The sequence below is a fragment of the Psychrosphaera aquimarina genome (assembly GCF_032461525.1).
Classification (GTDB): Bacteria; Pseudomonadota; Gammaproteobacteria; order Enterobacterales; family Alteromonadaceae; genus Psychrosphaera; species Psychrosphaera aquimarina.
On record NZ_JAWCUA010000001.1, the window covers coordinates 115,344 to 230,686 of the forward strand.

103 protein-coding genes, 11 tRNA genes and 2 pseudogenes (2 of these 116 cut by a window edge) are annotated in these 115,343 nt (G+C 37.3%); 65 read left to right on the top strand and 51 right to left on the bottom strand.

Translation table 11 applies throughout. The features are described 5' to 3' along the window. The 7 genes and pseudogenes from RT723_RS00560 to miaB form a co-directional block, all read right to left on the bottom strand. Positions 1–505: the 5' portion of an aldo/keto reductase gene (locus tag RT723_RS00560; protein ID WP_315945483.1), read on the bottom strand. The gene continues 548 nt to the left of window position 1, outside the view; only the first 505 of its 1,053 coding nucleotides appear in the window; its start codon is at positions 503–505; its stop codon lies off the left edge, out of view. A gap of 291 nt (positions 506–796) precedes the next feature. Continuing rightward, positions 797–1,282 (bottom strand): annotated as a pseudogene (locus RT723_RS00565) (nitrilase-related carbon-nitrogen hydrolase); the annotation flags it as partial. Further along, positions 1,261–2,244: an apolipoprotein N-acyltransferase gene (gene lnt / locus RT723_RS00570; RefSeq protein ID WP_315945484.1), complete on the bottom strand. Its 984-nt coding sequence runs from the start codon at positions 2,242–2,244 to the stop codon at positions 1,261–1,263. The gene lnt and the pseudogene RT723_RS00565, both read right to left, overlap by 22 nt. 167 nt (positions 2,245–2,411) lie before the next feature. After that, entirely contained in the window at positions 2,412–3,287 is an 876-nt protein-coding gene (locus RT723_RS00575; protein ID WP_216055565.1) for a CorC family transporter, read from the bottom strand. A gap of 70 nt (positions 3,288–3,357) precedes the next feature. Then, positions 3,358–3,822, bottom strand: a complete 465-nt coding sequence (ybeY, locus tag RT723_RS00580) for an rRNA maturation RNase YbeY (RefSeq protein WP_428983566.1) — start codon at positions 3,820–3,822, stop codon at positions 3,358–3,360. After that, positions 3,815–4,909, bottom strand: coding sequence for a PhoH family protein (locus RT723_RS00585; protein ID WP_315945486.1), 1,095 nt, complete (start codon positions 4,907–4,909; stop codon positions 3,815–3,817). The genes ybeY and RT723_RS00585 overlap by 8 nt, the downstream gene beginning before the upstream one ends. Before the next feature lie 33 nt (positions 4,910–4,942). Further along, a complete protein-coding gene (miaB, locus tag RT723_RS00590; protein ID WP_216055568.1) occupies positions 4,943–6,373 on the bottom strand; it encodes a tRNA (N6-isopentenyl adenosine(37)-C2)-methylthiotransferase MiaB in 1,431 nt (476 codons plus the stop codon). Positions 6,374–6,624: 251 nt separating this feature from the next. Here miaB and RT723_RS00595 point away from each other — a divergent pair, with 251 nt between their 5' ends. Next, complete coding sequence (locus tag RT723_RS00595) at positions 6,625–7,833, top strand: FAD-dependent monooxygenase (protein ID WP_315945487.1); 1,209 nt, start codon at positions 6,625–6,627, stop codon at positions 7,831–7,833. A 100-nt stretch (positions 7,834–7,933) separates the two neighbouring features. Here RT723_RS00595 and RT723_RS00600 read toward each other — a convergent pair. The 11 genes from RT723_RS00600 to pspF form a co-directional block, all read right to left on the bottom strand. Then, positions 7,934–8,008: transfer RNA gene (locus tag RT723_RS00600), tRNA-Gln, on the bottom strand. Between the two features lie 12 nt (positions 8,009–8,020). Continuing rightward, positions 8,021–8,095, bottom strand: a tRNA-Gln gene (locus tag RT723_RS00605). Between the two features lie 39 nt (positions 8,096–8,134). Beyond that, positions 8,135–8,219, bottom strand: a tRNA-Leu gene (locus RT723_RS00610). A 39-nt stretch (positions 8,220–8,258) separates the two neighbouring features. Continuing rightward, a tRNA-Met gene (locus tag RT723_RS00615) sits at positions 8,259–8,335 on the bottom strand. Between the two features lie 181 nt (positions 8,336–8,516). After that, the gene (locus tag RT723_RS00620) at positions 8,517–9,740 is read right to left on the bottom strand and encodes an EAL and HDOD domain-containing protein (RefSeq protein ID WP_315945488.1); all 1,224 of its coding nucleotides are present in this window, start codon (positions 9,738–9,740) and stop codon (positions 8,517–8,519) included. A gap of 164 nt (positions 9,741–9,904) precedes the next feature. After that, the gene (locus tag RT723_RS00625) at positions 9,905–10,675 is read right to left on the bottom strand and encodes an ATP-binding cassette domain-containing protein (RefSeq protein ID WP_315945489.1); all 771 of its coding nucleotides are present in this window, start codon (positions 10,673–10,675) and stop codon (positions 9,905–9,907) included. Beyond that, entirely contained in the window at positions 10,672–11,673 is a 1,002-nt protein-coding gene (locus tag RT723_RS00630) for an oligopeptide/dipeptide ABC transporter ATP-binding protein (protein ID WP_216055572.1), read from the bottom strand. The genes RT723_RS00625 and RT723_RS00630 overlap by 4 nt, the downstream gene beginning before the upstream one ends. Before the next feature lie 7 nt (positions 11,674–11,680). Continuing rightward, positions 11,681–12,574, bottom strand: coding sequence for an ABC transporter permease subunit (locus RT723_RS00635; RefSeq protein WP_216055573.1), 894 nt, complete (start codon positions 12,572–12,574; stop codon positions 11,681–11,683). Then, positions 12,561–13,592 (bottom strand): ABC transporter permease, encoded by a 1,032-nt coding sequence (locus RT723_RS00640; RefSeq protein WP_216055574.1) that lies wholly within the window; start codon positions 13,590–13,592, stop codon positions 12,561–12,563. The genes RT723_RS00635 and RT723_RS00640 overlap by 14 nt, the downstream gene beginning before the upstream one ends. Further along, positions 13,592–15,235, bottom strand: a complete 1,644-nt coding sequence (locus RT723_RS00645; RefSeq protein ID WP_252731775.1) for an ABC transporter substrate-binding protein — start codon at positions 15,233–15,235, stop codon at positions 13,592–13,594. The genes RT723_RS00640 and RT723_RS00645 overlap by 1 nt, the downstream gene beginning before the upstream one ends. Then, the gene (pspF, locus tag RT723_RS00650; protein WP_216055575.1) at positions 15,225–16,319 is read right to left on the bottom strand and encodes a phage shock protein operon transcriptional activator; all 1,095 of its coding nucleotides are present in this window, start codon (positions 16,317–16,319) and stop codon (positions 15,225–15,227) included. Before pspF ends, RT723_RS00645 begins: the two co-directional genes overlap by 11 nt. Before the next feature lie 189 nt (positions 16,320–16,508). On the opposite strand from pspF, the gene pspA reads away from it, so the two are divergent. The 19 genes and pseudogenes from pspA (at position 16,509) to RT723_RS00745 (ending at position 28,023) form a co-directional block, all read left to right on the top strand. Then, complete coding sequence (pspA, locus tag RT723_RS00655) at positions 16,509–17,192, top strand: phage shock protein PspA (RefSeq protein ID WP_216055576.1); 684 nt, start codon at positions 16,509–16,511, stop codon at positions 17,190–17,192. A 27-nt stretch (positions 17,193–17,219) separates the two neighbouring features. Continuing rightward, positions 17,220–17,456, top strand: coding sequence for an envelope stress response membrane protein PspB (gene pspB / locus RT723_RS00660; RefSeq protein WP_216055577.1), 237 nt, complete (start codon positions 17,220–17,222; stop codon positions 17,454–17,456). Between the two features lie 123 nt (positions 17,457–17,579). Further along, a complete protein-coding gene (locus tag RT723_RS00665) occupies positions 17,580–17,906 on the top strand; it encodes an envelope stress response membrane protein PspC (RefSeq protein ID WP_428983585.1) in 327 nt (108 codons plus the stop codon). Between the two features lie 282 nt (positions 17,907–18,188). Continuing rightward, positions 18,189–19,412, top strand: a complete 1,224-nt coding sequence (megL, locus tag RT723_RS00670) for a methionine gamma-lyase (RefSeq protein ID WP_315945490.1) — start codon at positions 18,189–18,191, stop codon at positions 19,410–19,412. A 29-nt stretch (positions 19,413–19,441) separates the two neighbouring features. Then, the gene (phhA, locus tag RT723_RS00675; protein WP_216055580.1) at positions 19,442–20,236 is read left to right on the top strand and encodes a phenylalanine 4-monooxygenase; all 795 of its coding nucleotides are present in this window, start codon (positions 19,442–19,444) and stop codon (positions 20,234–20,236) included. A 158-nt stretch (positions 20,237–20,394) separates the two neighbouring features. Beyond that, positions 20,395–21,960: a transcriptional regulator TyrR gene (gene tyrR, locus RT723_RS00680; RefSeq protein ID WP_216055581.1), complete on the top strand. Its 1,566-nt coding sequence runs from the start codon at positions 20,395–20,397 to the stop codon at positions 21,958–21,960. Positions 21,961–21,963: 3 nt separating this feature from the next. Next, a complete protein-coding gene (gene maiA, locus RT723_RS00685; RefSeq protein ID WP_315945491.1) occupies positions 21,964–22,605 on the top strand; it encodes a maleylacetoacetate isomerase in 642 nt (213 codons plus the stop codon). Between the two features lie 86 nt (positions 22,606–22,691). Then, positions 22,692–23,339 carry a UvrY/SirA/GacA family response regulator transcription factor gene (gene uvrY, locus RT723_RS00690; RefSeq protein WP_315945492.1) on the top strand — a complete coding sequence of 216 codons (648 nt, stop codon included), beginning with the start codon at positions 22,692–22,694 and terminating at the stop codon, positions 23,337–23,339. Positions 23,340–23,358: 19 nt separating this feature from the next. After that, positions 23,359–25,192, top strand: a pseudogene (uvrC, locus tag RT723_RS00695) (excinuclease ABC subunit UvrC). 47 nt (positions 25,193–25,239) lie between these two features. After that, positions 25,240–25,833, top strand: coding sequence for a CDP-diacylglycerol--glycerol-3-phosphate 3-phosphatidyltransferase (gene pgsA, locus RT723_RS00700; protein ID WP_315945493.1), 594 nt, complete (start codon positions 25,240–25,242; stop codon positions 25,831–25,833). 135 nt (positions 25,834–25,968) lie between these two features. Next, positions 25,969–26,044 (top strand) — tRNA-Gly (locus RT723_RS00705). A 57-nt stretch (positions 26,045–26,101) separates the two neighbouring features. Then, a tRNA-Cys gene (locus RT723_RS00710) sits at positions 26,102–26,175 on the top strand. A gap of 29 nt (positions 26,176–26,204) precedes the next feature. Further along, a tRNA-Leu gene (locus RT723_RS00715) sits at positions 26,205–26,290 on the top strand. 4 nt (positions 26,291–26,294) lie between these two features. Then, a tRNA-Gly gene (locus RT723_RS00720) sits at positions 26,295–26,370 on the top strand. Positions 26,371–26,416: 46 nt separating this feature from the next. Next, positions 26,417–26,492, top strand: a tRNA-Gly gene (locus tag RT723_RS00725). Between the two features lie 56 nt (positions 26,493–26,548). Next, positions 26,549–26,634 (top strand) — tRNA-Leu (locus tag RT723_RS00730). Between the two features lie 57 nt (positions 26,635–26,691). Next, positions 26,692–26,767 (top strand) — tRNA-Gly (locus RT723_RS00735). A 140-nt stretch (positions 26,768–26,907) separates the two neighbouring features. Continuing rightward, complete coding sequence (locus tag RT723_RS00740) at positions 26,908–27,135, top strand: RNA-binding S4 domain-containing protein (RefSeq protein WP_216055586.1); 228 nt, start codon at positions 26,908–26,910, stop codon at positions 27,133–27,135. A gap of 165 nt (positions 27,136–27,300) precedes the next feature. After that, complete coding sequence (locus RT723_RS00745) at positions 27,301–28,023, top strand: YebC/PmpR family DNA-binding transcriptional regulator (RefSeq protein ID WP_216055587.1); 723 nt, start codon at positions 27,301–27,303, stop codon at positions 28,021–28,023. A 75-nt stretch (positions 28,024–28,098) separates the two neighbouring features. Here RT723_RS00745 and pyk read toward each other — a convergent pair whose 3' ends face one another. Continuing rightward, positions 28,099–29,526 carry a pyruvate kinase gene (gene pyk / locus RT723_RS00750; RefSeq protein ID WP_315945829.1) on the bottom strand — a complete coding sequence of 476 codons (1,428 nt, stop codon included), beginning with the start codon at positions 29,524–29,526 and terminating at the stop codon, positions 28,099–28,101. Between the two features lie 217 nt (positions 29,527–29,743). After that, positions 29,744–30,601 (bottom strand): MurR/RpiR family transcriptional regulator, encoded by an 858-nt coding sequence (locus RT723_RS00755; protein WP_315945494.1) that lies wholly within the window; start codon positions 30,599–30,601, stop codon positions 29,744–29,746. Positions 30,602–30,931: 330 nt separating this feature from the next. On the opposite strand from RT723_RS00755, the gene zwf reads away from it, so the two are divergent. The 7 genes from zwf to RT723_RS00790 all read left to right on the top strand — a co-directional run bounded on the left by zwf (position 30,932) and on the right by RT723_RS00790 (position 38,383). Next, the gene (zwf, locus tag RT723_RS00760) at positions 30,932–32,401 is read left to right on the top strand and encodes a glucose-6-phosphate dehydrogenase (RefSeq protein WP_315945495.1); all 1,470 of its coding nucleotides are present in this window, start codon (positions 30,932–30,934) and stop codon (positions 32,399–32,401) included. 66 nt (positions 32,402–32,467) lie between these two features. Continuing rightward, positions 32,468–33,166, top strand: coding sequence for a 6-phosphogluconolactonase (gene pgl / locus RT723_RS00765; protein ID WP_216055590.1), 699 nt, complete (start codon positions 32,468–32,470; stop codon positions 33,164–33,166). A 23-nt stretch (positions 33,167–33,189) separates the two neighbouring features. Further along, entirely contained in the window at positions 33,190–35,007 is a 1,818-nt protein-coding gene (gene edd / locus RT723_RS00770) for a phosphogluconate dehydratase (protein WP_315945496.1), read from the top strand. A 26-nt stretch (positions 35,008–35,033) separates the two neighbouring features. Further along, positions 35,034–35,987, top strand: a complete 954-nt coding sequence (locus tag RT723_RS00775) for a glucokinase (RefSeq protein ID WP_216055592.1) — start codon at positions 35,034–35,036, stop codon at positions 35,985–35,987. 55 nt (positions 35,988–36,042) lie between these two features. After that, the gene (locus RT723_RS00780; RefSeq protein ID WP_216055593.1) at positions 36,043–36,684 is read left to right on the top strand and encodes a bifunctional 4-hydroxy-2-oxoglutarate aldolase/2-dehydro-3-deoxy-phosphogluconate aldolase; all 642 of its coding nucleotides are present in this window, start codon (positions 36,043–36,045) and stop codon (positions 36,682–36,684) included. Between the two features lie 185 nt (positions 36,685–36,869). Next, positions 36,870–37,070 carry a DUF4177 domain-containing protein gene (locus RT723_RS00785; RefSeq protein ID WP_315945497.1) on the top strand — a complete coding sequence of 67 codons (201 nt, stop codon included), beginning with the start codon at positions 36,870–36,872 and terminating at the stop codon, positions 37,068–37,070. 230 nt (positions 37,071–37,300) lie between these two features. Continuing rightward, positions 37,301–38,383 carry a hypothetical protein gene (locus RT723_RS00790; RefSeq protein ID WP_315945498.1) on the top strand — a complete coding sequence of 361 codons (1,083 nt, stop codon included), beginning with the start codon at positions 37,301–37,303 and terminating at the stop codon, positions 38,381–38,383. A 197-nt stretch (positions 38,384–38,580) separates the two neighbouring features. Here RT723_RS00790 and RT723_RS00795 read toward each other — a convergent pair whose 3' ends face one another. Then, positions 38,581–39,435 (bottom strand): D-hexose-6-phosphate mutarotase, encoded by an 855-nt coding sequence (locus tag RT723_RS00795; RefSeq protein ID WP_315945499.1) that lies wholly within the window; start codon positions 39,433–39,435, stop codon positions 38,581–38,583. A 127-nt stretch (positions 39,436–39,562) separates the two neighbouring features. Continuing rightward, a complete protein-coding gene (gene gap, locus RT723_RS00800; protein WP_216055597.1) occupies positions 39,563–40,570 on the bottom strand; it encodes a type I glyceraldehyde-3-phosphate dehydrogenase in 1,008 nt (335 codons plus the stop codon). A gap of 252 nt (positions 40,571–40,822) precedes the next feature. On the opposite strand from gap, the gene malQ reads away from it, so the two are divergent. The 15 genes from malQ to RT723_RS00875 all read left to right on the top strand — a co-directional run bounded on the left by malQ (position 40,823) and on the right by RT723_RS00875 (position 60,498). Next, complete coding sequence (gene malQ / locus RT723_RS00805; RefSeq protein WP_315945500.1) at positions 40,823–43,036, top strand: 4-alpha-glucanotransferase; 2,214 nt, start codon at positions 40,823–40,825, stop codon at positions 43,034–43,036. 111 nt (positions 43,037–43,147) lie between these two features. Beyond that, the gene (gene glgB, locus RT723_RS00810; RefSeq protein WP_315945501.1) at positions 43,148–45,340 is read left to right on the top strand and encodes a 1,4-alpha-glucan branching protein GlgB; all 2,193 of its coding nucleotides are present in this window, start codon (positions 43,148–43,150) and stop codon (positions 45,338–45,340) included. 21 nt (positions 45,341–45,361) lie between these two features. Next, complete coding sequence (locus RT723_RS00815) at positions 45,362–45,604, top strand: early set domain-containing protein (RefSeq protein WP_315945502.1); 243 nt, start codon at positions 45,362–45,364, stop codon at positions 45,602–45,604. Further along, on the top strand, positions 45,520–47,394 hold the full coding sequence (gene glgX / locus RT723_RS00820) for a glycogen debranching protein GlgX (protein WP_315945830.1): 1,875 nt from the start codon (positions 45,520–45,522) through the stop codon (positions 47,392–47,394). Before RT723_RS00815 ends, glgX begins: the two co-directional genes overlap by 85 nt. 150 nt (positions 47,395–47,544) lie before the next feature. Then, positions 47,545–49,068, top strand: coding sequence for an NADP-dependent phosphogluconate dehydrogenase (gene gndA, locus RT723_RS00825; RefSeq protein WP_315945503.1), 1,524 nt, complete (start codon positions 47,545–47,547; stop codon positions 49,066–49,068). A 118-nt stretch (positions 49,069–49,186) separates the two neighbouring features. Next, positions 49,187–49,582, top strand: a complete 396-nt coding sequence (msrB, locus tag RT723_RS00830) for a peptide-methionine (R)-S-oxide reductase MsrB (protein ID WP_216055602.1) — start codon at positions 49,187–49,189, stop codon at positions 49,580–49,582. A gap of 227 nt (positions 49,583–49,809) precedes the next feature. Continuing rightward, positions 49,810–51,258, top strand: a complete 1,449-nt coding sequence (locus tag RT723_RS00835; protein WP_315945504.1) for a glyceraldehyde-3-phosphate dehydrogenase — start codon at positions 49,810–49,812, stop codon at positions 51,256–51,258. A 162-nt stretch (positions 51,259–51,420) separates the two neighbouring features. Continuing rightward, positions 51,421–53,382: a TonB-dependent receptor gene (locus tag RT723_RS00840; protein ID WP_315945505.1), complete on the top strand. Its 1,962-nt coding sequence runs from the start codon at positions 51,421–51,423 to the stop codon at positions 53,380–53,382. A 99-nt stretch (positions 53,383–53,481) separates the two neighbouring features. Continuing rightward, positions 53,482–53,700 carry a hypothetical protein gene (locus RT723_RS00845; RefSeq protein WP_315945506.1) on the top strand — a complete coding sequence of 73 codons (219 nt, stop codon included), beginning with the start codon at positions 53,482–53,484 and terminating at the stop codon, positions 53,698–53,700. Positions 53,701–53,702: 2 nt separating this feature from the next. Beyond that, positions 53,703–53,978 (top strand): redoxin domain-containing protein, encoded by a 276-nt coding sequence (locus RT723_RS00850; RefSeq protein ID WP_315945507.1) that lies wholly within the window; start codon positions 53,703–53,705, stop codon positions 53,976–53,978. A 90-nt stretch (positions 53,979–54,068) separates the two neighbouring features. After that, the gene (locus RT723_RS00855; protein ID WP_315945508.1) at positions 54,069–55,196 is read left to right on the top strand and encodes a M14 family metallopeptidase; all 1,128 of its coding nucleotides are present in this window, start codon (positions 54,069–54,071) and stop codon (positions 55,194–55,196) included. A gap of 76 nt (positions 55,197–55,272) precedes the next feature. Next, on the top strand, positions 55,273–56,952 hold the full coding sequence (locus RT723_RS00860; RefSeq protein WP_216055607.1) for an alanine/glycine:cation symporter family protein: 1,680 nt from the start codon (positions 55,273–55,275) through the stop codon (positions 56,950–56,952). A 156-nt stretch (positions 56,953–57,108) separates the two neighbouring features. Further along, a complete protein-coding gene (locus RT723_RS00865; RefSeq protein ID WP_216055608.1) occupies positions 57,109–57,435 on the top strand; it encodes a zinc ribbon domain-containing protein in 327 nt (108 codons plus the stop codon). A gap of 11 nt (positions 57,436–57,446) precedes the next feature. Further along, positions 57,447–57,728, top strand: coding sequence for a YeaC family protein (locus RT723_RS00870; RefSeq protein WP_216055609.1), 282 nt, complete (start codon positions 57,447–57,449; stop codon positions 57,726–57,728). Continuing rightward, positions 57,718–60,498 carry a DUF349 domain-containing protein gene (locus RT723_RS00875; protein ID WP_315945509.1) on the top strand — a complete coding sequence of 927 codons (2,781 nt, stop codon included), beginning with the start codon at positions 57,718–57,720 and terminating at the stop codon, positions 60,496–60,498. Before RT723_RS00870 ends, RT723_RS00875 begins: the two co-directional genes overlap by 11 nt. Positions 60,499–60,559: 61 nt before the next feature. Here RT723_RS00875 and RT723_RS00880 read toward each other — a convergent pair whose 3' ends face one another. The 5 genes from RT723_RS00880 to RT723_RS00900 all read right to left on the bottom strand — a co-directional run bounded on the left by RT723_RS00880 (position 60,560) and on the right by RT723_RS00900 (position 67,193). Next, a complete protein-coding gene (locus RT723_RS00880; protein WP_315945510.1) occupies positions 60,560–60,748 on the bottom strand; it encodes a hypothetical protein in 189 nt (62 codons plus the stop codon). Between the two features lie 242 nt (positions 60,749–60,990). Next, a complete protein-coding gene (hflX, locus tag RT723_RS00885; RefSeq protein ID WP_315945511.1) occupies positions 60,991–62,331 on the bottom strand; it encodes a GTPase HflX in 1,341 nt (446 codons plus the stop codon). 453 nt (positions 62,332–62,784) lie between these two features. Beyond that, positions 62,785–63,993, bottom strand: coding sequence for a hypothetical protein (locus RT723_RS00890; protein WP_315945512.1), 1,209 nt, complete (start codon positions 63,991–63,993; stop codon positions 62,785–62,787). A gap of 162 nt (positions 63,994–64,155) precedes the next feature. Continuing rightward, complete coding sequence (locus RT723_RS00895; RefSeq protein ID WP_216055612.1) at positions 64,156–65,532, bottom strand: sigma-54-dependent transcriptional regulator; 1,377 nt, start codon at positions 65,530–65,532, stop codon at positions 64,156–64,158. Beyond that, complete coding sequence (locus RT723_RS00900) at positions 65,532–67,193, bottom strand: HAMP domain-containing sensor histidine kinase (protein WP_315945513.1); 1,662 nt, start codon at positions 67,191–67,193, stop codon at positions 65,532–65,534. The genes RT723_RS00895 and RT723_RS00900 overlap by 1 nt, the downstream gene beginning before the upstream one ends. 301 nt (positions 67,194–67,494) lie before the next feature. On the opposite strand from RT723_RS00900, the gene RT723_RS00905 reads away from it, so the two are divergent. Beyond that, complete coding sequence (locus RT723_RS00905; protein WP_315945514.1) at positions 67,495–68,136, top strand: hypothetical protein; 642 nt, start codon at positions 67,495–67,497, stop codon at positions 68,134–68,136. 47 nt (positions 68,137–68,183) lie between these two features. On the opposite strand, the gene RT723_RS00910 is transcribed toward RT723_RS00905, so the two are convergent. Both RT723_RS00910 and queC read right to left on the bottom strand, forming a co-directional pair. Next, a complete protein-coding gene (locus RT723_RS00910; RefSeq protein WP_315945515.1) occupies positions 68,184–68,816 on the bottom strand; it encodes a DNA-J related domain-containing protein in 633 nt (210 codons plus the stop codon). Between the two features lie 9 nt (positions 68,817–68,825). Next, positions 68,826–69,485, bottom strand: coding sequence for a 7-cyano-7-deazaguanine synthase QueC (gene queC / locus RT723_RS00915; RefSeq protein ID WP_315945516.1), 660 nt, complete (start codon positions 69,483–69,485; stop codon positions 68,826–68,828). Between the two features lie 173 nt (positions 69,486–69,658). On the opposite strand from queC, the gene queE reads away from it, so the two are divergent. Both queE and RT723_RS00925 read left to right on the top strand, forming a co-directional pair. After that, positions 69,659–70,333 (top strand): 7-carboxy-7-deazaguanine synthase QueE, encoded by a 675-nt coding sequence (gene queE, locus RT723_RS00920; protein ID WP_315945517.1) that lies wholly within the window; start codon positions 69,659–69,661, stop codon positions 70,331–70,333. Positions 70,334–70,341: 8 nt separating this feature from the next. Then, positions 70,342–70,746 carry a DUF6841 family protein gene (locus tag RT723_RS00925; RefSeq protein WP_315945518.1) on the top strand — a complete coding sequence of 135 codons (405 nt, stop codon included), beginning with the start codon at positions 70,342–70,344 and terminating at the stop codon, positions 70,744–70,746. Positions 70,747–70,842: 96 nt separating this feature from the next. On the opposite strand, the gene trpA is transcribed toward RT723_RS00925, so the two are convergent. The 6 genes from trpA to RT723_RS00955 all read right to left on the bottom strand — a co-directional run bounded on the left by trpA (position 70,843) and on the right by RT723_RS00955 (position 77,803). Further along, a complete protein-coding gene (gene trpA, locus RT723_RS00930) occupies positions 70,843–71,652 on the bottom strand; it encodes a tryptophan synthase subunit alpha (protein ID WP_216055619.1) in 810 nt (269 codons plus the stop codon). Next, positions 71,652–72,908 (bottom strand): tryptophan synthase subunit beta, encoded by a 1,257-nt coding sequence (trpB, locus tag RT723_RS00935; RefSeq protein ID WP_315945519.1) that lies wholly within the window; start codon positions 72,906–72,908, stop codon positions 71,652–71,654. The genes trpA and trpB overlap by 1 nt, the downstream gene beginning before the upstream one ends. Before the next feature lie 29 nt (positions 72,909–72,937). Further along, the gene (gene trpCF, locus RT723_RS00940) at positions 72,938–74,404 is read right to left on the bottom strand and encodes a bifunctional indole-3-glycerol-phosphate synthase TrpC/phosphoribosylanthranilate isomerase TrpF (protein ID WP_315945520.1); all 1,467 of its coding nucleotides are present in this window, start codon (positions 74,402–74,404) and stop codon (positions 72,938–72,940) included. 80 nt (positions 74,405–74,484) lie between these two features. Further along, positions 74,485–75,507: an anthranilate phosphoribosyltransferase gene (gene trpD / locus RT723_RS00945; protein WP_315945521.1), complete on the bottom strand. Its 1,023-nt coding sequence runs from the start codon at positions 75,505–75,507 to the stop codon at positions 74,485–74,487. A gap of 39 nt (positions 75,508–75,546) precedes the next feature. Continuing rightward, a complete protein-coding gene (locus tag RT723_RS00950) occupies positions 75,547–76,137 on the bottom strand; it encodes a glutamine amidotransferase-related protein (RefSeq protein WP_315945522.1) in 591 nt (196 codons plus the stop codon). 1 nt (position 76,138) lies between these two features. Next, the gene (locus tag RT723_RS00955; protein ID WP_315945523.1) at positions 76,139–77,803 is read right to left on the bottom strand and encodes an anthranilate synthase component 1; all 1,665 of its coding nucleotides are present in this window, start codon (positions 77,801–77,803) and stop codon (positions 76,139–76,141) included. A gap of 309 nt (positions 77,804–78,112) precedes the next feature. Between RT723_RS00955 and RT723_RS00960 the strand changes: the two genes are divergently transcribed. The 7 genes from RT723_RS00960 (at position 78,113) to RT723_RS00990 (ending at position 85,865) form a co-directional block, all read left to right on the top strand. Continuing rightward, on the top strand, positions 78,113–78,955 hold the full coding sequence (locus RT723_RS00960; protein ID WP_315945524.1) for a PHP domain-containing protein: 843 nt from the start codon (positions 78,113–78,115) through the stop codon (positions 78,953–78,955). 49 nt (positions 78,956–79,004) lie between these two features. Then, a complete protein-coding gene (locus tag RT723_RS00965) occupies positions 79,005–79,625 on the top strand; it encodes an L-threonylcarbamoyladenylate synthase (RefSeq protein WP_315945525.1) in 621 nt (206 codons plus the stop codon). Between the two features lie 4 nt (positions 79,626–79,629). Next, positions 79,630–80,487: a segregation and condensation protein A gene (locus RT723_RS00970; protein ID WP_315945526.1), complete on the top strand. Its 858-nt coding sequence runs from the start codon at positions 79,630–79,632 to the stop codon at positions 80,485–80,487. Between the two features lie 9 nt (positions 80,488–80,496). Beyond that, positions 80,497–81,168 (top strand): SMC-Scp complex subunit ScpB, encoded by a 672-nt coding sequence (gene scpB / locus RT723_RS00975; protein ID WP_216055628.1) that lies wholly within the window; start codon positions 80,497–80,499, stop codon positions 81,166–81,168. A 7-nt stretch (positions 81,169–81,175) separates the two neighbouring features. Further along, entirely contained in the window at positions 81,176–82,042 is an 867-nt protein-coding gene (gene rluB / locus RT723_RS00980) for a 23S rRNA pseudouridine(2605) synthase RluB (protein ID WP_216055629.1), read from the top strand. 347 nt (positions 82,043–82,389) lie between these two features. Next, on the top strand, positions 82,390–84,195 hold the full coding sequence (locus RT723_RS00985) for a parallel beta-helix domain-containing protein (protein WP_315945527.1): 1,806 nt from the start codon (positions 82,390–82,392) through the stop codon (positions 84,193–84,195). 62 nt (positions 84,196–84,257) lie between these two features. Then, complete coding sequence (locus RT723_RS00990; RefSeq protein WP_315945528.1) at positions 84,258–85,865, top strand: SO2930 family diheme c-type cytochrome; 1,608 nt, start codon at positions 84,258–84,260, stop codon at positions 85,863–85,865. A 54-nt stretch (positions 85,866–85,919) separates the two neighbouring features. Here RT723_RS00990 and RT723_RS00995 read toward each other — a convergent pair whose 3' ends face one another. Continuing rightward, positions 85,920–86,669, bottom strand: a complete 750-nt coding sequence (locus tag RT723_RS00995; protein ID WP_315945529.1) for a YciK family oxidoreductase — start codon at positions 86,667–86,669, stop codon at positions 85,920–85,922. Positions 86,670–86,893: 224 nt separating this feature from the next. Here RT723_RS00995 and RT723_RS01000 point away from each other — a divergent pair, with 224 nt between their 5' ends. The 3 genes from RT723_RS01000 to RT723_RS01010 all read left to right on the top strand — a co-directional run bounded on the left by RT723_RS01000 (position 86,894) and on the right by RT723_RS01010 (position 91,455). Then, positions 86,894–89,629: a VolA/Pla-1 family phospholipase gene (locus RT723_RS01000; RefSeq protein WP_315945530.1), complete on the top strand. Its 2,736-nt coding sequence runs from the start codon at positions 86,894–86,896 to the stop codon at positions 89,627–89,629. A gap of 135 nt (positions 89,630–89,764) precedes the next feature. Next, complete coding sequence (gene sohB, locus RT723_RS01005; RefSeq protein WP_315945531.1) at positions 89,765–90,790, top strand: protease SohB; 1,026 nt, start codon at positions 89,765–89,767, stop codon at positions 90,788–90,790. Positions 90,791–90,819: 29 nt separating this feature from the next. Then, complete coding sequence (locus RT723_RS01010; protein WP_315945532.1) at positions 90,820–91,455, top strand: riboflavin synthase subunit alpha; 636 nt, start codon at positions 90,820–90,822, stop codon at positions 91,453–91,455. Positions 91,456–91,484: 29 nt separating this feature from the next. On the opposite strand, the gene RT723_RS01015 is transcribed toward RT723_RS01010, so the two are convergent. Then, positions 91,485–91,685: a CPXCG motif-containing cysteine-rich protein gene (locus RT723_RS01015; protein ID WP_216055636.1), complete on the bottom strand. Its 201-nt coding sequence runs from the start codon at positions 91,683–91,685 to the stop codon at positions 91,485–91,487. An 11-nt stretch (positions 91,686–91,696) separates the two neighbouring features. Then, positions 91,697–92,446: a pteridine reductase gene (locus RT723_RS01020; protein ID WP_315945533.1), complete on the bottom strand. Its 750-nt coding sequence runs from the start codon at positions 92,444–92,446 to the stop codon at positions 91,697–91,699. Positions 92,447–92,708: 262 nt separating this feature from the next. On the opposite strand from RT723_RS01020, the gene thrS reads away from it, so the two are divergent. From thrS to rplT, 4 genes are all read left to right on the top strand, one after another. Next, positions 92,709–94,619, top strand: coding sequence for a threonine--tRNA ligase (gene thrS, locus RT723_RS01025; RefSeq protein ID WP_315945534.1), 1,911 nt, complete (start codon positions 92,709–92,711; stop codon positions 94,617–94,619). Positions 94,620–94,724: 105 nt separating this feature from the next. Further along, positions 94,725–95,285, top strand: coding sequence for a translation initiation factor IF-3 (infC, locus tag RT723_RS01030; protein WP_216055639.1), 561 nt, complete (start codon positions 94,725–94,727; stop codon positions 95,283–95,285). 113 nt (positions 95,286–95,398) lie between these two features. Beyond that, positions 95,399–95,593: a 50S ribosomal protein L35 gene (gene rpmI, locus RT723_RS01035; RefSeq protein ID WP_216055640.1), complete on the top strand. Its 195-nt coding sequence runs from the start codon at positions 95,399–95,401 to the stop codon at positions 95,591–95,593. A 17-nt stretch (positions 95,594–95,610) separates the two neighbouring features. Next, the gene (gene rplT / locus RT723_RS01040) at positions 95,611–95,970 is read left to right on the top strand and encodes a 50S ribosomal protein L20 (RefSeq protein ID WP_215962909.1); all 360 of its coding nucleotides are present in this window, start codon (positions 95,611–95,613) and stop codon (positions 95,968–95,970) included. A gap of 35 nt (positions 95,971–96,005) precedes the next feature. Here rplT and RT723_RS01045 read toward each other — a convergent pair whose 3' ends face one another. Beyond that, positions 96,006–96,845, bottom strand: coding sequence for a MaoC/PaaZ C-terminal domain-containing protein (locus tag RT723_RS01045; protein ID WP_315945535.1), 840 nt, complete (start codon positions 96,843–96,845; stop codon positions 96,006–96,008). A gap of 304 nt (positions 96,846–97,149) precedes the next feature. Here RT723_RS01045 and RT723_RS01050 point away from each other — a divergent pair, with 304 nt between their 5' ends. After that, positions 97,150–97,779, top strand: a complete 630-nt coding sequence (locus tag RT723_RS01050) for an MBL fold metallo-hydrolase (RefSeq protein WP_315945536.1) — start codon at positions 97,150–97,152, stop codon at positions 97,777–97,779. A gap of 80 nt (positions 97,780–97,859) precedes the next feature. Here RT723_RS01050 and fur read toward each other — a convergent pair whose 3' ends face one another. The 8 genes from fur to RT723_RS01090 form a co-directional block, all read right to left on the bottom strand. Further along, on the bottom strand, positions 97,860–98,297 hold the full coding sequence (gene fur, locus RT723_RS01055; RefSeq protein WP_216055643.1) for a ferric iron uptake transcriptional regulator: 438 nt from the start codon (positions 98,295–98,297) through the stop codon (positions 97,860–97,862). 114 nt (positions 98,298–98,411) lie between these two features. Next, positions 98,412–99,839, bottom strand: coding sequence for a 30S ribosomal protein S12 methylthiotransferase RimO (gene rimO, locus RT723_RS01060; protein WP_216055644.1), 1,428 nt, complete (start codon positions 99,837–99,839; stop codon positions 98,412–98,414). A 154-nt stretch (positions 99,840–99,993) separates the two neighbouring features. Then, positions 99,994–101,499 (bottom strand): FtsX-like permease family protein, encoded by a 1,506-nt coding sequence (locus RT723_RS01065; RefSeq protein ID WP_315945537.1) that lies wholly within the window; start codon positions 101,497–101,499, stop codon positions 99,994–99,996. Next, entirely contained in the window at positions 101,481–102,476 is a 996-nt protein-coding gene (locus RT723_RS01070) for an ABC transporter permease (RefSeq protein WP_315945538.1), read from the bottom strand. The genes RT723_RS01065 and RT723_RS01070 overlap by 19 nt, the downstream gene beginning before the upstream one ends. An 11-nt stretch (positions 102,477–102,487) precedes the next feature. Next, positions 102,488–103,171: an ABC transporter ATP-binding protein gene (locus tag RT723_RS01075; RefSeq protein WP_315945539.1), complete on the bottom strand. Its 684-nt coding sequence runs from the start codon at positions 103,169–103,171 to the stop codon at positions 102,488–102,490. A 15-nt stretch (positions 103,172–103,186) separates the two neighbouring features. Next, positions 103,187–103,783 carry an efflux RND transporter periplasmic adaptor subunit gene (locus RT723_RS01080; RefSeq protein ID WP_315945540.1) on the bottom strand — a complete coding sequence of 199 codons (597 nt, stop codon included), beginning with the start codon at positions 103,781–103,783 and terminating at the stop codon, positions 103,187–103,189. An 8-nt stretch (positions 103,784–103,791) separates the two neighbouring features. Then, entirely contained in the window at positions 103,792–104,181 is a 390-nt protein-coding gene (locus RT723_RS01085; protein ID WP_315945541.1) for an HlyD family secretion protein, read from the bottom strand. After that, positions 104,181–104,492 (bottom strand): hypothetical protein, encoded by a 312-nt coding sequence (locus RT723_RS01090; protein WP_315945542.1) that lies wholly within the window; start codon positions 104,490–104,492, stop codon positions 104,181–104,183. The genes RT723_RS01085 and RT723_RS01090 overlap by 1 nt, the downstream gene beginning before the upstream one ends. A 283-nt stretch (positions 104,493–104,775) precedes the next feature. Between RT723_RS01090 and RT723_RS01095 the strand changes: the two genes are divergently transcribed. Continuing rightward, positions 104,776–107,226 carry a S9 family peptidase gene (locus RT723_RS01095; RefSeq protein WP_315945543.1) on the top strand — a complete coding sequence of 817 codons (2,451 nt, stop codon included), beginning with the start codon at positions 104,776–104,778 and terminating at the stop codon, positions 107,224–107,226. A gap of 49 nt (positions 107,227–107,275) precedes the next feature. On the opposite strand, the gene rrtA is transcribed toward RT723_RS01095, so the two are convergent. Continuing rightward, positions 107,276–107,863: a rhombosortase gene (rrtA, locus tag RT723_RS01100; RefSeq protein ID WP_315945544.1), complete on the bottom strand. Its 588-nt coding sequence runs from the start codon at positions 107,861–107,863 to the stop codon at positions 107,276–107,278. Between the two features lie 95 nt (positions 107,864–107,958). On the opposite strand from rrtA, the gene ggt reads away from it, so the two are divergent. Then, positions 107,959–109,695 carry a gamma-glutamyltransferase gene (gene ggt, locus RT723_RS01105; RefSeq protein WP_315945545.1) on the top strand — a complete coding sequence of 579 codons (1,737 nt, stop codon included), beginning with the start codon at positions 107,959–107,961 and terminating at the stop codon, positions 109,693–109,695. A gap of 67 nt (positions 109,696–109,762) precedes the next feature. Here the strand turns inward: ggt and RT723_RS01110 are convergent, their stop codons facing one another. Together RT723_RS01110 and cysK are read right to left on the bottom strand one after the other, a co-directional pair. After that, positions 109,763–110,218, bottom strand: a complete 456-nt coding sequence (locus tag RT723_RS01110) for a hypothetical protein (protein ID WP_315945546.1) — start codon at positions 110,216–110,218, stop codon at positions 109,763–109,765. A 179-nt stretch (positions 110,219–110,397) separates the two neighbouring features. After that, positions 110,398–111,366, bottom strand: a complete 969-nt coding sequence (cysK, locus tag RT723_RS01115; RefSeq protein WP_315945547.1) for a cysteine synthase A — start codon at positions 111,364–111,366, stop codon at positions 110,398–110,400. 229 nt (positions 111,367–111,595) lie between these two features. Between cysK and RT723_RS01120 the strand changes: the two genes are divergently transcribed. Genes RT723_RS01120 through RT723_RS01130 form a run of 3 tightly spaced genes read left to right on the top strand, consistent with a single transcriptional unit; the run spans position 111,596 to position 113,555 of the window. Then, complete coding sequence (locus RT723_RS01120; protein ID WP_216055653.1) at positions 111,596–112,495, top strand: transcriptional regulator GcvA; 900 nt, start codon at positions 111,596–111,598, stop codon at positions 112,493–112,495. Beyond that, complete coding sequence (locus RT723_RS01125) at positions 112,488–113,177, top strand: alpha/beta family hydrolase (RefSeq protein ID WP_315945548.1); 690 nt, start codon at positions 112,488–112,490, stop codon at positions 113,175–113,177. The genes RT723_RS01120 and RT723_RS01125 overlap by 8 nt, the downstream gene beginning before the upstream one ends. Before the next feature lie 3 nt (positions 113,178–113,180). After that, a complete protein-coding gene (locus tag RT723_RS01130) occupies positions 113,181–113,555 on the top strand; it encodes a DUF423 domain-containing protein (RefSeq protein ID WP_315945549.1) in 375 nt (124 codons plus the stop codon). A 65-nt stretch (positions 113,556–113,620) separates the two neighbouring features. Here RT723_RS01130 and RT723_RS01135 read toward each other — a convergent pair whose 3' ends face one another. Then, positions 113,621–115,343: the 3' portion of a hypothetical protein gene (locus RT723_RS01135; protein ID WP_315945550.1), read on the bottom strand. 47 nt of this gene lie beyond the right edge of the window; the window shows 1,723 of its 1,770 coding nt (coding positions 48–1,770); the start codon falls outside the window, past its right edge — the gene reads right to left on this strand; it ends in the stop codon at positions 113,621–113,623.

A 115,343-nucleotide genomic window follows, 5' to 3' on the forward strand; every position in this document is an offset into this window, starting at 1 on the left:
TAAGGGCTTGTAAAATTTCCAACATTTGAGCTGATTCTTGTTGACGGTCAACGTTAGTGAAGTTGATTTTATTGGGCCTATGTTTAGAAAAGTGCGGTGATGTTCGATTTGGCCAATGTAATTGGTATAAGTCAATATAATCAGTTTGTAGGCGTTTAAGGGAGGCGTCTACCGATTGAATTACCGCTTCGCCAGTAATGATGCCACCGTTGCGGATATAAGGTAGGCCAGCGCCTGCGATTTTAGACGCAAGAATAATATCTTTACGTTTTGTTTGATTAGCGTTAATCCAGTTGCCGATATAGGTTTCTGTCAAACCGTATTTTTCACCTGAGGGCGGGACGGGGTATAACTCCGCAGTATCGATAAAATTAATGCCTTTTGATAGGGCAAAATCAATTTGTTGATTGGCTTCCTGTTGGCTGTTTTGTAGGCCCCATGTCATTGAACCTAAACAAACACGAGAAACATCAATATTACTGCTACCTAGTTTCGAAAACTTCATTGGTGATATCCATCTATTTAACTCAGTATTAATATACGTTAACTATCATAAACATACATGTCTATTACCAATTAAAAATAGAAGTAATAAAAATAAATAGTTAAACATGCAATATGTAAACTAATATTAATAATATAGGGGAGAGCCTTATCGATTTAATCTTCGAATAAGGGATAATAACCACAGTATGAGCAGGACGCTCACTGTTGTTGTTTTTTATTGTTATTCCCTTATTTGTGCCCAACCTATTGTGTTGGGCTTTTTTTTGCCTGATATATTAGACAATAAAGGTTATTTTTTTCGGCGCCAAAAAAGAATGACAGTTAATAAGAGCATCAACAGCCAAGTGGTTAAATTACCGAATCGTTTATAAAAGGCATGTGAGGCAGATAAATTTAATGGGTAGGTTAACACCTTCGCAATATTTTGATTAATCGAGGCGCTAATTTGTCCTGTTTGATCAATTACCGCTGTCACACCATTATTAGTTACTCTGACCACTGGCATTGCGAATTCAAGTGCACGCATTTGCGCCAATTGTAAATGCTGCCAAGGACCATGTGAATCACCAAACCATGCATCATTACTCAGGGTTAAGATGAAGTCGCTATTGTCGGTTAAATTAGCACTGATCTGTTGTGGAAACGCAATTTCAAAACAAATGGCTGGGGCGATATGGTAGCCATTAGCGATTAAATTATCTTGTTGATATTCCCCTCTATTAAATGAAGAAAATGGCAGATCAAAAATAGGCGCTAATTTCCTAAGGATACTTTCAAAAGGAACAAATTCGCCAAAAGGTAGAAGGTGATGTTTACTGTAACGATTGTTGTGTAAATATTGATAATGGCCAGAGGTGTCGGTTGTATTTTTTTACCTAAAGTAACAATGTTATTGAAGGCGTATGTGGTGTTAGGTTGATAATCAACAATGCCTGTAATAAGTGCTGTATTTGACTCGCTCGCGTCTTTATCCATGTCACTCAGGAAATCATTGGATGATATCTCTAATCTAGGTATTGCTGCTTCAGGCCAAATTACAATATCGGCTGATTGCCAATGTGGAGAAGTGAGTTCGTAATATTTCACCATAGTCGGCACTTCATTTTCAGGTTGCCATTTAATACTTTGAGCAATGTTTCCTTGTACCAGAGCAAGGTTTATCTGTTTTTTGTTATCTTCACTCCATTGATAATAAGTAAGCGATTGTCCGGCTAGTGGGATCAAAAATAGGGCAACAATGGACACCGTTTTATATTTATAATTGTCCTTGGTTTTTGTTGTATGCATGTTAAACGCAATGACGATAAGACAACTTAATAAGATGACAATCGCTTGTAATCCTAACTCACCAACTATAGGGGCATAACCAGATAAACTACTGGTTAATTGACTGTATCCAATAGATAACCAAGGAAAGCCAGTTAATAAGACGGACCGCAAATATTCGACACTTAACCAAAGTGGAATAACCACAAAAAGGCTGTATTTATCTTTGGTTTTAAACGTTAGCCAACTGAATAGCGCTGGGAAGAGTGCAAGGTAAGCCACTAGCAGCAACATTAATAACAATGAGAAGAATAATGGCAAACCGCCAAAGTCAGCTATCGCGTTATGTACCCAACTAAGACCAAAACTGAACCAACCTAAGCCAAATATGAAACCATAACGAGTTGCCTGTGTGACATTAGGGGAGTGGACAATGGCAATGAGTAATATTGGGAAAGAAATAAACGGCAATAGCCATATATTAAATGGACTATAACTGAGCGTTAATAATCCACCTAAAATAAAAATGGTTAGGTTTGGTAGGTTGACACTTAATAGTTTATTGGAGGTATTAAAAAAGGATTGGATTCTTAATTTCCAATCCTTTATTAAATTTCCTAGGTGTTGATTAGTGTGATCTATGACTCAGACCCTTCTTCTTCAAACTTTGGAACCGTAACTGTAATTTGCTGTATTCTACGTGTATCAGCGGTATGCACTTTGAAAACTAAGCCATCGATATCGACTTCTTCACCTTTCTCAGGCATGTGACCAAATTGATGTAAAACAATACCACCTATGGTATCTGCGTCTTCTTTATTGTAATCGGTATTAAAGAAGGCGTTAAAATCGTCCAATTCAGTTAAGGCTTGCACCATAAATACATGTTTGGATATCTTACGAATATCGTCAGTTTGATTTTCTTCTAAATCAAATTCATCTTCTATTTCACCAACGATAAGCTCAAGAATATCTTCAATTGTAACCAATCCAGATACACCACCGTATTCATCAACCACTACGGCCATATGATAACGGTTTTGACGAAACTCTTTTAACAAACTGTCAACCCGTTTGCTTTCTGGAACGACGACGATAGGGCGTATTAAATCTTTGATTACGATTTCTTTGTCACGGTCAATCAGTAATTTAAGCAAGTCTTTTGCTAATAATATACCTTCTACGTGATCTTTATCTTCGGCGACAACCGGAAATCGAGAATGGCCAGACTCAATCATTGCAGGAATAAATTGCTCTGGACTATCAGACAGATCTAACGTGATCATCTGAGAACGAGGGATCATGATGTCACGGATGCGAAGATCTGCAATCTCCAAAACACCATCAATCATATTCTTTGTATTCTGATCAATTAAATCATTTTGTGCAGCGAGAGCTAAAACATCGACTACATCTTCTTTACTCTGTGGTTCATCACTAAATATTTGGCTGATTTTATCTAACCAACCTTTGCTGGACGAACCGTTACTACTATGGGGGCTATCTTCGCTCATTCTTTTTAGAATGCTCCTGTGTTACTAAAATTTAATAGTGATTGAATTTTGTTCAAACCACTCACTTTGATTATTGATCGTTATACGGATTAGGGAAACCCATTTTTTGTAATATTTCTATTTCAAGGGATTCCATCTCTTGTGCTTCTTCATCTTCAACATGGTCATACCCTAATAAATGCAAGCTGCCATGTAGCAACATGTGTGCCCAATGAGCGTCAAACGACTTGTTCTGCTCTTGTGCTTCTTGGTTAACTACTTGAGAACAAATGATTAAGTCGCCTAATAAAGGAAACTCCATCTCTTCGGTAATAAATGGCGGCACTTCTGCTGGAAAAGACAATACATTGGTCGGTTTAGCTTTATCGCGATATTGGTGGTTAAGCATTTGGCTTTCATCTTCATCGACGATACGTACGGTAAGTTCAGATAACGATTGAAACTCTGGCAAAAACTGATTTAACCAATCTAAACATTGCTGCTCAGAAGGGATTTGTTTGTTTGTGCTGGCATTTTGATAATCAAGTTCAACCATTTTGGTTACTCTCACTTGCCGCATTAGAAGGGTTGTTTTTTAGATCTTCAGCTTGTTGTTTTTTTTCAGCTTCGTAAATGGCTTTGTCTCGTCTTATTTGTTCATCATGACGTTCATAGGCCATAACAACTTTAGCAACCACAGGGTGACGCACGACATCGTTCGCTTGGAAGAAATTAAAACTTATATCGTCAATGTCTGCTAATACTTCGATGCTGTGGCGTAAACCCGAACGAGCACCTCGTGGTAAATCGACTTGGGTAATATCGCCCGTGATCACCGCTTTAGAATTAAAGCCAATACGTGTTAAGAACATTTTCATTTGCTCAACTGTCGTATTTTGGCTTTCGTCCAAAATTATAAAGGCATCGTTTAATGTTCTACCACGCATATAAGCTAATGGCGCTACTTCAATAACGTTACGTTCAATTAAACGTTCTACTTTTTCAAAACCTAACATTTCGAATAAAGCATCATATAAAGGGCGTAAATAAGGGTCTATTTTTTGACTTAAATCACCCGGTAAGAAGCCAAGTTTTTCACCAGCTTCTACCGCAGGGCGGGTTAACATAATACGTTTAACTTCTTGACGCTCTAGGGCATCAACGGCACAAGCTACCGCTAAATACGTTTTACCGGTTCCGGCAGGACCAATACCAAACGCAATGTCATTGTTAAGTATATTTGCAACATAATCTTGCTGATTTGGGTTACGAGGTTTGATATTGCCTTTACGTGTACGAACAACAATATCATTACTAAAGTCTGCATCACTTTGATCTAGTAACTTAGAACCTTGAATTGCAAGATGTACATTGTCTGGCGTCAGTTCATTCGCTTTAACTTTATTCTGAACTTTTGGATCAGCTTGAGTCTCAACGTATAAGGATCTGATAACGTCGGCAGCGGCAAGGGAATTCACGGTCTTGCCAACAATTTTAAATTGATTACCTTGATACGTTACTTCAACGCCCATACGACGTTCAATATGTTTTAAATTGTCGTCGTACGGACCTATTAACGAGGCTAATCTGTCCTTGTTAGCCGGTTCTAAAAATATTTCAGTGGTCGTTAATTTGTTAGACAAGAGTGATCCTCAAAGTAATGTTATTAATAACGATTAAGGTGTAAATGTCGCTACACCTAACTCATCAAGATTGGTTGCACGTTTAGCTAAAATAGCAGACGGCGCAGTATCTTGACGTAATCCCATTTCATCTTCGCCGCGTATAAATTCAGCACGTAAGGAATTGGTATATACATCCACTACTTTAACATCGGCAAAACCACCAATTAAAGTATGCGGCCCTTCGAAGTTAACAACACGGTTGTTTTCAGTACGGCCGCGTAATTCTAATGGGTTTTTAATTGATGGACCTTCCACCAAAATACGTTGTTCAGTGTTTAACATTGAACGTGAAATCTGCAGAGCTTGATGCGTAATTAAGTTCTGTAGTTCATGTAAACGGTCTTTCTTTTCTTGTTCACTGACGTCATCAGGTAAATCGGCAGCTGGTGTACCAGGACGCGCGCTATAGATGAAACTAAAGCTATGATCAAAACCAACATCAGCAATTAACTTCATTGTTTTAGCGTGATCTTCAGCTGTTTCACCAGGAAAACCGATAATAAAGTCACTCGACATACTAATGTTTGGACGAACTTTACGAAGTTTACGAATCTGAGACTTGTATTCAATGGCAGTATGGCCACGTTTCATTTGGGTCAGTATACGGTCAGAGCCCGATTGCACTGGTAAATGTAAATGGTCAACTAATTCAGGAACGTCAGCATAAGCTTCAATGATGTCGTCACTAAACTCAACAGGGTGCGATGTGGTGTAACGTATACGATCAATCCCATCAATGCTTGCAACTAAACGTAATAACTCACTAAAGTGGCATACGTCACCGTCATGGGTCGCACCACGGAATGCATTTACGTTTTGGCCTAATAAGTTAACTTCACGTACGCCTTGTTCTGCAAGTTGTGCAATTTCATACAGTACATCATCTACAGGACGAGAGACTTCTTCACCACGGGTATAAGGTACTACACAGAATGTACAATATTTACTGCAGCCTTCCATGATAGAAACAAAAGAACTCGGGCCATCCGAAGTAGGCTGAGGTAAACGGTCAAACTTTTCAATTTCAGGGAATGAAATATCAATAACCGAACCGCCTTCGCCACTTTGAATTTGGTCAATCATTTCTGGTAAGCGATGTAATGTTTGTGGACCAAATACCATATCAACATAAGGGGCTCGTTCACGAATGTGTTGGCCTTCTTGTGAAGCAACACAACCACCAACACCAATAACTAAATTAGGGTTTTTCTTTTTTAAATTTTTCCAACGACCCAATTGGTGAAATACTTTTTCTTGTGCTTTTTCACGAATCGAACAGGTGTTCAATAAGATCACGTCAGCATTTTCAGCTTCGTCGGTAAACTCATAACCATGACTGTCATCCAAAAGATCGGCCATCTTTTGCGAGTCATACTCGTTCATTTGGCAGCCCCAGGTTTTAATATGTAATTTTTTAGTCATGGTACTCTCTATTACTTCTGTTTGTTCAAACGCAAACGCGCAACACGGCGTTGGCTAGTGTTGGGGAAACCCCAAAATGGCGCGTATTTTACAAGTAAATGGACTGAACTGGAAGAGGTGAATTCTAAACTTGTTGGATCTTATGCAGTCTTGATATTTAAATTGGTTTAATTCGCCTTGTTTCTGGCATAATAATGCCAATTCTCTTGTTAAGTTTTACTTAATTAACACAACAATTTAGGTAGTTTACATTGACCAAAGGCTCTGATTTAAAAGAACAATTTTATGATGTGGTGATTGTAGGTGGTGGCATGGTTGGTGCTGCTCAAGCGGCGGCGTTAGTAAAACAACAAAAGCGTGTATTGGTGATTGAAAAATATATTCCAAATTCAGATGTTTTAGCGCAAATACCACTAAGAGTCTCCGCGATTAACCTAGCTAGTGAGCAATATCTAACAGAATTAGGTGTTTGGTCGCATATTGGCGAAACATCTAAATGCATGTTTAACCAATTGGCTACGTGGGAACAAAGACATAAACCTGTCATTTTTTCAGCCACTGATATTCAAAAATCGCATTTAGGTTATTTGATCAGAAATGAGGCGCTGCAATTAGCAGCATATGATGAGCTTAATAATACGGCAGATCATGCTGTTGATATCATCACGGATTGTAAATTAACGAGTATTGATCAAACTAATGAACAGGTTAGCGTCCAGTTAACAAATCATGTTTCCAATGAAACCATTATCTTTCATTGTTCGTTATTAATCGGGGCAGATGGTGCCTTCAGTCAAGTTCGAAGTTTAACTGACATAGGAACAACAGGGTGGGATTATCAACAACATTGTTTAAGCCTCACCATTAAAACCGACTTTCCTACTCAACATATTACTTGGCAAGAATTTCAACCTTCGGGGCCTAAAGCGTTTTTACCTTTGGAAGACGGTTATTCAGTGTTGATTTGGTATGACAATGCCGAGGAGCTTCAACAACTTGTTCAGTTATCGAATGAACAACTAAAAAATCAAGTGCTAACTCGTTTCCCTGATTTGGCCGGAGAGTTTGATGTTGTTGCTAAAGCATCGTTTCCTTTAACTCGACGACAAGCCAACCAATATATAAAAGGGCGAGTAGTATTGGTTGGCGACTCCGCACACACCATTAATCCGTTAGCAGGACAAGGTGTTAATATTGGTTATAAAGATGTTGAAGTTTTATCGCAGTTATTGGAGGAAATCGATATTAAACAGAGTGAGACTTTGTCGGCGGTTCTCAAGCAGTACGAAAACATCAGAAAACGTGAATCACAACTAATGTCTTTAGCCATGGATAGTTTTTATAATTTGTTTTCTAATGATAAAGCGGCAGTTAAATTATTAAGAGGCGGATTATTAACCTTAGCGAATAAATTTGAGTGGGCAAAAAAACAAGTGCTTAAAAAAGCGGTGGGATATTAAGTTATCTTGCTGCAGTCTCTAACCTGAAGGTTTATAAGTTAGCTTCGTCATTTAATTTTTTACAACAAAAAAAGCCTCGCAAATGCGAGGCTTTGAATGTTGGCTGGGATACCAGGATTTGAACCTGGGAATGGCGAGATCAAAACCCGCTGCCTTACCGCTTGGCGATATCCCAACAAAAGAGAAGTGGCTGGGATACCAGGATTTGAACCTGGGAATGGCGAGATCAAAACCCGCTGCCTTACCGCTTGGCGATATCCCAACTGAAACTTTTTGAATATGTGTTTCACATATTAATACATGGTGCGGAAGGAGAGACTTGAACTCTCACATCCTAAGATACTGGAACCTAAATCCAGCGCGTCTACCAATTCCGCCACTCCCGCAAATTCTGTTCACTAAAGGTTGGTAAGGTAATCAAGAATTGGTGGCTACGCCCTGATTTGAACAGGGGACCCCATCATTATGAGTGATGTGCTCTAACCAGCTGAGCTACGTAGCCACTCTTGAATACCGCCTCAAGCGATGGCGCGTATTATGCTGATGACGACTGGTATCGTCAACTGCTTTTTTAAAGAAATTTGCAAAAAACAGAGCGTTTGGTCTTATTTTGCACAGTGCGGTTAAAAAGTGAGACTATATTAGGTAAAAAATGACCTATAAGTCTCATTTAAGTTTATTTATTATTTTGCGGTATTTGATTCTTCGTAAAAATTGGCCCACTCAACCGCATTTACATAAAAGTCGGGCAATACATCTTGTTCCATTCTAAAGCGAGCACATGCTTTACGCATCGCACTCCAACTTGCTGATTCATATGCCTTAGTGATCCTCAATATATTACCTAACGTATTCTCGTGACCGATTAAAGCAGCAGAGACTTCTTCCGTAATAGGTAATTGTTTCACTAGGTCTTCCATCGGTTGTTCTAATATGACATCTAATAAAGAGAATAAACCGAGTATGAAAGCGTCGTCTACTAAAGAGGGCGCCACTTTAGAAGCGATATTCTCACAAAAGCGCGCTCGGATAATGGACATCTCTGTTAACTCTTCACGACAGTGTTCCGCTATATGAGCCGTTAATATTAATGTGACGAACTTTTTAACCTGAGCAGCGCCCAAATAAACTAACGCTTGTTTTAATGACGATATCGGATCTCGGACAGGAAATAGACCAGAGTTTATAAATTTTAATAATTTAAAGGCTAATGCTGTGTCACGTTCAAAAAATGACGATAATTTAGTGTAATCAACATCAAGTTTTAACGTTTCTTGGTACATAGCTAAAATAACAGTTTGATTTGCGTGTACGTCTTTTTGTTCAATGATTTGAGGCGTACAAAAGTAATAACCTTGGAAAAAATCAAAACCCATTTCTTTAGCTTTGTCGTATTGTTCTTGTGTTTCAATACGCTCGGCTAAAATTTTCAAATTTTTATATTTTCTTAATTTAGGCAATATAACTTCAATTTCAGCAAATGAAGTTTGGTGTAAGTCAAATTTGATCAGTTTAATTAATTTTAAAAATGGTTCCCAAGCCGGATTATAAACAAAGTCATCCAATACCAATTTATAACCTTTACGGTATAGTTGGCGGCATGCTTCATAAACTTCAGGGGTGGGTCTCACACTTTCCAAAATTTCCACCATGGCTTTATTAGGTGGTAATAAACTAGGTACTTGATCTATTAATGCTTGTTCAGGGTAATTGATTAAGGCTGGTTTTCCAGACGTGATTTTATCTAAACCCTGATTGAAGTGGCTATCCAATAACAATTTGGATGTAGCTGAATTGGATTCAACGCCAGGGAATACATTTTTTAAGCTATCGCGAAATAAGAGTTCATAAGCAACAACATTGTCTTTTCGATTGTATATTGCTTGACGTGCGGTATAGACGTTCAATGTTAATCAATCCTTGAATGTTAAATTGAATTGAAGTAGATGTAAGGTTATCAAAATTAGTAAGTTGAACAAACCTTTTATATCGTTTTAGATATAAGACCAGTTGCATCCGGACCTAATATTCAATACATATGGCGAAAATATAACCATATTATTGTCCGTTTTTACATATCTAATGAACTGAGCAGTTTTTTGGTTTTATCATGACTTGGATTAGCGAATATTTCAGCGATATTGCCTTGTTCAATTATTTGTCCGTTATCCATTATTAAGATTCGGTCACTGAGGTATTTAATTAATGAAATCTGATGTGAAATTAATATATAGGTTAACTGATGTTGCTGTTGTAACTCAATCAATAAGTTGATGACTTGTGCCCGTAATGACGGATCAAGAGGGGCTAGGGCTTCATCAATAATAACCACTTCTGGATCTAATATTAATGCTCGGGCAATACTAATTCTTTGTGCTTGGCCACCAGAAAACATATGTGGGTAATATTCGGCATGTTCAGGCAACAAACCAACCATACGTAATGCCGAATAGATTTTAAGTTGGCGTTCATCTGCATTTAGATTGGTATTAAATATTAAAGGTTGCTCTAGTTGCTGGCCAATTTTTATGGTTGGGTTAAGTGATTTTTGTGCGTCTTGGAATATCAGTCGAATGTTTTTACAAAAAAATGATGTGTTGTTCCAATCTATTTCAATCCCGTTATGAGTTAAATATCCTGAGTCGGGTGTTTCTGCTGCGGCTAATAATCGAGCTATGGTACTTTTCCCTGAACCGGCTTCTCCAACGATGGCAATCGTTTCGCCTTTTTTAAGGCCAAAAGTGACAGGGCCGATGACTACATCTTTGCCTTTTTTTAGCCAATGTGCTTTGTCTTTATAACATTTAGTTACTTCATTAATCCTTATAAATTCAACACTCATGCTTTTTTCCAATTATCTGTTAGCGGGTAATGACAACGAAAATATTGGCCTTTTACCTTTTGTTGCTCAGGAATTTTTACACAGGCTCTTTGTGCATTTGGGCAACGAGGCCCTAAACGACAGCCTATCGGTAAATGTTGTAAGGTCGGAATTGTGCCTTTAAGAGCATACAATTTTTGTTTGTTATTAATATCACGAGCATTGAAGTCGGGTTCACTGTCAAATAATGCTTTGGTGTAAGGGTGTTTCGGGGCGTTAATAATGTTTTTGGTTAATCCACTTTCGATTAACTGACCGCAGTACATAACGTTAATTGAATCGGCCCAACTGGTGATAGACACCAAATTATGAGTAATAAAAATAACCCCCATTTCTTTAAGCTGATTCAAGCTTTTTAGTAACTTGATCACTTGTAATGAGGTTGTGCTTTCTAATGCCGTGGTAGGTTCGTCGGCGATTAATAATTTAGGCTCTTTGGCAATCGCCATGGCGATCATTATTTTTTGGCAAATACCTTCAGACAACATATGGGGATAACTGTTAAATACTTTTTCGTGATCTTTAATACCAACTTTATGTAACAGTCGAATGCATTTTTTTATTCTTAACTCTTTTTTAGCACCAAACCAGCCCGAAAATTCATAGTCGGGTAATGACTCTTCTAATTGAGAGAAAATATTGGAGGTAGGATCTAAACAACGGCGGGGTTCTTGATAAATCATAGAGATGTTATCGCTGATAACTTTTCTACGCTTAGTTTCCGACATTCTATTTAAATCTTGTCCCATAAAATGTAAACGGTCAGCTGTCACGTGCCAGCGATTATTTAACATGCCAACCAGGGCTTTAGCGATTAAGCTTTTACCAGAACCTGACTCGCCAATTAAGCCACTGACTTCAGCCATTCTCATAGAGAAGTTTGCCGACTCAACCGCTTTAATTCTGGAGTCATTAGTGATCAACTCAATATTTAAATTTCTTATGTCTAGTAATCGCACATTTAACCTACTGAAGTCGTCTTTCTTTTAAAGCGTGTCGTAGCCCATCACCAACAATATTTGTTGATAGAATACATAAAAACAAAGTAATACCCGGTAACATGACAGTCCAAGGGCTTAGATAAAACACACCTAAACTATCTGCGATCATGGTGCCTAATTCTGGTTCAGGTGATTGTGCACCAATTCCAATAAAACCTAATACCACAATATCTAAAACAGACGATGAAATGGCCATAGTAGAAAATATAATGATGTTTTCTATCATGTTTGGTAACAAGGCAAAGCGAAATACTTGCATATTATTGGCACCATCTAAGCGATACGCAATAACAAAGTCTTTATCAAGCATATCCGTCACTTCAGTTCTAATATGATGAATAAATTGAGGTAACATTGCCAAAACAACCGCCCAAAATGAGTTGGCGATACCTGGGCCTAATATTGCCACGATAACGATAGCGATAAGCAATGATGGCATTGTTAACGCTATATCTAACACATGGTTTAGAAAACTTGCTTTCACACCTTTACTGAAACCAGCTAACGTACCAATTAATAAACCAAGAGAAAGAGCCAAAATAACGGCCAAAATACCAAGGCCAAATGAATAACTAATCCCAACTAAAATACGGGATAAGATATCGCGCCCTAACGCATCAGTACCAAATGGGGATTGGATAAAGCCATTGACATCCCATGAAGGTGGCACTAACAACATATCGGATTGTTGCATATAAGGTGAATAAGGCGCTAACAAAGGCCCTAAAATTGCCATTAAGAGCATAAAAGCAAATACCCAACTGGCTACCAATGCAAAGTGATTACGTTGAAATAGTCGCCAAAGTTGTCTAAATGGACTGGAATTGTTTGGCGAAGAAAAGAACCTAAATTTTACCATGACCACGTATCCTCGCAATTGGGTCAAAGATCATATAAAGCAGATCAAATAATATAGTGGCAATAAATACCATGCCGGAAATAACCAATAGCCCACCTTGAATTGCAGGGTAATCTCGTTGATGAATAGCATCAACTAACCAAGAACCCACACCAGGCCAAGCAAAAATAACTTCCGTTACCATCGCCAGTGTAATTACAGTACCAAAGTGCATGCCTAACATTTGGATAACAGGTAACAAACCATTACGTAAACCGTGGCGACGCAATAATTGACCAGACGTGAGTCCTTTTGCTTTGGCCGCTTTAACATAACTGGTATTCATTACGTCTTTCATTGATTGACGAGTTGTTCTGATCAATACGGTTGTCGGGTAGGCCGCTAAAACAAAAGTGGGTAAGGCTAAATGGCGTAAGGCGTCAAAAAAGGCTTCTACTTTATAGTCCACATTAGAACGAATGATGTCGAATAACAAAAAGCCGCTGGAGCTAGGGATGTTATATATTAAACTTAATCGGCCAGATGTTGGGAACCAACCTAATCCAATAGAAAATACCAAAATTAATAAAAGCGCTAGCCAAAATATCGGCATAGAAAACCCAATAATTGATAAGGCTAAGATACTTTTATCTAACCAAGGGTAGGTTTCTGATGAGGCTAATATGCCTAACGGAATAGCCACGATAAAGCTATATAACAAGGCATAGATGGCAAGTTCTATTGTTGCGGGTAATACTCTAAATACTTGGCTGTAAATACTGGTGCCAGTGATAAAGGAAACGCCCCAATCTCCTTGCCAAATACGTCCTATAAAAGCAAAGTATTGAATGATGACTGAATTATTTAAATAGTATTGCTCCGCTAGTGCAGCGTAGTCTTCTTCACCAATATTGGGAATGCCACTCATATTTGATAATACGTCCGTAGGGAACAAAAAGTTGAGTGAAAATACAAAAACGGTGACACCAAAGGTAATAAAAAATAACAGTGATAATTTACGGTAAAAGTAATTTAACATTAGTTTTGTCCTTTATAGGCTTGGAAAAAACCAATGCCACCATAAGGGTTAAATTCTACATCTTCGACATAATTGCGGTGAACTTGATATCTAAGTGCGTGGGCAATTGGCACTAATGGTGAATATTCATAAATGAGTTTTTCAGCTTGTTTGTAATATTCTTTTCGTATCTCAGGATCGGGGGTAGTTAATGCATTTAAAATACTCTTGTCGTAATCATCATTACACCAAGCACTTCGATTAGAGCCTGAAAACGCGGCAGCACAACTTAATAACGGACGATAAAAGTTATCTGGGTCAGAATTATCGGCTAACCAGCCAATAAGCACTGAATCATGCTCACCTTTTGCTAGTTTTTTTCTAAATGTGCCCCAGTCATAACTCACTATGTTGGCTTTAACACCAACCTGAGCTAAGTTCTGCTGTAGTATTTCAGCCATTTTAGTGGCATTTGGGTTATATACACGTTGAACCGGCATTGCCCAAATATCCATTTCAAAGCCTTCAGCGAAACCTTCTTGGATTAATAATGCTCTGGCTTTTTCTAAAGACATTTCTACATCGGTGTTTTCTTCTGAATAAGCCCAACTAGAAGGGGGAACTAATGTCGAAGCTGGTTCTGCATGATTAAAATAAACTGCGTCGATAATTGCTTGTCGGTCAACCACATAAGACAATGCTTTTCTTACATTGGCGTTATCAAAAGGTGGGACATTAGTATTAAACGCCCAATAACTGACATTCATCGAAACACTTTCGACAATGTCGATATCTTTTTTCTGTTTTAAGAACTCAACATCTGCCGAACTTGGGTAACCAAGTACATCACATTCTTTGGTTAATAATTTTGCAACACGATTTGAGTTATTAGGCGTAATGTCATAGATAACTTGTTCAAGTTTAGGTTGACCATCCCAATAATTTTTATGGGCGTTGTATCTAATGTAATGATCTCGTTTATATTCATTAAACTTAAATGGCCCTGTGCCAATTGGAAGTTGATCTATTAATTCTTTTTGGTCTGTTGTAATTAACTGTTCAGCATATTCTGCTGACAATATTACAGCAAAATCTGTCGCCATATTGGCAAGGAAAGACGCTTGCGGTTCAGATAGTCTAAATTCAATGGTTAAATCATCAACCACAATTATTTGTTCAATTAAGGTATCGAAACCCATTCCATTAAAAAATGGGTAAAGGCCGCCTCCCACCATATTATATTCATGATCCAAGTGAAGAATACGAGAAAAGGTAAATAATATGTCTTCGCTGGTTAACGGTCGGGTAGGTGTAAAATATTTAGTTGAATGGAATTCGACGTCTTTACGTAAGTAAAAACGATATCGCATGGCATCTTTTGACACGATTACTTTTCTGGCTAAGTCAGAGACCACTAAACCGGTTTCTGGGTTTATCTTTACCAAGCGATTATAAAGTTGCTGAGATACCGCATCTATTGTTGTTCCGGAGGTAACCAATTGAGGGTTAAATGTCTCAGGTGAACCTTCACTGCAATATAATAACGTTTTATGCGCTAATACAGCTTGATTGTTTTTACCACAAGCCACCACAGATAAACACAATAGTGCCGTAATTCCTAAACGGAAAATCAAGGTCACCTTTATTAATGGATTATTCTTCAACACTTTTATCCAACAAATTGTATTTTTTCAAATATCCTCGTAATTGATGGTAGGTTACACCAAGCTGATCTGCCGTTTTTTTCTGATTAAATTGGCTATTTGCTAATGCACTTTGTATCAGATCTATTTCAAATTCTTGAGTGGTTTGTTTAAAGTCTAATGGGAAACTAAACTGGTTAGCTTCTGGCTTAGCACTGATAATTGGACTGTCGGAAGAAGTCGGCTCTCTAGATTCATAATTAACAGGGGCCTGACTTGGGGCAACTTGCCTATCTTGAGTTTTTATACGACCTTTCGGACGGTAAGGACTCGTAAATGGGTCTAATACGATTTCATGAACTGGTACATGTGGATTGGCAGAGCGATATACACTTCGTTCAACAACATTTTTGAGCTCGCGGACATTGCCTGGCCAATCATAATTAAATAGAAGTTCTTTAGCCTTTCTAGAGAAACCACTAAATAACTCCCACTCCAATTCTTTTGCCATAGAAACAGCAAAATGCTCGGCAAGTATAAGGATGTCGTCTTGTCTTTCTCTTAATGGAGGTAAAGTTATTACGTCAAATGCTAAACGGTCTAACAAGTCCGATCTAAACTCGCCCGATTCGGCTAACGCCGGTAAATCTTCATTTGTTGCACAGACAAGGCGGGTATTAATTTTAACGGTTTTAGTACCACCAACTCGTTCAAACTCACCATATTCGATGACTCGTAATAGCTTCTCTTGAACCAGTCCGGATGTATTGGCTAATTCATCTAAAAATAAAGTGCCGCCATTGGCTCGCTCAAAACGACCTTCATGTCGTTTACCCGCACCGGTAAAGGAACCGGACTCGTGACCAAATAATTCACTTTCTAATAAATTCTCGTTTAGCGCCGCACAGTTTAAGGTAACGTAATTTTGTTCCCAACGTTGCGATAGGTAATGTAATCGAGCTGCAATAAGCTCTTTACCTGTTCCACGTTCACCAATGATAAGAACTGGTTTATTTAGTGGTGCTAAAAGTGATACTTTCTCCAAAACTTCCAAGAAAGAGTTGGCTTGACCTATTAGGTTATCTTTATTTCCGAATTGTCTCATAGTGCAACTGTTGGTTAAATTGACTAATTAGTAGTGTATTTTAAATGGCGAGCAAAGCAAAGGAATCATTTTATTAATTTATTATTTAATTAAAACAATAGGTTACGACTAAGTTAATTTGTGGCAAGATAACTGAATAAGGTTACCACAACTTGATAACAAGTGAATTCAAACTAAGAGGTAATAATTATGGGTATATTTTCACGTTTTGCAGACATCGTTAATGCGAATATCAATTCTTTATTAGATAAAGCAGAAGATCCTGAAAAAATGGTTCGCCTGATTATTCAGGAGATGGAAGATACGTTAGTAGAAGTTCGTTCTTCTTCAGCTAGAACGCTTGCAGATAAAAAAGATATCGTTAGACGAATCGAACGTTTACAAGCAGAAGCTGCTGATTGGCAAAGTAAAGCTGAGTTAGCTTTATCTAAAGACCGAGAGGACTTAGCCCGTCAAGCACTATCAGAAAAGCAGAAGAGCGAAGAGAATGTTGAACAGCTAGTTAAAGACTTAACCTTATTAGAAGAGCAAGTAGCTAGATTGCAAGATGAGATTGGACAGCTTCAAACCAAACTTGAAGATGCTAAAACACGTCAAAAAACAATCTTGATGCGTGGTAAAACAGCGAGCTCTCGTATAAATGTAAAATCAAAATTAGCCAGTGGCAAAATTAACGACGCACTTAGCCGTTTTGAACAATACGAACGTAAAATTGATAATTTAGAAGCGGAAGTTGAGTCATACGACTTAGGAAATAAGTCACTTTCTGATGAGTTTGCTGAATTAGAAACGTCGGAAAAGGTTGATTCTGAACTTGAAGCGTTAAAAGCTAAGCTAAACGCGAATAAAGCGAAAGCAACTAAAAAGAAGTAATTCAATAAATTTTAGAGGGGATATGTAATGGAAGGCATTGCAGGTATTTTGATTGTACCAATGATAATATTTCTAATATTTGTTGCTCCAGTCTGGTTAATTATGCATTACAGAAGTAAAAGGCAGGTTAGCCAGGGATTATCAGAATCAGAAATTGCAGACCTAAACAGTTTAGCCCATAAAGCTGAACTGTTAGGAGAGAGAGTAAAAACTCTTGAATCTATTTTGGACGCTGAGGCGCCAGAATGGCGCACTAAAGCGTAAGGTGGATATCATGACAAAACCAGAAAAAAAGCAGTTAAATCGGATACCTGAACAAGGAAAAATAGCGGGGTATGTGCCGGTGTTGCTGAATACACAGGCACTGAACCATGGTTAGTTCGAATTATTTGGTTTAGTGGTTTGGTTTTATCTGGCGGCTTTTTCTTAGTGGCTTACATTGCTGGTTGGTTTATCTTAGATAAAAAGCCAAGTAGCACTTTTGAAAAAGTGAAAGGCGGATTAAAAGAACATTGGAATCGTTTTAACGCAGAGCAAGATATCGATAGAACGGTAGAAGTTAAAACAAAAGTTTGGCAAGCCGGTGAGCCGCCTCGTCAAGCATATAGAGATATTGCTCGTCAATTTGACACGATTGAAAAAAGAGTAAGAAATATGGAAGGTTACGTTACGTCAAATGAATATACGTTAACTCGAGAAATCAATAAGCTATAACTTAACCAAACTATAAAAAAAATGACCTTTAGGGTCATTTTTTTTATGCCTGAAATTCCCCATTCAATATGCCGCTTAAATTATAAACAACTTTGTTAATGAATAAGCGTTTGCCAGTTCCTTTGTATAGAAAAATTGACAGCTCTAATAAACTTATTAGCGGTTTTAGATTATTAACTCTAGAGAAAATTATGCAAAGTGCGCTCTAATTGAGATATAGCAAAAAGTTAACGGTCTGAAATTTAATATCTGTCCATTAACTTTGTAAATATTGAGTGTTAAATGAGCATTATAAAAAATAATAATAAATCGCTAAACCAAGAGACCTTATGTATTCACGCTGGTAAAACCAAAGGTGACCATAAAGGGGCATTAACGACTCCTTTATATCAAACATCCACTTTTGTATTTGATAGTGCAGAACAAGGAGCCGCAAGATTTGCAGGTGAAGAAGAAGGGTATATCTATACCCGCTTAGGCAATCCAACCACTCGTGAACTTGAGTTAAAAATGGCCGCTTTGGAAAAAATGGAAGATGCTGCGGCGACAGCGACTGGAATGGCTGCTGTTTCTGGTGCCGTGTTAAGTTTTGTAGAAGCGGGTGATCATGTCATAGTTTCTAAGGCCATATATGGCTGTTCATTTGCATTGTTTAATCATCAATTTAAAAAGTTTGGTATTGACGTCACGTTTGTTGATATGACGGATGAAAGTCAATTATCAGCGGCATTAAAACCTAATACAAAACTGCTGTTCGCAGAAACGCCAATCAATCCAAACCTAGTGGTATTAGACCTACAAATGATAGGTGATTTTTGTCAAAAACACGGTGTGTTATCTGTTGTAGATAATACGTTCATGTCTCCAATTTTGCAGACCCCTGTGGATTTTGGCATCGATATCATTATTCATAGTGCGACTAAGTACCTCAATGGTCATGGCGATGTGGTTGCGGGCATTATAGTGTCGTCTAAAGAAAATATTGGCATCATTAAATCAACTATTCTTAAAGACATTGGCGGCACCATAAGCCCGCATGATGCTTGGTTAATTTTAAGAGGCCTAAAAACTTTATCGGTCAGAATGGAGCGTCACTGTAAAAGCGCTCAAACCGTCGCTGAATACTTAAATCGACACCCTATGGTGAAAGACGTTTTTTATCCTGGCCTACAAGAACATCAAGGGCATAAATACTTATCCTCGCAAATGCGTGGTGCTGGCGGCGTAATCGGTTTTGAAATAAATGGAGATCTTGATGCAGGAAGAAAGTTTATTAATTCAACCAACTTATTTTCTTTAGCCGTAAGCCTTGGTGATGCAGAGTCATTAATACAACATCCTGCTTCGATGACTCACTCACCTTATACGCAAGAAGAGCGGTTAGCCGCAGGTATCGGTGATGGATTAATTAGAGTCTCTATTGGTCTAGAACATACAGACGACATTATTGCAGATTTAGAACACGCTTTTGCAACAATAGAAAACTTGAACACTAAAAATAACTAAATAACTGTTAATACAGCTTAGGCATTAAAATGAGCAAAACATCTACTTATATATCAAAACAATCCGATGAACATGGCAACATCCATTGGAGTGATGACGAAAATAAAATTTGGCATGAGCTAATAACACGTCAATTGGAATGTATTAAAGGTAAAGCCTGTGATGAGTTTTTTGACGGTTTAGATAAACTAAATTTGCCTCTAGATCGCATTCCTCAATTGCATGAAGTAAGCAAAGTATTATTAGAGACAACCGGTTGGCAGTGTGCTGAAGTACCGGCGTTAATCAATTTTGAATCCTTCTTCAAATTGTTATCGGAGAAAAAATTTCCGGTAGCAACGTTTATAAGAACAAGAGAACATTTTGATTATTTACAAGAACCAGACATTTTTCATGAAATATTTGGGCATTGTGCTATGTTAACTAATCCCGCGTTCTCTGAATTTACGCATAAGTATGGCCAATTAGGTTTGGCGGCAACAAAAGAAGAACGTGTGTATTTAGCTCGTTTATATTGGTTTACCGTTGAGTTCGGTTTAATTAAAAAAGGTAACCAATTGCGGATCTACGGTGGCGGTATTTTGTCATCACCGGGTGAAACGGAATATGCAATATCTTCTGAAGTTCCAATGAGAAATCGATTAAATTTAATGGATGTGTTTAGAACACCATATCGTATCGATATTATGCAGCCTTTGTATTACACAATTGAAAATGTCCTTGATCTGATTGAGCTGTCAAAGGAAGATTTAATGTCTTACGTTAGAGAAGCCATGGAACTTGGTTTGTTTCCACCTACCTTCCCACCAAAAAGCGCAGCATAAACTCAAATCTAACTTTATTAATGTCAGCAAAGTAATATTAATTATTATGTTGGCATTATTTGTTTACAAATCTTGATTTTAACGCTGCCAATTCCGTTAATTTAGGTTTACAATCCATCGCGTTTAAATTTGAATTTCAATTAAGGCATTGAATATATATGCGTTTACAAATTGCTTGTGAAGACCGTATGGGTCTAGCCAAAGAAGTATTAAATAATTTGGTTGAATACGATATTGATTTAAAAGGAATTGAGTTTGATAAACACTCTCGCTGTTTATATGTTGCCTTTCCTCAAATTGAATTTGAATCCTTTCAACGAGTTATGGCCGCAATCAGACGAATTGATGGCGTTACAGACGTTAAAACTACAAACTTTTTACCTTATGAACGTGAACATAATGAACTCGTTACCTTATTAAGAATATTGCCTGATGGTGTGATCTCAATTGATAATCGAGGCAACATTTTAACCGCTAACCAAGCGTCGTTAGTTGACTTAGGCCGCAGTGAAGAAGAGATCATAGGTCAACCTTTACAAAGTCTTTTAAAAGGTTTTAATTTTGTTAAATGGTTAGAAGGTAAAGAAGTATTAAGTCAAACGTTAAAACTAACCGGTAATAACGAAGAATTTGTAACCGACTTATTACCAATTAACGTAACTGATGAAGAAGGTGTTGTGCAGTTAGTTGGGGCGGTAGTAAATTTAAAATCTCACACTCGTTTAGGTCAGCAGATCAATGCCTTTAGAGATGATAATAACGAATCCTTTGTTAACATTTTAGCCAACAGCACCAGTATGCGCAGAGTCATTCGTGAAGCTAAAAAGATGTCGCAATTGGATGCACCAATACTAATTCAAGGTGAAACGGGCACAGGTAAAGAACTTATCGCCAGAGCTTGTCATGACGCAAGTGATCGTTCAGAACATCCTTTTCTTGCATTAAGTTGTGCTTCATTACCTGATAATGTTGCCGAAAGTGAGTTATTTGGTTACGGACCTAATGCTTATCCAGGCGCGGATGAAGTCGGTAAACGTGGTATTTTTGAACAAGCCGCTGGTGGTACGGTATTTTTAGATGAAGTTGGCGAAATGTCATCTGAATTACAAACTAAACTGATCCGATTTTTACAAAATGGTACCTTCCGCCGTGTTGCAGACGAAAATGAAGTACATGTAAATGTAAGAGTAATTTGCGCTACCCAAAAAGACTTAGCCAATATGGTTCAAGAAGGGTTATTTAGAGAAGACCTATATTATCGTTTAAATGTATTAAGCATTTTAATTCCACCTTTACGTGACCGTAAACAAGATATCTTGCCGTTAGCACAACATTTTGTTCAACGTTTTTCAAATGAGTTAGGTAAAGCTGCGCCAACCATTTCTAAAAGCTGCTGTGACTATTTACAAAACTATCCTTGGCCAGGTAATACACGTCAAATCGAAAATGCGATTTACCGAGCTATTAGTTTATTGGATGCTGATATTGTTGAAAAAGAAACCTTAGAATTGCCAACTTACACTAATGAATTTGGCTATTTAGAAAAAGAATTTGAAGGGACGTTAGATCAAGCCGTTAAACGCTTCGAAGCGGGGCTGTTAAGAAAGTTATATCCTGCTTACCCAAGTTCTAGATTGTTAGCTAAAAAGCTAGGTTTAAGTCACACCGCAATCGCTAATAAACTGCGCGAATATGGCATAAATAAAAAAAGTATTAAGGTATAAATTATGAAGTTGTTTGGTTATTGGCGTTCATCTGCTGCTTATCGTGTAAGAATAGCGCTTAATTTAAAACAATTAAGTTGTGAACATGAATCCGTCCATTTAGTTAAAAATGGCGGAGAGCAACACAGTGCTGAATATCAATCTTTAAACCCAAATGAACTCGTTCCAACCTTAGTAGATGATGACTTTTCATTAAATCAATCCATGGCAATTTTGGAGTATTTGGAACAAAAGTATCCACAATTACCTTTATTGCCTGAGTCATTAGAAGCACAAATGACCTGTCGGGCAATTGCGTTAGATATTGCTTGTGATATTCACCCTTTGAACAACTTGAGGGTATTACAGTATTTAACGTCTGAATTGCAACATAATGATCAGGAAAAAAATGACTGGATCATTCATTGGTTACAAGTTGGCTTTACTAATTTAGAAAAAATATTAAACAAAACGGCTGGTGTATTTTGTTTTGGTGACAAGGTTTCTTGGGCAGATATTTGTTTGGTACCACAAGTCTATAATGCAGAGCGCTTTAAATTAGATATGTCGCCATACCCGAAAATAGCCAACATAGTGAAACACTGTCGTTCATTACCTGAATTCATAAAAGCAGCACCAGAAAATCAACATGATGCCGTTATATAATCAAGATATAACTGTGGCAATAAGCAATTTGTCACGGTACATTATTGTGTTACTTTCTTTTGATAACTAGGTTTGGAGTATCTTAATTGATCAACGTTTTATTAGTAGATGACCATGAATTAGTCAGAACTGGCATTAAACGCATTGTCGATGATGTACGTGGCTTAAAAGTAGTTGGTGAATGTTCCACAGGAGAAAGTGCTTTTCAATTTTGTCGAGCAAATGAGCCAGACGTGGTTTTAATGGATATGAACATGCCTGGGATTGGTGGACTTGAAGCCACTAAAAAGATTCTACGTTATTGTCCTGATATAAAAATTATTATATTAACTGTACATACCGAAGACCCATTCCCATCCAAAGTAATGCAATTAGGTGCTCATGGCTTTTTAACTAAAATGACTGGCCCAGACGAGATGATAACCGCAATTAAAGCCGTTAATGTCGGTCAACGTTATATAGCGCCAGATATCGCACAACAAATAGCTTTGAACCAATTTAATGGTGTAAAAGATGATAAACCTTTTGATTCATTATCAGAACGTGAATTGCAAATCATGTTAATGATCACCAAAGGTGAAAAAGTACAAAATATTGCTGAACAACTTAGTCTAAGCTCTAAAACCATTAATAGTTACCGTTACCGCATGTTTGAAAAATTAAATATATGCAATGATGTTGAACTAACTCACATGGCGATTCGATACGGCATGTTAGATATGGATAAGCTATAAATTATCCAAAACGGTTAAAATGAAAACTACCTCGTTCGACTCCCAATCCTTTTTAAAAACGGTTACCTCTAAACCCGGTGTGTATCGAATGTACGACGACACCAATACGGTTATTTATGTAGGTAAAGCGAAAAATTTAAAAAATAGACTATCAAGTTACTTTAGAAAAAGAAGTGAATAGCGCTAAAACTAAGGCGCTAGTTGCACAAATTGTATCGGTAGAAATTATTGTTACCGGTTCAGAAACTGAAGCACTAATCCTTGAAAATAACTTAATTAAAGAATACCAACCTAAATACAACATACTGTTACGAGACGATAAATCTTACCCGTATATCTTAGTGACGGAGCATAAACATCCCAGAGTAACTATGCACCGTGGGCCTAAGAGGCATAAAGGTGAATACTTTGGTCCATTTCCAAGTGCAGGAGCCGTGTGGGAAAGTTTACGCATTATGCAAAAAGTCTTTCCGGTCCGTCAGTGTGAAGATACATTTTATAAAGCCCGCTCTAGGCCTTGTTTACAGCATCAATTAAAACGATGTTCAGCCCCATGTATCAAAGGGTATGTAACGGATGACAATTACAATGAACAGGTTAACTTAGTAAAACAGTTTTTAACGGGTAAAAGCCAAGACGTTATTGCACAGATTATTACTAAAATGGAAAAAGCCAGCGAACAATTAATGTTTGAAGAAGCCGCTTTTTATCGAGATCAAATCTCAACGTTGCAAAAAGTGACCGAACAACAAAATGTTAGTGGGGCAATTGAAGAGATAGATGTTTTAGCATTCTCTAGTAACAAAGGGTTAGCCTCAGTTCATGTATTGTATATCCGCGATCAAAAAGTATTAGGCAGTAAAAACTATTCACCTAAAGTGCCGACCAATTCTGAACCAAGTGAGATCATAACGTCATTTATTATGCAGTTTTATTTAAATGGTGTTGGTGGGCAGAATATACCTAAAACCATAGTAGTACCGGAATTAACTGAAAATTTACCTGAGTTAGAGCAAGCTATAGAGTTAGAACGAGGCAATAAAGTTAAGTTAATTACCGCTCAACGTGGTGAAAAGTACAAATATTATCAATTAGCACAAAAAAATGCAGATATAGACTTAGCCACTAAATTGGCAGATGGCAGAGCCATGAGTTCAAAATACAAAGAATTGTCGGAGTTTTTAAAACTACCTAAAATCGAACGTATGGAATGTTTTGATATCAGTCATACGTTTGGTGAATACCCAATCGCATCTTGTGTTGTCTTTGGTCCAGAAGGGCCGGTTAAATCAGAGTACAGACGTTATAACGTCAAAGGCGTTAAAGGTGGTGACGATTATGGAGCTATGGCATTTGCATTAGAAAAACGATACTCCAAAGTCACCGACGTAAATAAAGTCCCCGATATTTTATTTATTGATGGTGGTAAAGGGCAATTAAATAAAGCCGAAAGCTTTTTTGCTGATTGGCCGCTAGAAAAAGCACCTGTGATTGTAGGTATTGCCAAAGGGGAGGGCAGAAAACCCGGATTAGAAACTTTATTTATGAATGGTGGCGACGTAGAAGTACATATGCCGAAAGCATCGCCGGCATTACATTTAATTCAGTTTATTCGTGATGAATCACATCGATTTGCCATCACGGGACACAGAGCGAAGCGTGGAAAAGCTAAAACAACATCAATATTGCAAGATGTGCCCGGTATTGGTGCTAAACGACGTCAAATGTTATTAAAAAACTTTGGCGGATTACAAGGTCTAAAATCGGCTACTGCTGAACAAATTTCTAAGGTACCAGGAATTAGTAAACAATTAGCGTTAGAGATACATGCTTTCTTGCATGATAAAGATTAAATAGGCATCATTCATTTGCGTTCATAATTATAAGTAGTTTTTAATTTATGTGGAATATTCCAAACATACTCACCTCTTTTCGTATTTTTTTAATCCCAGTAATGGTTTATTTCTATTATTTACCAGTGGAGATCTATCCATGGAAGTACTTTGTGACTTTTGCTGTTTTTTGGGTGGCTTCGATTACCGATGCACTCGACGGGTATTTAGCACGTAAGTTAGACCAATCTACACCGTTTGGGGCATTCTTTGACCCCGTTGCAGATAAAGTAATGGTTGCTGTGGCCTTTATTGTTGTTGTGGATGATTATTCCAATCCCTGGGTAACTATCCCTGCCATTATCATAGTTGGTCGTGAATTAGCCATTTCTGCACTTAGAGAATGGATGGCTGAAATGGGGAATAGGGCTGACGTGGCCGTTAGTACGGTAGGTAAATATAAAACCGCGGTACAAATGTTAGCCTTGATGGGCTTGTTGTGGCGTCCAAATGAATATTGGGTATTTGAAGGCTGGTTATTAGGTCCATTATTGGATATTGCCACTTATATATTTTTATATTCGGCTACGGCATTAACTATTTGGTCATTATTAATATATTTTAAAGCGGCATGGCCATATATTTCTGGTAAAAAAGATTGATTTTTAACCGTGTGAGCTAAAAAATCATCAAACAGTATGAAAATTTCATTTTTATTTAAATTTGATGTTGACTCCCAAAGGTAGAAAGGTAGAATGCCCCCCGTTGTCACAGAGACAACGACGAAATCAAATTTTGCGAGTATAGCTCAGCTGGTAGAGCGATACCTTGCCAAGGTATAGGTCACGAGTTCGAGCCTCGTTACTCGCTCCAAAATTTTGATTGTTTTATATTAACGTTCTTGGCTGTTTTTATAAGACATCAATATAGGGCGGGTTGGCAGAGTGGCTATGCAGCGGATTGCAAATCCGTGGACCTCGGTTCGACTCCGGGACCCGCCTCCATATGATTTCTGAAGTACAAAAAAGTGTTTGCCCGGGTGGTGGAATCGGTAGACACAAGGGATTTAAAATCCCTCGCTCATAGAGCGTGACGGTTCAAGTCCGTCCCCGGGCACCAATTTGCGAGTATAGCTCAGCTGGTAGAGCGATACCTTGCCAAGGTATAGGTCACGAGTTCGAGCCTCGTTACTCGCTCCAAATTTTATTTGGGTTTTGGTGAACACACTTGATACAACTTGTTATTGCGAGTATAGCTCAGCTGGTAGAGCGATACCTTGCCAAGGTATAGGTCACGAGTTCGAGCCTCGTTACTCGCTCCAAACATTGTTTGGCAAAGTTGGTTTACGATACCAACTATAAAAAAAACTTCCTGTTAGCCCGGGTGGTGGAATCGGTAGACACAAGGGATTTAAAATCCCTCGCTCACAGAGCGTGACGGTTCAAGTCCGTCCCCGGGCACCATCTCTTTTGATGGGACAATTTAATAACAACATACCAGTAGTTATTAATATATGTGATGCGAGTATAGCTCAGCTGGTAGAGCGATACCTTGCCAAGGTATAGGTCACGAGTTCGAGCCTCGTTACTCGCTCCAAACTTCTTCTATTAATAAATACACTCCTCTTATTTCATAATAAATCAAAAACATAAAACGGTTATCTGTATAATCAAACTTTATATTGATTTAAAATAAATCAGCGTTATTCAATAACTTTACTTTTTCATGGAATCCTAATGAGCCAAATAAACTTAGTTGAGATCACAACTGAATACATCGAATTAAATAAATTTCTTAAATTTGAAAATTTAGTTGAAAGTGGTGGTCACGCCAAACTTGTCATCGCTGATGGTCAAGTTCGTGTTAATGGCAAAGTGGCGATGCAAACCCGCAAAAAAGTAAGAGACGGTGATGTAGTTACACTTGCTGGTGAGCAATATAAAATCGTTGTTGTACAAGAATAGAACAATTAGTGATTAAATCAGTTGTGTTTACAAAATAATGACACAATTAGATTTAAATTTTTGTCAAAATAGATTAATTTAACCGCCTATTATTTAAGAGAATGTCAGTAACCATGTGGGTTTTCACTGACGTTTTTAGGTTAGTACATTAAAGAAGAGATTGAGATGGGCAGAGCATATCAAAACCGTAAAGACTCCATGGCTAAAACAGCCAACGCTAAAACTAAAGTGTATTCTAAATACGGTAAAGAAATTTACGTAGTTGCTAAAAACGGTGGAAGTGATCCTGACGGTAACTTAGCATTACGTAGTTTGATGGATCGTGCTAAAAAAGATCAAGTACCTGCTCATGTTATTAAAAACGCTTTAGACAAAGCCGCTGGCGGTGGCGGCGAAGATTATTCTCCGGCTCGTTATGAAGGTTTTGGTCCCGGTAGTTGTATGGTTATTGTTGATTGCCTAACCGACAACAACAACCGTACCATTATGGAAGTGCGTAACTGTTTTACTAAAACCAACTCTAAAATTGGTGCACAAGGTTCAGCGGCACACATGTTTGATCATTTAGCTGTATTTGTTTTTGACGGTGATGATGATGAAGCGGTGTTAGAAGCGTTAATGATGGCTGACGTTGATGTAACGGATGTTGAAGTAGAAGATGGCAAGATTACGGTTTACGCGCCTCATACTGAATTCTACAACGTTAAAACAGCATTGCAGGCTGAATATGAAAATATCGAGTTTGATGTTGAAGATATCTCTTGGGTACCGACCACAATGACAACAATAACGGGCGACGATGTTGCAATGTTTGAGAAGTTTATTGATATGCTAAATGATTGTGAAGACGTACAAGAAGTTTATCATAACGCTGAGTTTGAAGATTAATACTCAGTTAGAAAAAAACATAAAAAAAGCCGATGTTATTCACATCGGCTTTTTTGATGATACTGAGTTAAGTTATTAAACAGTTAGGATCTTAACTGTATTGGTTGCTCCAACAGTTTCCATCGTATCGCCATGTGTAACGATAACTAAATCACCTTTATTCAAACGACCTAATTCAACTAACGTGTTTAAAGCTTCTCTAGAGTCGTCAGTGGTTAATGTGCTGTCAAAAAACACTGGATAAACACCACGATACATAGCACTAACGTTTAGGGTTTTTTCATGGCGTGATAATGCAAATATTGGTAACGAAGAACTGATACGTGATAACAACTTAGCAGTACCACCTGACTCAGTTAACGTCACAATCGCTTTTACCCCTTGCATATGATTAGCTGCGTACATAGCAGACATTGCAATTGCTTCCGATACATTATCAAACACTTTTTCCATTCTGTGTTTTGATACTTGGGCAGTAGGGTGTTTTTCAGCACCACGACATACGTTTGCCATTGCTTGAACCGTTTCGATCGGGAAATCACCTGCGGCTGTTTCAGCCGATAACATTACTGCATCGGTACCATCTAATACGGCATTTGAAACATCCATAACTTCTGCACGAGTTGGCATTGGACTTGTTATCATCGATTCCATCATTTGAGTTGCAGTAATAACGGCTTTATTAAGCTGGCGAGAACGTGCAATCAATTTCTTTTGAACACCGACTAACTCAGCATCACCAATTTCAACCCCTAAGTCACCACGAGCAACCATGATCACATCAGATGCTTGAACAATATCGTCAATAGCTGCATCAGTTGCAACGGTTTCAGCACGTTCAACCTTGGCAACAATAAGAGGCTTAAAACCAGCTTCATGAGCCAAAGAACGAGCGTAATCTAAATCTGCACCTGAACGCGGGAAAGAAACAGCAAGGAATTCAACTCCTATTTCAGCAGCCGTTAATATATCGGCTTTATCTTTATCAGTAAGTGCTGGTGCTGTTAAGCCACCGCCTTTACGATTGATACCTTTGTTGTTTGATAAAGGACCTGCAACTGTTACTTCCGTAAATACCTTTGAACCAGATACAGACAAAACTAATAATTGTACACGACCATCATCTAATAAAAGTACATCGCCTTTGTTAACGTCATTTGGTAATTCTTTATAATCGATTCCAACTTGATGTTGATCACCTTCATCACGACCTAACTCAGCATCTAGAATGAATTTGTCACCAACTGACAAATGGATTTTAGTGTCTTTAAAGCGTGCAACACGAATTTTAGGTCCTTGTAAGTCGCCTAAAATAGCAACATACGTATTTAATTTTTTAGCGGTTTCACGAACTCGAGTCGCGCGGTCTATATGATCTTGAGCAGAACCATGAGAGAAGTTCATGCGAACGACATTAACGCCGCTTTTTATAATTTGCTCTAAAACGTCATCTTTGTCCGTTGCGGGACCTAAGGTGGATACTATTTTTGTTCTTCTCAATATGTTCGACATGACGACTATAAACTCCGTTTGGGTTTTACACTTTGTAATTTAATTACATTTTGAGACAATTTAATAAAATTACAAGGACTAATTTTATTAAATTGGTTAATTCTTAACGTAATAATGCAAAAAAGCAGCTCCCGCTGCTTTTTTTATTACATATGGTTTTGTTTAACTTTCATTTTATCGACCTTGCGATAATCCAAAAAAATAAACCTTAACTTAGGCTTTCTTTCTTTTCGAAACGAGACGGTCTTAATGAATCTTTTACCTTTTTCAAGTTATCTCTAAATTTGGGGCCACGACGTAAAGTGAAACCTGTCGCTAATATATCGACAAGGACTAGCTGTGCAATACGCGATGCCATTGGCATATACAAGTCAGTATCTTCAGGTACATCAGAGCTAATACACATATTACATTCTTTACCAAGTGGACTGTCTTTAGCGGTTAAGCCGATGACGGTAGCGTCATTTTGGCGGGCTATTTGAGCAATCTCAACCAATGGCTTAGTACGACCGGTATGGGAAAAGATAACAACAACATCGCCGTCAGTACTATTCATACAGCTCATGCGTTGCATAACGATATCTTCAAAACAGTTTACCGGAACATTAAAACGGAAAAACTTATTAAGTGCATCTTGAGCAACAGAAGCCGATGCACCTAAACCAAAAAACGATATTTTTTTAGCTTGAGTTAATATATCAACAGCACGATTAATTTGACCAATATCTAAATTACGGTGTGCGATATCAAGAGCCGCCATCGTTGATTCAAATATTTTTGCGCAATATTCGTCAGGACCGTCACTTTCATCCACATGGCGATTAACATAAGGCGTACCATTTGCTAATCCTTGTGCTAAATGTAATTTAAAGTCAGGAAAACCTTTGGTATCGAGACGACGACAGAACCTATTAACCGTTGGTTCACTCACATCGGCCACTTTTGCTAACGTTGCAATGCTTGAATGAATTGCTTGTTCTGGGTTTGCAATGATGACTTCTGCAACTTTTCTCTCAGATTTACTGAAAGTGGTAATTTGAGAATTTATTTTTTCAAGAATATTCATTCTTTGTCCTTAACTTTTACTAAGCTAACTCATTAATTTAGTTATTTATGTAGCGGATTTTAGGTAAAAAAGGCTATCATTTTAGTTTTTATTTTAAGACCCTAATCTTGATGTTTAAGCATAGGGCAGTAAATAACGAGTTTTGAACAGGTTATGTTCAGCATTAGAATGTAATTACAAGTTAAAAACAACAATATAAGTTAAAAATTTACTAAAAATGTAAAAAAATTACATAATTTAGGTTTACATGCACCGATATAGTTAGTTAGCATTGGAAACATGTAGTTAAATTACATCTTAATCATTAAAGTTTGTTTATTGGAGAATCTAATGGCCACAAATATAAGTCATAAGCCATGCGATTTAGTGCTGTTTGGCACTAATGGTGATTTAGCACGCCGAAAGTTATTACCTTCGTTGTATCAATTAGAGTTAGCTGGGTTACTTGCTGAAGATACCAAAGTAATCGGTGTTGCCCGTCAAGCTTCTAGTGACGAAGAGTACAAAGCAGCGGTTGTTGAAAGTTTAGAACGTTTTATTAAAGAAGACCTAAATGAAGCGGCTAAAGAAAAGTTTATTAATAGATTAAGTTACTGTCAGGTCGATATGACCAACCCTGAAGATTATAAAGGGATTGCAGAATTAGTTGATTTAGAAAGCAGAACAATGGTGAATTACTTTTCGACACCACCGTCTGTTTTTGGTGATATCTGTAGCGGATTAAACTACGCTGGCCTAGTGGTTGATGAAACCCGTGTTGTGGTTGAAAAGCCAATTGGACATTGTTTAGAGTCTTCAAAAGTCATCAATGACAAAATTGCAGAATACTTTAACGAAAACCAAATTTATCGTATTGACCATTATTTAGGTAAAGAAACCGTTTTAAACCTGTTGGTTCTTCGTTTTGCTAATGCCATTTTCACCAACAACTGGGATCACGAATGTATTGATCATGTTCAAATTACCGTTGCTGAAGAAGTTGGTGTAGAAGGGCGTTGGGGTTATTACGATGACGCAGGCCAAATGCGTGACATGGTACAAAATCACTTATTACAAATTTTATCATTGTTAGCGATGGAACCACCGGTTGATGTGAGTGCCGACAGTATTCGTGATGAAAAATTAAAAGTATTAAAAGCCTTACGTCCAATAACAGAACAAAACTATCAACAAAAAACAGTTCGTGGTCAATACACGTCTGGTTTTGTAAATGGTAAGTCTGTACCTGGCTATTTGGAAGAAGAAGGTGCCAATACTGAAAGTAAAACGGAAACCTTTGCTTCTATCCGCGTCGATATTGATAACTGGCGTTGGGCAGGGGTACCATTCTACTTACGTACAGGTAAACGCTTGCCAGTTAAAGGAACTGAAATTGCGGTTCACTTTAAAAAGTTACCACACAACATCTTTAAAGATACTTATCAAAATTTACCAGCTAACAAGTTGATCATTCGTCTTCAACCGGATGAAGGTATTGAAATTCATTTATTGAATAAAGTACCTGGATTAGGTGAGCAAATGGACTTACAACAAACTAAGCTAGATTTAAGTTTTTCAGATACCTTTAAAACAGCACGTATTGCCGACGCATACGAACGATTAATTCTAGAAGCAATGTTAGGTAATCAATCTTTGTTTGTTCGTCGTGATGAAGTTGAAACCGCATGGACTTGGGTTGATGGGATCTTAGACTCTTGGAATAGCTCAAATGAATTACCAAAGCCATACTCAGCTGGTTCTTGGGGGCCTGTTGCGTCAATTGCCATGTTAGCTAGAGATGAACGTGAGTGGGATGAATAAGCCTCTCACGGCTCGCACTTTACTTTTTTAAAAGTAGTTAGCAATTTAAAAAGCAACGGACCAAATATGAAAGCACAAGTAAATAAATTCGAGAACTCTACGTTATTAAATGAAGCGTTTTCTCAAGAAATAGCCGACAAACTTCAAGCCGGTATTAATCAAAATGGCAGCGCCTCTTTATTAGTGTCTGGTGGTAACACACCAAAACCTATGTTTTTAATGTTAAGTAACAAAGACATTGAGTGGAATAAAGTCAACATCGCATTAGTTGACGACCGTTGGGTTGACCTGACTGATCCGGCTTCTAACGAAGCTATGGTAAATGAAGCGTTATTGATCAACAAAGCCAGTGCCGCTAATTTTATTGGAATGAAAACAGAACATGACAATGCCTTTGATGCAGAGTCTGCGGTAAGTGATAAATTTAAAGAGGTTAAACGTCCGTTTGATGTCGTTATTCTTGGTATGGGGGAAGACGGTCACACAGCGTCTATTTTCCCTTGTTGTGCTCAATTAGAAGAAGCATTAACCACCAATAAAGACATTATGGCCACAGAGCCAACAACTGCACCTCATCAAAGAATGACCTTTACTAAGACTGCTTTGTTAAATTCAAAACAGTTATATCTGCATTTAGTAGGTGAAAGTAAAGAAGCCGTATTATTAGACGTTGCCGCAGGCAGCGACGAGAAACAAGCGCCAATACGAGCGTTTCTAAATCAGTCAAATGTGCCTATGTCAGTAATGTTAGCCACAACAAAATAACTTGATTTAGTTTGGAGAAAGTAATGAATTCAGTAATACAAGAAGTTACAAATACAATAATTGAACGCAGTAAAAAAACGCGTGCTGCTTATTTAGCTAAAATCGAAAAAGCACGTTTAAAAGGCCCACATCGTGGCGTACTTTCTTGCGGTAATTTAGCACATGGCTTTGCAGCATGTAGCCCACAAGAAAAATCGGATTTAACTCAACTTACTAAAGCTAACGTTGGCATCATTTCTTCATATAACGATATGTTATCTGCACACCAACCTTATGAAGTTTATCCAGCAAAAATTAAAAAAGCCGTTGAAAACGTAGGTTCAGTTGCTCAGTTTGCTGGCGGCGTACCGGCTATGTGTGACGGTGTTACCCAAGGCCAACCGGGCATGGATTTAAGCTTAATGAGCCGTGACGTTATTGCAATGAGTACTGCAATTGGTCTATCTCATAACATGTTTGATAGCGGCGTTATGTTGGGTATTTGTGACAAGATTGTCCCAGGACTCGTCATGTCGGCATTAACATTTGGTCATTTACCATTTGTATTTATTCCTGCAGGCCCAATGGAGTCTGGTATTCCAAATAAAGAAAAAGCTCGTATTCGTCAATTGTACGCTCAAGGTAAAGTTGGTCGTGACGAGTTATTAGAGTCTGAATCTAAATCATATCATTCAGCTGGTACTTGTACGTTTTACGGAACGGCTAACTCTAATCAATTAGTTGTTGAAATTATGGGTCTGCATTTGCCAGGTTCATCATTTGTTAATCCGGGCACAGAATTACGTGACGCATTAACGGACGCAGCATCAGTACAAGCCACTCGTATTACAGACTTAGGTACAGAGTACCGTCCAATTGGTCATATTATTGATGAAAAAGCAGTGGTAAACGGCATTGTTGGTTTATTAGCAACCGGTGGTTCAACTAACCATACTATGCATTTAGTGGCGATGGCGAAAGCCGCAGGTATTTTAGTTAACTGGGATGACTTTGACGCATTATCTTCAGTTACTCCTTTATTAGCTAAGATCTATCCAAATGGTCAAGCGGATATTAACCACTTCCAAGCTGCCGGCGGCATGGCATATTTGATCAAAGAATTGCTACGTGGTGGTTTATTGCATAATGATGTAATGACGATTTGTGGTGAAGGCCTAGATAAATATACCCAAGAGCCTGTTGTACGTGACGGCAAATTAATGTGGGTTGATGGTCCAACTAAATCATTAGATGATGAAGTGCTAGCAACCATAGAAAAACCATTTAAAGCAGACGGTGGTTTATCAGCATTATCAGGTAACTTAGGCCGTGCGGTAATTAAAACGTCTTCTTTACGTGCAGGTAAAACAACCGTTAAAGCACCTGCTGTTGTATTTGAAAGCCAACATGATATCGACGCAGCATTCCAAGCGGGTGATTTAGATAAAGACTGTGTGGTTGTTGTTCGTTATCAAGGACCAAGAGCGGTTGGTATGCCAGAACTTCATAAATTAACGCCACCGTTAAGTGTATTGCAAGACAAAGGGTTTAATGTAGCTTTAGTGACAGACGGTAGAATGTCAGGCGCATCAGGTAAAGTACCAGCTGCTATTCATTTATATCCAGAAGCATTAGATGGCGGCTTAATCGCGAAAGTACAAAATGGCGATATTATCGAAATCAACGCAGACAAAAATATAGTTCAACTTCATGTAAGTGAAGAAGAGTTAGCTAAACGTGTTGTGACCGTTAAAGACTTAACGGAAGATCGTGAAGCTATGGGCCGTGAGTTATTTAATGGTTTACGCCAAGTAATGACAACGCCAGAAGAAGGCGCTTCTTGCGTTTTCCATGATGCGTAATTAGATCTCTGTATTGGACGTAAATTATGACTATTAAAGCGTTAGTTGCTGATATCGGCGGAACCAATATCCGCCTTGGTATGGCGGATATGGAAACACTTTCTATATCAAATATTTTGACTTACCAATGTAAAGATTTTGACAATGTAGATGGCGCAATTAGCCAGTACAAACAAGATTCTAAACAAGAGTTTGAATATGCCTGCTTAGATGTTGCCTGTCCTGTAGTAGGGGACGAAGTGAACTTAACCAATAATCATTGGTGTTTTTCACAAGCCGCAATTACAGAGCAGTTTGGTCTAAAGAAATTAATTGTTATTAATGACTTTACTGCTATTGCCATGTCGGTGCCAAACATAGCCAAAGACAAATTAGTTCAAATTGGCGGACAAGATGCGCTTCCAAATGCACCTATTGCTATTTTTGGTGCAGGTACTGGCCTTGGCGTTGCAAATTTAATCCATGCCGAAAATAAATGGATACCTATTGGTGGCGAAGGCGGTCATGTTGACTTTGCACCAATAGACAGTGATGAAATAGGCGTGCTTAAAGAGCTACAAAAGAAATATGCACGTGTATCTGCAGAGCAAGTATTGTCTGGTTTAGGTTTAGTGCAAATTTATCAATCTCTTTGTGCCATCAACAAACAAGATGCAAAACAATATGAACCTGCTGACATCACCCAACACGCAATTGCTGGGACAGATGAATTAGCAGTTAAGACGTTAGATGTATTTTGTCGTATCTTAGGTAGTTTTGGCGGTAATTTAGCCCTTACATTAATGACCTACGGTGGTGTATTTATTGCCGGTGGCGTTGTACCAAGATTTATTGAATATGTTAAAACAAGCGAATTTAGAGCTCGTTTTGATGCAAAAGGACGTTTTGGCAAGATCATAAAAACGATCCCTGTATACGTTGTAACGGAAGAACAACCGGGATTAATTGGTTGCGCGGCATATTTACAGCAAGAAATTTAATTAAGGTTCCTCATAGGAACAACCTCATATTAGAAAGGTTTAAAAGGGTTTTAAAATGGCAGAACGTAATTGGTTAATCGACTCAGCTGAAGTATTTGCAGCAGGTCCAGTAGTTCCAGTATTAGTTATTGAAAATGTAGAAGATGCGGTTCCAATTGCGGAAGCATTAATGGCCGGTGGTATTAAAGTATTGGAAGTGACTTTACGTACTAAAGCGGCAATTGATGTTATTCGTGAAATTGCGACTCATTGCCCAGACGCTATTATTGGTGCTGGTACTGTAACTAATGCAGCTCAACTTAAGCAAGTAACAGAAGCTGGCGCTAAGTTTGCTATCAGCCCTGGTTTAACGCCTGACTTATTAGATGCTGGTAACGCTGGTTCTATATCGTTAATTCCGGGTATCGCATCAATTTCCGAGTTGATGATAGGACTGGATAAAGGTTACTCGCACTTTAAATTCTTCCCTGCAGAAGCATCTGGTGGCGTTCAGTCGTTAAAATCAATTGGTGGTCCATTCCCGGATGTTCGTTTTTGCCCAACAGGTGGTATTAACCCTGGTAATTATAAAGACTATTTAGCGTTATCAAATGTAATGTGCTGTGGTGGTTCTTGGTTATGCCCAGATGACATTATCAAAGGCAAACGTTGGTCAGAGATCACTGAACTAGCTAAAAAGGCAACGGCAGGCGTATAAAAGCTTCTTCTTTTTAGTTTTATAAAATAACCAGCTTAGGCTGGTTTTTTTGTATCTAAATGAATGTTGTACGCCGGTTAATACATATGAAAGAGAATAAGGACAAACAAGAATAGAAATCGGTGCGTTAACCACAAAACTCATGTAGTTTTAATAAGGTACCGTTATTAATAGGAAGCGTTAAAATGTGGGAATATAAAATTATAGATTCAGATAATGCAGAAAAGGGCGGCTTCTTAAAAGGAAGAACGGTTGAGCAGGCTGAGGCTTATTTAAATAGTCTAGGTGCTGAAGGTTGGGAGATTATAGATATTGATTTTCATATGGATCCTATGATGCCTGGTGGGCCAACCCACTTTCATGGCATTGCCAAGCGAACCAAGTAATAAAACGCAGTAGTGTAACGGGTTAAGCAGTTAATAGTTAAACGTACTATTTTTTCACGGTGAAACTATTTATCTTATTTTCGAAACTCGAAACTCGAAACTCGAAACTCGAAACTCGAAACTTATCGTTGATATTTACCCTATTGAAATAGTCAGTTATTATTCCCGTTATAAATAAGAAAAATTATAAGTATTATATGGACATACCTTTGCGTATTTTAAGGGCGGCTGTGAAAGTTCGTCGCATTATCAGAGTCATCAACCCGCTCCCATTCTTAGTTAATATTAAAACGCGATTTGTTAAATTTTGGCGTGTACTTAATTTTGCCCAACGTTGTTACTTTATTTCAGTGCTTGTAGCTTTACTGCTAATGTTCAACCTTGAAGAAGAAAGCTCTGCTGACCCACTTTTTGCTATTAGTTTACTATTTGCCGTTGTTGCGTTACTTGTTGAGTTTTGGCCTAAGTTTGTCATCATTTGGCACCATTTACTGGGTAAAACCATTATTGTTATTTTTTACGCAATTATGGCCAATTTCGCATTAGCTAGTGCCGCGGGCATGGTCAATGAAGTCGCCGGAGTTAGTTCTAACATCTTGCCTTATAGCCATAATATGGCATTAATATTAAACATCCCTACTTGGTTTATGTTAACAAGCGTTTTAGCTCTGGTTGTTATTCAATTATTGATCCCGTTTTATTTAATATTACTTTTATTATTGAAACCATTTGGATTACACGGTATTTGGCACCAAAAAGAATATCGTTTTGTGTTTACCACTGCAATGATCCGGTATATCTGGTGTTCTGTATTATTAATAACTACGGTTGTCTTAAGCATAAATAATGGCTTTATCAATCATACTACACCTGTGTTTGGTTCAGTTGTTGAAGGTTTTGTCAGTGGACATAAATACGCCAAAGCAGAGGGCTCCAGTAAAAAGGATGTTACTAGTATTAACGATATTGTTGAGCTAAAAGATGATAAAGCAAAGTCTATTGAAGAGAAACTTGATGAAGTTAAGGATGATACGCCATCATTCCTAAGTGTTAATCTTGCAGATGATGATTTATCAAACCAGATCTATCAAAAAAGTCTTGCCGTCGAATTAACGTTAAAAAAATTGCTAGCAGAGTTTATCTATTATTATGAGACTGATAGTTATTCAAGGTGTGAACATCCAGAGAATACAAAAGTCGTGGAATTGAATGATTATCAATTATTATTGATGCAAATTGATGAGAATGAAGCCATAGGATACAAATTTACGGTGATAGCGTGTAACAGTCCTGGCATCGGTTCGATAAACTAAGTCGTTTATTTAGTGAACGACAATTGATCATTAAAAATTCTGATAAACGGACAGCAAAATTTGTTTATCAGAATCTATATAAAATTTGACTATGAGCTAATCAATTATAAACTTTACAGCTTACAGCTTACAGCTTACAGCTTACAGCTTACAGCTTACAGCTTACAGCTTACAGCTTACAGCTTACAGCTTACAGCTTACGGCTTAATCAACTGCACTAACTTATGAACTTGTTGAGGTTGCAAGACTAAACCTTGAGTATTGGCCATCTCAATACAGATCATATTGGTATAACCTTGATCATCAAAATCCACCATGTTTTTAGCATTTTCTTGCCAAGGATTCCAAACTACTATGGAGTCGTGTCCTTGACCTAGAATATCCATGTTTTTATTACCGTTGAGTAAAGAGACTTTATCTTGTGCGGTTAAATATACGCGATCAGTGTGTTCGGTTATAACGACATCGCCGTCTTGAATCACTTCTGCGGCATTATCTAGTTTGTCTAAATAGCGGATTTGATTTAAACCAAGTACTTTATGGTCGTTAACGTTATCAAGAGCAAAATAAGTATGTATGGCTTGCGATAATGGTTTTGCTTCAGTTGATGTATTTGTAGTCGTTAATTCAATTGATATGGTATCTGCAAAAACATAACGCACCTGAACATCCAACCCTAGTGATTGGCTTAGTTCTTTTGTTAAGTTTGGCTGCATAATCATTTCAACACTCGTATCTGATTCTACAATATTTATTAGCGACCATGGAACAGAACGGATATAACCATGTTGCGGTTCACCAACAAAATCACCTTGTGCAGGGCCAAACCAAGGCCAGCACAAAGGAACGCCTCCTCTTATAGGTTTGCTGCCATCTAAAGGTGAAGATTCAGACAGCCACAATAAATTTTGTGGTTCATTTTGGTTATCTTTAGGAGTAAAACTCAATAATTGCCCACCAAATTCTGAGATTGTGGCGGCGAACTTAGGATGTTCGATTTTGTAATAAACACACGAGTTAAGTGTTTCTTTACTAACAAATTGGTTGTTCATGTTTGCTCTTATTTTCTCTGGTATTAATTGGGAGAGGGCGATGAAACGCAGTAAAACAAAAAAGGTGGCCATAAGCCACCTTTAACTAGATTGAAACAAGAGCAAACTCTTATTCCTTAAACACAAGTTACTTCATTAAAAGTACAGCGTTGTCTAACATGCGGTTTGAGAAACCCCATTCATTGTCATACCAGCTCATTACTTTAACTAAACGTCCAATAACGCGTGTTTCTGTCGCATCAAAGTTTGAAGAGTAAGGGATGTGGTTAAAGTCTACAGATACTAAAGGCTCGTCATTTACTGCTAATACTTCAGCTAATGGACCGCCAGCGGCAACCGCTTTACGAATAGTTTCGTTAACTTCTTCAACCGTTGTGTCTTTCTTAGCAATAAACGTTAAATCAACAAGCGATACGTTTAATACTGGAACACGTACTGATAAACCGTCAACTTTACCTGCTAACTCAGGAACCACTAAACCTACAGCGGCAGCAGCACCTGTTTTAGTCGGGATCATAGACATTGCCGCTGCACGAGCACGACGTAAGTCAGTGTGATATACGTCACTTAAACGTTGGTCATTAGTATAAGCGTGTATGGTATTCATCAAACCTGATTCAATACCAATCTCGTCATTTAACACTTTAGCAAACGGTGCAAGACAGTTAGTCGTACAAGATGCGTTTGAGATTACCGTCATATCAGACGTGATGTCTTCGTGGTTAACACCGTAAACGATAGTTGCATCAACACCTTTAGCTGGAGCAGAGATGATAACTTTTTTCGCGCCCGCATCAATGTGTGCACTTGCAGCGTCTTTCGATTGGAAAATACCCGTACATTCAAAAACAACGTCTACGTTTAATTCTTTCCAAGGTAAGTCAGCTGGGTTTCTTTCTGACGTTACTTTGATTAAATCACCATTAACAGTAATAGTGTCATCTGTATTTTCTACTTTAGCGTTAAAACGACCGTGTGCCGTATCATATTTTAAAAGGTGAGCATTAATATTAGCATCGCCTAAATCATTAATTGCTACGATTTTTAAATCGTAATTTTTTTCTGATTCATACAAAGCTCGTAATATATTTCTACCAATTCTTCCAAAACCGTTGATTGCTACGCGAATAGTCATAGTTATACCTGTTAATGATGTTATACAATTTCAAATTGGTAATAAAATTACATCCATTGAGTCATAAAGTAAAGTAAAATGGCAAATAAATAAGGGGAAGTTTTTTTATGCAAACGTATGTAGTGGTAAAGGACGATAAAGTGCTTTTATAGTTACCCCGAAAGTAAATACAATTGAGCTAATCAATAAATCATTGAAAGACAATTTTCTTTAATGGTTTTGCCAAATTCGTAGTCGTTAATAGGAATAAGAATGCACGCTTCTTTAATTGAACATTTAGTTCAAGCCCGCGGGATAGAGTCCGAATATACAGATGCATGGGGTAAACAATCTTTCATAAAGTCTGAATCAAAACAGAAAATATTAGCGGCTATGGGTTATCCAATTGATGACGAAGACGCTTTAGTTAATATGGTTAATGCTGAAACAGAAGCGTCTTGGTTTACTATTGTTGAGCCAGCATCGATTTACCGTCAAGGTCAACACAACGTTTTACACTTTAAATTACCAATTGATTTTGCCAACGATGAACTGCATATCGATATTAAGCAAAAAGGTAAAATCTGCAAGAAGCTAAAATTTGTTCCAATAGATCAAGAGTTACTCGGTGCATTTGAAGTCCGAGACATGGAAATTCAACATTATGCTTTACCTGTTGATTTTGATTTGGCGATTGGTTATTACCATTTAGATTTATTAGAACCGGGTATTGAAGAACCACTTGGCTCAGGGTCATTGATCATCGCGCCAGAGTCTTGTTATAAACAGCCGGCGTTGGAACAAGGTAAAAAGTTATGGGGTCCTAGCGTACAACTTTACTGTGTTCGCAGTAAACATAATTGGGGCGTTGGTGACTTTTCGGATTTAAAATATTTAATTGAAAAAGTAGCACAACGAGGTGCTGATTTTGTTGGACTAAATCCAATACACGCCTTGTATCCTAATAACCCGGATTCTTGTAGCCCATATAGTCCATCGTCGCGTCGTTGGTTAAACGTCATTTATATTGATGTGCAACAAGTGACGGGTTACGAACAATGTTTAGTAACACAAAAACTGGTTAATTCAGACTCGTTTCAAACTCAACTTAATGCTGCCAAGTCCGTTGCCGAGGTTGATTATGCTTCTGTGATGGAATTAAAGTTAAAAGCACTAAAACCGCTTTATCAACATTTTGTTAAACATGAAATCGCAAACAATTCAGACCTTGCTAAAAAGTTTGCTGAGTTTAAATTAAATGGCGAGGAAAGTTTAATACAAGCGGCAACCTATGACGCGATACAAGATAAGTTTAAAGCCGACGGTCGTTTTATTGGTGACAATTGGGGTTGGCCTGTATGGCCACAAGAGTTTCAAGATTACGACTCAGCCACCGTTGTTAAGTTTAAACAAGATAATGCCGAATTAGTCGATTTTTATGCTTATTTACAATTTGTTGCTTTTACTCAACTAGAAGAAGTCAACGAGTTCAGTAAAGCACAAGGTATGGCCATGGGGACTTACCGTGATTTAGCCGTTGGTGTTAGTGAAGGCAGTACTGAAATTTGGGCAAATAAAGACTTATATTGTACTGACGTCAGTGTCGGCGCTCCACCAGATGTATTAGGTCCGTTAGGCCAAAGCTGGGGTTTACCACCAATGGATCCTATCAAGCTTTATCAACAAGGTTATCAACCGATTATTGATCTATTCCGTTCTAATATGCATGCCTGTGGCGCATTACGAATTGATCATGTTATGGCATTATTAAGATTGTGGTGGGTTCCAAAAGGCGACACCGCAAAAGAAGGGACTTATGTTTATTACCCCGTTGATGAATTGCTGGCGATACTTGCATTAGAAAGTCATTTAAATCAATGTTCAATCATTGGTGAAGATTTAGGTACAGTGCCTGAAGATATTACGGGTAAGCTGCAAGAGAACGGAATTCACTCTTACAAAGTATTTTTCTTTGAACAAGCGGCTGATGGTGGGTTTTATTCACCAGAACATTACCTTGAGCAATCAATGGCCACATTAACCACGCATGATATGCCAACTTTAATTGGCTATTGGCACTGTAAAGATTTAGAGCTTGGCAAAGAGCTTGGACTGTATTCAGGTGATGAGTTAATGCAAAGCTTATACGGCGACCGTATTAGAGATAAACAAGCCATTTTAAATACCTTACATGGTCATCATTCAATACCAGAACATATCGGTCACGACGCAAATACAGTGGGGATGACACAAGAATTAAATTACGGTATGCAAATTCATATGGCAAAGGGACAAGCCGCTTTGTTAAGTTTACAGCTAGAAGATTGGTTGCAAATGGACAAACCGGTTAATATTCCAGGTACGAGTGATGAATACCCAAATTGGCGTCGTAAATTAACTATGGACTTAGAAGACATATTCAGTGTTAATGAAATAAACCATTTAACTGATGAATTAACCAAAGCCAGAAAACAAGCGTCAAAATAAATACAAATTAAGATAGATAAATTTGACTTAAATAGTTAATACTAAATATGTTTTTTAGTATTAACTTTGTTTATTTGTTCACTATGTTTTTAACCACAAACAGGATCTAAGATGAACCCAAGTGAGTTAGCCAGTACATTATCTAATGCCAATGTTACCAATCCGTTTTCTTATTTAGGTTTATCTGAAAATACCCAAGGCAAAGGGTTCATTGTTAGGGCATGGTTCCCTAATGCCACCAATGTTGAGTTAATCGAATTTTCGAAAGATCGTAGTTTAGGTCAATTAATACAAGTTGAACAAAGTGGTTTATTTGAATTGGTATTACCAAGAAGAAAAAATCATTTTAATTACCGTTTTAACGTAAGTTATGCAGACAGCTCAAATGTGGTGATAGACCCATATCAATTTAAGCAAGATGCATTTTATGCTGTTCATTACCTTTCCCACCAACCAGAGAATATATATCAACAATTAGGTGCACAGTTAACCCAATTATCTGTTGGTAAAAAAGTATTGAATGCCACTCGTTTTGCTGTTTTTGCCCCTAATGCTTCCACATGTAGTTTAATCGGCGACTTTAATCATTGGGATGGTCGTCAATTACCAATGGAAAAAACACAATGTGGTCACTTTGTCATAGTGGTACCAGAGCTGGAGGCCGGTGTTAAGTATAAGTTTGAACTCAAAGATCAACATGGTCACAACTTACCGCACAAATCAGACCCGGTCGGTTTTTACCAAGATCAGTACCCGTCATTTGCCTCTGTTGTTTATGATCATAATGAATATCAGTGGCAAGATGATAAGTGGCTAACTCGCAAAGAACAAGACTATGTGCATAAGCCTATGGCTATCTATGAGGTGCATTTAGGTTCTTGGCGCATGAAGGAAGTGGATGGCGAGTTTGTACCGCTTTCTTATCTTGAAATGATTGATCAACTTATCCCTTATGTAAAAGAAATGGGATACACCCATATTGAAGTGTTACCAGTATCAGAGCATCCATTCACTGGCTCTTGGGGTTATCAACCAACCGCTATGTTTGCTCCGACCTCTCGTTTTGGTGACCCTGATCAGTTTAAGGCATTTGTTGATGCCTGCCACCAAAGTGACATTGGTATTATTATCGATTGGGTTCCAGCACATTTTCCAGAAGATCCGCACGGCTTAGCACGTTTCGATGGGACTCATGTTTATGAATATGATGACCCACGTAAAGGCTGGCATCCTGATTGGAATTCGTGCATTTACGACTTTGGTAAAGACACCGTTAGACAATTTTTAGTATCAACAGCCTTGTACTGGTTGGATAAATTCCATATTGACGCACTACGCGTTGATGCAGTCGCTTCGATGTTGTACCTAGATTATTCTCGCGAAGATGGAGAGTGGATACCTAATGTAGACGGTGGAAATCATAACTATGAAGCCATAAGTTTATTACGTTGGATGAACGACGAAGTTCATAGTAAACATCCAAATGCATTAACCATCGCAGAAGAATCTACATCATTTCCAAAAGTCTCTCATCCTACCCAATACGGTGGTTTAGGTTTTGATTTTAAATGGAACATGGGGTGGATGCATGACTCATTAACGTATGTGAGTAAAGATCCGGCTTACCGTAATTATCATCATAACGACATCACTTTTGCCATGGTATATAACTACGATGAACATTTTGTGTTACCAATTTCTCACGATGAAGTGGTACATGGAAAAGGCTCGTTATTAAGGAAAATGCCGGGTGATGAATGGCAACAAGCGGCAAATCAACGGTGTTATGCTGCGTTTATGTATGCACATCCTGGTAAAAAATTAAACTTTATGGGTAATGAAATCGCACAAGTAAAAGAGTGGGATCATAACTCCAGCATTAATTGGCATTTGTTAGCGAATGAAAAACATCAAGGTATGCAAAACGTTTATAAAGATTTAAATCATTTATATTGTGAACATGCGCCATTACACCAGTTAGATCATGAACACGCAGGGTTTGAATGGTTAGATCACCAAGATGCAGAACAAAGTGTATTAGCGTTTGCCAGAAAAGATAAAGACGGTAACGAAATCATAGTGATCAGTAACTTCACACCAATTCCACGTGATTATTATCGTGTAGGTGTGACGAAACCTGGGCGATATAAAGTATTATTAAATTCAGATAGTGAATACTACTGGGGCAGTAATTATTCGACAGGACTTGAGCTCGTGACCGAATGTATGGGCTGGCAGGGCAAAGAGCATAGTTTGTTAATTAACTTGCCGCCTCTATCAACCTTATATATCACGCTAACGTAACTCAGTGTAAATAGGTTATTAATGAATAACGAATTAGCGATACAAGTCGACTCCGGCGACGCAAAGTGGTTAGGTGTAAATAAAAAAGACGGTGGATTTAATTTTGCTGTTTATGCACCAGATGCTAAGCGGCTGTTTATTCATTTTTTTTACCAGATACGGAAGAGTTTATCACCCGTATCGAAGCCGATAACCGTACCGGTAACGTATTCCATTGCCATCTCACTGGTATTGATGAAACTTGGGTTTACGCATTACAAGTAATTAATAAAGATGAAAATAAAGCATTAACCACCAGTGAAAAACTTCTAATAGACCCTTATGCAAAATCGTTTAATCGTCACTTAGTATGGAACCAAGATTTATATCAAGATAATAGCCCGTTTTTTATTGCAAAATCCCACTTAACACTCGCCGAATTTGACTGGCAAAATACCTCGAAACCAAACATCAAAAACAGCGACACCATTTTATATGAGACACACGTAAAAGGATTTACTCAGCAATTAAACAGTATTCACCCCGAACTCAGAGGTACTTATTTAGGACTTGCTGAGCCCGAAGTTATTGACTATTTAAAACAACTGGGCGTGACTAGTGTTCAATTAATGCCTGTATTTCACTTTATGAGTGAACCTAGATTAGAACATTTGGAGTTAACCAATTATTGGGGATATAACCCAGTCAATTTTTTTGCACCAGACCCTCGTTATGCCGTCAGTGATGCGGTGACAGAATTTAAAACCTTGGTTCGTGAATTTCACAAAAATGACATTGAAGTCATATTAGATGTGGTTTTTAACCATACAGCAGAAGCTGATGAAAATGGTCCGTTAATTAGTTTCAAAGGGTTAGCCAACTTTGATTTTTATTTGAATACTGAAGGCGATTATAAAAAAAGTTTTGCCAACTACACAGGATGTGGCAACACAGTAAATGCAGATAACGATTACGCCCTTAAAATGATCATGGACTCTTTGCGTTATTGGCTGACAGACATGCAGGTTGATGGATTTCGTTTTGATCTAGCTGCAACCTTAGGCCGCAATGGTGAACGCTTTAATCAAGGCTGTGCTTTATTTAGGGCCATGAAACAAGACCCAATTATATGCCGAGCTAAATTAATAGCCGAGCCTTGGGATATAGGCCCTCAAGGATATCAGCTTGGTAATTTTCCGAACTATTGGTTAGAGTGTAACGACAAATACCGAGATGGATTAAAGCAGTTTTGGCGTGGTGATAAAGGGTTAGTTGCCGAAACCGCTAGTCGGATTTTAGGATCAAGAGACATCTTTAGAAAAGGCAAACGCAGTCAAATAACGTCAGTAAATTATATAGCTTATCATGACGGTTATACTTTACATGATCTTGTGAGTTATGAGCAAAAACACAACTTAGCCAATTTAGAAGACAACAGAGATGGTCATGGGGCGAATTACAGTTGTAATTACGGTGTAGAAGGGCCGACAACGGATCAAGATATTATTGATAAGCGTGAACAACAAAAACGTAATTTGATGGCCACCTTGTTATTCTCGCAAGGAATCCCGCATTTGTTAGCCGGTGATGAACGATCTAGAACACAAGGCGGTAATAACAACGCATATTGTCAAGATAACCCAATTAGCTGGTTAAATTGGCAAATGTCTGATTTGCAGAATAAATTTTATAAATTTACCCAATATTGCATTCAACTCAGAAAGCAGTATCCAGTATTAACCCATTGCCTGTTACCAGATGATGATTATCATTATAGTGCCATACATCACCACGTTTATTGGATTCGGCCAGATGGTGAAACCAAACAAGTTGACGATTGGCATGATCACGATAATCAATGTTTGGCCTTAGTTATGGCGGACGATGATCAAAAATATAAAATGTTATTGTTGTTAAATGCATCGGATGAAGATTCGGTTTATCAAATCCCAAAAAGTAGTAAAAAGACCTTGTTAATTGATACTGAACTAGACCTATTAAGCCCAATCATAAAAACGGAAGACAGCTATAAACAAAAGGCTAACAGCCTAAGTTTATGGCAATTAGATTATTAAAAAATCAATTTTTTTAGAATAAATAAGCAAGTGCAGAATAATTTATAATTTATAATTTAAGTTATTTGGTAGGAACTTAAAGGTGAATTCTGTATAATCCGCGCCAAAATTGCACTTGCACCATTATTGAAACTAAGAGAAGCTAATTGTATGTCTGACAACGCTATTTTATGTGATATCGGTTTTATCGGTTTGGGAGTTATGGGGAAAAACCTAGCTCTTAATTTAGCAGACAATGGTTACACCATTGCCGCTTTTGATTTGGATACTGAAAAAGTAGCCAGTGCAATAAAGCAAGACGAATTGGAAAGGGGTGATAACCCACAACGAATTTTCCCTTGTACTTCTTATACAGAATTATTATCTAAACTAACATCTCCACACCTTGTTATTCTTTCCGTTCCTGCAGGCCGTCCTGTTGATGACGTATGTCATAAATTAATTGATGCAGGCATTCAGGCAGACGACATCGTTGTTGATACCGGCAATAGTTTGTGGACAGACACGGTAGAACGTGAAAAGAACTTTGAAGGTAACTTCTTATTCTTCTCAACCGCAGTTTCTGGTGGTGAAGTTGGTGCGCGTTTTGGTGCTTCATTAATGCCAAGTGGTGACCGTTATGCTTGGACTCGTATTGCCCCAATGTTCAAAGCCATCGCCGCTAAAGTGGATGATGCAACAGGTAAACCTATAGAACGTCATGAGCCTGGTAATCCAGTGATCGAAGGCGAGCCATGTGCGACTTACATTGGCGAAACAGGCTCAGGCCATTATGTGAAAATGGTTCACAATGGTATTGAATATGCTGATATGCAATTGATTTGTGAAGCTTACAATATCATGCGTACTGGTTTAAACATGACACCAGTTGAGATTGCAGCCATCTTCAGAAAATGGAATGAAGGCGAGTTACATTCTTACCTTATTGAGATCAGTGCCGAGGTTTTAGAGCATATTGACCCTGATACGAATCAACCATTAGTTGATATCATTCTTGATAAAGCGGGCCAAAAAGGCACAGGTTTATGGACAGCAGTGAGCTCTTTACAAATTGGCGCACCTTCTCCAACTATTACGTCTGCGGTTTATGCGCGTGCGTTATCAACGCTAAAAGGCGAACGTGTTGTTGCATCAAAAGTACTAGCGGGTCCAGATCTATCTGAATTTAATTTAGATAAAGATGAAGTTATCTCGCAATTACATGATGCATTATATTGTTCTAAAATTTGTGCTTACGCGCAAGGTTTCCAATTAATGAGCATGGCTGGTAAAGAACACGGCTGGAACTTAGATTTTGCTGGTATTGCAAAAATTTGGCGTGCTGGTTGTATCATACGTGCAGTATTCTTACAGTCTATTACGAAAGCTTATGAGCGTGATGAAGAGTTATCTAACTTATTAATCGACCCGTTTTTTGCCGGGCAAATTGCTAAGTACCAAACAAATTGGCGTCGTACTGTCGCTAACTCGTCATTAATGGGTATTCCTGTTGGCGCGTTTTCTTCAGCGTTGGCATATTACGACTCATACCGTAGTGAAACCTTACCAGCAAACTTGTTACAAGGTCAGCGCGATTTCTTTGGCGCGCATACTTTTGAACGTGCTGATAAGACCGATGGCAAAATGTACCACGTTGAATGGAGCCAAGCGGCTCGTCCAATCGTTAAGGTGTAGTTTTTATACGCCTTTATAAAACCATATCAACGGATATGGTTTTTTTTGCCTGTAAACTATTGTAGATAAGTTACAGTGGACTAACACTAATAGAACAATTGTTAAAAGCGAGACAAAAATGGACAAAGTAACTAAATCAGAACAAGAGTGGCAAGCCGAATTAGATGAAGAAACCTATAGAGTAACAAGGTTGAAGGGAACCGAACGTCCATACACAGGCAAGTATTTGGACCATAATGAACAAGGCCAATATGTATGTGTGTGTTGTGGTTCTCAATTATTTAATTCAACTCAGAAGTTTGATTCTCATTGTGGTTGGCCGTCGTTTGATCAAAGCATTGAGGGAAGTGTTGAGTATCATAAAGACTTAACCTTAGGCATGGTAAGGGTTGAAATTACCTGTGCCAAATGTGACGCGCATCTAGGTCATATATTTGAAGATGGCCCAACAGAAACTGGTAATCGTTACTGTGTTAATTCAGTGTCACTTACCTTTGATGATGGCTCTAAATAAGAAAATAGTCTGTAAAAACTTGGCTTTAGTTACTTTTAACGAGTTGTATTAATAAACTAGTGAGGTATTTGTCAGTCTTTTGTAATGGTTTAAATCCACTTTTTCAAAATTCTGTAACTAAAGTTGTAGTATTACATTTAAACTTACGAAAAAATAATTTACAATGCGCCCGCACTTGAGGTGAACACCTTAACCTTGTGAATTAAATTATTATAAAGGCTGATGTAATGACGTTAACTCCTGAACAAACTTATCAAAAAAGTTGGTTAGAAAGACAAGAATTTGCAGATCGCATGCAACCACTAATTGGTATGTTGTATCGTGGTCGAGGAATAGAAATTTGTATTTATGGTCGTCCACTTGTATCAGCATCTGCTATCGATATTATCAAGGCTCATAAAACGGTAACTAAGTACGAGAGCACCAAACTTAGAGTTCGTGAAAGTTATGAATTTTTAGAGATCCTTTCGGGATTAAATTTAAACCCTGCAAAAATTGATTTAGGTAAGTTGGCCTTTGGTTACATATACAAAAACAAAGGTGAAGGGCTTTCAAAAGAAGAATACTTAAAACGTGAATTGGCTGATATTTTAGACCAAGATGGACACCCAGAACCTCAAGATGTTGTGTTATACGGATTTGGTCGTATTGGTCGTTTATTAGCACGTTTGTTAATCGAAAGAAATGGTCCAAATGCAACATTACGTTTACGTGCCATCGTAGTTCGTGGCGGTAAAGACGGTGACTTAGAAAAACGAGCAAGTTTATTGCGCCGTGACTCTGTACATGGACCATTTAATGGCAGCATTACCGTTGATACTAAAGCTAATGTCATTAAAGCGAACGGTTCTTACATTCAAGTGATATACGCAAACTCTCCAGATAGCATAGATTACACAGATTATGGTATTGATAATGCCTTAATTGTTGATAATACAGGTATTTGGAAAGATGAAGATGGTTTAGGTTTACACTTAAAATCCAAAGGTGCAGCGAAAGTATTATTAACAGCACCAGCTGGTGGCGAGATTAAAAACATTGTATATGGTGTAAATCACTCAGACATTGAACAAGACGATAAAATCGTTTGTGCAGCTTCGTGTACAACCAATGCAATAACGCCGATACTAAAAGCGATCAATGATGAGTATGGGATTGATAACGGACATGTTGAAACGGTTCACTCTTATACTAATGACCAAAACCTAATTGATAACTTCCATAAAGGTGAGCGAAGAGGCCGTGCGGCTGCGTTAAACTTAGTATTAACGTCAACGGGTGCGGCAAAAGCAGTATCAAAAGCACTACCAGAGTTAAAAGGTAAGTTAACTGGTAACGCTATTCGTGTTCCAACGCCAAATGTGTCTATGGCAATAATGAATCTAAATTTAGATAAACCTACATCAGAAGATGAGTTAAACAAGTTCTTACTGGATGTGGCGTTACATTCTGAGCTGAGAGATCAAGTTGATTACACGAGTTCTACTGAGATTGTTTCTACGGATCTTGTTGGTAACCGTTATGCTGGTATTGTGGATTCAAGAGCCACAATCGTACAAGACAACCGTGCAGTATTGTATGTTTGGTATGACAATGAATTTGGTTATAGCTGCCAAGTAGTTCGCGTTATGCAAGAAATGGCGGGTATTAAATATCCATCGTTGCCAACTACTTAATCTTGATAACATAAAACATAATTTTAGAAGGCCACATTTTTGTGGCCTTTTTTATTGCGCTTTTATTTTGATAAAATTAATGATTTGAATAGGTAATTACGATACCGTTGTTTATTGTGTTTTAAATTTCTACCAATCCACATAAAGAGAAATTCAGCGTTAATGTTTAAATTCAATTCAATCATCTTGTTGTCGCTTGTTGTAAGTCAAACTGTATTGGCCAATGAAGCACAAACTCAAACTGTGTTCAATCAAGCAAGTCACGTTTTTGATCAGCAACAGATTAAAAGTCACGGAGTGACTAACGTATATAATTTATTAAATTTTGTTCCTGGGTTTCAAGCAGTGATGACCAGCAATAATTCGGCTCATACCCAATTACAAGTTCGTGGTGTGGCTGCCGATTCTGGCTATGTCGTGCTGATGGTTGATGGCGTTAAACTGAATACCTTATTAATAAATGACGTTTTGATGGGATCGCCTTATTTTGATTCAACGTTAGCGCAAACGGTGGAAATATACACAGGACCGAATGCGGTTCGGTTTGGTAATAATGCCTCTTTAGCGGTGATCAATATCATTACTAAAAAGACTAACCGCCTTTCTATAGCGGGTGGCGACTTTAACCATCAGAATGCATCTGCAAGTTTATATAGAAATACTGGTTATGGTGAGTTCTCGTTTTTTATTATGGACACGCAAGGTGACGGCCAACAATATGCTTCTGACAATATACCAAGTGCAAGTTATGTTTTAGGTGAGGATTATATTAACCAACCTTACAAACATGATCAGTTCAGCATCAATTGGCAGTTAGGTAATTACGTTTTACATTATTACAGTGAAGAACATCAACAAGATGGTTTTTTGAATAATCAAAGTTACCATCAAAATAATCAATTTAACTCGACAAATCGCTTTATATCGAATCAATACCAGTATCAGCTAACAGACCAATTTAATGTTAAAGCAGAATTAACTTACGGAGAGTCAGAAGTTAAATCCGTGGCTCGAATAGACGAAGCTGGAATTAGACCATTCTCTGAAGATTATTGGTTTGGCCCTAACTGGTCCTCGCGTAAATTGGATTTTAATTTAATGACCAATTATACATGGTCAGATACTTTATCATTTGAATTTGGTGTTCAATGGCAACAACAAGAACAAGATAAAGCCGGGATCGTAACTTCGCATTTAACTCCGGATGGACAAGACAGTTTACCGTTAGATTTGTATTATCTTGACGCTATACAGAGTGTTACTGAGTACGGGCCCTACACAAACTTATTACAGAGTATTGAAAGCCACGGGATATTCAGTGTTATGAGTTGGCAAATGAGTCCGATAGATCATGTATCAGCGGGTATTCGTTTAGAGCGTAACCACGGTTTTGCCGATGATGTGTCTACTCATATTGGTTACAACCGAATTTTAAATCAAAAAAGTCATGTTAGTGTTGAATATTCAGAAGCATTTCGCGCTCCTAATTTCATAGAGCTGTTTTCACAAGATCCCTATTTACATGGCAATGAGAGTTTGCAACCAGAGAAAATACGGTCTTATCAATTAAGTTACGATTACACAGAACAAGATTGGAAAGCCACAGTAACGGCGTTTTATCAGCAACAATCAAAAGTCATCGCTTTAACATTTCCGGATAGCAGCCAACGTCGTTTTTATAATAATCTAAACAATAAAGATATATTCGGTTTGGAAGCAAAAGGGGATTATAAGCTCAATCAACATATCAAACTACAAGGTACATTAACCCATTATTTTAATGATACCTACGAACAAGCGTTTCAAACATTTGCTACTTTGAGTTTATTATCTCAGATCAACCGATTGACAATTGGGGTTAATAACATATTACGCTCAGCTGTAGACGTAAAAGCAGGACTCGATTCTAGTGATTTTGCATCAACGGGGTTTAATCAAAACGCCACTTATTTGGTGAATGCTGTAGTTAATTATCAACTAGGCCGAAGTATATTATTGTCTTTAAAAGCCGAAAATGTGTTTGATCAGTCGCATAAGGTTTATGACCCAAGCCAAACAGATAATCAACTTTATGTGCCACAACAAACAAGATTTGTTTCATTTACATTAACTTATGAATTTTAATATTAATTATAAAAGTCTTGAATGAAATACATGAACGTCCGGTCTTATCACTGTTAACCCTGTAAACAGGCTTTATAGTCCTAAGGTATTTTTAGTCACATGTTAAAAAACTTAACCGTTCAAGCCCTTATTTTTATCGCTATATTTAATCTTATTAGTTGGTTTAAAGAGTCGAGTTTGTTGTCCACTTCTGGCGATATTAAAGCGCCAGAGTTTGAATTAATGGACATTAATAACCAAAAAGTCACGTTAGCGTCATTGTCTGATAAACCCACGTTATTATTTTTTGGGCACCTTGGTGTTCTGTATGCAAATTAACCATGCCCAATGTACAAGATTTTTACCAAAGTCATTCCGAGCAATTTAATGTGGTATCTGTTGCGTTAAGTTTCCAATCACCTGACGAAATAGTAAATTTCATGCATCAACGTGAATACAGTTTTACAACCTTATTAGGCAATTCTGATGTGTCTCAAGATTATAAGATACAAGCCTTTCCAACCTATTATGTGATTGACACAGACGGAATTGTGGTAAATAAATCTTTAGGTTACAGTACTGAAATTGGCATGCTACTTAGGTCGATGATTTTATAAGCAAAGTATCATCAAATTACGGTTTACGACTGGTTTCTAGTGGATTTTATGTGATAGTCTTGACCGGATAACAAGTTATGAGATCAAACCATGAAAATTAGTAGTAATTTTGATAGCGGCAACATTGAAGTTGTTAGCTTAGACTCAACCTCTGACATTCAGTTAAACATTTCAAAAGACAATAATTCAGATTTTTATCAGTGGTTTCATTTTAAAATTGAATCTACCGCTGGTGAAGAACACCAGTTCAGAATTCTAAACGCTAAACAATCGGCTTATCCTGATGGGTGGCAAGATTATAAAACTATGGCTTCGTATGACCGTGAAACTTGGTTCCGTATCGATACTTGTTACGAAGACGGTGAACTGAAATTTAATCATATTCCTGATTTTGACCATGTGTTTTATGCTTATTTTGTTCCTTATTCCTATGAACGTCACTTAGATTTAATTCATAAATCTCAACTCGCTCCCGATACTCAGCTTATTACTTTAGGTCAAACTATTGATGGCAGAGATATGTTTTTGTTACAAATTGGCCAAGAAGCTGAAGGTAAAAAGAAGATCTGGATAACGGCACGCCAACACCCAGGTGAATCTATGGCTGAGTGGTACGTAGAAGGTTTATTAGAACGTTTATTTGACCACGACGACGCTGTGTCACGTTTGTTATTAGCTAATGCAGTATTTTATGTTGTGCCTAATATGAACCCAGATGGTTCTGCTCGAGGACATTTAAGAACAAATGCGGTTGGTACTAACTTAAACCGTGAGTGGCTAGAACCTTCTTTAGATAAAAGCCCAGAAGTGTTTTACGTTAGACAGAAGATGCTCGAGACGGGTGTGGACATGTTTTTAGATATACATGGTGACGAAGCAATTCCATATAACTTTGTTGCTGGTTGTGAAGGTATCAAAAGCTATGATGCACGTCATCAAGCTTTAGAAGAGACTTTTAAAGCGGCTTATGCTGCAGCCACACCAGAGTTTCAAGATGTTCATGGTTATGACAAAGATGAACCAGGCCAAGCATTACCAACTGTTGGTGCGGCTTGGGTTGGCGAACAGTTTAAATGTTTGTCTTATACCGTAGAAATGCCATTTAAAGATCATAATGATGCTCCTGATGCGTTTTATGGTTGGAACGATGTTCGTTCTGCTAAATTTGGCGCAGATGTATTAACTGCAATATTAGCGGTAGTTAAAAAATTACGCTAAAACAACTTTCGAAATGGGGTAGGGAACTACCCCATTATTTTATGTAACAATAACTATAATAAAAAAGGAATAAACAGTGAACGCACTAAATGATTTACTCGTTTTTCTAGATAGCCTATTAGGAAGCTCTCCTTGGTTCCCTTATGTGCTATTAGGTGTCGGTATCTTCTTCACCATCTACCTTAAATTTCCACAAATACGTTACTTTAAACATGCTTGGCAGGTTGTAACTGGTAAGTATGATAAAAAAGGCGCTGAAGGTGATACCAATCATTTCCAAGCTCTTTCAACGGCATTATCTGGTACCGTTGGAACAGGTAACATAGGTGGTGTTGCATTAGCCTTATCTATTGGTGGTCCGGCTGCATTATTCTGGATGTGGATGACGGCATTTTTTGGTATGACGACTAAGTTTGTCGAAGTAACTATGTCACACAAATATCGTGTGAAAGCGGAAGATGGCACTATGGCGGGTGGTCCAATGTATTACATGGATCGTCGTTTAAATATGAAATGGCTCGCTGTTGCCTTTGCGATCGCAACGGTAATTAGCTCATTTGGTACTGGTAGTTTACCTCAAATAAATAATATCGCCGTAAGTATGGAAAGTTCGTTTGGTATTGAACGAATGATAACCGGTGGCGTATTAGCAGTAGCGCTAGCTCTTGTAATCTTGGGTGGTATTAAACGTATCGCTTATGTTACTTCACGTATCGTCCCTGTTATGTCTGTTTTTTATGTTATTGGTGCGTTAGGTGTAATTTTCTACAATATTGAAAACTTAGTACCATCATTTGTTTCTGTATTTGCAGATGCCTTTACTGGTTCTGCGGCAACAGGTGGATTCGTCGGTGCGGCATTTGCTTATGCATTTACTAAAGGTGTTAACCGCGGTTTATTCTCAAATGAAGCAGGTCAAGGTTCTGCTCCAATTGCCCATGCAGCAGCAAAAGCGGACGAACCAGTTTCTGAAGGTATGGTTTCAATTTTAGAACCGTTTATCGATACCATCATTATTTGTACTTTAACTGGTATGGTGATTCTATCTTCTGGTGCGTGGCACGATAAGTTTGAAAATGATTTCCAACGTTCGGACATGTCAATATTGTCAGGACAATATGTTGAAAGCTCTGAACAAAACATGAACTCGCTATACCTTTATTTAAATGGCCAAGAAAGTGATGTTGAAAAATTCTCTGGCGAATTAAAAGTAATTGAAGGTAAAGCTCAAGGTGATAATTTCACTGTGATTAATTCACGTTCAATTGCTGAAAACGTAAACTTCTTATTACCAGGCGAACATTTATATAACGGCAAATTACAGGTTATCGATGGGCAACTGAAAAACAAAGAAATTATAGTTCGCGGTGATTCATTAATTCACTCCGCCGCTTTAACAACAGAAGCATTTACAAAAGGCTACTTTGGTGAGCACGGCAAATACATAGTTACTATTGGTTTGTTATTATTTGCTTTCTCAACTGCGATAGCTTGGTCGTATTATGGCGACAGAGCAATGACGTACCTATTAGGTGCACGTTCGGTTATGCCATATCGTGTTATTTATTGTGCGGCGTTTGCTTGGGCTGCAGTAGCGGATACGTCTTTAATATGGATGTTAGCTGCGGTTGCCATTGTTGTTATGACCTTACCTAACTTATTCGGCATCATGTTACTTCGTAAAGAAATGAAGGAAACGGTTGATGACTATTGGGTTAAGTTCAATAAAGAACATGGTGAAAATAAAGATAACTAAGTTGTTTTTATAAAATTAAGCCACATTAAATACTAATTAAAACTATATAATTAGTATCAAAAGCATCCTAATAATATTAGGGTGCTTTTTCTGCGTTTATCCCTCAGTATTTTTACAACGGATGAAATGAATAATATCTTTTAGAAAGAGTGTAGTATGGCCATTATTAAATGCCCTCAATGTGCAAAATCTATCTCGGACAAACAAAAGGTTTGTCCACATTGCGACCTAGATATGAATGATCTTACTGAAGAAAAGTTACATTCATTAAGCAAGATCAAATCATTAAAAAATAGTCAGTCTATTATGACTCACCAAGCCATAGCGATGTTGTTATTTTTAATGGGGGTTTTTACCTTTTATAACAGCGATGATAAAACGGCTCCTCAATATTTCATGTCGCAAGCATGTATTGTTGTAGGTTTTGTCTGGTACATCATTAATCGTATTCGGATCATTATGTCCAAACGTAAAAAGTCTTAGTGGGTAACACAATGAATTTAGATCAAATGTTGGCGTCAGTAACGCCGGAAGTTTTTGAAAACTTAAAATACGCTGTAGAAACGGGTAAATGGCAAAATGGCCAGCGTTTAACTGCGGAACAAAGAGATAATTCCTTACAACTTGTATTGGCGTATCAAGCCAAAGTTGAAAAATCTAATCAGCATTTTACCATCGGTGAAGACGGTGAAATGGTGATGAAATCTAAGCGTGAATTAAAACGCGAATTTTTACCTGAAACTGACATCGCAAGGTTTGACCAAGATGATATTTAGTAAATTATTTAGAAAGAAAAAATGGCAAAGTGAAAAAGTAAGTGAACGTTTAGCCGCCGTTGCAGAACTGGATAAAGATGTCTTAGCAAATAAATCAATTTTACATGAATTGGCTTTTAATGATGGCGATGAAAAAGTAAGACGCGCAACCTTAGAAAAATTAAATGATTTTGCATTATGGTGGCAGGCATTTAGAAATGATCACTCAGATAACATTAAGAGAAATGCTGAACGCATCATTATCCAGTCATTAACAGGTGTTCGTGATACAAATTTAGATGCAAAATTAAAAGTACAGTTTATCGAGCAATGTAATAAAACTCAGTTGTTAGAACGGATTGTATTTGAACTTAATGATGAAGCATTAACGTTAAGTACCATAGAGCGCTTAAATAAAGACGTTTTACATTTCAGAGCGATTACCGAAAGTACCTTATCTGATGAGGCAAAATTAAGTTTATTAGCCAATATTAATGATATGAATCAACTTAAGAAGTTAGCTAAAAAACTCAATGGCAGCTTACTTAGCCATGTTGAACAAAAAATTGAAAAATTAAAACTTGATGCGGAAAAACCAGTTAAGTTAGAAAAGCAAATTAGATTAGTGTTAGCACAATTAAACGCACTTAAAGATAAAAGCGACTTTTCAGTGATTGCTGAAAAACAAGCTGAAATAGAAAATCAATGGCAACAAGCAGTAAACGACATTGATATTTTAGAAAACGAAGTGAAAACCGAGTTACTGGCTAAACATCAAAAAATCGTAGAAACACTAGAACGCATTCAAGCACCGCTTAAAGCACAATGGCAACAACAGCAAGCAGCCGAGCTACTCACTCAAGAGCAACAAAATCACTTTGAACAAATCAGTGCTGAATTAGCCGCTGTCGAGTCTAAAATTACCCAGTCAATTGCTGACGACAGTGAAATAGAGCAAAGCCAACTAAGTAATGATATCAATACCATTACCCATAAATGTAATGAAGTTAGTTTAAATGATACTAACCGTATTGAGTTATTAAAACGTGCAGAAACAATTTTCAACCGTGCTAATCAAATACCAAAAATAAAACAATCGATATTATTGGCCAAAGGATTATTGGAAAAGTTACAACAAGTACCAATACCTCAAGACTTAACTTCTTTAAATGCCATTCAAAGTGAGTTTAAACAACTTAAAAAAGAATGGCAGCATAACTTAAAGGAAGTAGGTATCTCCCTGCCAACGGACATTGCTGGTGAATATGACAGGTTAATTAAGCTCAGAGATAATGCGATTAGTGAGTTTGAGAAACAACAACGTCAAATATTCAATCAAATACGTCGCAAAATTCCTGAACTTGAAGAACTAATCAAGCAAGGGAAATTTAATAATGCATTTGGTTTATATAAAAAAATGACCTTTTGGTATGCCGACTTAAATGATTACCAAAAAAATCAGATAGCCCGTAACTGGGAATTTTTAGAATCTGAAATGGAGAAGTTAAAAGAATTACAAATGTCTTTTTCTAATCCTAAAAAACAAGAGCTATTGGCGGATATTAAAAAATTGGCGGAAACGCCATTGGTTGACCCTACAGAACAAGCTCATCGTGTAAGGTTATTACGTTCTAACTGGCAATCGTTAGGCCATGCGGGTGATGATCAAGAAAATGAATTAAACGAAGAGTTTAATCAGTTTTGTGAAGCTGCCTTTGTACCATGTCGTGAACACTACAAAGAATTAGAAGATGAACGCCAAGCTAACTTGGACGCCAAACTTCTTATTATTAGTCAGTTGGAAACGTTAGCTAATAATTTAAAAAGCTCAGAAGTTTCAAGCTGGAAAGACTTAGAGTCCGTTTTTGTGAAGTTAACTAAGTTATGGCGTGAAACTGGATTAATCGACCGAGACAAAGTATCTGAGATTAATAACCGTTATCAAGCAATATTAAAACCAATAAAACAAGCCATTACTAAGCACCACGTTAGCAATGAACAAGCAAAACAAGCGTTAATTAAACAAGCGCAAGAATTAGCTGCTCAAGAAATGGATTTAACACAAAAGTCAGACAAACTTAAAGGTTTGCAAGCTAAGTGGAAAACCGTTGGTTTTGCAGGTAAAGGCACAGACCAAAAGCTTTGGAATGAGTTTAGAGCGGTGAATAACCCAATATTTGAACAACGTGATAATGATAAGAAACAAGAGATGGATGCGGCAAATGAGTTATTTGATACTCATATGGCCATGTTATCTGATCTCAAACATTCAATTGAAGATGTGACTGAAATAAATGAACTGCGTTCTATTATCGATCAGGCTGAACAAAGCTTAACTCAAGTTAAAGGTGTTGCTAAACCTCAGTTTGAAAAGTTAAGACGTATTGTGCTTTCTATCACTAAGATCGCTGATGAAGCTATTGCTGAACGTAGAGCAAAACAAGAACAACAAATATATGTAGATCTGTTTTCTGCCGTTGAAGCATTAGTTGAGGGTAAGGCTGCTGATTTAAGTCAGTTTAAGTCTTCTTGGCAAAATGCGTTTAACATGAATTCAAAACAAGATCGTCATCAAGTCACCTTAATGATGGAGATCACTGCTGGATTAACTTCGCCAGAGGTTGATAAAGCTAAACGTAATGAAGTTCAAATGGAGATGTTGAGTGCTAAGATGGAGCAGGGCATTGAATATAATGTTCAAGAGTTACTAGAATCTTGGTTAGCTTCCGGTATATTCACAGAAGCAGATATAGAATTGTTAACGAGAATTAAACCAATATTTATTTCTTAGACTACATTTGTGCTAAAAAAAAGACTGGCTTGCCAGTCTTTTTTTACCTGTTAAATAATGATTAACTAGGTGTATCAATATAATCTTTAATTTTGCGCCGGATTTCAGTGAGATCGGTATTATCTTCTGGAAATAATGCAATTAACTCATCAAATGAATCCCATTGAGCTTTATTAACCACTTTACTAAACAACGTGTATTCTTCATTCGTTAAATTTAAGAGCTTCTTTAGAAACAATGACGAGGACATAGATAACCTTAAAGTGTCAAACTTTGACACATACTAAGAATAAACTAATGGTTTATCAACTAGATATTGTAAAACTGAAATCTGCACTTAGAACAATGTTTTGATTGCTAAAGCTAAAATGTACGAGGTGACTGCCATATAATCTATGCAGAGTTGAGTATCTGTCTGTTCATTTACATTAATCATTTACTAACAGCGGTGACATTAACGAGTTAATTTCACCGCTATTATTATTGGATGTATTATATATTTTGCATGCTCTTTTTTAATCGAGCTAAGTCAATTGCACTTGAACGTACAGTCAGCTTTATGTGGTCGTATTCATATTCTTCATTAATTACACTCATGGTGTTACGTATCTCGCCAACAATGCCTTTAGCGGTATATGGAATAATGACTTGTTCCTCAATCATTTCTTGTTCAGCAATACCTACAATATATTCATGCAGTTTAGCCACATCTTTAGGATCACGTGCTGAAGTGAGCATCGCATCGGGGTATTCAATAATAAGTTGAGCTTGTTGCTTAGCGCTTAGTTGATCAGACTTGTTTAATATTAGTAATTTTTTACTGCCTTCAACGCCAACTTCTTCAAGCACTTCGTGGACAACCTCAAGTTGCTTGCGAAATGAAGGATCGGAGGCATCAACCACGTATAACAGTAACGAGGCATCATGTGCTTCCGCTAAGGTAGAATGGAATGACGCAACCAGATCATGTGGTAATTTCTTAATAAAACCAACGGTATCTGACACTAAAATTCTTGGGTGAGTAACGGGGAATAATGCACGAACGGTAGTATCAAGAGTGGCAAACAGTTTGTTTTCACCTTCAACTTCACTGCCGGTAATTGCACGCATCATTGATGATTTACCCGCATTGGTATATCCCACCAATGCTACACAAAAATGTTCAGAACGTTGTGTACGTCGGCCTTTCATTTCTTCTTGAACACTTACCAATTGGCGTTTTAATTCGGCAAGTTGGTCACGAACATTACGACGGTTCAGTTCCAGTGTAGTTTCGCCTGCGCCTTTACCCATTTGGTGTTCTTTATCACCCGTTGAGGTTTCTCGAAGCCTTGGTGCTACATAGTTAAGACGTGCAATTTCAACTTGTAATTTAGCCGTTTTGGTACGTGCATGACGGCTAAATATTTCAATAATAACGCCGGTGCGGTCAAATACTTCAACCCCTAACTGGTTCTCAACATTACGCATTTGAGATGGGCTTAAGTCGCAGTCAAACACTACAATATCGGCACAAGCAATAGGTAGGTTTTCTGATGGGATGTCATTAAAGTCTAAATCATAGTCCAGTTCATCGTCATTATCAGTAGCTTCAATTATCCCTTTGTTTCCAGTTAGTTGTGCTATTTCTGCTAACTTGCCTAACCCAAGAACATTAACGCGTTTAGTAGAACTCTGATTTTGTGCCTGAGTACCAACAACTTTAAATCCTAATGTTGTCACCAAGCGGGCAAGTTCAGCCAATGACTCTTCAGCCTCAGCCCCTTTAAATTCAGGTGTACGAACGGAAATTAATAAAGCGTTATTAAGGGATGGTTTTGCTGTTAATTGCATATAAATTGTTTATTAATGCACGCATGTTATTAATGGTGCAAGCCTAATGTTTAATTTTGAATAGGGGGCAAGCTTACGCTGTTATGGACGAGCTTTAAACGTTAATTGGATTTTATTCAAAATAATCACTTTTGAGTAATAGTTATAGATTGGTATTTTATTAACTAAAGGTTTCACCTGCGGCGACCATACCTTTTTCAACAGCCAAAAAGGTAGGCGAAAAGGCCGCCCGTACCAAAACATCTATTTGCCTTAAACATTAACTTTAAACTTCAAATACGGAAAAACATTCGTCCCTGAACATTTTCCTCAATCGGGCATCCATGCCCGACCGATTTGAGAAAAGTTATGTTTAAGACAGATATTTTAAATCGGGGGCGAAAAGATAAAGAAAAAACGAACCTAACGGTTCGATTTTAGCTGACATAATGGATGGGGTATTTGCTATTTGGATTAAATATTTGGAAGTGTTCCATCCATGAACTGAATATTTATAGAATTATTATTGATACATGCTCGATGCCTTTTCTCAAGGGATTTTACAAAAAGTTGTATATCAGATTTGCATAATTTTAATGTATATAGCATTTCAGAAAGAGTAAGAATATTTAAACAAATATGATGTTCTTCACTGATTTTATTTAACGTGAATAGAATGTTGTCCCAATTGTTTGATAAGCGATATTCATCAATTATAACAATTCCATAAAATGTGTAATTGCCATTAAATAGTAGCGTATTGTTTTTATCATCATAAACTCTTTCCTCTCTCTGAATCGCTTTGAAAACCCCCTCTAATTGTTTAAGGGCTTTGTTGCAATGCTTTATAATATTTGACGTTATTCGTTCATATGATTTCAGTATTGTACTTTCATTAAATTCGAGAGATTTTGATTCAAAAGCAATAATTTCACTATCGTTAGTTATAGTTAAAATATCTGTAAGCTCTCGTTCTTTTTTACCTATTTGAACAAGTGGTGACAAAGTTGTTGATGAATTATCCATTAAGCAAAGTGATTGATAAATCTGCCGCTCTTGACGTATTCCATCTATGTCGTTAATAAGGTCGTAGTGCGTGCTTCCTTGTTCATTACCATGAATTGTAAGTATAGATTTGAGCTTGGTCAGAACTGTTGCAATTTTAAAACTTACTATTGGGTATTTGGGATGAGCTTTGTAATTATGACCTAAATTAGCACAAGCTGAGTCAATGAAATTATTACAACTATCATAGTTATCCGCTGATATGAATTGGAAGTTATTCAGAATATTGTGTACACGTTTATTTCTAAAATTTGTTTTTAATTTAATTTTGCCTTTTAGAGTAGGTGCATCTGTTTCATCGAATAAAACTAAGTCTAATTCAGTATTTAGGAAGGATGAGTTAAAAATGTTATTAGAATTTTGCCATTTTTGAGCCAAAATAGCATCCATAGGTGAGCTTTCATTATCAAATATTCTCATGCATAGAGCTAAGTAATGAGGTGTTTTTGAAGTAGTAATTATATAGAACTCAATTTTGGCTCCAAAGTTGATAGCCTTGATGGTAGATGTGGGCAACTTTGCAATTATTACTTGATCACCATTACGATTTGATTCACAAAATACACCTATTTGTGCAGAACTTATCATTTGATTCATAAACTTAGATGGCATATACATTGGTAACTTCCTTATTATTCAGAACTTAAGAAGATTTTTACATATAAATTGCACTTATTTATAACTCTAGAATATGAGACATAAACTCAAGGGCAGGTTAGAACAACTAGCGTGGTGTTGCCATTAAATTAGGATCGTTTATATTTTGTTCTTCTCCCGCCACTATAGCTCGAATTTCTCAATCCTGTACAAAAACTGTTTATACCCCATACCCAATAACTTGGCGGCTTTGGTTTTATTGTTTTTAGTTTTAAGTAGGGCTTGTTGTAAAACTTGTTTTTCAAAGTCATCCCAATTCATGCCATTTTCTGGAATGTTAAATTCACCATTTTGTTGTGGCATGTTTGTATCAAAGTTTGTTGAATTAGTCTCTTGTCTTGTTAGGTCTTCAATTAACTCTTGTTCATCACCTAATAACACAAAACGTTCTAGTTTGTTGCTCAACTCACGCACATTACCTGGCCAGTCGTGATCAAGTAATAGCTTTTTGGTTGGCGCTGATAATTTAGCGGATTGACCGCCGTATTGTTGTTCAAACTTATTGATAAAGTGCAAAATCAGTTTTGGAATATCTTCAGGTCTTTCTTTTAAAGAAGGCATTCTTAGTGGTACAACGTTTAAACGATAATAGAGATCTTCTCTAAACTCTTGTTTGCTTATTTGGGTTGGAATGTCTCTGTGAGTTGCCGCAATTACGCGGGCATCAACTTGAATTTCGTCATTGGAGCCTAAGCGGGTAATCACACCTTCCTGCAAAAAGCGCAGTAACTTAGCTTGTAATAAAATAGGTAACTCACCAATTTCATCTAGGAATAATGTACCTTGATGTGCCGCTTCAATTTTTCCAATTTTTTGTGCAATAGCACCTGTAAATGCGCCTTTTTCAGCACCAAATAGTTCAGCTTCTGCTAATGATTCTGGGATAGCTCCACAATTAATGGCTATAAAACTATTATTCTTTCTATCAGAAAGTTGATGTAATGCTCTGGCTGCTAATTCCTTTCCGGTACCACTTTCGCCAGTAATCATAACAGTGGCATTGGTATTGGATACACGTTTAATACGTTCATAAACCTGTTGCATACAAGGCGCATTACCAACTAAATCAACCATGTTTTGTTGTTCAGTTAACTGTTTTTCTAACGATTGGTTTTGTTCTCGTAGTGACTTTGCCGTATTGGCTTTTGAAATAGCCAGTAGTAATTCTTGTGATTGGAAAGGCTTACTTAAATAATCATCTGCGCCTTTTTCAATGGCTTCTATTGCGTGTTTTACTGAACCATAAGCCGTAGCAACGACAAAGCCGATATTTAGAGAATTGTTTCTAACGTACTCTAATAATGAAATACCGGTTAAAGTACCTAATTTCCAATCTGAGAAGATAACATCAGGTAAAGTGTTTTGTTTAACTAAGTTTTTTAAGGAAACAATTGCGCTTTCAACACTGTCTGCTTGAGTTACTTTAATGTCGTTGACTTCTAATATATTGGCAACAAGTTCACGCTGATCTTGTTCATCTTCTACTAATAAAACATGCATTATTTGATGTCCTGTTGTACCGAACGAGGAAGTGTACATATTGCAGTGACTCCAGTTACTTTTCCATGTTCTATGTTGTTATTTACGGTTAATGTGCCGTCATAATGTAATTCTACTAGACGTTTACTGATATAAAGTCCCATGCCTGCACCTTCAGCTTTGGTAGAGCAGTGTGCAGAAAAAAGCCGAGATTCTATATCCGAATCAAGTCCTGACCCAAAGTCAGTTACCGTTATGACCGGTAGTTCGTTTATTATGGATGCCTTGACAATAATAGTTATCGGTGTGTTTTTATCCACTGACGAATTATGTTGTAATTTATCTAAGCTGGCTTCATAGGCATTAAAAATCAATGTATGGAAAATAGCACGGAACTCACTTTCTGCACCTCTTATCTTAATTTTATTGTTTGATATGAGTTCAACATTTAATACGCAAACTGAATTATCGTGAGTTTGTTTTAATTCAAGTATTACATCATTAAGAATTGCGGTTAAAGAAACGTTCTCTTCTCGCTCAAGACCATCAGATGTAATAGTTAACAATGCTTTAATGTTTTTATCTAACTGTGTAATTTTACTTTGTATTTGTTTAAACAGTTTCTGTTTTATGGATTCAGATACTTGGCTGCTCTGTAATTGTTCAATCGCTAATCCAATGGTGTGCATCGGATTTCGTAAAGCATGAGCTATACCTTTACTTACGTCACTTATCTCAGTTAAGTGAGTTTGTTGCTGTAATTTTGTTTCCGCATCCGCTAGTTTTTCTAATTGGTTACTCATGGAGTTAAATCTATGGATAGTTTGGCTTACCTCAGCAACACCTTGAGGTTCAACTTGCACACCAAAGTTACCTTGTTCTAGTTGTTTAAATCCGTTAATTAATTCTTGCATGGGTTTACTAAATCGTTTGCTTAACCAAAATACAAACAGAATTGAAATAAATGTAGTGAAGACGATGACAAATGTGATGTAGTTAAATAATTCAGATATTTGTGATTTTCGTTTATTGATGATCACGTTAGGATCGTGTTTTTTAACACTCTTAGCATGCCAAACCTTTTTAGTGCCGTTCTCAGAGGTAGTTTCAATTTTGATATTGTCGTTTTCAATACCTATGTTTTTCATATTTTCTATTTGTTTGGCTAAATGACGTTTAATCAGTTTGTTAGGATGTGCTTTTTTAATACCTAGTTTTATCCGGAACCCTTTCTCTAGAACTTCTAAATTATGCATTTTTTGTGATTTAAGCTGTTGGGCTAATGATAATACGGTTGGTTTTATTTCTGCTGGTACTTTTGATAACGCATCTAACAGTTTGTCATCTGAATTTAATATGTCAGCATCAATTTCCATTTTTAAACTGAACTGAGGTTTTCCTTTTTTTAATACATGGATTCTTAACATGTCTATAAAAGGTGGATCTTGTTTTTCTGGTAAATAGGTAAGGATATCAAGCTTAGTTTCAAGTTGAGTTGTATGATCTTCGTCTTCAATACTATCAATCGTATATTTTAATATTCGGTCAGCAAAGTCTTTCCCCCTTTGCTCTATTTCAGCATCTACATTATTTTTAAAGTGGAATAGAAGGGCGACTTGTGCGATGGCAATCACTAAAACAAGTCCGGTGATTAATAAAAATAGGTGACGTCGAATTGTCATATATATAGGGTCTCAATTATGAACACGAATTGGTTGATTTTGCTATTTACGCAATCTTTATTCCATAGTAAAAAGTAGATATAAATCATAATGTTATTAAACATTGTTAACTTAATTGTAAACCAAAAATACTGTAATGAGGAATGTTTATCCTTATATCAGGATTAATTATTAGAAGTATAAGCGAGTTGTATTCAATATCACCCTAATGCATTGAATTATAAGGTGTTTATATATTGGCACGTAAGTTGAGTTAACTAGTTTAGTTTTACAAAACAAGCTTTAAAACAGGAGAGCTAATATGAAAAATTTAAAACTAAATGTTATCGCTGCATCTATGATGATAGGCACTCTATTATTAAGTGGTAATGCGTTAGCTGATAGAACTAAAGATAGTAAAGAAAAACCAGTCCGTCAGATGATCAAGATTAAAGCTGAAGAAGGCACTGATGTAAAAGTCTTTGTTGGTAAGAATGGAGAAAAAAATAAGTATAGATTTAGCGTTGAAGAGCTAGAGAATATGGATAATGTGAAGGCTAAATTAGGTGATTTAGACCAAGAAACCCTTGATAAGGTTGTCCAGTTATTAGGCCAACTTAATGAACATGAAGCAAAAATAGTTGAGTTTAAAGACACTGACATCAAACATGGTGAATCAGAATCTAAAATCTTTATGGTGAAAACAGGTAACTCAGAAGGTGAAATGCATATTGAAATTGACGTAGAAGGGGATGGGAAGTTTCATGAAAAACGTTTACGTAAATCTTTCTTCGCGGATGGTAAAGGAAATCATAAAGCCAATCACAAACGTATGAAGTGGATTTCAGAAGACGGTGATAAACCTGAAATGGTTAAAGTGCTAAAAAAACTTATCAATAAATCTGACTTAACCGATGATCAAATAGAAGAGCTTAAAACGCTTTTAGATAACAAAAACCAATAAACATAATTTACATTAGAACCTAAAAGGCCTTTAAATTAAGGCCTTTTTTATATGTGCTTTTTAACGTAACTATAGGCAAGATTTAGACGTTGGAATTTGGTGGTACATCCGCCTTTATCTGGGTGGTGTGTATTGCTTAAAGTCAGATACTGACGTTTAAGATCTGCCTTTGTAGGCAAATTGTCCAACTCTAAAATAGACAGCGACTTCTCTAGGTTTGATTCAGACATTTGCATAGTGGATTGAGAAAACATGGTTTTCCAAAACGAATCAATTAAATCATTTACATTTGATTCATCTGTTTTTTCAAAATTACGCCAGTCTAGGTAATAGGCTCTTAACTTTTCGATGGCTTGTTGGTTTTGTGATAATTGGATGGGGTTCGATTGTTGTTGGTTAGATTCCGAACTTGTTAGTGTTGGGGTTAAAGGAATGTAAGTAATTTGGGATGAAATGATATCTATATCATATTGATCATGTTGTAAGCCTAAATCACGTAAACGATACAGTGCATTAAAAATAACAAAATGGGTTTGAAATAGAGCGAGGTTATTGGACATAACCTCATGGTTAAATAAGTGATAGGGGTCGGATTTGAACTTAGTAATTATCTCATACTCACTAATTGGACCTTGTTTAATGATGTCCAATATTGCTTGATCTAATACTAAGTTTTCCAAAACAGACGCTTATGCTTCGTATTCTAGCGGATCGGATGCATTGTTTTTTTCAAATGCTTCGAGTCGTTCTTGGCAAGCACCACACTTCCCACATGCTTTTTCACGACCGTTATAACAAGTCCAAGTTTTGTTATAGTCTAACTTCATAGCCAATCCGTCGGCTAAGATTTCTATTTTGTCGTTATGCAAATAAGGCACTACAATATCAATGGCATCGTAGTTCGCGATTGCACAAACATCTTGCATACGTTTTACAAACTCTGGGCGACAGTCTGGATAGATAGCATGATCACCTGAATGAGCGCCATAAAACACTTTAGTAGCGTTTAAACTTACAGCATAACCAACGGCTAGACTTAACAAGATCATGTTGCGGTTTGGCACTACGGTGCTTTGCATTGTTTCTGCTTCGTAATGGCCTTCAGGAATATCAATATTATCGGTTAGTGATGAGCCTGCAATAATTGAGTTTATGGCACTAATATCGACAATTTTGTGATGTACATTTAATTCTTCACAAGCACGTTTGGCATAATCAATTTCTTTTACATGACGCTGACCATAATCGAAAGTTAATGCATATACATCAAACCCTTTTTTTATCGCATGGTTTAACACGGTATATGAGTCCATTCCACCCGAAAAAATGACAACAACTTTTTCTGACATTCAAAATCACCTATAAATTAATTGCGAAAAAGTAACGAAACTTTTGTTATAATCGCAAACATTAACGAACACATAAAATACAATGGTGTTCGTACTTAAACAGAATAAATGAATGTTAATTCAATATCTGTTTAGAAGAAAGTTAACTTTTAGCAGGTACCAATAGTAAAGCGATGAATACATACAAAATAAATGAAATATTTGAGACCATTCAAGGTGAAGGTCAATACACAGGTACCGCATCAATTTTTGTTCGTTTACAAGGTTGTCCAGTTGGTTGTTCATGGTGTGATACCAAACAAACATGGGAACAACTTGAAAGCGATAAACAATCACTTTCAAATATTATTATCAAAACATCGGACTCGCCAACTTGGTGTGATGCGGATGAAACCATAATTTATAACACTTTTGTTGAGCAAGGTTATAGAGCTAAACATGTTGTTATTACCGGTGGCGAACCTTGCATGTTTGATTTAAACCCATTATGTAATTTATTACATTCAAAAGGGTACACCACTCAAATAGAAACCAGTGGTACCTTTGAAATTCAAGCACCAGATCAAACATGGGTGACAGTATCACCAAAAATTAATATGAAAGGCGGTTATCCCGTTTTAGCATCTTGCATGTTAAGGGCCAATGAAATAAAACACCCAATTGCACGACAAACACATGTTGAAGAGTTAGAGCAATTGCTTATCGAAGCGCCAGTGAAACAAAACACATTAATTTATTTACAACCTATTAGCCAAAAAACATCGGCAACGGAACTTGCTATAGAAACCTGTAAAGAAAAGAACTGGCGTTTGTCGGTTCAAGTACATAAATATATAGGAATTAGTTAGGCATCATAATGAAACAAAGATTTACTGAGTTTTTTCAGCTGTACGCAACAGCCATGCAAAATAGACAATTAAAGTTATTGAAGTCGATTTATCGATTACCGTTTATTATTGTTCATGATGAGCCTAAAAGCGTGGCTACTTTTAATCTAGAATTAGAAATGAAGTTGAAAAAGGTACTGGCTTCTTTTCAACAAATGTCTGTTTCTAGTGTTGAGGTGCAAGTGAATAAAGCAATTCATTTATCCAAAGATGTTCATTTTGCTAATGTGAGCTGGACTTTTAAAAATGAACAAGGTGAAATACAGTTAACCTATAATACTTCATATATGCTCAATGTTACTGAAGAAGATATTAAAATCATAACTGTCATCATCGACGATGAAAACGACACTTATTTAAAGCTAATCGATTAAATACTGTAATAAGTAGTGTAAAGCACATAAATTAAAAAAGCCGTTATCTATAAAGATAACGGTTTTTTGGGTTTTAATACTCAGGTATTTCGACTGTTATGATTTCGATGTCGCTGCTTTCATAGATTTAATGAATACGGCTAACTCTTTTAACATAACGTCTTTGTTGGCTAAGTTACGTTCAATAATATTAACCACCGCAGAACCAGAAATTGCCCCAGCAGCGCCAGAGTTTATCGCTGATTTCACTTGTTCTGGGCTAGAAATACCAAAACCTAAAATAGCAGGGGCTGCATTATGGCTTGCTAGCTTTTTGATCATTATGTCAGCTGGCATATTTGCTTTGGTTTCAGCGCCTGTAACACCCGCACGGCTTAATAAATAAGTATAACCTTCACTGAACTTGGCTACCTGCTCTAACATGCTGTCATCAATGGTAGGCGGCACAATAAATACTGCATCAACGTTTGCTTGTTTAGCTGCAAGTCTAAATGGCTCACTTTCTCTAACTGGCACATCGGCAACTAAAACAGAATCAATACCTGCTTTTGCACATAATTCATAAAAGCTTTGTATGCCTTTTGCTACCACTAAGTTGCTGTAAAGTAACAAGCCTATTGGTGTAGCTGGAAACTCTATTCTTATTTTTGCTACAAGATCTAAACAAGCTTGTGTAGAGATAACCTGATCTAAAGCTCTGATGTTCGCAGCTTGTATAGTAGGGCCATCAGCAATGGGATCTGAAAAAGGGATACCTAATTCAAGTGCATCGGCACCAGATTCAATTAATGTTTTAATAATTTGATAACTGGTTTCCAAGTCAGGATCGCCAATGGTAACAAACGGTATAAATGCACCTTGATTATTGGCATTTAATTGTTGAAACATTTCATTATAACGGCTCATTATTTTGGCTCCTTCTGTGCTGACTCTGGGTTATTTCTGGTAAACTTTTCACCTAGTATTGAATGAACGTGTGTTAAGTCTTTATCCCCTCGGCCAGAAAGATTCACTAATATGATCTGTTCTTTTTCAGGATTTTGTTTAGCCAGTTTTAACGCATGTGCTAAGGCATGTGATGACTCAAGGGCTGGAATGATGCCTTCGTGTTTAGCTAATATTTGGAAAGCTTCAATTGCTTCATCGTCATTTATTGCCACATAATCAGCACGACCAATAGCTTTTAAGTGAGCGTGTTGTGGGCCAACGGCTGGGTAATCTAAGCCAGCTGAAATAGAATAAGACTCTTCTATTTGTCCGTCTTTGTCTTGCATTATATGGGTGTAAGCACCGTGTAATATACCTTTAGAGTCAATTCCTTGGTCGATAACAGCAAGTGCAGCACCGTGTTCTCCAGTTTCTAAACCATGGCCACCTGGTTCAACACCAATTAATTCAACGCCTTGTTCTTTAATAAAGTCATTAAACATACCAATGGCGTTTGACCCACCACCAACGCAAGCAATAACTTTATCAGGCAATCGGCTTTCTGCTTTTAATACTTGTTGTTTGGCTTCTTCGCCAATCATTTTTTGAAAATCACGAACAATCGTTGGGAAAGGATGAGGACCAGCTGCAGTACCTAACAAATAATGGCTATCTTCGTAAGTTGAAGCCCAGTCACGCATTGCTTCGTTGACGGCATCTTTTAATGTGCCAGAACCGGCGGTTACAGGGATGACTTCAGCGCCCATTAATTTCATTCTAAATACATTAGGTTGTTGTCTATCAATGTCTTTAGCACCCATATATATACGTGCTTCTAATCCCATTAATGCGCAAGCTAATGCTGTCGCTACACCATGCTGACCGGCACCAGTTTCAGCAATAACTCGAGTTTTACCCATACGTTTGGTTAATAACGCTTGGCCTAATACTTGGTTGGTTTTGTGTGCACCACCGTGTAATAAATCTTCACGTTTTAAATAAAGTTTTGTGTTGGTACCCGCGACTATGTTTTTACACAATGTTAATGGAGTAGGGCGTCCAGCATAATTTGTTAGTAATGATTCAAATTCTTCTACAAATGCTGGGTCTTCTATAGCCTCAATATAGGCCTGTTCTAATTGTTCTAATGCAGGAACAAAAAGCTCTGGTACAAACATGCCACCATATTCACCAAAATAGGCATCTAATGTTTTTTTAGTTTTAACGCTGCTCATGGGGATTCCTAATATAATTTTTAATTGAGTTAGTGAAAATCTTTTCGATTCACTAACGAAAATAATTGGTTAATTTGTTGAGCTGATTTTATGCCTGGGCTGGTCTCAACACCTGAATTCACATCAACGCCACAAACTGGAAGGTTTTGTGTTGATTTAATATTTTCCAAATTTAAGCCACCCGCTAACATAAATGCTGGTGAATTTAAGTTAATGCCTTTTAACAAGTTCCAATCGAAAGTTTTTCCTGTTCCGCCAGATTGACCTGTAGTTACACACTTAGTATCCAATAATATTCTGTCTGCGCTTGGCCATCGTTTTGGTAAAGCTTCAGTAGCAGTTGTTTGATTGTTATCAGCTTCAACCGCAACGGATTTCCAAATGCTTATTTGTTTATTTGCCTTGTTAGAGAGTTCTCTAACAGAGTCGATATAGTTGTCATCTTCATTACCGTGTAATTGTACTACGCTAATGTTTAACTCAGAGATCAGTTTATCTAGTTCTTTTAACGGCATATCTTGAGTAACAGCAACAAAGGTTAACTGGCCATTTGAGTCTTGTTCAATGATGTTTTTTGCTTTATCAATAGTTACGCAACGTGGGCTTTTTGTCACAAAGATCAAGCCAGCATGCTTTACTTGGTTTTCAATTAACGTTTTAACAGCGGAGGCTTGAGTTAAGCCACATATCTTATGTTCACCAATAATTAAATCATGACATGCACGAGAAAGATCTTTTTGTGCCATTAACGAACTGCCCACCAAGAAACCTTGCACTTCTTGTTTTAACAAGTTTACCTGTTGGTGATTGTTAATACCTGATTCTGAAATTAACACTGTGTTGTTAATTTGTTGTTCGCTGGCCAATTGTTTGAACAAACTCACTAACTCAGGGGTTTTATTTAAGTCCGTTGATAAGTCCCTTAAGTTTCGGTTATTTATACCTAATATGTCGGCCTTTAATGATACAGCACGATGCATTTCTTGTTCATTGCTGACTTCTGTTAGTACGGACATGTTTAGTTCGTTAGCTAAGTTATTAAGCAATGTATATTGTTTATCGTCTAAAACTGACAACATCAATAAAATAGCGTTAGCACCAAAGTAACGGGCAAGGTACACTTGATATTCATCGATAAAGAAGTCTTTACATAATACAGGTTGGCTTAATTTAGCTTTCACTAAAGGCAAACGCTCAAATTCACCTTGGAAGTATTTTTCGTCCGTTAATACCGAGACACAGCTGGCGTATTGGCCATAACTTTGGCAAATTTCATCTAAATCAAAAACAGGACGAATCAAACCTTTAGATGGGCTGGCTTTTTTGCATTCCAATATGAATGCGGCGCCTTTATTTTTATGGTCGCTTTGCAACGCCGCTTTGAAATCACGGTCGTTAGGTGTTAATTTCTCAATGAATTCAGTTAGCGGAAAATCAATTTTACGTTGGCTAACTTCTAGCTGTTTATCTACAACGATTTTTTCTAATACATTCATTTTATTATTCTTTTCTTATTTAATCTGTTTGCTTGTCGCTTTTTACTTTTATTCGTAACTCAAAGCTCGTAACTCGAAACTTAAGTCCTGTTACTAAGGGTAACAAAGTCATCCAGTGTTTTAATTGCTTGGCCTGACTGAATTGCTTTTAAGGCAGTTTCTAAAGCTGTTTCAAAGGAATCACATAAGCCATAAAGGAATAATACTGGCGCTGTATTAAGAGCAACTGCAAAATTATGGGCATCAGTGCCTTTGCCTGATAACACCTGACGAATATTTTTTGCATTTTCTTTTGGTGAACCACCATTTAAGGCTTCAATCGGGAATGATTTAAGACCAAACTGCTCAGGGGTTATTTCAAATTCGGTGATTTCACCATTTAATAATTGAGTTATTTGGCTTTTTCCATGTAACGCTATTTCATCCATCCCAGACCCATGAATGACCCACGCCGCTTTTTTGCCTAATAATTTAAGTGATTCCGCCATTGGACGGCATAACTCAGGCGCATAAACGCCTAGCACTTGAACTGCAGCCTTGGCAGGGTTAATTAAAGGCCCAAGAATATTAAAGATAGTTCGGGTTTGTAGCATCTGCCTGACTGGCATAGCGTGACGGATACCAGAATGATAAACCGGTGCCATTAAAAAGGTTAAATTAGTTTGCTCTAAACATTGTTTTGCACCTTGCGGTGTCATTTCTAGTTTAATGCCTAGTTCAGATAGCACATCGGCAGAACCGGATTTAGATGACACAGCACGGTTTCCGTGTTTTGCCATTTTAACACCGCATGAAGCTGCAAGTATGGCACACATGGTACTGATGTTGATGGTTTTCGTACCATCGCCACCTGTGCCGCAGTTGTCAGCAGTATCAAAATCAAGTGTAGGAAAGGAAAGGGCATTATCACTTAATGCTTTAGCAGCGCCAGCAATCTCTGCAACGGTTTCCCCTTTAATCTTTAACGCCGTTAGATACGAAGACAATAAGATTGGATCTAACTCGCCCTTAACCATTTGGGTAAATAATTGATGAGTCTGTTCAGATGTTAAATCTTCATCGGCAATAACTTTATGTATTAATTCTAAGTTTGTCGTCGTCATGTTCATTCCATTTTTAATCTGGTGTCGCTGATTCGTTAATTATTTAGTTAAGTAGTTTATGGCTTGCTCTAATAAGCGAGAACCATCGGTGGTTAATATAGATTCTGGGTGGAACTGAAAGCCTAATGTTTTATTTTTTTCATCTATAAACACCATTGGGATATCTCCTAACTGCCCAATCACAGTAATATCACTTGGCAAATCTTTTACAATTAGTGAATGGTAACGAGCTACAGACATGTTAGTACCTAACCCATCAAAGATTTCATGTGGTTGGCAGGTTATGACTGACGACTTACCATGAACGGTTTCTCCCGCTAACGTAACGATCGCACCATAGTGTTCAGCAATAGCTTGGTGGCCTAAACAAACACCTATAATTGGTATTGTTCCAACAGCGTATTCAATCAGTTTGGTCATACAGACTGAATCAGATGGCTTACCTGGACCAGGAGATAAGAACAACAAAGGTTTTTCACCGGCTTGTATGCTGTTATTAATTTGGTCAATGATCATTTGAGGGTTAACTGTATTACGGAAGATCTCTATTTGATTGTCTAAACAGCGTAATTCATCGACTAAGTTGTACGTAAATGAATCTTGGTTATCTAATAAAAATATTTTACTCATGTTAGTTAACCTCCGTTGTAGATGACTCTGTTTGATTTAAATATACTTCACTAGCTTGAATCGCTTTTAACACAGCTTGAGCTTTGTTTTGTGTTTCTTCACATTCAGAGACTGGATCTGAGTCAAACACAACGCCAGCACCTGCTTGAACATGAGCCATTCCATGTTGAACAAAAGCACTGCGTATAACAATGCATGTATCCATGTCACCGGAGCCATTGATATAACCTACAGCGCCTCCGTAACTGCCTCTTCTGGTTTGTTCAACGTCCCTGATTAATGATGCCGCACTAATTTTAGGGGCGCCAACGAGTGTACCCATGTTCATGCACGCTTGGTAAGCATGAAGGGCATCTAGATCATTTCTTAATGTACCAATAACACGGGAGACAAGATGCATAACATAAGAGTAACGATCGACTTTTAATAACTCTTTAACATAACGCGTGCCTGGTTCACTTATTCGCGCTACATCGTTACGAGCTAAGTCCACTAACATTAAATGTTCTGCCACTTCTTTTTTGTCATGTCTGAGGTTTAACTCAATACGTGAGTCTAAATCTGGATTAATCGAACCGTCAGCTCTAAAACCACGGATACGCGTTCCTGCAATTGGGTATACTTCAACTTGTTTCGTTGTGGAGCAATACTTAAGAGCCGATTCTGGGGATGCACCAAACAATGTAAAATCGTCGGCTTTAAGATAAAACATATAAGGACTAGGGTTATCTTGTTTTAAATGTCGGTAAGCATCTAATGAGTTAGAACAAGGCAAACTAAAACAACGTGAAGGGACAACTTGGAATACATCACCTTGCACTATGTTTTGTTTTAATTGGATAACTTGTTGTTGGAAAATATCGTCTGCCACATTAACGCTAATCGCAGAATTATTAAGAACAGATTTAGTACTCACTTTATTAAAACCAAAAGATTGTGAGTCTGTGTCATGGCTGTCTGCAATTGCCGTATCTAATTGCTGTTTTAATTGTTCTAGCCGTTTACCAATTGAGAAACAGTTGGCGTAGGCATTCTCTCCACTAAAGACATTACCAATAAGTTCAGTCTGTTGTAATTGATGGTCAATGATCACCATAGTTTCAGCTAAGTAAAATAAGTAATCAGGGCAAGTATTTAACCCTTGAGCTACATCAGGTAACGATTCAAAATTAGCTAACATATCATAAGCAAACACGCCGCCTAAAAACAGGGCAAATGGTGAATCACTAGGTGCTTTTATAGAATTAACTGCAGAGCGTAATACTTCAAACGCATTAGCTTGTTTTAAACGAGTATCTTCATCTACGTTGGTGTCGTTATCTAAAAAAGTGATCTTTAAAAGCTTTCCTTCTAACGAAACATTAGTTGTAGAGGCGTATTGTTCAGAAAAGGTTTTTGATAAATGATGAATGACAGGAAGACCATTATCCACTAACGCCGTCACAATAACTTGATTGCCGTTACATTCAAATTTCACGGCTGTGTCTATTAACATCAAACTCTTTAAGTTGTCTTTGCTGTCTATCTCTGCGGATTCCAATAACAAGGCGTTGTCATTGTGTTTGGTAAAACGAGAGAATATATCAAGTGGATCATTTAAATAGTTTGCTTTGATACTAATACTATTTACTTCACCAATTGTTGTTGTGATTTGACTAAATACCATTTTGATTACTTTTCTTATTTATTAAATTTAAGCCATTAAAAAACCCGCCAAATAAGCGGGTTTTCTTTGATAATGTCGTAATATTACGCGCACCACTTATTCACCCGCTAAACTTGGAAAGCCACCAATGCCATGTGAATGTTGAAGTGTTCATTTGTTTGAAAATTCCTAAATTCGTAATATTTTGATTAAGTGGCTATATAAAAACGTTTTTTGATAGACCTGTCAATTATTTATTTCAGAGATAGTAGAACTAAACGCTATATGACATAATTACGCCATTGTTATTTTTAGTTATTCGAGCCCACCTTGATATATGATCTGCATAGCCATACAACTGCATCTGACGGTAGTTTAACCCCAGTTGAATTAGTCACTCGTGCTGATGTTAGACAGGTGGGCGTTTTAGCAGTTACCGATCATGACACCGTTGATGGTTTAACTGCTGCCAAACGAGAAATAGAACTTAAAAAATTAAAATTAAAGTTAGTTAATGGGGTTGAGATATCAACCAAATGGCACGGCTTTGAAATTCATATAGTTGGTTTATGTATTGATCCGGAAGATTCTGTTTTATTGTCTTGTTTGGATACTCAATTAAAACATCGAGAAATTCGCGCACAATCTATGTCTGATAAATTAGAAAAAAAAGGCATAGAAAACGTATATCAAGAAGCCCGAGAAATGGCGGTAGGTAAATGCGTAAGTCGAACGCATTTTGCCAAAGTACTTTTACAACGAGGCGTCGTTTCCAATTTTGATGCTGCTTTTAAAAAATATTTAGGTAAAGGTAAATCCGCATATGTGTCGCCGAATTGGATGGATATAGAGACGGCGGTTAAGATCATTAAACGCGCTGGTGGAATAGCAGTAATTGCTCACCCAATCCGTTATGACATGTCTAACAAGTGGTTAGCTAAATTAGTGGCCGAATTTGCGGAGCATGGTGGAGACGCGTTAGAAGTTGGTTTAAGCCAGCAATCACCAAATCAACGATTACATATTTCAACATTAGCTAGTAATCATGATTTATACAGTTCACAAGGTTCAGACTTTCACGCACCTGCTCGTTGGACTGATTTAGGAAAAAGTTTATATTTAACAGAGCAATGCAAACCAGTTTGGCAACATCCAAAATGGCGATTTGCGTAAGATGGGCGTATAGTTATTTTATAACTATGTTTAAATAAGTAAGTAAAACATGAGTCAATTTTTTCATATTCATCCAGACAACCCACAAGGGAGATTAATTTCCCAAGCAGCCGCTATTGTAAAAAATGGTGGAGTAGTGGTTTACCCAACCGACTCTGGTTATGCCATTGGTTGTGCTATTGGCGATAAAAAAGCAATGGATAGAATCATCGCGATCAGGAATGTGGATAAAAACCATAACTTCACATTAGTATGCCGAGATTTATCGGAAATCGCGACATTTGCTCGGGTAGACAATGCGGCGTTTAGAGCGATTAGAGCCGCAACACCAGGGCCATATACCTTCATATTCAAAGGCACTAAAGAGGTTCCTAAACGAGTACTTAACGATAAACGTAAAACCATAGGAATACGTGTACCGAACAATAAAATTGCTTTAGATTTATTAATGGAGTTAGGCGAACCACTGATGTCTTCCAGCTTATTGTTGCCTGGCGATGAATTTGCTGAATCAGACCCTGACGAAATTCGCCAACGTTTAGAAAAGCAGGTCGACCTAGTCATACACGGTGGTTATTTAGGTGAAAAACCAACCAGCGTAATCGACTTTTCAGAAGGTGAATCAAATATTATAAGATATGGCGAAGGCGATACGAGTCAGTTTGAGTAAATAGATGATCACTGAGCCGCAAACTCCAACATTAGGAAATCAAGAACGTGATACGACACAAATGATCCAGCAAACTTTACCGCTGGCTTTTGTTCGTGGCGAAGCGGTTATTGAAAAGCCTGAAGACTTGTTTATCCCCCCTGATGCGTTAGAAATATTTTTAGAGGCATTTGAAGGGCCGTTAGATTTTTTGTTGTATTTAATAAAAAAACAAAAGTTCGATATTGTTGATTTACCTATTCAAGAGATCACGTTGCAATACATGGAATATGTAGAGTTAATGCGTGAAGTTAAATTAGAATTAGCTGCAGAATACCTAGTGATGGCGGCTATGTTAGCGGAAATTAAATCTAGACTATTATTACCTAAAAATGTTTTTGATGATGAAAATGAAGAAGACCCTAGAGCAGAATTAATTCGTCGATTACAAGAATATGAAATCATTAAACAGGCTGCTCAAGATATTGATCAATTACCGAGAATGGAACGTGATACTTTTATATCTAAAGCGGTAATGCCACAGACAATGAAACCTGAGTTATCTCAGCCAGAAATAGATATACAAGAATTAGTTTTGGCATTTCAATCCGTTTTAAAAAGGGCATCGGCCTTTACACATCATGAAATTTCAGCGGAAGTATTATCAACAAGAGAAAGAATGTCGCAACTGTTAGACCGGTTAAGCCAAAGTGATAGTTTTATATTATTTCATGAATTGTTTGATGTTACAGAAGGGCGTTCTGGAGTGGTGGTTACCTTTTTAGCCGTTTTAGAATTGGTGAAAGAGAGTTTATTAGAGATCATTCAATCTGCAGCATACGGTCAATTACACGTCCGCTATAAACATGCTGAAGTGAGTTGAGCATAAAATATGAATATTGATGAAAAACAGGTATTAAAAGAACTCAAACTAAAGCAAATAGTTGAGGCTGCTATTTTTACTTCAGAAACACCATTAACTTTTGATAAATTAAAACAAACTGTATTGATTAATGTTAAAGTAAGCGACAGTTTACTAAACTCGATATTAAGTGACATAAAAAGTGATTATTCCTCAAGAGGAGTTAACTTAGTCAAACTGGCAAGTGGATATCGGTTTCAAGCGGCTGCTAATTTGGGGCAATGGTTAACAAATTTGTTATATGAAAAGCCTGCAAAATATAGTCGAGCACTATTAGAAACGTTAGCACTTATAGCTTATAAACAGCCAATTACCCGTGGTGAAATCGAAAATGTGAGAGGCGTTTCAGTAAGCTCAAACATCATACGAACTTTAGTTGAACGGAATTGGATTAAAGTGGTGGGACATAAAGAAGTACCTGGAAGGCCTTCTTTATACGGAACCACAAATGAATTTTTAGATTATTTCTCATTGACTAGTTTGTCTCAATTACCTGATTTAATTGAGCCGGAGTCATTAGAAATAATTGCACAAAGAATAGACAGTGAATTTATGGGGCAAGCCGACGAGAACACTAACCTATCTAAGGTAAATGTATCTGAGTCAGCTACTTCAGAAGAATTAAGCGTAAAAGCAGAGTAAAGAATTAATGAGTGAAAAATTACAAAAAGTATTAGCACGATCTGGAGTGGGTTCTCGTCGTGAGATGGAATCTTATATATCAAGTAATCGTGTCAGTATTAACGGCAGTGTTGCTAAATTAGGTGATCGTGTCGAGGGTACTGAGACAATTCGTGTTGATGGTCACATTATAGAAGTACGCTCGCAAACCGATGAAATTTGTCGAGTGATAATGTACAACAAACCTGAAGGTGAAATGTGTACACGAAAAGACCCTAAAGGTCGTCCTACGGTTTACGATAGATTACCAAAACTTAAAAATAGCCGTTGGATTGGCATTGGTCGACTCGATATAAATACCAGTGGTTTATTGTTATTTACCAATGATGGTGAGTTAGCCAACCGATTAATGCACCCGAGTTATCAAATAGAACGTGAATACTCAGTGCGAGTGTTTGGTGACGTACAAGATGAACACCTTAGAAATTTAGTGAAAGGCGTTGAGCTTGAAGATGGTATGGCTAAATTTGATAAAATCAAAGCTGACAAATCTAATCACGATGAAAACTCTAATAGTTGGTTCAACGTATCGCTAAAAGAAGGGCGGAATCGTGAAGTTAGACGCTTATGGGCATCACAAGAGTTAACGGTAAGCCGACTTATTCGAATTCGTTATGCAGATGTGACGTTAGAGAAACGTTTGATGCAAGGTGGGTGGAAAGAGCTCGGTTTAGAAGATTTAAATAAACTTCGTAAAAAAGTTGGTTTGGATAGAGAGTTAAGAGAGTTTAATCCAACGGTTACTGTTGATAATGCTCAGAGTAGGCGAGTTGAGCACGCACGTATAAAACGAGCCGTGAGAAAACATAAACAGCGTCGAATTGATAATCGATAGATTTGTAAAGATTTGAAAAAACCAAACGTTAAGTTTGGTTTTTTTATGCGAAAAATATGAATATTTAATCTTGGTCTGGTTGATGAGTTTGTAAGTTAAATATGAGTTAATGCTCTAATTTTATTGATTAAACTTAACTTAATGCTGAGTTTTAACTCTAAAAATGTAGAGCTTAAATCTAAATATTTATTTAACTTTTGAATTATGTAACTAACTGGTTGTACCAATCAAATAGTTGTGATATTCATTTAATCATGACAGGGCATTGATTGAATTTAAATCACAATCACAGTGTTAAATTTAGTCATCAAAAATAAAAATTATAATAAGATCGACCAGGAGAAATTATGGAAAACAAAACTATGTTGCGTTCGTTGTTGGCTATAGCAGTTGCAACGTCAATAGCCGCTTGTGGTGATAAAGCAGAAGATATTGCAGAGCTGGTAGAAGATCAAACTGCCATTGTTGAGCAAATAGAACAACAACAGGAAGAGCAAGAGGCTACATACACTGGTTCAGGCGGTACGGATCCAATCCCTCCTACTTTAGATGCACCATCCACAACAGAAGCTTTAACAATATCAGTACCTGGTGGTAAAGATGCCGAAGGTAATTATTTAGCATACCCATGGAATGCAGAAGGAACAACTCAGTTCTGGTATGGGCTAGATGAACACGAAGTCGTTATTCCAGAAGCCTCAGATAATGTTATCCATTTAACGTTTGCTGGTGATTATGATCCAGTAGACGGTACAGAAGGTCCTGGAGCTGAATTAGACGAAGTGCTTCGTGGTAAAACTGGTGCAATAACAGTCGTTCTTCCTGAAGGTGCATATAAAATGAATCAAGCATTACGCATTGATATGTCTTTAGATGCTTTTTCAGGGATTACAAGTTTGACCGTGCAAGGTCATGGTATTGATAAAACAATATTGTCTTTTACCGACTCAACAAATGTTGTTAGTGATTCTGTGCATTTCTCTAGCGCAACCGACTTAGAGTTGTCACATTTCACTGTTGTTGATTCAAACAAAAATGCAATATTAGTGGATGAAAGTACGGGTGTTTATATGCACCATTTAGGTACCATTTGGCCGGGTAAAGTTGATGCTGGAAATGGCGCATATGGTTTATATCCCGTTGAAAGCGATCATGTAATTATTGAAGACAGCTTTTCTTTTGGCTCGGCAGATGCCGGTGTATATGTTGGCCAAACTAATAACATTGTAGTAAGAAGAAATTTTGCTGTTCAAAACGTTGCAGGTATTGAGATTGAAAACTCAACAAAAGCAGATGTTTATGATAATTATGCATATATGAATACTGGTGGCGTATTAGTTTTCGATTTACCGATAGGAAATGGTCGTTACGGTTTAGGTACTCGAGTGTTTAATAATATTTCAGTATCTAACAATGAAGAAAACTTCGCAGCTCACGGTGTGGTTGGTTTAGTGCCTCCTGGAACCGGTATGTTGTTATTAGCTTCTGACACGGTAGAAGTATTTAACAATGACTTCTCAGGAAATGAAACATTTTCGGCTGTTGGTGTGAGTTATTTTTTAGTAGATAATGATGTTACTCAATATATTGGCAATCCTTCGACTGGAGCACCTGGGAAATACAGTGCTGTTATAGCTGATGGTTGGGAGCCTACTTTACGATCGATTAACATTCATAGTAATCGTATTACAAATTCAGGTACTAAACCTAGAGGAGATTTACTTGAAGCGCCTCTAACTGACGGCGCCCCAGGTGTATTGGGGGCTTACCTTGGAACTAGTGGTTATGTACCTGCTATTTTGACTGATGGTATGGGACAAAACCTCGCAGCAAACAATATTTTAGCCAGTATTGGGGAAATGCCTTATGAAGAGTCTGATTATTTCTGTGTTGATCCTGCACAAAACGTTTCTACAGGGACGGTTATTGAACATACAGGTGCTACATCTGTTATAGACATGTCAACTTTTGGACTCAACTTGGCTGCAGCTTCTTTTGAAGTGGACCATGATGGCAGTTACTTATTTAAATGTGATGAGCCTTTAGAGCGATTACCTGCTTATTCTGCAACTTTTAGAGGTGTGGAATTTGGTTGTGGCAAAGATGACAATGGTGACATTTGCACTAATGCAATGCCTCCACAAAATTTATAAATATATAATAAAAAATTAAGCCTTACTGTTTGGTAAGGCTTCTTTATATGTAGGGTGTAACTATGCAGTACTCTAAATTAATTAGTATTCTATTTGTGTCATTATTAACACTTAGTGCATGCGGTGGTTCAAGTAGTAATGGACCTGTAGATACAGATAGCGATGGTGTTGAAGATACTTTGGATGCGTTTCCAAACGACGCTTCTGAAACAAAAGATTCAGATAACGACGGCGTTGGTGACAATTCAGATGCTTTCCCTAATGATGCAAGTGAAACATTAGATTCAGATGAAGATGGTGTTGGTGATAATACAGATGTTTTCCCTAATGATGCATCAGAGACTATAGATACAGATGAGGATGGGGTTGGTGATAATGCCGATGCGTTTCCAATTGATGCCAGTGAAACGTTAGACACAGATGAAGATGGTGTAGGTGACAATGCCGATGCATTTCCAAATGATGCTAGTGAAACGTTAGATACAGATGAAGACGGTGTTGGCGATAATACCGATGCATTTCCAAATGATCCTACAAAGACGGTTACCGCTTGTATTGCAGAAGGCACAGAGGTGAATTTCGAGGCGTTAGAGTCCGAAAATTGTGAACTATTATCACAGTATAATTTATTTTCTGATTCAACCAACCCTACAACTGGGGTTAATGGCAACAAATCATTACCTTATGATTTATCAATGCCTTTGTTTACCGATTACGCCACTAAATATCGCTTTGTTGTCTTACCAGAAGATAAATCAGCAACATACAATGAAAATGAAGTTATGGATTTGCCGGTAGGTTCAGTATTAATTAAAACTTTTAGTCTGCCTTCAAATACTTCAATGCGTGGCTTTGCAAATGAAAAGTTGATTGAAACTCGTTTGTTGATCCATAGAGAATCTGGTTGGACGGCATTACCTTACATTTGGAATGCTGAGGGAACTGAAGCTGAATATAAACCTAGAGGAAAGACTGAGGCATTATCTTTAACTCATAATGGTTCTGAACTTGAGTTTTCTTATGTTGTACCGAGCGACTCACAATGTAAAGAATGCCATCAATTACTTGATACTGACACGGATGGAAAAGCTATTTCAGGATCTGGTAAGTTCTGGCCAATTGGCCCAAAAGCTAGATTTTTAAATTATGAAATTAGTTATAATGGTGAAGAGAAAAATCAATTAATAGCTTGGTCAGAAAAGAACATGTTAAGTGGCTTGCCTACGGAGCTTGACACTATTACTACAGTACCAGAATATCATGACGAAGATGCCGCATCGTTAAATAATTCGGTTTGGTCTGAAGAATACATTAATACTTTAGCGAGAGGCTATTTAGATATAAATTGCGCTCATTGCCATAGACCTATCGGTAGCGCTAATAATTATGGCTTGTTTTTGGAAAATAATAGAGAGTTAAGCACAGCCACTGGAATATGCAAGGCTCCAATAGCTCCTCCAGGTAATTCCAGTGTCGAAGGCACATTATTGGATATTAAACCTGGTGATGCTGATAACTCGTTTTTATATGAACGTATTACCACTGAAGATGCAGGTTTAAAAATGCCTAAAATTGGTCGGAGTTTGGTTCATACGGAAGGGACAGAGTTAATTAAAGTATGGATTAACTTGTTAGATAAAGACCCCTTTAATCAACAAGCTTGTCCTTAACTTAAATTTATGCAGTTGATATAAAAACCACCGAAAGGTGGTTTTTATATTGAATTATTTAGGTTGAACATCCAAAGATTGACCGTTAACACTTTTACTTTCATCAGCCATCAAATAAACATAGCTTGGCATTAATTGTTCCGGTGTTGCTAGTTTACTGACATCTTCCGATGGGTAAGCTTTGGAGCGCATGCTAGTTTTGGTTGCGCCTGGATTAATACAGTTAGTGCGGATAGAAGTATTTTCAAATTCATCTGCCATCGTTTGCATTAAGCCTTCTGTAGCAAATTTAGAAAATCCATAAGCCCCCCAAAAGGCACGGCCTTTTTTACCAACACTGCTAGATGTGAAAACAACAGAAGCACAAGGCGATTTTTTTAGTACTGGAATTAATGCCTGTGTTAAATAGAATGTTGCTTTAAAGTTTACTTTCATCACATCATCAAAGGTGCCTTCATCAACATGTTCTAGAGGGCTTAGCGCACCTAATGTTGAAGCATTATTCAGTAAGCCATCAAGTTTGCCGTATTCCGATAATATAGTAGAAGCCATATCTTGATAATTTTTTACAGTAGCGCCTTTCATATCGAGAGGTATGATAGAGGGCTCTTTATATCCTGCATTGACGATTTCATCATAAACCGCTTCTAATTTTTTTGTGGTTTTACCAAGTAAAATGACTTCAGCACCAAGTTGAGCAAATGTGATTGCGGCTTGTCGGCCAATCCCAGCTCCGGCACCTGTCACTAAAATAACTTTATTATTGAGTTCATTTGGTGATGTTTTAAAGTTTAAATGGTTCATAAATACTTAACTAAATGTTTTAAAATCGGCGCAATGTTACAGTGCTGCAAACAATAATTCACTACCGAGCGTTAAAAAGAGAATAAAAACCATATTATTTAATATTTTTGACTAGCTTATTACAAATAAGTGAGGTAACTTTAACTGGTCTAAGCTGTTAAAAAAGTGTCCATATAACAAACCAATCAATTGGTAAAAAAATAATTAGGACCCAGGGGAGAAATATGAATAAGTTAGCGATTAGTATAGCAATTTCGAGTGTACTAGGATTATCAGCCTGTGGAGATACAACTCTAGAAGATGTAAAACAGGAAACTCAAGAATTACAACAAGAAGTCGCTGCAAAAGCGGCTGAAAAATTTATACCACGAGTAAGTGTTGTTTGGGACCCAAGTGGGGGTAATATCTCAGTTCCAAATGATTTACTGCTAAGCGGGACAATCGACGGCACATTAGAAATGCCAGATGAAACCTCAGCGAAAAATGCCGGCGAAGCCGTCGATTTCGGAAATCCTGCCGCAGCAATCGGTGCACTTGATGGATGGGGTACACAAAACACATTCACTATCGCCTTAAATTATGCAGATCCAAGTGTAACCATTGACCCAACAACTATTCTGTCTGGTGATGCAGTATCTGTTTATCAAGTTGAGAAATTCCCAAGCCTTACTGATCCAGATTGCACTAACGCCGCATATTCAGGTTTGATTTGTAAAGGTCTAGATAAACTTACCTTTGGTGTTGATTATGTAACTTCAATGGCCGGCGGAAGCATTGCTATAACCCCATTAAAGGCACTTAAAGCTGGCGCGAGTTATGCTATCGCTTTAACAAAAGAAATTAAAGATACTAACGGTAATTCGTTAATGCCTTCTTCAACTTATGGTTCAGTTGAGCAAGATATTGAAACAACTCCTTTAGTATTACCGTCATTAACGGCAGAAGAGTTAAATTCAACCCAAGCTGGTATTCGATTATTACAAACGATGACGAATAACTTTGAAAACTCACTAGCGTCGGCATTTGGTGCTAATAAAGATAGTATTGTTTATACCCAAGTATTTACGGTGCAATCTGCAGGGGTAGCTACATCAGATCCATTGCAAATTACTAAATTATTGAATGCTAAGACTTTTGCTGCTGCAGCGTTAAGTGAAGATCCTATGGTTCAAATATCGGCGGCGTTCCCAATCGTAAGTCAAGGTTATACTGTAGCCAACGCACTTGTCGGGGCTGGCGCAATAGAAAATGATCCAGCATCTACGCCTTATGCACTATTTAACTCTGCCAATCTATATGGCGGTTATATTGATGTTCCATATTATTTAGAGAATACAACTACAGGCAATCCTTTAACTGGTCGTTGGGAAGCTGCATGTGACAGTGGTGCAATTTTGAAATCTGCAACAGCGGAACAATTAGCAGCAGGTACACCAGGTACTAATCATGCGACATGTCAAGCTTTAGGTTTAGCGGATTTAGGCTTAGATACACAACGTCATCTAACTAAATACAACCCAGTTCCTGCCGTAAAAAGTATGGAAAAAGTAGAAGTACAAATTACGTTGCCGAATATAGATAATGCAAACATAATACGTGGTATCAATGGCTTATCTCCGATCACGGCTAAGCCAGACGCTGGCTGGCCAGTGGTTATTTTACAACACGGTATCACTTCTAATAAAAATGATATGTTAGCTGCTACTGGTTTCTTATCTATGTTCGGTTTTGCTACTGTAGCGATAGATCATCCACTGCATGCAACACGTGGTTTTGTTTCTGGTGAAGGTGAGACGGCTAAAGTGATTAATGCATCATCGGCTGTTACAGGTAACGACCCAACACACTACTTAAACTTATCAAGCTTATTAACAGCTCGTGATAATTTGCGTCAATCTATAGCGGATACTTTAAAATTAAGGTTATCTTTAAATGGATTAGTTGACGCAACTGCAGCTGTAGATGCTAGCGGTAATTTAGCTGACCCTAGTGCGATTGTGAGAAATATAGTGGATAGCTCAAAAGTCTATTATATGGGCCACTCTCTAGGTGCAATTACGGGAGCGAGCTTTACTGCAATTGCAAACTCACCAGTGAGTGCAGCATTAGTAACTGACTCAACTATTGAAGACGAAGCTGTAAGACAAGCAACTGCTGAAGCTACGGCATCACAGTTAGCAGCCTTATATAAAGTTAACGCTTCTATGTTAGCTAATCCAGGTTCATCAATAGCTAACTTTTTATTGGAATCTGGTTCATTTGGTGACTTAGTTTCTGCATCAGTTGTTTACGGTTTAGGTAATGAGTTAACAGAAGCTATGTCTGCATATTTAACACCAGCAGCTCTAGGTGCAATTATTGCGGCAAACCCTTCTTGTGCTGCTGCAACTACCGATCAAAATACAGCATTGGTTTGTGCCTATAACGCATTTAAAGCTGAAGCGTCAGCTGAACAGTTAGCGGGTATTCAAGCTGGGTTGCAACAGTTCGCTTTTGCAGCTCAAACGGTTTTGGAAGCGGGTGATCCAACCAACTACGCTGCAACATTAAAAGCGACAAATACTCCTGTATTAATGGTTGAAATGGTTGGTGATATAGAACTAGGTGGTGCAAACCCATCTGACCAAGTGATTCCAAACTCAATTGCAACAAATCCATTGGCAGGTACTACAGGTTTGGCTAACCAATTAGGATTAGCTAGTGTAACTGAGTCTATGCTGAACTCTAGCGAAACAGTTAGCGGTATCGTAAGGTACACTAAAGGTTCTCACTCAACTATGTTGTCTCCGTCTACAAGTTTACCAGAGCCATATAAGACTATTTACGGTAGCCTTAATCAAGAGCTACAATTGATGATGTCTTATTTCTTCTTAAGCGATGGACATTCAATTCAAGTTTCTCAAGGAATAATTGATAATTGCATTATTCAAGATACGTCAAATGCAGCTTGTAATCCTTAATGACTAATTAGTTATTTATTAAAATAAAAACCAGCCTCGGCTGGTTTTTTTATGTGCATATGTTTTTGAATTTAGGGTTTAAATTCGTTATTTAAACCTCATATAGTAAAAAACTTTAACAGTAAGGATTTTACCTTGGAATTTTTATACGAGTACGGATTGTTTGTTGCCAAAGCAATTACCATCGTGGTTGCAATTGGATTAGTTATTGGCCTGATTGTTAATGCGGCTTCTAAAGGAAAAGTGAGCGGCAAAGGTGAATTGTATGTCGACAATATTTCTGAAGATATAGAAGATACAATAGTTGATCTTAAACGTTCGTTTTTAAATAAAGATGAATTAAAAGCATTTGATAAAAATCTGAAAAAAGAGCTTAAAAAAGAAAGCAAAAACAAAGAATCAGAAAAGCGTTCAAAATTATTCGTTATTTCTTTTGACGGTGGCGTGTATGCCGATGAAGTTGAATCTTTAAGAGAAGAAATCTCAGCAATTATCTCAATAGCACAACCTGAAGACAAAGTTCTGATTAAATTAGAAAGCCCAGGTGGAGTTGTACATGGTTATGGTCTTGCCTCATCTCAGATAGCTCGTTTACGCAATGCAAATATAGAAGTGATTGCCTCTGTAGACAAAGTTGCAGCTAGTGGTGGTTATATGATGGCCTGTGTTGCCAATAAAATTATATCAGCCCCATTTGCCATTATTGGTTCTATAGGTGTAGTTGCTCAGTTGCCAAACTTTAACAAGCTATTAAAAAAACATGACGTTGAAATAGAGCAGCATACTGCAGGGAACTTTAAACGTACCTTAACTATGTTAGGTGAAAACACAGATGAAGCTCGTGATAAATTCAAACAAGAATTAGCTGACACACATATTTTATTCAAAGACTTCGTCAGTGAATATCGTCCACAATTAGACATTGAAAAGGTAGCCACTGGTGAGCATTGGTATGGCAAACAAGCCCTTGATTTAAAACTGGTTGATGAATTATCAACCAGCGATGATTTTGTATTAAATGCAGTGAAAGATCATACTTTATATAAAGTGGAATATAAGATTAAACAAAAACTAGCTGAGAAGCTTGGTGTGGCTGCAGCAGCTGGTATTTCTAGCATGGTCAGCAAAATGACTACTTGGTCTTTCACCGCCAATAAATAACTTCATTTAATTTCTAAAAGGCTAAAAATATGTTCACTGGAATAGTACAAACTAAAGCTTTGGTGGTGTCGTTTGTTGGTAATGATAAATTTAAAACACTGACCGTAGATGTTTCCAGTGAATATTTAAATAATCTAACTATTGGGGCAAGCATTGCTATTAATGGCGTGTGTTTAACCGTCACTCAATTTGATCAAGATAAAGGCAAATCTAACGGCCAAGCTCAGTTTGACATCATTGATGAGACGTTATGTAAAACTAATCTACTGAGCATTAATGTGGGCGATGAAGTTAATTTGGAACGTTCGGTTACCTTTGGTACTGAACTGGGCGGGCATATTGTTTCCGGTCATATTCAAACGGTTGCTAAAATTTCAGATATCCAAAACAGTAAAGATAACTGCAAAATGACGCTAACGTTAGACGCACAGTGGATGAAATATATTTTATATAAGGGGTTTGTTTCTGTTAATGGTTCTAGTCTTACGGTTGGTAACACAAACAAGAATAGCTTTGATTTGCACTTAATTCCCGAAACATTAAAACTAACCAATTTAGGTGTAGCAAAGGTGGGGGATTATTTAAATATTGAAGTTGACCAACAAACGTATTCAACCGTTGAAACGGTAGAGCGCTATTTAAAAGAACATTACACCAAGGTATAAGTTTAGTTTACTTGGTGTAATGGTGTTTTTTAGTAGTATTGCTCATCATCGGCATCTATCGTTAATTCAACTTTTTGATGTGCATCATCCAAATGCATGCCCATATGTATTGCATTACAGCAAGCAGGGCAGTCTTCGTAATAGTTTTGATCGCCATTGCTTGCATCAAACTCAAAATTAACATTTTGTCCACAGTGTGGGCACGATATGGTTTTATTAAATGTATTCACTTGCCTACTCCTTAGGCTTTTTCACCCCCGTGATTACTTCTACCACCATCGACTGCAATGATTTGCCCGGTAACGTAGTTCGCATCAATTAGATATAAAATTGCTTGTGCTATATCTTCAGGTGAACCTAGCCTTTGTAAAGAAATTTCACTTAACACTTGGTGTTTATCCTGATCATTTAAGTCATTTTCATGCCATAAAATTGCACCAGGTGCGACACCATTCACTCTTATATTAGGAGCTAATTCACGAGAAAGCGACTTTGTTAACATAGCTAATCCAGCCTTAGCCATACAATATACCGAATAACCTTTAAGCGGACGTTCGGCATGAATATCTATCATATTAATAACACAGCCTTTTGTTTGTTCCAGTTGCTTTTTGAATGATTGAATTAAGAAAAATGGGGCTTTTAAATTGGTCGACATTAAATCTTCCCATTGGCTTAATGCGGTTTCTCCCACATCAGTTGGGTAAAAACTACTGGCGTTATTCACCAACACATCTAATCGCCCAAACACAGAAGTTACTTTGTCCGCAATTTGTTGATACTGTTCGAATTTTGTTAAATCACCTGTAACTAGTTTGGCCGTGTTCGGCGCAATGTGATTTAACTCATCAACCAAACAATGAGCCTCGTCGGTAGAGCGATTACAATGCACAATAGTTTTATAACCTTGTTGATGCAAACTTCTAGCTGTTTGATTACCAATTCGTTTTGCGGAGCCTGTTACAAAGGCTACCTTTTCATATTGAGTCATATATTCTTATTATTTTCTACTGAGGTGGTTTATTGAGGAATGTAACCATTGTAAGTCTTGCAATAGTCAAACTGCAAATTGAATATACTTGGTGTGCTTGCGTTAATGGGCTATATAAAATAAAATCCCCAACTCACTAAATTCTTTAATTTTTTGGCATAAATACTGAACGGACTGTAACCGTACAAATATGTCATAAATCTTAACAACATTAAGTATAAGCGACGCATTGTAGGCGCCGCCACTGTACCAAGGAATACTCATGCCAGTTATTACATTACCTGATGGAAGTCAGCGTTCATTCGACCATCCTGTTTCAGTTTTAGATGTTGCCAATGACATCGGCCCAGGTTTAGCTAAAGCGACCATCGCCGGTAAGATCAACGGTGTACAAGTTGATGCATGTGAAATTATGGAACAAGATGCGGCCTTGCAGATCACAACGGCCAAAGATGATGAAGGATTAGAGATTATTCGTCACTCTTGCGCACATTTATTGGGTCATGCAATTAAGCAGTTATATCCAGATTGTAAAATGGCAATTGGTCCTACAATTGAAAATGGCTTTTATTATGATATCGATATGGAACACTCATTGTCGCAGGATGATATCTTAGCTATCGAAAAGCGCATGATGGATTTGGCAAAAACAAGTTATCAAGTTGTTAAGAAAACCGTAAGTTGGCAAGAAGCTCGAGATGTATTTGAGTCACGTGGCGAAATGTACAAAATTCAAATTCTTGATGAAAACATTGAGAAAGATGATCGTCCAGGTTTATATCACCACGAAGAATACATAGATATGTGTCGTGGTCCACACGTTCCAAATATGAAGTTTTGCCAACACTTTAAATTAATGAAAGTAGCTGGTGCATACTGGCGTGGCAACTCTGACAACAAAATGTTGCAACGTATTTACGGCACAGCATGGGCAGATAAAAAACAATTAAAAGCGTATTTAAAACGTCTTGAAGAAGCAGAAAAACGTGATCACCGTAAAATAGGTAAAACATTAGATTTATTCCATTGGCAAGAAGAAGCGCCTGGAATGGTGTTTTGGCACAATGACGGTTATGCAATTTATACTGAACTAGAGAAGTTTGTACGTAAAAAACTAGCTGAATATGATTACGATGAAGTTAAAGGTCCATTAATGATGGATCGTTCTTTGTGGGAAAAATCAGGTCACTGGGACAAGTATGCAGACAACATGTTTACGACACAGTCAGAACATCGTGAGTATGCAATTAAACCAATGAACTGTCCTGGGCACGTTCAAATATTCAACCAAGGGTTAAAATCTTACCGTGATTTGCCACTGCGTATGGCTGAGTTTGGTTGTTGTCACCGCAATGAACCATCTGGTGCCTTACATGGTTTAATGCGCGTACGAGGCTTCACCCAAGATGATGCACACATATTCTGTACAGAAGAGCAGATTCAACAAGAAGTAACATCTTGTATCAAGATGGTATTTGATTGTTATAAGACACTTGGCTTTGAAGATATCAGTATCAAATTATCGACTCGTCCAGAACAACGTGTAGGCAGCGAAGAAAGTTGGGATAAAGCTGAAAAAGCATTAGAAGATGCACTTGCGGCCAATGAACTTGATTTTGACTTCCAACCTGGTGAAGGGGCGTTTTATGGTCCTAAGATTGAGTTTACTCTACATGATTGTCTAGGTAGAGCATGGCAATGCGGCACTGTTCAAGTCGATTTTTCTATGCCAGGTCGTTTAGGTGCAACTTATGTTGCTGAAGATAATGAACGTAAAACACCTGTAATGATCCACAGAGCTATTTTAGGTTCAATGGAACGTTTTATCGGAATTATGATTGAAGAATATGCTGGATTGTTACCAACTTGGTTAGCGCCAAAACAGGTAGTAATTATGAATATTACCGATTCTCAGTCCGAATATGTGCAAAAAGTGCAAAAAAAGTTAAAAGAACATGGAATTAGAGTCATTTCGGACTTGAGAAATGAGAAGATAGGCTTTAAGATCCGTGAGCATACTCTTAAACGCATTCCTTACATGTTAGTTGTCGGTGAAAAAGAGAAAGAAACTGGACAAGTTGCAGTCAGAACTCGTAAAGGTGAAGACTTAGGTTCGGTAACTTTGGATGAATTCATCACTCAATTTGACGACGTAGTAAGTAATTATAATTAAGAGAATGCAGTTTAGTGTTAACAACATAAAATTGCATAATAAATTTGTGGTGAGTGGAACAATACATAACAACAAAAGTAGCGTTTCACTTTAATATTATTATTTTTGGAGGATTTTGCCATTAGAGCGCAAAACAAGAGAGGCCAAAAGGCTGCTCAAAACAGGTTAAATGAAGAGATAACACTTACTGAAGTTCGATTAGTCGGACTAGAAGGTGAGGCTTTAGGTATAGTTTCAATTGAAGAAGCATTAACAGCAGCCTCAGAAGCGGGTGTTGATTTAGTTGAAATTAGTCCAAATGCAGAGCCACCTGTTTGTAAAGTGATGGACTACGGCAAATTTCTATACGAAAATAGTAAAGCTCAAAAAGAGCAAAAGAAGAAGCAAAAGCAGATTCAGGTTAAAGAAATTAAATTTCGACCTGGAACTGACGAAGGCGACTACCAGGTAAAACTACGCAACCTGCGTCGCTTCATAGAAGCCGGTGACAAAACGAAAGTTACGATCCGCTTCCGTGGCCGTGAGATGGCACACCAAGGCATAGGTATAGATTTATTAAATCGTGTTAAAACCGATTTAGAAGATATATCAAATTGTGAGTCTTTCCCTTCTCGTGCAGAAGGAAGACAAATGGTGATGGTACTCGCGCCAACAAAGAGTAAGTAATTATTACTCACATGTAGGTAACTAAGGCCTTCAAAGTAGCTAACTATTCTTTTGAACAAGTAACTCGCCTTATTACTATTTTATTAACATAGACCAATGCGGAGTCTAGGCCAATGCCTAAAATGAAAACCCATAGTGGAGCGGCTAAACGCTTCAAAAAAACTGCCTCTGGCGGTTACAAACGTAAACAGTCTCACTTACGTCATATTTTGACTAAAAAGAGCTCTAAGCGTAAACGTCACTTACGTAACAAAGAAATGGTATCGAAGGTTGATAAACCGTTGATCGACCGTATGTTACGCGTTTAATTAGAGGAGACTGAACAATGGCAAGAGTAAAACGTGGTGTACAAGCTCGTAAGAGTCACAAAAAAGTACTAAAGGCTGCTAAAGGTTATTACGGAGCACGTTCACGTGTTTATCGCGTAGCGTTCCAAGCAGTAACTAAAGCTGGTCAATATGCTTACCGTGACCGTCGTCAAAAGAAACGTGTTTTCCGTCAATTATGGATCGCTCGTATCAATGCGGCAGCTCGTCAAAACGGTTTGTCTTACAGCAAATTCATGAATGGTTTGAAAAAAGCATCTATTGAAGTTGATCGTAAGATTTTAGCTGACATCGCTGTTCACGACCAAGCAACATTTGCTGCTTTGGTTGTTAAAGCTAATGAAGCTTTAGCTGCTTAATTAAGCACACAGTTTGAATTATTAAAAAAGGAAGCCTAGCCTTCCTTTTTTATTTCTGCTTTTATATATCTGTCTTTTTTGTTTTTAGAAAAAACACCGTATTCATTAGAATCATCATATTGCATTACAAATACTTGATTTGGCATAAAACAAGGTTTGTTGAACTCAATATAAACATTTCCTAAATCTTCTTCTGTTTTCTTATAGATACTCGATAAACACTGATGAGCATTGAACATCCCATGCATTAATACTGACTTTAAACCTAACTTTTTAGCTAAATATGGATGTAAATGGATAGGGTTTAAATCACCAGACAATAATGCGTACTTCCATGCGGTCTTTAAATTGATCGCATAACTACAGAAAGAATCACCTAATTGCATGATCTCAGCTTTTTCAGTGGTCTCTCTTCGATTGGCTTTATAACCCGGCTTTTTATCTAACATTACGTTAGTATTTTGAATGGTTAACTCACCTTGTTGAAAAAAGTCAGTGACAATTTGGTATGTGAGACCCTTGTTGCTTGATTTACAGCTTTTTACAGTGACTTGGATATCGTAGGGTAAAAACCAATTGTGTTTCGCAAATTGGTTTATTTCGCAACTCAAATGAATCAACCCCAATAACGAGGATGGAATAGGGGCTTGAGCAATACATTGAATCGTTGTTCTAAATCCCGCTAAGAAAGCGTAGCTCTTTATGTTATCAGGGTGACCAAAAGCTTTGGTAAACGAAGAGACTTGTTTCTCAGATGCGTAAATGTTCTTTACCGTGATTGAGAAAGGATTAAATTCTTCTAATTTGCACTTTTTAGAATTTATCGCACGGAAAATTAATCTTGGAACTGAGAACAACGGCTGAATATTAGACATAGGTAAGTTTAGGTAAGTTAATCTGCGCCAAGGATAAAAAACAAATGCGATCTATTCAATTAATCATTGGATTAATTTACGTTTATTTAGTGATAAGTAAGGAGATAGTGATAATTTGTTTAACGTAAATTAAATAATGGCGACGAATTAACGTTAATTAAGTTATATCCATTAAAATTTATCAAATTAGAATGGTAAGATCTAAGTTAGATTGAAAATATGAGATCCAAGACTTATGTAATTAACCTTTATAAAGTCAAATGTATTTCAATGACCTAATTAATTGTAAGTAAGAAGAAAAGTAATGAAAATTGACGTTATCCCTGTTACGGCTTTCCAACAAAACTGCAGTATCATCGTATGCACAGAAACTAATAAAGCGGCAATTGTTGATCCCGGTGGTGAAATAGAGCGGATTAAAGCTAGGTTAACAGAGTTAAATGTTGAGCCAGAAAAAATATTAATTACCCATGCGCATATTGATCATGCCGGCGGGACAAAAGATTTGTCAGAAGCATTAAATTTGCCTATAGAAGGACCAGAGTTAGAAGACCAATTTTGGATAGATAAACTAGCAGATCAGTCTCGTATGTTTCAGTTCCCTGAGTCTAAACCTTTTGTGCCTGCACGCTGGTTAAAGCACAACGATACGGTAACAGTGGGTAACTTAACTTTTGATGTTAAACATTGTCCTGGACACACTCCAGGCCATGTAATCTTTATCAACCATCAATATAAATTTATTTGGGTAGGGGACGTTTTATTCAAAGGTAGTATGGGCAGAACGGACTTTCCAAGAGGCGATCATCAAACCTTGATTGACTCAATCCATGCAAATTTATTAACCTTACCAGATGATTATCAATTTTTGTCTGGTCACGGTGAAGTTTCCAGTATTGGTTATGAGAGAAATACGAACCCTTACATTCGTTAATGGGTTTACATTACAGACAATAAAAAAGCAGCTTAATCGCTGCTTTTTTTAACTAGTAACTAGTAACTAGTAACTAGTAACTAGTTATTTTTAAACTCATCACATGCTTTTGTATCTTTACACTCACCATATAAATATAAACTATGGTGGGTTAATTTCACATTGTAACGTTCCGCTACCATAAGTTGGTGTTGTTCAATAACGTCGTCTTCAAACTCAATAACTCTGCCACACTTAAGGCAAACTAAATGATCGTGATGATGTTTATCACTTAATTCAAAAACAGATTTACCGCCTTCAAAGTGATGGCGCGTAACAATACCGGCATCATCAAATTGGTTAAGTACTCTGTATATCGTAGCCAATCCAATTTCTTCATCTTGCTCTAACATTAACTTGTATAAGTCTTCGGCACTGATATGTTCATCAGGAATTGATTTAAGTATCTCCAACACTTTAAGTCGAGGAGAGGTTACTTTTAAACCGGCGTTTTTTAATTGAAGGTCGTTTTCACTCATTTTGTAATTTTTCTTATTGTTAAGTTGCAGATGATTATAGGCAAAAAAGCCAATTAATTAAACCATGAGTAAATTAAGGTTATATTACACGTTAATTTACGATAAATTTTTTGATTAAATAGTACTAGCCCATAAATCATATTCATCAGAATGGTCAATGTTGACATTAACTAATTGGCCGGCTTCTAAGTTTGTTTCACCATTTAAGTACACCATACCATCAATTTCAGGTGCGTCCGCAAAAGTTCGACCAATAGCGCCTTCTTCATCAACTTCATCAATTAATACAGACATCGTTTTACCAATTTTAGCTTTTAATTTATTGGTACTAATAGCTTGTTGTTTTTCCATAAAACGAGCATAACGTTCTTCTTTCACATCTTCGTCAACTTGACCTTCAATCTCATTAGCTTTAGCACCTTCAACTGCACTGTATTTAAAACAACCAACACGATCTAGTTGAGCGTCTTCTAACCAATCTAACAACATTTGGAAGTCTTCTTCAGTTTCCCCTGGGAAACCAACAATAAAGGTAGAACGAATAACAATTTCAGGACAGATTTCACGCCATTTGTTGATGCGTTCTAAAACACGTTCTGCTTGACCTGGACGTTTCATCGCTTTAAGGATCTTAGGACTTGCATGCTGAAATGGAATGTCTAAATAAGGCAGTAGTTTGCCTTCAGCCATCAGAGGAATGACTTTATCAACCGACGGGTAAGGGTAAACATAATGTAAACGTACCCACATTCCCATCTCACCTAATTTTTCACATAAGGTCTTCATGTCTGTTTTAACCGGTGCGCCGTTCCAAAAATCCATTTTGTGTTTAACGTCAACACCATAAGCACTGGTATCTTGTGAGATAACCAATAACTCTTTAACTCCTGCAGCTTTCAACCGTTCAGCTTCTGATAATACTTCACCAATAGGGCGGCTGACTAAATCCCCTCGCATTGAAGGAATAATGCAGAACGTACATCTGTGGTTACAACCTTCAGATATTTTTAAATAGGCAAAATGTTTTGGTGTTAATTTAACGCCATGATCCGGCACTAAATGTTCAAATGGGTTATGTTCTGGTTTTGGTAAATACTCATGAACCTGATTTAAGACTTCTTCGTAAGCATGTGGGCCAGTTACGGCTAAAACATTTGGATGAATTTCACGAATTTCATCGTCTTTAACACCTAAACAACCCGTTACAATAACTCGACCGTTTTCTTTTAATGCTTCACCAATGGTATCTAGAGATTCTTGTACTGCAGTATCTATAAATCCGCAGGTATTAACGATGACAAGATCGGAATCATTATATGTATTTACTACTTCGTAACCTTCAGTACGTAATTGTGTAAGAATACGCTCTGAGTCCACTAAGTTTTTAGGGCATCCTAAACTAATGAAACCTATACGACTGCCAAGATCAAAAGACTGACCATCTTTAGCAGCTTGTTCATGCTGTTGTTCGATCACCTTTACCGGTGTTTCTAAAGTGGTGGTTTGTTTTGCTTTTGTTGGGTCGAATTTGTTTACTGTCATTTTGTCTCAATGGCTAAGGCTTTAAAATTGTGCGGATTATACAGTAAACCGAACTATGGTGGTAATAGTAGATATCCCTAAATGGACATTAAATATAAAAACACCGCTGAGGTAGCGGTGTTTTTTTATTATGTCTCTAAACTATTAAATAGAATCACTCATATCTAAGGGCTTTTATTGGATTTGCTTTTGCAACACTAACGGAGTTTGTTGTTACGGTAACCCAAGCAATAATCAACGCGCCAATACCGGCAATAGCTGATAATAATAGTATGTAACTATTATCGATACGATATACAAACAATTGTAGCCAATCACTCATTGCCCAATATGCAATTGGCCAAGCGATGATATTTGCAATTATGACAGGTTTGCTAAACTGCCATAAGAGTAATTTAACAATATCAAATACCGATGCCCCCATGACTTTTCTTATACCAATTTCTTTTGTTCGGCGGGTCGCCGTAAAATTAGCTAGGCCATATAAGCCAAGACAAGCAATAAAAATAGCTAAGCCAGAAAACGCAGCGAACATTTTGGCTTGGCCTTGTTCGGTTTTATACATATCAGCAACGTCTTGGCGTAAAAATGAATAACTAAACGGAATGTTGGCTATCGCATTACCCCAAATCGCTTCAACGTTTGCTTTTAATGTATCTGGGTTGCCATTAAACCTGGCTGAAAGAGTATGGCCCCAGGTTGCATTTAAGTTATATATTTCTGGTCTTATGGTTGCGCGTAAGCTTTCAAAATGGACATCATCAACCACACCTATTATCTCCAATTCAGCTTCTAAATTTTCATTAGGGTTTCCTCGGCTAGTAAATATGGATTGCCCTAATGCATCAGAGGCACTGTTGAAACCTAAACGACGGGCTGCAGACGAGTTAATAACTATGGATGATTTTCTATTTGCACCTTCACGTATTTGAGCGGTAGCAAGAGGTGTGTCATTACGTTCTTTTTGATAAGTACGTCCAGCCAACACCTTAATTTCATAAGTAGCAAAGAAGTCATAACCAACACCACGTTGGCCCATCAATAATGCGTCGTCTTTCGACATACCCGGTAAACGGATCATGGTATTGTTTTGATTGGTGTTACCGGGCGTTTCATTTGACCAAGTGATCGCGGTTACTTGTGGATCTTTGCCGATCTCTTTAACTAGCATATCCAGTTTTTCGCTAACCACATCTAAACCAATGCGGTGTACTAATAGCATATTGTCTTTGTTAAAGCCGGGATTCATTTTATCTGCATATTGCATTTGGCTATAAACCACAGCGGTAGAGATAAACAAGCCAATGGATACCGCAAATTGCATGACTACTAATATGGCTCTTAATTTTACCGAGGCACTAGATTCAGCTGATTTGTTGGCTTTTAATACCGTTGCCGGTCTAAAGTTAGACAATACAAATGCAGGATAAAGCCCACCTAAAATACCAACGATTAATGCCAATCCTGTAATTTGTAACATGTCGGTAGAAGCATAATTGATGACTAACTCTTTATTTAAAACCTCGTTATAAAAAGGCAGTGCAATTTCAACCAAACCGATAGAGATAGCTAATGCAATGAAGGTCACCAATACCGACTCACCTAGAAACTGGAAAATTAAGTTTGAACGAGACGCACCCATTACTTTACGTAATGACACTTCTTTGATCTTTGACTAGCACGTGCCGTTGATAAGTTCATAAAGTTAATGATGGCGATGATCAATATAAGCAGGGCAATAGCTGAGAAAATAAAGACTCGTGTCGCATTGCCACGTTCAGTCATTTCACCGCTGCCTACCGCATGTAAGTGTAAGTCTTTAATATTCATGGCACTTAAGGTAATAAAGTCAGACGGCTTAGCGTCAGCACCACCTATTGGTAGTTTTGGAAAGTTACGATTTGAAAAATCGTCAAACGTTGCGTTGATATGATCTAAGTCAGACGGATTTTTAGTTTGAAAATATAGCTGAGCGTTGACTGAAAACCATTGAGCAAAAAGAGAGGTGCGATCAGTCCAGTCATTTTCATCAATTAGCGCCAGCGCTTTAATTGGTAATTGAGTGTTAGATACTGAGTTTTCAATCACCGCGGTTATTTTGTAATCCCGTTTAAAATAGTCGTAATCTAAACTGAGAGTCTTACCTATTGGGTCTTCTTGACCAAAGTATTTGACCGCTAATTCTTTGGTTAATATTAGCGAATGTGGATCGTTTAACGCATTGCTTAAGTCACCAGATAAAGAAGTTAAATCAAACATAGTTAGGAAGTCTTTATCAACCAAGCTAACTTGTTGAATAAAGGTTTCTGCGCCCACTATAATTGCAGGTGAAATACTTGCCACACGAGAGGCTTGAGTTACTTGTGGGTAATCTTTTTTTAATGCATGTATCAATGGCCCTGGAGCAGACACCGCTTTAAATGGGTCGCGCCCTGGAATTTTAAATACAATATGAGAACGGTGTAATGTATCGGCATTTTTCCAGAACGTATCATAGGATAACTCAGAACGAACAAATAAGGTGATCAAGGTAACCGCCGCTAAACCAATAGCTAAGCCTAATATATTGATACTTGAAAACAGCTTGTTGTGGTTGATATTGCGCCAGCCACTTAATAAATAATTATAAATTAACATGTCAGTATTCCTTAGCTAACAGCTTTTAAGGCAGGCTCTACAACTTGACCATCTAATAAGGTGATAGTGCGAGTGGCAAATTCAGCATGTGCAGGCGAGTGAGTCACCATAACTATGGTCTTACCGTTTGCGTTGAGTTCTTGCAGCATTTCCATGACTTCATGGCCATGCTGAGTATCTAGGTTGCCGGTAGGTTCGTCCGCTAATATCATGCTTTGATCGCCAACCACAGCTCTTGCTACGGCAACACGCTGTTGTTGACCACCAGATAACTGGCTTGGCATGTGATTCGCTCTGTGCGCAATGCCCACTTGTTGCATAACTTTCTCCACTCTTTCTTTACGCTCAGCGCTTGGAATGTTGTGATAAAGCAATGCCAGTTCAATATTTTCCCTTACGGTTAATTCATCAATTAAATTAAAACTTTGAAAAATGAAACCAATATTATGCTTTCTAATGTTGGCTAATTTTGCCTCTGAGTAATTCGCTACATCTTCATCATTAAACCAATAATGGCCAGAAGTAGGGCTGTCCAACATACCTATGGTATTTAATAAGGTAGATTTACCACAGCCAGACGGCCCCATAATGGCAATAAATTCACCTTTGTTTATTTCAATGTCGATATTGTTTAATGCTGTTGTTTCAACGTTTTCAGTACGGTAACTCTTAGACAGATTTTGAATTTTTAACATTGTTGTTATTCCTTATTAATTATCTTTAGTAATTTTTATTTGTTCTATGTCGGTATAAGGTTGGTAGGTTGAGCTAATAAAATGCTCACCTGACGTTAAGCCTGATAACACTTCAATAAATTGATTGTTTTTACGGCCAAGTTTGATGTTGCGGCGACTTGCCGTATTGGTATTTTTGTTGATTACAAATAACCAATGTCCGCCTGTGTCTTGATAAAACGAACCATTTGGTATTAACAAGGTGTTAACAGGTTCACCTAAACTAAACTTGGTAGGCATCGCTTGACCGCGGCGAATATTTTCAGGTTGGACTTGATCAAATTGAAGATCGACTCTAAATGTGCCGTTGACAATTTGAGGGTAAATTTTGCTGACACTAAGTTGAAAGGTGGTGCCATTTTGTTCTGTGCTTGCTAGTTGCCCAATTGATACACGGCCAAGATAAAACTCGTCTATATTGGCTTCTAATTTAAAGGCTGAGGGTTCATCAATTTGCCCAATTCGTTCACCACGGCTAATTGATTGACCAATTTCTAAATCAAAACCTGAAAGCTTACCGTTAACTGGCGCTTTCATATTAAGGTTATCTATATTTTCTCGTGCAAACTCCAAGCTTTGCTCTAAACGCCCCCCGATAAGGTAAGAAACTTAAGTTGGTGTTCTTGCATGAGGGCATCTGTTTTTTGGCTTTCTAGAGTGATTTGTTTGCGTTGTTTGTAGTAATCAAGCAGGTCTGTTGTTTGTTCAAGTGCGCTTAAGGTTAGATTGCCTGCGGCTAATGCGCTTTGTTCTCTGGTCAGTTGTCGATTAAGTTTTTTAATTTCGTATTCAATTTCAATTAAGTTACGTTTGTGATTTAAGCGGTTTTGCTCCAACGACAACTCAATGGTACGCATATTATTTAATTGCTCAGTCACTGCGGCTTCATTACGCATTACTTCTAGTTGCAATTGTGTATTTGATAACACAACAATAGGTTGACCTGCTTTTAACAAAGTACCGTCATCCACTAATATTTTTTCAACTCTTCCCCCTCAACAGCATCTAAATATACGGTTTTAAGAGGAACAACTCGGCTGCGTACAGGAATGTAATCCTCGAAAATGCCAGTGGTAACAGTCTCTGTTGTAATATCACTGCTTGAAACAGAAATTGATTTACCGATATTGGTGGGTTGTTTTGTATAATAGACAACAGCCATAGCTATAATAACTATGGTAATAAAGTAGACTTTCCAATTTGTATTCTTAACTTCAATTTGTTTATCCATTGCGGTACCAGAATTGGCTTTATTAGGTGTTGTTAGATGTGGTTTATCCATGAATATCTCGTAGTTTTACAATTTATTGTCCAATTGCAGTGGTTGTGCCAATAGTTATCCTCCTGATTTGTAAGGAATTATCTAGGTTTCTATTGTGGGGTAATAATATGAAACCTACCCATTGGTCTAGTTAACCAATTAATTTGGTTATTTTGACCACTTTAGTAATAAGCAATAAATTTATATGTCTAATCGCGGTAAATAAGTTATACGCCGTTGAATAGTTGCGTATTTTTAGTTCAGCGTGGTTTAATGTTAACAACTGAATTTAAGGAAATTTGTTATGACGTCAAAGCACATCATTTATGCTTGTATTATCACGTTAGGGTTTAGCTCTTGGGTTTCATCGAAAGAAACATCGAAAGAAACGATTGACACAAAAACAGCGGTTAAACCTATTGAACTTAAGAAAATAATGTCAGATCCAAAGTGGATCAGTAACTCACCGCAAAATGCATATTGGCTTGCAGGTTCAAATGAAATTGTATTTCAACAAAATAAAGAAGTAGGGGAGTTAAAAGATACATTTAAATTAAATATCAACAACCTAGAAACTGAACAAGTAAAGTTAACTAATTTGTATCAAGTTAAACAAGATGATTTGGTTTTTAGCCCAAACTCTGAACTTGCAGCATATGTTTACGAAAATGATATTTACTTACTTCATATGACTGGTGAGAATAAATTGGTACAACTCACTAAAACCTCAGCTCGAGAATCTTCTCCGCAGTTTATTGGTGACCGTGTATTAAGTTACTGGGCTGGGAATACAATATTCGCCATAGATTTAAACACAAATTTGACATCTGAATTGATCAAACTACAAATGTCAGAGGCACCAAAAGAACCAAGTGTACCTGATGACATCATCGCAAAAGAACAACATGAATTAATCGATTATGTCGTGAACCAACACAAAAACTCATTAGAAAAATTTAATCATAAGAAGTTGGTTAAACAAAATGATAATCGAGTAACTAACAGCTCAGTCTATTTAGGTAGTGGTCAACGTTTTGTCCAAGGGAGTTTATCGCCTAAAGGAGATCGTATGTTGGTTGTGACGAGTAAATCCGTACCATGGCGAGATGAAAGTGACTTAATGCCTAATTACATTGCACATAATGGTCGTATCCAATTTGACCAAGTTAGACCACGTGTTGCAGATGCTAAACCTAATCAACAAAACTATTGGCTAATTGATGTTAAAAGCAAACAAGTTGATAAGTTATCGATAGATGTATTGCCTGACTTTGATAAAGATGTACTTAAATCGGTCAGAATTGAAAACTTTCGTGAGAAAGGCGAAAAATACAAAAGTAAAAGAGAACCAAGAACAATCAATTTAATGTCAGATTGGACCTGGTCACAAAGTCCTATTCAATGGCATAACAACGGCGAACAAGTTGCAGTAATGTTAGAAGCTTGGGATAACAAAGATCGCTGGATAGCAACTGTTGATTTAGAAGATAAAAAATTTGTAACGCAACATCAATTACATGACGATGCATGGATAAATTATACCTTTAATGATTTTGGTTGGTTTAACCACTCTGAAACGTTATATTTTCAATCAGAGCAATCGGGATATTCTCATATATATACCAAGGCGCTTAGTTCAAACAAAATTAAACAAATAACCGCAGGTAAGTACGAAACGTCGAAAGTTAAGTTAACTAAAAACGATAAAACATTTTATTTTAGAGCTAACGTCAATCACCCAGGTGATTATCAAATTTATCGGGTAAGTGCTTACGATAAAAAAGTAAAAAATCCAATTGCCATTACTCAGCTTAAAGGTGACAACAACTACAGCTTGAGTCCAGATGAAACTAAATTACTAATTACCCATTCAAACTTATTAACACCAGAAGAGTTATACCTGACCAACGCGGATGGCAGCACTGATATGGTAAGGCTAACCAATACCGTATCTGATGAATTTAACAATATGCCTTGGACGAAACCTGAAATTATCGAGGTGGACTCTTCATACACAGATCAACCTGTCTACGCCAAAGTGTATTATCCTGCCGATTATAAAGCGGGAGAAAAACGTAAAGCCGTTATCTTCAATCATGGAGCCGGTTACCTACAAAATAGTCATTATGGCTGGTCTGGGTATTTTAGAGAGTTTATGTTCCACAGTATGTTAGCTCAACAAGGTTATGTCGTTATGGATATGGACTACCGAGCTTCTAAAGGATATGGCCGAGATTGGCGCACGGCGATATATCGTCAAATGGGAACACCAGAAATTCAAGATTTAAAAGACGGTGTAAATTGGTTAGTAGAAAATGCCAATGTTGATAGAGAACGAATTGGCACTTACGGAGGCTCATACGGTGGTTTCATGACCTTTATGGCCATGTTTAATGAACCTGAGCTGTTTAAAGCTGGCGCTGCATTAAGACCTGTTTCTGATTGGGCTCATTATAATGACGGTTATACGTCTAATATTTTAAACAGACCAGAAGATGACATGATTGCATATCGTAAAAGCTCACCAATTTACTTTGCTGAAGGACTTAAGAACCCGTTGTTAATCAATGCCCCTATGGTAGATAACAATGTCTTTTTTGTTGATGTAGTGCGCTTGGTACAACGTATGATTGAATTAGAATTAGAAAACTTTGAAACCGCTATTTACCCAGTAGAGCCACATGGTTTTAAACAACCGTCGAGTTGGTTAGATGAATATCGTCGTATTTATAAATTATTTGAAACCAATCTTTAATCATAAATAAAGTGTGAAAGGCCTGTTACTACAGGCCTTTTTTATTTATTCAATGTTTGTTAGTTCTATAAACATAGAGGTAAGTGAATCCCATGATTAGGCCAACAATACAACCAATTAGATGAGCTTCAACTGCGACACCAGCTTGAATGAGCTCTTCAGTATATTTTGTCGGGCCAATTATCATTTCATATAAAACTTTTGCTAATACCCCGATTAATAATAACCAACCTGTTTTATCGTGTCTTTTTATATCAATAACCCCGCCATAAACTATTAAGCTATGCAGGATGCCTGATAAGCCAGCATAACTCCTGTATTCGGCAAATAACAATAAACCGATGCCAACCAGGAGTAAACTGCTTAACACAGCTAGAGTGTAATGTTTGGTATCGTAATACTCGCCATGTAACGCCCAAATCAATACGATACCTGCCATGTTTAACAACACATGGTTAAAATTGGTGTGTAACACCTGACCAGTAATAATTCGCCAAACTTCTCCCTTTTCTATGTCAGTTGGAATAAAGCCTAGCCATTGCATACTAAGAGGTTTAGTTACTTCGAGTAACAACATGATGACGATAAGACAAAGCGGGGCAATAAGATATTGTTTTTGTGTTGGAAAACCTAACATTGTTATCCTTTGGATATAGTGAAAATTAAACTGTGTTTTAATTTGTCATGTTGTTAATATTGCTTCAATTAATTAGAAAATGAAGTCAATTATTTATGCGCGTATTTAGTCTTATTTTGCTGTTGTTTGCAACTCAAGTATATAGCAATGAAGCATCAAGAGCTGTTCCAGAGGCTTTTACTGGCCTTAACTATACCAAAGCCAGTTATTCTAAAAATACCATGGTTAGTGCAGCCAACCCTCATGCTGTTAACGCAGGTAATAAAATGTTGATAGAAGGTGGTAATGCTATAGATGCTGCTATCGCGATTCAACTCGTACTCACCTTAGTTGAACCTCAATCTTCTGGTATAGGTGGAGGTGCGTTCTTAATGTGGTTTGATGGTAAAACTAAACAAATCAAAAGTTATGATGGTCGTGAAACTGCTCCTATGAGTGCGACACCTGAATTGTTTTTAAATGCACAAGGTAAACCCGTTAAATGGATCGATGCCGTTATCGGTGGCCGCTCTGTTGGTACTCCTGGTGTGTTAAACATGTTGTGGAATTTACATCAACAACAAGGGAGATTACCTTGGAAAGCCTTATTTGAACCCGCAATTGAACTTGCTGAAGATGGTTTTATTGTTAGCCCTAGGTTAGCCAAGTTAGTGCAAATGCGGTTTAATCCCGGTATCGAAAAGCTACAAACGGTTCGCGAATATTTTTTTCCAAATGGTAAACCAATTCAAGAAGGACAACTGCTTGTTAACAAAGCGTATGCAAACACATTAAAACGTATTGCTGAAAATGGCGTTGAGGAGTTTTATCAAGGTGACACAGCCAAACATATTGTTGATGCCGTACAAAAGTCCGAGTTAGCGCCAGGTAAGTTGTCTTTAGCAGACTTAAAAAGTTACCAATCAAAAGAACGTCCAGCGGTATGTACTCAATACCAAGCAGAGACAGGTAATTATGATGTTTGTAGCATGGGACCACCAAGTTCTGGTGGTTTGACGGTATTGCAGATCTTGAAGTTATTAGAACCGTTTCAATTAAACGAACATAAAGTTGATAGTGCAGAGACCGTGCATTTGTATAGCCAAGCGGCAAAATTGGCATTTGCCGATAGAAATAAATACTTGGCGGACAGTGATTATGTCGAAGTGCCTGTTGCAGGATTTCTAAATCAAGAATACTTAACCAACAGACGATTATTAATGTCACAGAACAAAGATTTAGGCAAAGCAACCGCGGGCAAAATTGATTCACAGCAGTTGGCTGAAAACACTTCTATAGCTCAACCTAATACCAGTCACATATCAATCGTGGATAAATTTGGTAATGCATTGTCCATGACAACAAGTATTGAAATGGGTTTTGGCTCTACGGTAATGGTTGATGGTTTTTTATTAAATAATCAATTAACTGACTTTTCTTTAAACCCAATAAAAAATGGAAAGCTGGTGGCGAATCGTGTGGAAGGTGGGAAACGCCCACGTAGCTCAATGACACCTGTGATTGTTTTAAAAGACGGAGAAGTATTTGCGGTATTGGGCTCACCGGGTGGCAGTCGCATTATTAATTACGTAGGTTATGCACTTATTGGTTTATTAGATTATGGTATGGATATGCAAGAGGTTGTCAATTTGCCTAGAGTGTCAAACCGTAATGGAGCCACCTCATTAGAAAAAAATACAAAGTTAGATCTGATTAAACCTGAATTAGAAAAACTTGGACACAAAGTTAATATGGTTGAAATGACGTCGGGTATTCATGGGATCATGAAGACTAAAAAAGGCTGGCAAGGTGCAGCAGACCCAAGACGTGAAGGCACAGCGATTGGTTTATAGTAAAACGCTTAATCCGTTAACATGGTAAGGAGACCCTTCCTTACCATGCTCTAAAAAATCCTGGGATTTATCGCTTCATATAAGGGTCATCTTCAACACTGTCGATTAACCATTCTCCATCGATTCGTGAAAACACAGCTTGTCTTACATCATTAATTCGATCATCGTTTAACGTACCGGTAAATAAAATATTAACCACGGTAGTATCTGTCTTACCGGTCGAAACTTGATTAAGTGAACGATCAATTTTTAATTCGACACCAGGGTCAATCTGTAGATTTAATACATAACGTGCATAACCACGAGTCGTGCCATATGAACGTAAAATACGAGATAACTTAGCGGTTGAATACTTTTGTGCTTCACCCAGGTTTTTTTGATTATAAATGGCATCAAAGAACATCAAAGCGCGGTATTCAGGTGCGTCAGGGTTAGCAAACGCAGGAATGTTTTTGTTTGACTCATCACAAGCGGATATAAAACTAAATGATAATATCAGTACTACTAGTTTAAGGAACTTCACTGTTCACCCATTGTTTATCAATATTGATATCGTCAATTGTAACTAAAATTGTGGAATTGATAAGGAATTATTTTATATAAGAAGCGTCTTGAACTGGAAATTTGGAATAAAGTTAGTATTTGAAATAATAAAACCGCTAATTTGCATTAGCGGTTTTTACAAATTACTTATTTTTAAACTTACTGAACGAGTTGATCATCGTCAAACACATCAGCGAATAAAGCAGTAGATAAATATCTTTCTGCAGAGCTTGGTAAGATAACTACAATGTTTTTATCTGCGTATTCAGGTGTTTCAGCAAGGCGTTTAGCAACAACTACTGCAGCACCAGAAGAAATACCCGCAAGAATGCCTTCTTCTTTCATTAAACGGTGAGACATAGCAATTGCTTCTTCATTTGTTACTGATTCAGCTCTATCAACAACGCTCAAGTCTAAGTTGCCAGGGATGAAACCAGCACCAATACCTTGGATTTTATGAGGTCCAGGTTTTAACTCTTCGCCTTTAAATTTTTGGCTGATAACTGGAGAGTCAGTTGGCTCTACAGCGATAGACTCAATGTTTTTGCCTTTTTCTTGTTTGATATAACGACTTACACCAGTGATTGTGCCACCAGTACCAACACCAGCGATAAATACATCAATGTTTCCGTCAGTTGCTTCCCAAATTTCAGGACCTGTGGTTTCAAAGTGAATTTGTGGGTTGGCTGGGTTTTCAAACTGTTGTAGTAATACATATTTATCAGGGTCTGAAGCAACAATTTCTTGTGCTTTAGCGATCGCACCACCCATGCCTTTAGGGCCTTCAGTTAACACTAAGTTTGCACCAAGTGCTTTTAATAATTGACGACGTTCTAAACTCATTGTTGACGGCATAGTCAGTGTTAATTTGTAACCTTTTGAGGCCGCAACAAATGCTAATGCTATACCTGTATTTCCAGAAGTAGGTTCAATTAACTCTTTGCCTTTAGTTAAACGACCTGATTTCTCGGCATCCCAAATCATGTTTGCGCCAATTCTGTCTTTTACGCTAAATGATGGGTTTCTAGATTCTATTTTTGCAAACACATTGCCGCCAGTTACGCGGTTTAATTTTACAAGAGGCGAGTTACCAATTGATAAAGTGTTATCTGCTAATATTTTTGACATGTTATTTCCTACTGGAATTAATAATTGCTGCTAGTTAATACTATGAATGACGTTAACTGAAGTTCCATTTTTAACTATTATATTCAATTTATTCATAACCTATGGCTATCAAAAACTAAAAAACGAAGTTTTTTGGTTATAAATAGTGCGGTACATAGTTAGTAGTAAAATCAAAATACGGTGTTACAATTACTATTCATTAAATAAAATAATCCGAAGTTACTTTAATATGGCGAGAAGATTACCTCCATTGAATTCGCTTAAAGCTTTTGAAGCCGCGGCTAGAAACTTAAGTTTTACAAAGGCGGCGGAAGAGTTGTTTGTAACTCAAGCTGCAATAAGTCATCAAATTAAGTTATTAGAAGAACACTTGAGTATGAAGTTATTCATGCGGCGAAATCGTTCATTATTGTTGACTGAAGAAGGGCAAAGTTATTATTTGGATATCAAAGATATCTTTGCTCACCTTTATGAGGCCACCGAACGTTTATTAACTAGGGGGGCAAAAGGTTCAATTAGCATAGCACTCACTCCAAGTTTCGCAATCCAATGGTTAATACCAAGACTAAGCGAGTTTTCTAATTTACACCCAGACATAGACGTTAAAATTAAAGCTGTGGATTATGACGATAACTCTCTGACAGATGATGTTGATGTGGCAATTTATTATGGATTAGGTAATTGGCAAGGTGTATTTACCGATAAGTTATATACCGAATATTTAACTCCAGTTTGTTCTCCTCTGTTATTAAGTGGTGAAAAAGCATTATCTGAACCTTCTGATTTGATGAACCATACTTTGTTGCATGATATGTCCAGAAACAACTGGAAAGAATGGATAAAAGTAGCCGGGGTGAAAGATATTAATGTTAATCAAGGCCCTATATTTTCCCACTCATCTATGGTGTTACAAGCCGCTATACATGGACAAGGTATCGCACTAGGCAATAGCGTATTAGCTAAGCCTGAAATAGAGTCTGGCCGTTTGGTAACGCCATTTAACGAAGTGCTGGTGAGCAAAAATGCTTTTTACTTAGTCTGTCGTGAAGCTCAAGTAGACTCCCCTAAAATTGTTGCTTTTAGAAATTGGTTATTAGAAGCGGTGAGGGCGGAGCAAGAAAGTGTCTGATATTGTTGAAAAGTTAGAACATGGTTTTAAAAGTACGGTATATCAACATGCCCACCTAGCTAGTAAAGCTATTGTCGTTATGGCGCATGGAGCTGGAGCGGGAAATAGAAATGAATTTATGGACTGTTATTGTACCAAGTTAGCAGAGTCACAAATTAAAGTGATCAGTTTCAACTTTGATTATATGCAGATCATTTATGAAAGTGGTAAACGACGGCCTCCAAACCCCAATAAACAATTATTAACCCAATTTAACCAAGTGCTTTCTGAGTTGAATACAAACTTGCCAGTGTTTATCGCAGGAAAAAGCATGGGAGGCAGAGTTGCTTCACAACTTGCCGCGACGTCCGAATTAGGTTTGAAAATACAAGGCTGTATTGTTTTAGGTTATCCCTTTATGCCACCAGGAAAGCCTGAGAAGTTTGCTGATAGAACACAACACTTTGTAGAGTTAACCGTGCCGTTATTAATCAATCAAGGTGAGCGAGATACCTTTGGTGGTGTTGATTCTTTGTCTAACGAAAGTCACGAGTCAGTTCTTTGTAATAGTAAACTGCAACTTAAGTGGATACCGTCAGGTGATCATAGTTTTAAACCGTTAAAGTCGTCAGGGGTAACGATTGAAGAAAACATTCAAACGGCGGTAAGAAACACAGTTAAATTTATTCATGACTTGGTGTAAACAATGCTAAAACTCAATACAAAATCATTTACTTTATTTGCTGCACTGAGTGGATTTCTAACCGTAATATTAGGTGCATTTGCTGCCCATGGTTTAAAGGGGAGTTTGTCTAGTTATGAGCTAGATATATGGAAAACAGCCGTGTTATATCAATTTGTCCATACCATAGTGATTTTACAAGTTAGCCAAATGAAAACGTCAACATTGTTAATTCGATCTCAACTCTGGTTTAGTGTTGGTATTCTGTTATTTTCTGGTTCGTTATATCTTTTAGCTGTGACCGGGGTGACTAAATTAGGCATGTTCACACCTTTAGGTGGAATTTGCTTTTTATTGGGTTGGATTTACTTAATAGTACAGGTTGTTAAAAATAAATAGTTTTATATCAATAATTTAGTTGGTTGTTTTTTTTAGTGTCGCGTTACCAATTCATTGTCGGCGTGTTACGAAAGTGGGGTGAATATTGTCGTTGTTTGACCGATTGTTAGGTACAGATTTTCGAGGTTAGGTACTTTTGATTTAAATTCACTCATGAGATTTTTAATGGTTTTATTTGGGTGTAATTTGTTTTCACCATTGATGAAATGCTGAAAAAAATAGGTCGCGATTATTATAAATAAAGTATTTATGTTGATATTTTTATGTTCGTTAGCTTTGTCTTTATTTATCTCTAAAAAATTAAAATACTGTTCGATAACTTGAATATAAGCTTCTGGCAGCAGCCAGCTTTTTGATAAAATTAAACTGATTTTTTTCCAATTATCAAAGGTGTTTAATCCAAAAATTTCAGCTAAGGATTTTACATCATTCTCATTGGCTTTAACTAAACAAGCAGGTGTACTAGCGGCATAAGCAACCTTAGGGATAGTCATCAATGCAATCATTAGAATACGGCCAATTAATTCGTGGTACTTAGGCAGTCCATTTAAGGTTTGATGATGTAATTGGGATAATATATGACTAAATAAATCAATTTTATAGTTAACAACATCAGAGCCCATTTGTTTCACACTATGTTGTTTCACTTTTATATTGTCGTTACATAAAGTTGGAAACAATTGCACTTTTCCTAACATAGCAATCGCATGACTTACGTCTGTGACTTGCAGCTGCTTGCGGTTATGTATAGTTGCAAAGTTTAATAATAACTGTGATTGATCTGGGTAGTTTAATAATACTTTACCCAAGACTTTGTTGTTGTCTCGTAATACGCTCTGGGAGATGACTTTCCAACTGTGGTTCGCACTGTATCTATATATTCCAACATGTGACTCAGTGGCTTTAGGTTTAGCTTTTGACTTGGCATTTGTTTGTTCAAGTGCTTGTTGATTTAAGATTAAGCGAATTATCTTGTTATGATCTAATGTCTGGTGCGGTAATACTGATCTTACGTTATTAGTGTCTATTTCACTACATTCGACATTTTCATCTATGGATGTTTGTCCAAATTCAAACCCACTGCAAATTTGTTTATCAGGGCTTTGCGAAAGGATATAAGCAAGGTTTTGATTTTTCAGCCTTACTAATGCGCCATTAAAGTCCACTGATGATTTACATAATAAACTGAATTCAGTTTTATACGTCTGTAGATTAGGTTGGATAAGGTGTAAATCGTCCTGAATGGCCAGTAATCGACTTAAAGCACTATTGTAAGTAACTTTACCTTTTAAACCTGAAAACGCGGTGATAGAGCAATTAAGGGCTGTTACAGCTAATAGTTGAATTTTAGAGTTAGCTTTAGAATAAGTATTTACATTTGAAAGCTGACTTAATAATTTAAGACTATTGTTATCGGCTAAAGGGATACGTTTTGCCAATTGAAAACTGGCCTGGGGGCAATGTAATAGGGCTTTTTTGAATTTACTGAGTTGTTTGTGGTCTTTTTTTGCAGCAATGAACTCAGGCAAAACAACATACAGTAATAACAGGCTTGCCTTAATTATAGAGTTACCATGCTCTGTAACGACTTTACTATTGATACAAAGCGAACGACAAAAACAGGCATGTTTAAGAATGAATAAAGCAATAAAGTGCATGTCTTTATTGCTGGTATTTAAAATTAGCCCTGTCAATTGCGGATGAGTAGTTAACACAACATCCATCTTTTTTAACAACTCATCAAGTTGCTCTTCAAAACCAAGTTCAGTTCGCTTGACGAAAACTTTA

Coding starts and splice junctions, on each gene's coding strand:
- RT723_RS00575 (WP_216055565.1), bottom strand. CDS start 3,287: ATGAGCGAAGATAGCCCCCATAGTAGTAACGGTTCGTCCAGCAAAGGT.
- ybeY (WP_428983566.1), bottom strand. CDS start 3,822: ATGGTTGAACTTGATTATCAAAATGCCAGCACAAACAAACAAATCCCT.
- miaB (WP_216055568.1), bottom strand. CDS start 6,373: ATGACTAAAAAATTACATATTAAAACCTGGGGCTGCCAAATGAACGAG.
- RT723_RS00625 (WP_315945489.1), bottom strand. CDS start 10,675: ATGAGTGTTGAATTTATAAGGATTAATGAAGTAACTAAATGTTATAAA.
- RT723_RS00635 (WP_216055573.1), bottom strand. CDS start 12,574: ATGGTAAAATTTAGGTTCTTTTCTTCGCCAAACAATTCCAGTCCATTT.
- RT723_RS00640 (WP_216055574.1), bottom strand. CDS start 13,592: ATGTTAAATTACTTTTACCGTAAATTATCACTGTTATTTTTTATTACC.
- pspF (WP_216055575.1), bottom strand. CDS start 16,319: ATGAGACAATTCGGAAATAAAGATAACCTAATAGGTCAAGCCAACTCT.
- pspA (WP_216055576.1), top strand. CDS start 16,509: ATGGGTATATTTTCACGTTTTGCAGACATCGTTAATGCGAATATCAAT.
- pspB (WP_216055577.1), top strand. CDS start 17,220: ATGGAAGGCATTGCAGGTATTTTGATTGTACCAATGATAATATTTCTA.
- megL (WP_315945490.1), top strand. CDS start 18,189: ATGAGCATTATAAAAAATAATAATAAATCGCTAAACCAAGAGACCTTA.
- phhA (WP_216055580.1), top strand. CDS start 19,442: ATGAGCAAAACATCTACTTATATATCAAAACAATCCGATGAACATGGC.
- tyrR (WP_216055581.1), top strand. CDS start 20,395: ATGCGTTTACAAATTGCTTGTGAAGACCGTATGGGTCTAGCCAAAGAA.
- maiA (WP_315945491.1), top strand. CDS start 21,964: ATGAAGTTGTTTGGTTATTGGCGTTCATCTGCTGCTTATCGTGTAAGA.
- pgsA (WP_315945493.1), top strand. CDS start 25,240: ATGTGGAATATTCCAAACATACTCACCTCTTTTCGTATTTTTTTAATC.
- RT723_RS00740 (WP_216055586.1), top strand. CDS start 26,908: ATGAGCCAAATAAACTTAGTTGAGATCACAACTGAATACATCGAATTA.
- RT723_RS00745 (WP_216055587.1), top strand. CDS start 27,301: ATGGGCAGAGCATATCAAAACCGTAAAGACTCCATGGCTAAAACAGCC.
- RT723_RS00755 (WP_315945494.1), bottom strand. CDS start 30,601: ATGAATATTCTTGAAAAAATAAATTCTCAAATTACCACTTTCAGTAAA.
- zwf (WP_315945495.1), top strand. CDS start 30,932: ATGGCCACAAATATAAGTCATAAGCCATGCGATTTAGTGCTGTTTGGC.
- pgl (WP_216055590.1), top strand. CDS start 32,468: ATGAAAGCACAAGTAAATAAATTCGAGAACTCTACGTTATTAAATGAA.
- edd (WP_315945496.1), top strand. CDS start 33,190: ATGAATTCAGTAATACAAGAAGTTACAAATACAATAATTGAACGCAGT.
- RT723_RS00775 (WP_216055592.1), top strand. CDS start 35,034: ATGACTATTAAAGCGTTAGTTGCTGATATCGGCGGAACCAATATCCGC.
- RT723_RS00780 (WP_216055593.1), top strand. CDS start 36,043: ATGGCAGAACGTAATTGGTTAATCGACTCAGCTGAAGTATTTGCAGCA.
- RT723_RS00785 (WP_315945497.1), top strand. CDS start 36,870: ATGTGGGAATATAAAATTATAGATTCAGATAATGCAGAAAAGGGCGGC.
- RT723_RS00795 (WP_315945499.1), bottom strand. CDS start 39,435: ATGAACAACCAATTTGTTAGTAAAGAAACACTTAACTCGTGTGTTTAT.
- gap (WP_216055597.1), bottom strand. CDS start 40,570: ATGACTATTCGCGTAGCAATCAACGGTTTTGGAAGAATTGGTAGAAAT.
- malQ (WP_315945500.1), top strand. CDS start 40,823: ATGCACGCTTCTTTAATTGAACATTTAGTTCAAGCCCGCGGGATAGAG.
- glgB (WP_315945501.1), top strand. CDS start 43,148: ATGAACCCAAGTGAGTTAGCCAGTACATTATCTAATGCCAATGTTACC.
- RT723_RS00815 (WP_315945502.1), top strand. CDS start 45,362: ATGAATAACGAATTAGCGATACAAGTCGACTCCGGCGACGCAAAGTGG.
- gndA (WP_315945503.1), top strand. CDS start 47,545: ATGTCTGACAACGCTATTTTATGTGATATCGGTTTTATCGGTTTGGGA.
- msrB (WP_216055602.1), top strand. CDS start 49,187: ATGGACAAAGTAACTAAATCAGAACAAGAGTGGCAAGCCGAATTAGAT.
- RT723_RS00835 (WP_315945504.1), top strand. CDS start 49,810: ATGACGTTAACTCCTGAACAAACTTATCAAAAAAGTTGGTTAGAAAGA.
- RT723_RS00840 (WP_315945505.1), top strand. CDS start 51,421: ATGTTTAAATTCAATTCAATCATCTTGTTGTCGCTTGTTGTAAGTCAA.
- RT723_RS00845 (WP_315945506.1), top strand. CDS start 53,482: ATGTTAAAAAACTTAACCGTTCAAGCCCTTATTTTTATCGCTATATTT.
- RT723_RS00850 (WP_315945507.1), top strand. CDS start 53,703: ATGCCCAATGTACAAGATTTTTACCAAAGTCATTCCGAGCAATTTAAT.
- RT723_RS00855 (WP_315945508.1), top strand. CDS start 54,069: ATGAAAATTAGTAGTAATTTTGATAGCGGCAACATTGAAGTTGTTAGC.
- RT723_RS00865 (WP_216055608.1), top strand. CDS start 57,109: ATGGCCATTATTAAATGCCCTCAATGTGCAAAATCTATCTCGGACAAA.
- RT723_RS00870 (WP_216055609.1), top strand. CDS start 57,447: ATGAATTTAGATCAAATGTTGGCGTCAGTAACGCCGGAAGTTTTTGAA.
- RT723_RS00875 (WP_315945509.1), top strand. CDS start 57,718: ATGATATTTAGTAAATTATTTAGAAAGAAAAAATGGCAAAGTGAAAAA.
- RT723_RS00880 (WP_315945510.1), bottom strand. CDS start 60,748: ATGTCCTCGTCATTGTTTCTAAAGAAGCTCTTAAATTTAACGAATGAA.
- hflX (WP_315945511.1), bottom strand. CDS start 62,331: ATGCAATTAACAGCAAAACCATCCCTTAATAACGCTTTATTAATTTCC.
- RT723_RS00890 (WP_315945512.1), bottom strand. CDS start 63,993: ATGTATATGCCATCTAAGTTTATGAATCAAATGATAAGTTCTGCACAA.
- RT723_RS00895 (WP_216055612.1), bottom strand. CDS start 65,532: ATGCATGTTTTATTAGTAGAAGATGAACAAGATCAGCGTGAACTTGTT.
- RT723_RS00900 (WP_315945513.1), bottom strand. CDS start 67,193: ATGACAATTCGACGTCACCTATTTTTATTAATCACCGGACTTGTTTTA.
- RT723_RS00905 (WP_315945514.1), top strand. CDS start 67,495: ATGAAAAATTTAAAACTAAATGTTATCGCTGCATCTATGATGATAGGC.
- queC (WP_315945516.1), bottom strand. CDS start 69,485: ATGTCAGAAAAAGTTGTTGTCATTTTTTCGGGTGGAATGGACTCATAT.
- queE (WP_315945517.1), top strand. CDS start 69,659: ATGAATACATACAAAATAAATGAAATATTTGAGACCATTCAAGGTGAA.
- RT723_RS00925 (WP_315945518.1), top strand. CDS start 70,342: ATGAAACAAAGATTTACTGAGTTTTTTCAGCTGTACGCAACAGCCATG.
- trpA (WP_216055619.1), bottom strand. CDS start 71,652: ATGAGCCGTTATAATGAAATGTTTCAACAATTAAATGCCAATAATCAA.
- trpB (WP_315945519.1), bottom strand. CDS start 72,908: ATGAGCAGCGTTAAAACTAAAAAAACATTAGATGCCTATTTTGGTGAA.
- trpCF (WP_315945520.1), bottom strand. CDS start 74,404: ATGAATGTATTAGAAAAAATCGTTGTAGATAAACAGCTAGAAGTTAGC.
- trpD (WP_315945521.1), bottom strand. CDS start 75,507: ATGACGACGACAAACTTAGAATTAATACATAAAGTTATTGCCGATGAA.
- RT723_RS00950 (WP_315945522.1), bottom strand. CDS start 76,137: ATGAGTAAAATATTTTTATTAGATAACCAAGATTCATTTACGTACAAC.
- RT723_RS00955 (WP_315945523.1), bottom strand. CDS start 77,803: ATGGTATTTAGTCAAATCACAACAACAATTGGTGAAGTAAATAGTATT.
- RT723_RS00965 (WP_315945525.1), top strand. CDS start 79,005: ATGAGTCAATTTTTTCATATTCATCCAGACAACCCACAAGGGAGATTA.
- RT723_RS00970 (WP_315945526.1), top strand. CDS start 79,630: ATGATCACTGAGCCGCAAACTCCAACATTAGGAAATCAAGAACGTGAT.
- scpB (WP_216055628.1), top strand. CDS start 80,497: ATGAATATTGATGAAAAACAGGTATTAAAAGAACTCAAACTAAAGCAA.
- rluB (WP_216055629.1), top strand. CDS start 81,176: ATGAGTGAAAAATTACAAAAAGTATTAGCACGATCTGGAGTGGGTTCT.
- RT723_RS00985 (WP_315945527.1), top strand. CDS start 82,390: ATGGAAAACAAAACTATGTTGCGTTCGTTGTTGGCTATAGCAGTTGCA.
- RT723_RS00990 (WP_315945528.1), top strand. CDS start 84,258: ATGCAGTACTCTAAATTAATTAGTATTCTATTTGTGTCATTATTAACA.
- RT723_RS00995 (WP_315945529.1), bottom strand. CDS start 86,669: ATGAACCATTTAAACTTTAAAACATCACCAAATGAACTCAATAATAAA.
- RT723_RS01000 (WP_315945530.1), top strand. CDS start 86,894: ATGAATAAGTTAGCGATTAGTATAGCAATTTCGAGTGTACTAGGATTA.
- RT723_RS01010 (WP_315945532.1), top strand. CDS start 90,820: ATGTTCACTGGAATAGTACAAACTAAAGCTTTGGTGGTGTCGTTTGTT.
- RT723_RS01020 (WP_315945533.1), bottom strand. CDS start 92,446: ATGACTCAATATGAAAAGGTAGCCTTTGTAACAGGCTCCGCAAAACGA.
- thrS (WP_315945534.1), top strand. CDS start 92,709: ATGCCAGTTATTACATTACCTGATGGAAGTCAGCGTTCATTCGACCAT.
- rpmI (WP_216055640.1), top strand. CDS start 95,399: ATGCCTAAAATGAAAACCCATAGTGGAGCGGCTAAACGCTTCAAAAAA.
- rplT (WP_215962909.1), top strand. CDS start 95,611: ATGGCAAGAGTAAAACGTGGTGTACAAGCTCGTAAGAGTCACAAAAAA.
- RT723_RS01045 (WP_315945535.1), bottom strand. CDS start 96,845: ATGTCTAATATTCAGCCGTTGTTCTCAGTTCCAAGATTAATTTTCCGT.
- RT723_RS01050 (WP_315945536.1), top strand. CDS start 97,150: ATGAAAATTGACGTTATCCCTGTTACGGCTTTCCAACAAAACTGCAGT.
- fur (WP_216055643.1), bottom strand. CDS start 98,297: ATGAGTGAAAACGACCTTCAATTAAAAAACGCCGGTTTAAAAGTAACC.
- rimO (WP_216055644.1), bottom strand. CDS start 99,839: ATGACAGTAAACAAATTCGACCCAACAAAAGCAAAACAAACCACCACT.
- RT723_RS01070 (WP_315945538.1), bottom strand. CDS start 102,476: ATGTTAATTTATAATTATTTATTAAGTGGCTGGCGCAATATCAACCAC.
- RT723_RS01075 (WP_315945539.1), bottom strand. CDS start 103,171: ATGTTAAAAATTCAAAATCTGTCTAAGAGTTACCGTACTGAAAACGTT.
- RT723_RS01090 (WP_315945542.1), bottom strand. CDS start 104,492: ATGGATAAACCACATCTAACAACACCTAATAAAGCCAATTCTGGTACC.
- RT723_RS01095 (WP_315945543.1), top strand. CDS start 104,776: ATGACGTCAAAGCACATCATTTATGCTTGTATTATCACGTTAGGGTTT.
- rrtA (WP_315945544.1), bottom strand. CDS start 107,863: ATGTTAGGTTTTCCAACACAAAAACAATATCTTATTGCCCCGCTTTGT.
- ggt (WP_315945545.1), top strand. CDS start 107,959: ATGCGCGTATTTAGTCTTATTTTGCTGTTGTTTGCAACTCAAGTATAT.
- cysK (WP_315945547.1), bottom strand. CDS start 111,366: ATGTCAAAAATATTAGCAGATAACACTTTATCAATTGGTAACTCGCCT.
- RT723_RS01120 (WP_216055653.1), top strand. CDS start 111,596: ATGGCGAGAAGATTACCTCCATTGAATTCGCTTAAAGCTTTTGAAGCC.
- RT723_RS01130 (WP_315945549.1), top strand. CDS start 113,181: ATGCTAAAACTCAATACAAAATCATTTACTTTATTTGCTGCACTGAGT.